Consider the following 115343-nt stretch of genomic DNA (forward strand, 5'->3'; position numbering starts at 1 on the left):
AGAGACTTCATTTCATTTAACATCAAATACGCAATCTAAGAGTGGTTTTTATGATTAGAAAAGTAGGAATTATTGCAGCCGCCTTGTCACTGGCTTTATCTGGTGCAAGCGCTATGGCTAAAGTGTCTGATGCAGACGCAAACAAATTGGGTAATGAACTAACGCCACTTGGCGCAGAAAAAGCGGGTAACGCTGATGGCAGTATCCCTGCCTGGACTGGCGGTATTACGTCTGCACCATCTGGGTACAGTGTGGGTGACCACCACCCAGATCCTTACCCAGAAGACAAGGTGTTGTTCGAGATAACAGCACAGAACTATAAAGAATACGCGGAATTTTTATCTGAAGGCCAGAAGAAGCTTTTCGAGGCTTACCCAGAAACTTTTCGTATGCCGGTTTATCCAACGCGACGTTCTGCGTCAAACCCACAGGCTGTTTACGATGCGACTAAGGTAAACGCTACCAGCGCTGAGCTTCTCGACGATGGTAATGGTCTTAAAGGTGCTGTTTTGGGTATCCCATTTCCAATACCTCAAAACGGGCTTGAAGCAATCTGGAACCACATTCTTCGCTACCGCGGAGCAGCGGTTCAGCGTAACGGTGGACAAGCAGCGGTTACTACCGGTGGTGATTACAACGTAATCGGTTTTGATGAGCAGTTGCTGATTAAATATGCTGAAGAGGGTGCTACACCTGAAAAGCTAACAGATGAAAATATCCTGTTTATGTTTAAGCAAAAAGTAACCAAGCCAGCCCGCCTAGCGGGAACGGCGTTACTTGTTCACGAGACCGTAGATCAGGTTAAAGAACCGCGTAAAGCGTGGACTTATAACACCGGTCAGCGTCGTGTTCGTTTAGCACCTAATATTGCTTACGATACGCCGGGAACTGCTGCTGACGGCCTACGTACGACTGATGACTTCGATATGTTTAACGGTTCTCCAAACCGTTATGACTGGAAACTTGTTGGTAAGCAGGAAATGTTTGTTGCTTACAATAACTATGAGCTTCATTCAGACAGTGCTTCGTATGATGATATCTTGAAGCCAAATCACGTTAATCCAGACCTAACACGTTGGGAAAAGCACCGTGTTTGGGTAGTTGAAGCTACGTTGAAAGAAGGTTTCCGTCACATTTATCAAAAACGCGTATTCTTCATTGATGAAGATAGCTGGCAAATTCAAGTCGCTGATATGTATGATAATCGTGGCGAACTGTACCGCGTTGGTGTAGCTTATGGTGTTAACTACTATGAAGTTCCTACTCAATGGTCGACGCTCGATGCGTACTACGACTTAAACTCTCGTCGTTATTTGGCCATTGGTCTAGATAACGAAGAGCAAATGTACGACTTCACCGTACGCCCTCGAGATGTGGAATTCACGCCTCAGGCGTTACGACGAGAAGGTAAGCGCTAATCACCTTACACAACAAACGGTTGGCAATTGCCAGCCGTTTTTGTATACAGACAATTATAAATAGGGGGAATGGTTAATTATGAAAAAAACCATTGCAGCGTGCATTGCCGCCACATTCGCAGCTAATTACTCTCCAGCTGCACTTGCCGAAGAAGCATTCATGGCACCTTTGGTTGAGCAATCAGTTCTTTTGGACATAGACGCTGATTCATTTGTCGTTATTGTCGGTGAACGCGGTCACGTATTAGTGTCGGAAGATGGCAAAACTTTCAATCAAAAAGCGGTGCCAACTCAATCAACGCTTACCGCAACTACTGTTGTGGGCGAAAAAATATGGGCAGTAGGTCACGATGCTGTCATTCTTCATTCTTCAGATAGGGGCGAAACATGGGAAATACAAAATTATCAACCCGACCTTCAACGCCCGTTCTTAGATGTATTATTTTTTGACGAACAGCAAGGTATCGCCACCGGTGCCTATGGCTTGTTTTATCGAACGCTTGACGGTGGAAAGACGTGGTCTGCAGAACGCCACGCCAGTCTTCTTGACCCAATGGACCAAGAATACCTCGAAGAAATTCGCAAGGAAGACGAAGATTTTTATCAGCAAGAGTTAGAATCTATTTTACCTCACTTAAATCGTGTAACTCTTGATGGTGATACGCTGTACATGGCTGGTGAGGCAGGTTTGTTAGCCAAAAGCACCAATATGGGTGAATCTTGGGAACGTTATTACGTCGACTACACAGGGTCTTTCTTCGACATCAAGCCGCTGGATGAAAACACGGTGCTTGCCGTAGGTCTTCGTGGGAATATTTTCGTAAACAGGGATCAAGGGGAATGGGAATACGTTCAAACTTGTTCAACTAGCACCCTTAATTCAATTTTAATTGAGTCAGAGTCAAAGGTTTATGCTTTAGGCAACAACGGCATGATGGTAAGTGCACAACGTCCGCTTCCTACCAGTATGCGTGATCCTTATGCTAACCCATCCAATTGTCAGAGTGATGACGGCATTTCCGTGTCACAAATAAAAGATAAAGCGGCGATTTTAAACGCCACCGAGTTTAACGGTACCAGCATTGCTGTTACTGCAAATGGCATTAAAACGTTGAATTTAAAATAGGGCAGTATAAAAACAATGACCCATTTTCTTGAAAAATTAGTGTTTGGTAACCGCAAAGTTGTGGTGGCACTGTTTGCCATTGCAACGGTTTTTCTTGGTTACCAAGCCTCACAAATGCGTCTAGACGCAGGTTTCGAAAAAAATATTCCGCTTAATCACGAGTACATGAAAACGTATATTGAGCACCGCCAAGATTTTGGTGGGGCCAACAACATCTTAGTTTCAGTATGTGATAAAAACGATAATATTTATAACCAAAATTTCTTCGATACGTTAAAGAACGTTCACGACCAGCTTTTCTTTATCAATGGCGTAAACCGTTCGTTAGTAATTTCACTTTTCTCTCCCTCCACACGCTTCACTGAAATCGTAGAAGGTGGTTTCGCAGGCGGCCCGGTCATACCAGCAGACTTCGACTCATCAAGGCCAGAGGCTCTGGAGCTTGTGGCTGCGAACGTAGAAAAAGCGAACATCGTTGGTAGACAGGTATCAAGTGACTATAGCTGCGCAATGGTAACTGCACAGTTGCTAGACATTGACCCGCAAACGGGTGAGCCGCTTGATACTCTTGCCTTAGCAGCAGAGCTTGAAGAACAGCTTCGCGGTCAATACGAAAACGAAAATACCTCTATCCATATTATTGGATTTGCGAAAATGATTGGCGACGTAGCCGATGGCGCTAAAGATGTACTACTGTTTTTCGCTATTGCTATCGCAATTACAGCCGTTATGGTGTACTTCTTCTCGCGAAGCCTTATGCTTACCGTATTGCCATTGGTTTGTTCAATTATTGCCGTTATTTGGCAGCTTGGGCTTTTAACTTCCATTGGTTTTGGCATGGATCCTATGTCAATTCTTGTACCTTTCCTGGTATTTGCTATCGGTGTAAGCCACGGCGTTCAAATGATTAACGCGGTAGAAAAGCAAGCAGTGACAGGTATTGGTGCGAAGCGAGCGTCTATGGCGGCATTTAGAAACCTTTTAGTTCCAGGCGGAATCGCCTTGTTATCTGATACTGTAGGTTTCATGACCTTACTGGTTATTGATATTGGTATTATTCGCGAGCTAGCAATAACAGCAAGTATGGGTGTTGCGGTTATTATACTTACCAATCTATTGTTACTTCCTGTTCTAATGAGCTTTTTAAAACTAGACCAGAAGTATGTAGAGAAATTTGCTGGTAAGGAAAACGCAAATTCTAAATTCTGGGAAGTAATTGCAGCGTGTTCACGAAAGAAGCCAGCTGCGTTTATTTTAATTGTCACCGCGATTTTGTTCGTGCTCGGTCATTTCCAAGCGCAGAACATGAAAATAGGGGACTTACACGCCGGTGCACCAGCGCTACATGAAACTTCTCGCTACAATGAAGATACCTTTTTGATCACTGACAAGTACGAAGTAACGGTGGATTATATCTCTATACTTGTAGAGACGACGCCAGAAGCTTGTACCTCGCACAGTGTGATGAAAGCCATGGATGACTTCCAGTGGAAAATGGAAAACGTACAAGGCGTGCAGTCTGCAGTGTCACTTGCGTCAGTAGCCAAAATTGTTAATGCCGGTTACAACGAAGGGAACGTAAAATGGCAGGTTCTTCCGCGTAATCAACAGACGCTAGTTCAGGCTATCTCTCGCGTACCTACCTCATCTGGTCTACTTAACGGCGATTGTTCAGTTATGCCTATTATCCTGTTTATGGAAGATCACAAGGCAGAAACCATCTCTCGCGTTGTTGATGCAGTTAAGTCGTATCGCGATGAGTATCAAACTGACGATATGAAGTTTAGCCTTGCTTCTGGACCTGTTGGCGTAATGGCTGCAACAAATGAAGCAGTGAGCGCGGCGCAAGATCCAATGATGCTTTATGTATTTGGTGCTGTTATCGCGCTTTGCTTAATTAGCTTCCGATCAATTCGTGCTACGTTAGTCGTTGTAATACCGCTATATGTGGTGTCTGTATTGGCTCAAGCACTAATGACTTACCTTCAAATTGGCCTCACCGTTTCTACGTTACCAGTTATCGCACTTGGCGTGGGAATCGGAGTGGACTATGGTATTTATATTCTTTCTACCAAAAGCTTAATGCTGAAGAAAGGTGCTACCGTTCAAGAAGCTTATTTCGCTGCTTTGAAAGAACGTGGAAGTGCTGTGCTATTTACCGGTATAACGCTAGCTATAGGCGTAAGCACTTGGGTATTCTCTTCACTTAAGTTCCAAATGGATATGGGCATTTTGCTAACATTTATGTTCGTTGTGAACATGCTTGGGGCAATAATTGTACTGCCTGCCTTGGCTAGGTTCCTGTGGTGGAATAAGAACGACCCTGATGCATAAATTATTTTTGCATAGCTACGCATAAAAAAGGGCCTTTAGGCCCTTTTTTTTGGGTGTTTTCTGCATAGTTATCTATGCTGTTAATATAAGGTTAAAAATGGGCTTTCATTAGCGTCATTTATTAGAGAAAATAGTTAGGTACTCGGCACTTATACCAAATTCAATTGGTATTTCGACATTCAAAAAAGGTTAACAAATGACAGTCACCTCACAGCGACACTCAGTACTGCTAGACAATGTATTTGCACTTATTGATAAAAAAGTAGATACCAAGCAGAAGTCTCTTGTGCAGCAATTCGGACGTCTGTTGTATAAAAACATATCAAGCGACGACCTAGAAAATCGCAACGACAGCGACCTGTATGGCGCAACACTTAGTTTATGGAATGGTTTGGCAAAATTTGAATACGCTTCACCTTACGTTCGTGTTTTCAACCCAGAAATAGCTAAACACGGTTGGCACTCAAGCCACACGATAGTAGAGATTATTGTGTCAGACATGCCGTTCTTAGTTGACTCTGTGCGTATGCTACTGAATCGGTTAAACATTACCGCGCATTTATTTCTTCATAGCCCGATCGGCGTTAAACGCGACAAATCGAACAAGGTCGAAACCTTTGCAGAACCAGGTCAAACCCTAGACGGTGCTAAAAAAGAGACTGTCATTTTCATTGAAATCGACAGACAGACATCGAAAAAAGATATCGATGCTTTAACTAAAGAGCTTTACTCGGTAGTTGATGAAGTCTCTTTAGCTGTTGAAGACTGGCAGGGCATGACCAGTACTTTACAAGACGTTATTAAAAATAACGCGAAATACAATTGGCCTGTTTCCGCAGATGCAAAAAAACAGACTAAGGCATACCTTGAGTGGTTAGGTGACCATAACTTTACCATGATGGGATATCGCTATTATGAAGTTAAAGCAATTGAAGGCGATCATAGATGGATACCCAAAAACGACACCAGCTTAGGTCTTCTTAAAAATTCAATAAATGACCGCGAACGTCTGTTATCGAGATTGCCTGCATCAGCAAGAGCTGAAGCGTTAAGCAAAAACCCGTTGATACTGACCAAAACAAATTCTCGTGCTCGCGTGCATCGCCCAGCCTATATGGACTATGTTGGTGTGAAGGTATTTAATAAAGACGGGCAGGTAGTAGGTGAGCATCGCTTTCTAGGGCTTTATTCAGCATCGTTTTATAACAACAGCGTAACTCAGCTACCCATTTTACGGGAGAAGATTAAGCGTATTTGTGAATTATCTGGCTTTGAGCCAGGCACACACGCATACAAAGCTTTTGCGAACATTATAGAAACCTATCCTCGTGATGAATTACTGCAAACACCAGCAGAAGAGCTCGCACAAATTGTGATGGGCATTTTTCAAATGCAAGAGCGCGGTATATCTCGCTTGTTTATTCGCAAAGATACATTTGGCCGCTTCTTCTCTTGCATGGTATTCGTACCAAGAGAGCGCTACAACACACAGTTGCGTAAAGAGACTCAAGAGCTACTTAAAGCGTCATTAGGCGCTACTGAAGAAGTCGAATTTACCACCTTCTTCTCAGAGTCTGTATATGCCCGTACGCATTACATTGCTAGAGTCAACGACAACAACGCGGAATTCGATGTGAAGGAAATAGAGCAAAACATTATTGAGTTGACCAAAACCTGGAACGACAGACTAGCGTCAGCAATTTCAGCGGCTCACGGCGAAGCGTCTGGCAAGGCGCTTGAGCGCAAATACAACAATGCGTTTTCTCGTAGTTACATGGAGCACAACCTGCCATCAGCAGCGCTGGTAGATATTGGCAAGCTAGAGATGCTTGACGATAATCACACCTTAGATATGTTGTTCTACCGCCCACAAGAAGAAGACGCTGAAAGCCAAGTCGTTAAGCTTAAGCTTTTCCACCGTGCAGAGCCCATTCACCTGTCTGACGTACTCCCCATGCTGGAGAATTTTGGGTTACGCGTAATCGACGAAAGCCCATATAAAATCACGTGTTCCCAAGGTGAGCGAAATTGGGTAATGGACTTCACCATGCTGCACAAAAGCGGCCAGCACTTTGATATGGAAACGGCGCAAACCCTTTTCCAGGACGCTTTTGCGAAGGTGTGGTATAAAACACTTGAAGATGACGCGTTTAATCGCCTTATTTTGGGCGCCAATATGACGGGTCGAAAGGTGACGGTTCTGCGTGCCTACGCTAAATATATGCGTCAAACTGGCAGCTCATTTAGCCGTGACTATATTGCAAATACCCTTTCTAACTATCCAGATATTGCCCGCTTATTGGTAGACTTCTTTGACCAACGTTTTGACCCCAAGAAAAAGCGTAATCAGAAGAAAGAAGACGCAATACTAGAGACCATCAAGGCACAGCTAGATAACGTAAGTAACCTTGATGACGACCGTATTATCCGCCGTTATTTGGATATGATGTCGGCAACGCTACGAACAAACTTCTATCAGCCAGACGATGCAGGCAACGAAAAGTCCTACGTGTCATTTAAGATGATGCCTGAACTTATTCCAGAAATGCCACTTCCGCTGCCTAAGTATGAAATTTTTGTTTACAGCCCACGTGTGGAAGGTGTACACCTTCGCGGCGGTAAAGTGGCCCGCGGTGGTCTGCGTTGGTCTGACCGCCAAGAAGATTTCAGAACCGAAGTACTGGGTTTGGTAAAAGCGCAGCAGGTTAAAAATACGGTTATTGTCCCTGTTGGTGCAAAAGGTGGCTTTGTTTGTAAAAACTTGCCAGTAGGTGAAGGCCGTGCGGCTATTCAAGCAGAAGGGCAAGCCTGTTACCGCACTTTCATTACAAGCTTGCTGGATATTACCGACAACATTGTTAACGGCGAAATAGTACCGCCGAAAGATGTAGTACGCCTTGATGATGACGACCCGTACTTGGTTGTAGCGGCAGATAAAGGGACCGCAACTTTCTCTGATATAGCGAATGGTATAGCAGAAGAGTTTGGTTTCTGGCTAGGTGATGCATTCGCATCTGGCGGAAGCATTGGCTACGACCATAAGAAAATGGGTATTACTGCGCGCGGCGGTTGGGAATCAGTTAAGCGTCATTTCAGAGAAATTGGTATCGATTGCCAGACCACTGACTTCACCGCTGTGGGTGTAGGCGATATGGCTGGTGACGTTTTTGGTAACGGAATGTTGCTATCAAAGCATACGCGACTAATCGCTGCGTTTAACCATTTACATATTTTCTTCGACCCAAGCCCAGATGCGGCTGCTAGCTACAAAGAGCGCCAACGTTTATTTGAAAACCCAAGCCTTAGCTGGGAAGACTACGATAGCAAACTGATTTCTAAAGGTGGTGGTGTATTCAGCCGTGCCTCTAAGTCAATCAAGCTGACACCTGAAATGAAAAAGTGGTTGGGTACGCGTCAATTAACAATGACGCCTAACGAGCTTATTCACAACATTCTTAAAATGCCGGTTGATCTACTTTGGAATGGAGGCATTGGTACTTACATCAAGAGTAAGAAAGAATCTCACTCCGAAGTAGGCGACCGTGCCAACGATGACTTGCGCGTTAACGGCCGCGACGTTCAGGCTAAAATTGTGGGCGAGGGCGGCAACCTAGGTTTGACCCAATTAGGCCGTATCGAGTATGCCTCTAATGGCGGGCGCGTTAACACCGACTTTATCGATAACGTCGGTGGTGTGGATTGTTCTGATAACGAAGTTAACATTAAGATTTTGCTTAACAGCCTGGTCAACGATGGTGAGCTAACCCTTAAGCAGCGTAATAAGCTTCTTTACGATATGACTGACGATGTCAGCACGATTGTATTGAAAGACTGTTACCGTCAAACCCAGTCAATCTCTATTACTGAGTTAGCGGGTGTGAAGCAACTTAAAGAACAGCTTCGCTTTATTCACGGCCTAGAGCGAGAAGGGCAATTAAATCGTGAGTTAGAGTTCATACCGAGCGATGACGAGATCTCCGATCGCGTAGCAACTGACCAAGGCCTAACTCGCCCTGAACTTAGCGTGTTAATTGCCTACGGTAAAATGGTGCTTAAAGATGCGCTCAATATTCCAGAAATCACTGACAATCCTTACCATGGTAAGCTGTTAGTTGAAGCTTTCCCGAAGGTACTTCGCGAAAAATTTGCAGCACACATGCAGCAGCACCCGCTTAGAAGCGAAATTATCGCCACTAAATTAACCAATAATATGGTTAACGATATGGGCCTTAACTTCGTATTTAGAATGCAGGAAGAAACTGGTGCAAGCGTAGACGAAATTGCAGATGCTTACGCGATTGTGCACGGCATTTTCAACATGGATACGCTGTGGGAGCGCATTGAAGAACTAGACAACGTTATTCCTGCAACACTTCAGCTGAAAATGCTTGATGAAGCGCGCAGAATTATGCGTCGTGCCGCACGTTGGTACATTCGCCATGGCAATAAAGCGCAGTCTATAGAAGAGGCCATTGCAAGCTATCGCGGCACATTCGATATCTTGTCGAAAAACTTACAGCATTATTTGGTTGAAAGTGAATATGCCCAATTAGAAGCAGCAACGCAGAAATATATTGATGAGGGCGTACCTCAGGATATTGCTTATCAGGTAGCGAGTTTCTCAAACATGTTCTCAAGCTTTGACTTGGCACAAATTGTAGAGGCTGATAAGCACGACACTGATGTTGTTGCTAAGCTTTACTACCAATTGGGTTCGCGTTTAGAACTTCACTGGTTCTTAGACCAAATTAACAATCAGGCGGTAAGCAACCACTGGCAGGCATTGGCTCGCGCTTCATATCGTGAGGAACTTGATTGGCAGCAGCGCTCAATCGCAGCAAACCTGTTAGCCTCTCGCGAAGATGTGAGCAACGCTGACCAAATTCTAGATGAATGGATTGAAAGTAATCAGGCGCTTCTTAAACGTTGGTATCACATGATGTCAGAGTTTAAGACCAGCACAACGCACGAATTTGCGAAATTTTCTGTCGCTTTACGCGAATTGATGCTTTTAAGCGTGAAGTCTAACCATTAGAATACACGTACCTTAATGATTTAAGCCCTGTTTATCAGGGCTTTTTATTGGCCGATTGGTTATTATTAACTAGCTTTACAGCGTTTTTTGTTAGCAGATAATCTGTAAACGTGAGGCGTAGTAACGACCAACAGACCCTTAATAAGCGAGCGTTAAATACAACCATGCAATCTCTAGTGCAAAAACTCTTACTTCAGTGTGAACCTGAAAAAAGTCACGATTTCACCATTAACTGGTTAAACAAGACACAACATACACCGCTGAAATGGATGTACAGCACACCAACGCTTAAAAAGCCCGTCACTGTTGCCGGCATGACGTTTGATAATCCGGTAGGGTTAGCGGCAGGTCTCGATAAGAACGGTGATTGTATTGATGCGTTTTCAAGCATGGGCTTTGGCTTTGTAGAAATTGGTACAGTTACGCCGCGTCCGCAGCCGGGAAATCCTAAGCCTCGCTTGTTTAGAATCCCTGAAAAGCACGCCATTATTAATCGCATGGGGTTCAATAACAAAGGTGTTGATCATCTTGTCGAGCAAGTAAAAAAAGCCCAGTTTAAAGGGCCCATAGGCATTAACATTGGCAAAAACAAAGACACCGAAGAAGCGAATGCACTCGACGATTATCTGATTTGCTTAAATAAGGTTTATCCTTACGCAAGCTATGTCACTATCAATATCTCATCACCTAACACACCAGGGCTTAGAAACCTGCAGTACGGTGAAGCGCTTGATAAATTGTTAGTAGGCTTAAAAGCCGCACAAGAAACACTCACGCAAACCCACGGAAAGTACGTGCCATTGTTCATTAAAATAGCGCCTGATTTAAGTGATGTTGAAATTGAAAGTATTGCAGCATCACTAATCAATAGCAAAATGGATGGCGTGATTGCTACCAATACCACGCTTTCACGAGATTCGGTTACTGGACTAGAGCACGCTGATGAAATGGGTGGCCTAAGCGGTTCTGTTATGACCGATATGAGTTTGGAAGTAACCCGTAAATTAAATAAGGCACTTGACCGCGCTATACCTATTATCGGCGTAGGGGGCATCGACTCTCCTGAAGCGGCGCAAGCGCGCTTAGATGCAGGCGCATCATTAGTGCAAGTCTATTCGGCCTTTATTTATCAAGGCCCATCTCTCGTTAAACGCATCGTAAACGCGTTATAATACAGCCGAAACAAAGTACACCCGAAACCAATCTCTCGTGTACGCGCTTTACGTTAAGCGCGTACATCAAAAACAGGTACATGAATGAATACTATCCTGGTTACGACCAGTCGCGGTCTTGACGAACTATTGAAACAAGAAGTACTAAGCCTTTGCCCTGATGCACAAATTAAACAGGGGCCTGGTACCATTCAGTTTGAAGGGTCAAAAGAAGACGCTTATAAACTTTGCCTATGGTCACGCTTGGCTAATCGCGTAATTTGGGTGCTAGCATCCGGTAAAGCAGGCGATGCAGATGCGCTTTATAACACGGCGATGGGCATTGACTGGCAAATGCAGATGGATTCACGTCATACATTATCTGTACAGTTTATTGGAACTAACTTTGCTATCAAGAACACCCAGTTTGGCGCCGTTCGTGTTAAGGACGCCATAGTAGACTCATTCGTAGAACAAGGTTTACCTCGCCCGTCAGTAGAGCGAAAAAGCCCTGATATCTCTGTGTATGCCAGACTGCACCGCGACAATGTAATTTTGGGTATAGACCTAAGCTGGAGCAAGTTTACACCAACGCGCATATCGGCAAGAAACCGGTGACGCACCGCTAAAAGAGCATATCGCCAGCGCAATGCTTATGCGCAGTGGTTGGGCAGAGAATACCGAAGCGCCTTTAGTAGATTTAATGTGTGGCTCAGGCACTATTGCAATAGAAGCTGCCTACATTGCTCGAAATATTGCGCCTGGTATAAAGCGTTCATACTGGGGCTTTACTAAATGGCTTGGCCATGAAGCTAAGGTTTGGGACGATTTGGTAGAGCATGCCATTTCTGTTCAAAAGCCAAGCTGTGGCGGTATTTATGCGGGCGACTTCAGTCGCAAAATGGTGGCGATTGCAAAAGCTAACGCTGATTTTGCTGGCGTGTTTAACGATATTTCGTTTTCTCAGCAAGATGCTACCAAGTCCTCGCCGCCAGTTAGTACTCCTGGCTACGTGGTTTCCAACCCGCCGTACGGAGAGCGTTTGGGTGAACTTACTTCGTTAATACCGCTATTTAGCGATTGGGGTAAGCGCTTTAAAGAAGCCTGGAAAGGCTGGCACGTGTCGCTTTTAAGTAGTAACCGTGACTTGCTACGTGTATTAAAGCTTCGCGCCACTAAAGACTACGCCATGAACAATGGTAAATTAGAGTGCCGTTTAGCTAACTATGTGCTTGATGAACAAAACACGGTTCAATTTAGTGAAGACGCCGGCAATCATGAGTTTGCTAATCGTTTGAAGAAAAACCTCAAGCGTATGAAAGGCTGGATCAAAAGTGCAAACACGAACTGCTACCGTATTTACGACGCTGATTTACCCGATTACAACGTAGCGGTAGATAGGTATGGCGATTGGCTGGTCGTTCAAGAGTACGCGCCACCAAAAACCGTGTCAGAAGATAAAGCCCGTAAACGCCTGCAAGAGGTGTTGTTACATTTACCAGCAGTTACCGGAGTCTCACCTAAGCACATTGCGCTTAAAGTGCGAAGCCAGCAAAAAGGGACTAAGCAATACGAGAAAATTAATCAGTCTGGCGAAATGATGGAAGTGTTCGAAAACGACGCTCGCTTTTTGGTAAACCTGACAGATTACTTGGACACCGGTCTTTTCTTAGACCACCGGAATACCCGTCAAAAAGTAAAAACCTTGTCAAAAGACAAAGACGTGTTGAATTTGTTTTCTTACACGGGCAGCGTATCTGTATTTGCTGCTATGGGCGGCGCCAAGTCAGTTACCACGGTAGACATGTCGAATACCTATTTGGAATGGGCAAAGAAAAATATAGCGCTTAATAAATTAAGTGGTCCCCATGCCTTTATTCAAGCCGATTGCACCACATGGCTAGGTACGCACAAAGGTAAATATGACCTGATTTTTATCGACCCGCCGTCATTTTCAAATTCAAAGCGAATGCAGAACACGTGGGACGTTCAGCGCGATCATGTAAAAATGCTTACCGACGCCAAAGCCTGCTTAAAAGAGCAGGGGACCATCATTTTTTCTAACAATAAACGTGGTTTTAAGTTAGACGAGTCTGCCATCAGTGACCTTGGCTTGAACATTGAAAATATCACCCACGAAACCATACCCGAAGATTTTGCCCGTAAGGGTAAAATACACCAGTGCTGGATTCTACGTTCATGAAAATAATCTTCTACACGGGCCCTCAATGTGGTCTTTGTGATTTAGCCGATGTTGAACTGCAGCAAACGTCTATGTTTTCATCGCTTATTATTGAAAAAGTTAACATTCGTACAAGTACCGAGCTTTATCACTTGTATGGCGCTCGTATTCCAGTTTTGAAGCGGGCCGATAATGAAAAAGAAATTGGATGGCCCTTTAGTGCCGCCGATTTAGAGGAGTTTCTTCAGTGAGCATTTTGCAGTTAAAAAACATCACTGTTATTTATGGAAATCCGCCGCTTTTAGACGGCGTTGAGCTGGTCGTTCAGCCTAAAGAGCGCGTATGCTTGGTTGGTCGCAACGGAAGCGGTAAGTCCACACTTATGAAAGTTATCGCAGGCGATATTATTGCCGACGATGGTCAGCGTATAATAGAGAACAATACCGTAATAGCACGTTTAGAGCAGGACCCACCTCAAACGACAGATGTAACTCTGTTTGACTATGTTGCTGAGGGGTTATCTGACGTAGGTGAAACGCTAAAAGCCTATTTCCATCAAACTCGTATTGTGGGTGAAGACCCTAGTGAAGCTAACTTAAATAAGCTTCAACGGCTACAAGAACAATTAGAGGCCAGAGACGCGTGGCAGTTCGAACAGCAGATTGAGCAAACGCTTACCATGCTTAAGCTTGACCCTGAGATATCGTTATCAACATTATCAGGGGGCTGGCGCAGAAAAGCCGCTTTAGCCCGTGCACTAGTGCGACAACCAGATTTACTACTATTAGACGAACCAACTAACCACCTTGATATTGAAATGATCCGCTGGCTTGAATCGAGCTTGAGCAACTATCAGGGTGCGATTGTGTTTGTCAGCCACGACCGTGCTTTTATACGCGCCATGGCCACACGTATTATTGACCTAGATCGCGGTTCTGTTACCAGCTATCCCGGCAATTACGAAACCTATCTTGAGAAAAAACAGCACGATTTAGACGTTGAAGCGTCGCAAAACGCTGAATTCGATAAAAAACTAGCGCAAGAAGAAGTGTGGATTCGACAGGGCATTAAAGCGCGTCGAACCCGTAACGAGGGGCGAGTAAGAGCACTTAAAAAGCTCCGAGAAGAGCGTAAAGCGCGCCGAGCGGTGCAGGGCAATGCCGTGGTTAACCAACACCAGGGCGCGCGCTCTGGAAAAATGGTGTTTGAGGTAAAAGACTTAAGCTATAGCATTGAAGGTAAGCCAATCGTGAAAGGCTTGAACCTAAATGTACTGCGCAGCGATAAACTAGCACTAATTGGGCCTAATGGGTGCGGTAAAAGTACACTTATTAAGTTGCTGTTAGGTCAATTACAGCCGGATACCGGTTATTGTAAGCAAGGTACGAATTTAGAAGTTGCGTATTTCGACCAGCATCGCCACGGGTTAGATTTAGAGCAAACTGTAATTGATGCCGTAGGCGATGGTAAGCGCGACCTTATGGTAAACGGCCACCCGCGCCACGTGATAAGTTATTTGCAAGACTACTTATTTACGCCAGAGCGTGTAAATGCGCCGGTGAAGTCACTGTCAGGTGGTGAGAAAAACCGCCTGATGCTTGCCAAGCTCATGCTAAAACCAAGCAACGTTTTGGTTCTCGATGAGCCAACCAACGACTTAGACGTTGAAACCTTAGAAATGCTTGAAACCTTACTTAACGAGTATACTGGCACCGTGCTTTTAGTGAGCCACGACAGGGAATTCGTTGATAACGTTGCCAACAGTAGCGTAGTTTTTGAAGGTAACGGTCTGCTTCGCGAATTTATTGGGGGTTTCACTGACGTAGAAAACTGGTATAAAGAGCAACAGGAAAAACGTCAGCAAATCGAAAAGGAAGAGAAAGCCAAGGTAAAGAATGAAACTAATTCAGCTTCAGACAGTCCTAGTGCTAAGTCTTCTCCCCGTAAGACGAAAAAGCTATCATACAAAGACCAGCGTGAACTTGAGTCCTTACCGAAAGAGCTAGAAACACTTGAGGAAGAACTTGAGGCTATGCAAGAAAAAGTCAACGACCCAGACTTTTTCAAACAAGACAGTGACGTTACTGCCAAGGCGTTAGCCGAACTGGCAGATAAAGAAGAATTACTTTCCCAGAAATATGCGCGCTGGGATGAACTAGAAAGTATGCTGGAAGATAATCAGCAGTAAATAGGATTTTAAATGAAACGAACTCAGCTTGCCGCCGCCGTTCTGTTGGCAACAGGAAGTGTTTCGGCATTTGCCGCGACCTATTCAGTGACGCCTCTTCCTTTACAGGATACCGCTAGAAACAATTTTGCTCGTTCAATTGATAATTCAGGCAAAATGCTGTCTGTAGTGCAACTTGAATATAACCCACCTGTAGATGTGGAGCAGTTAGAAGAAGATACCACCTTCTTCGATGTTAACGGTGAAGATTTAGAAAACGAAGATGATGCACGTCAAGGTGTATTCACTGATTCAGATTACACGACAATCGTTAACTATCTACTCTCGTCTAGTACTGCGACCACAGGTCAGAAATTAGCGCCTTACAGAACCTTCTTAACTGACACCCAGGATATTTCTTTGGTGCCAGGCTTAGACGAAGTGACTGATAAATTTGATGATTACACCCGTTCGGTTGAAGCGATAGGCAGAGACAGCTTAAACGGCAACTTTGTAGTAGGTGATTCGTCAGGTTTAGTCGTTTTAGATCCATACGAAAATGAAGATGGCGATACCATCAACTACACTTATGCAGAATCGGCGCAGCAAGGTTTTATACAGGCGTCAGGTGAGTCTAAAGCACTACCAGCTGTAGACACCACAGCCGGCGGTTTCTCTTCGGCCCGTGCAATAAATGCAAACTTACAAGTAGCAGGCTTCAGTACGGTCAGTTTTCAAGACGAAGTAGATGAAGCTATTGAAACTTGTGCTGACGATGAGTTACGTGGCGATCAGTCTGAAGGGCGTTGTCTTTTCACCATTTACAATGGTGACTTTTCAGTACCACGTATTTCTAGTTATTTCTTGAATACTTCTACGAACTACTTGCCTGGCTTCGTTTTGTTGTCAGAAGTTAACGCCACCATATGGCAAGTTGACGTTAATGGAGACGTGATAAGCACTGATACTTATCCATTACTGTTCGAGCCGGATGAAGACGATACAGCACACTACTTTACCTACGCTTATGATATTAATGAGCAAGGTATTGCGGTGGGTGAAGGCCTAACTGGCGATCGCGTTACGATCACCCGACCTAACCAATCTGGCTTAACTGAAAGTGAGCGCGTTGCAACTGTATTCAGAGATGGCGAGACTATTGAACTGCTTCCTCGCGAAGAAAACCTTATCAGCCAAGCAATTGCTATAAACGACGAAAACTGGGTAACTGGTGCTGTGCTTCGCTCACAAAGCGATATCGCTCGTTCTCGCCTTTTTGTTTACAACTTAGATACTCAAGAACAAAAATACCCTGATGGCTTTTTCGTAAGTGCCGGTGTTACTGCGAACGCTATTAACAATAACAATATCGTGGTGGGTAAGGCAGATGTCGATGCGACAAGCGAAACGCTACGTGAAACCGCTGCATTTATGTATAACATTGATACTGATGAGTTTTTGGATCTTAATGATTTAGTGTCGTGTGACAACACTTACGAATTAATCGAAGCGGTTGATATCAACGACGACAACGAAATTATTGCTAATGCGCGCATTAAAATAAACAGTAAATACGTAACCGGCGTCGACATCATAAACTCAAGCGGTGAAACAGACCTGGTTGATTCTGTTGTTGCGGTTAAGCTATCTCCAATAGCTAATGGTTCCATTGATGATTGTGAAGTTCCTGAAGACGAGCAACCTTTTGAGCGCAGCGGCGCATCTACTGGCTGGCTTGCGTTCTTTGGTTTGTTTGCCGCTGCTTTTGTGCGCAGACGTTTTAAAAAATAAATAACCTCGTCATTTAAATTTATGATGAGTTTAATAAAGCCACATTCGTGTGGCTTTTTTTATGCCAAAAAAATGCAAAAATAGACATATTTATGCATAAAAAATGTAATATAAATTTCATAGAAACTTCATTTATTTAACGATTGTCAAGCGTTTTAATTTTATATTTTTCTTGAACCATTTTGTTAATTGCACTATCACAGTAATGTACGCAATCACTTTTCCGGCACTATCAACCGATATGATGTAGAGCGCTCGAGAAAATGATTTGTTGTACGTCCAACAAACAAAAGAGGCTAATCAATGAAAAGACAAAAAAGAGATAAAATGACTCGCGCTCATTCTAAAGGCTATCAAGCTGGTATTAGCGGTCGTTCAAAGGAAAATTGTCCATTTCAGCAAAACGATGCACGTTCACAGTGGTTAGGTGGATGGCGTGAGGCAGTAGAGGATAGACATTTAGGTTTAAGCGTTAAATAACACTTCTCTTTTATGAACTGATTATGCAAAAAGGAAAGCCCCTAGAAAGGGGCTTTTTTGTGTTTATCGATTTAGTATTTAGCGTTGATTAAACAGCGATTAAAAATTCGAAGTATCTTGGAACAAGCCCACTTTTAAATCTTTCGCGACATAAATTTCTCGCCCGTCCACTTCAACCGAACCATCAGCCATACCCATGAAAAGTTTACGTTTAATTACGCGCTTCATGGTGATTTTGTAAGTGACCTTTTTCGCTGTTGGAAGAATTTGCCCGGTGAATTTTACTTCACCAACACCTAGCGCACGACCTTTACCAGGCCCGCCGCTCCAGCCAAGGAAAAAGCCAACAAGTTGCCACATTGCGTCAAGGCCAAGGCAGCCTGGCATGACTGGGTCACCTGGAAAGTGGCAATCAAAAAACCATAAATCTGGGTTAATATCTAACTCAGCGATAATCTCGCCTTTGCCATGTTCACCGCCGTCTTCAGTAATAGAGACAACGCGGTCCATCATTAGCATATTTGGTGCAGGCAGTTGACTGTTACCCGGACCAAACATTTCACCACGGCTACACGCCAATAAATCTTCTTTGTTAAAGCTACTTTTCTTCTCTGACATTCCCAACTCATTGTTGTTATTTAAGTTACATTCTTAATTTAGCGAACACTTGTACGCTAAACAACTCTGAACAGTCATTTTTCTGAAGAAAAACGCGTGCTACTATACTAACTATAAATTTAATCCGTACAAATATCGCCCCATGCGTGCAATTTATAAACAGCGATTAAACTACGCTCCACAATATAGTATTTGTGTGTGAAAACTATGACAGAACAAACAACAAAAAAAACCAGTAGAAAAAGCCCTGCAGATAGAGCGAAAGCGAACGCTGATAAACAACGGCGTTTTAGAGAAAGACAAAAAGACGCAGGAAAGAAGCTAGTGAGAGGGTACGTCAGCCCAGAAGCGAAAGCATGTTATGACGAAATACGCGAAAAAACAGGTTGGACCGACAGTGAAGCCATGTCGAACGCTATGCGGCTAATGTATGCGGCTTATAAATGCGGTCAAATTAAACTCTTAAACGAGTGGCTAAGAAAGAACAACCGTTAGGCTTTTTTTTCAATTTGCGATTTGAGCCACATTCGGCTTGGACTATTTTGCATGGTATGGCGCCTGACAATACGCTGCGCTTCTTTTACCACATCATCGCGCTCGCGATAGTCCCATAAACGTTTCGCTGTTATACGGTTATTCTCTGTAATATCAATAATGGGCAGCACATAATCTTGTTTAACGTCAAAACTAAGCATTTGCGCTTCTAATGGCGGTAGGTCGTAGGGCGCATGAACGGCTTCATTAGGTAGTTTAGCTAGCTCTGGCACCCACTTCTTAATAAATACGCCATCAGGGTCTAACTTTTGTGACTGTGTTACCGGGTTGTACAGCCTTACGGTATGGATACCAGTCACACTTGCCTGCATTTGTATTTGGGGGTAGTGGATCCCCGGCTCAAAGTCTAAAAACTGTGTTGCAAGGTAATGTGCGGCTTTCAGCCAGTGCACGTTTAAATGGTGGCATAAAAAACTCGTTACCATTGCCCGCATCCGAAAGTTTATATATCCGGTCTGTCGTAGCGCTCGCATGCAGGCGTCTACCAAAGGGTAGCCTGTACGTCCAATGGTCCAGAAATAGAAACGTCGCTCAGTCTCCGGCCCGTCTATGAAAGGGAAGTGCTCATAAGCACGGTTCATTGGGCGCCACTCTATACTGGCCTCACTCTCAAATTTTTGAATAAAGTGGCAGTGCCAGTGCAGCCTAGATGTTAAAGCGGATAGGGCGCGACTCCACTGTTTGCGCTGTGATGTTGGCAAAGCTTTCTTAGCTTGTTTTTCCAACTGAACGCTTTGATACACCTGCTTGATAGAAATGTTACCCCATGCGAGATAAGGGCTTAATCGTGAACATGCGCGTCGTGCATACTCAGGTTTTGAAATATGTTGGTGATAATACTGTCCACGAGAACTGAAAAAATCCTTCAAAACCTGCCAAGCACGCTTTTCACCGCCAGGTTGCATAGAAACTATATCGGGTGTGACTTCAATTTCAGTCATTTCGGTCTTGCATGCGCTATCGTGTATATTACCGCTACAGTAGTTGGGTAGGTCAGGCGATGACCGTTTAAGTTCAGCTATTTCATCAATGGATTTCGACGCTTTTAAAATATCTGAAAACTCTCGCCAGTTAACCCATTTAGCTGTTTCTATATCAAAATCATAGGTGGCGGTTGCGAAATGGTGCTCCCAATTTTGCTGCCATCTTGCTCGATGGGGCAACCCGCGCATAACGGCTCCATACTGATACTCACTAAAAGAAATGGCTCTACTTTTCAAATACCTAGCAACCTCTATATCACGGTTATGCGTAACTGATAAACCTATTTCCTGGTAACTCCTAACCGCACCAATGTTGTAATTTTGAGCAATAAGTTCAAGTGCTTCTATTACTTCACAGTGCAAGGTCAAAACACGGGCATGAGCGGGCAATTGGCTGTTAATGTCATCGATACTTTGCTGCATAAATTGCCAATGGCGAATATCCATATGCGGGTCTGCAATAAGCGAGGGCTCCCAACAAAAAAGTGGGAGTATCTTTTCTCCTGCCTGAACCGCGCGATAAAAAGGCTCGTGGTCACGCAAGCGAAGGTCTCGCTTTAACCATATAACTGTGACTGTCTCTTTTGAGTTATTTGAGTTAGCTTTTTTTAAGTTATCTGACGCCATACAGTTAAATAACTACAGCCATTTATTACGAAATTCGCCTGCCGGATCGTAAATTTCAGTCTGTTTTTGAAGGTTAAATTGCCTATGTCCGCGAGGGTCGCTTCCCACGCCGGCAAGGTAAAGCCAATTTCCCCAGTTACTTCCCACATCATGATCAACTAACTGATGCTCAAACCACGCGGCACCGTAACGCCAGTCCTGCCGAAGTTCATGTACAAAGCAGCTAGCAACAAGCTGCCTACCGCGGTTCGACATATAGCCTGTCTTTGCAAGTTGTCGCATACACGCGTCTACAATAGGGTATCCGGTATTGCCTTCACACCACTGCGCAAAGGTCTCAGGGCAATGTGAAGTAGTGGGTGTTTTACCTTGAATGCCACTAAAGCGAAACCATTTAGCGCCATACTTACACTGCAGCCAGTGAAAAAATTCTCGCCACAAGAGTTCGAAATAAATCCAATAAGTGGAATCATTTTTTTCAACGGTCTCTTCAAATTTATGTACTTGCCTCATCACTTCGCGCGCAGAAAGTGAACCATTTGCTAACCAGGCAGACAGTTTTGTACTGTCTTTCCATGTATCTAGTGCATTACGTGTTTCCTTATAGGATGCCGCAGCATGCCAGTCAAATAGATACCTGTTTAAATGCGAGAGCGCCGCAGTTTCACCACCGACAAAAGATAATTCAGGCGGTTCCGGTAAATCGTGGGCGAGAGTTAATAGAAAAGATTCGTCTAGCGTTGGTTTAAAGGGCGGAGGTAAGCGCTCTGGGGTAGCGTGGACCGCTAGTGGTTTACAATGTTTCTCTACTTTCCTTCGAAACGGACTGAAAACGTCGGGCATCTCTTCTATGTCAAACGGTAGTGTTTGCTCATCAAATAAACCAAAAGTCGAGGTTTCGATAACGGTTAATGAATTAAAAAAACGTTTTACTGTGTTTAGCGCTGCTGTTTCGTCATAACCACAGTACTGACTCACTCCAACGTGGGTGTACTGCCCCGACCTTAACAGCTCAACTAAACACTCTGCAGTGCTACCTTTTACAATTAGTAAATCGTGCCCAAGCTTTGCTAGCTGTTGCTTTAAATCTACTAATGTCTGCAGTAAGAAGGTGTGTCTGTGCTCGCCCATTGGATTAAGCCCAAACGCGTTGGGCGTAAAGTTCTTATCATCTAATATATAGACGAACGTAACTTGGTCGACCTTTTCGCACAACGCGGAAATAGCCTCATTGTCGTGCAGCCGTAGGTCGTGCCTGAACCAGAATAGTCCTCTGTTATCACTAGATTGAGGTTTATCGTTGGAATGCTGATTTATCATACTAATTTTAAGCGTTATTTTTAATAATTTGACGGATCTTGAATCCGCTTTTCTACGTAAGACATTAGATACGAATAATATTTAAATTTGGCGCAACGCCTGAGGAAAAAAAGTGACCGTTCCCGTTAGTATCATGTGGTTCAGACAGGACCTACGCGTAAAAGACAATCCGGCATTAAATACAGCTTGTGATATGGGCAAAATAGTCCCCATCTATATTTATGATGATACAACCCCTGACGGAAGAGTCCCTGGAGGTGCCAGTAAATGGTGGCTTCATCATTCTTTGGCTTCTCTGAATAAGCGCCTTAATGGCCACCTACAAATTTTTAAAGGCAACCCAAAGGATATCATTTCAACATTAATGAAATCCTTTGACGCAAAAGCTATCTTTTGGAACCGGTGCTATGAACCATGGCAGATAAACCGCGACAAAGAGATTAAGCAATTTCTTATTGATAGTGATTACGAAGCGCACAGCTGCAATGGAAGTCTTTTATGGGAGCCAATGAAAGTGCTCAAAAAGGACGGCACGCCTTATCGCGTATTTACTCCTTATTACAAGAAAGGTTGTTTACAAGTAGAAGAGCCGCGATATCCCAAAGCACCACCAGCACGGATAACTTATGCAGACGTAGAAAATGAGGGTATTGAATTAGCGTCGCTAAACTTACTGCCTACCATCAACTGGGACGAGACTATTTCGAAAGAATGGTCGCCAGGCGAAGACGGAGTTGCTGATAATCTAGCAGATTTTATCGAAAATTCTGCGCGTAAATATAAAGACGGGAGAGATATCCCTTCAGCTCGCGGCACATCGCGCTTATCACCCCATTTGCATTTTGGTGAGGTTTCGCCAAACCAAGTGTGGTATGCAATTAAAGACAAGTTCGGCAATAGTGAAGACAAAAGCATTGAAACCTATTTGAGCGAATTAGGTTGGCGTGAGTTTAGCTACTACTTGCTATACCATTTTCCAACGCTGCCAAATAAGAACTTCAACGATAAATTCAATAAGTTTCCTTGGCGTTCTGATGCTAAAGCGCTTAAGGCTTGGCAAAAGGGAAAAACCGGCATCCCAATTGTCGATGCGGGTATGAGAGAACTATGGCAAACCGGATACATGCACAACCGTGTTCGCATGATTGTGGGTTCATTCCTAGTCAAAAATTTACTACTTAGCTGGCATGAAGGTGAGCGGTGGTTTTGGGATACGCTGTTAGATGCAGACCTTGCCAGTAACAGTGCCGGTTGGCAGTGGGTAGCGGGCTCTGGCGCCGACGCTTCGCCATACTTCCGCATTTTTAACCCTATACTGCAGGGCGAAAAGTTTGATAAAAAAGGCAGCTATGTGCGCAAGTATTGTCCAGAATTGAATAAGCTATCGGATAAGTACATACACAAGCCTTGGGAAGCACCTAGTGCAATACTAAAAGATGCAGGGATTGAACTTGGTAAAGAATATCCCAAGCCACTAGTTGATTTAAAAGCATCACGGCAGCGTGCTTTAGACGCATTCCAACAAATAAAAGAGTAGGGTATGGCAGCACTTATTTTAGTTTTAGGCGACCAGCTTACCGAAACCTTACCGGCTATTACCGATGCTGTAAAAAGCAAAGACACCATTTTAATGGCGGAGGTTCGTGAAGAAGCCACTTACGTAAAACATCATAAGAAAAAAATTGGGTTTCTATTTAGCGCTATGCGCCATTTTGCTAAACGTTTGCGTGATGAAAACTATAACGTTAACTACGTTCGCTATACCGATAGCGCTAACAAAGGCGACTTACTTGCCCAAGTTAAACACGCATTAAGCGAAAAGGATTTTGATGAAGTAAAAGTGACCATGCCTGGTGAGTACCGTTTGTTAAAGAGTATGGAACAATGGGAACACGTGCTTGGCATACCCGTTACTATCTGCGATGACAATCGGTTTCTATCCACGCCCCAAGAGTTTACTGACTGGGCGGAAGGTAAAAAACAGCTTCGAATGGAGTTTTTCTATCGTGAAATGCGCCGCAAGCATAACGTACTTATGGATGGGAAAAACCCTATAGGTGGTAAGTGGAATTACGATGCCCAAAATCGTGAATCTATGCCAGAAACTCACAAAGTGCCAAAGCACACCACATTCGACATTGACGATATCACTTCAGATGTTATCGAGTTAGTTAAAAACGAATTCAGCGATCATTTTGGCGATATTGATAACTTTCACTTTGCAGTTACCCGGGAAGACGCCCTTACCGTTTTGAATACCTTCATAGAAGAAAGGCTGCCAAATTTCGGTCAGTATCAAGACGCCATGGTCGAGGGAAAGCCTTGGCTTTATCATTCTCATATCGCGTTCTACCTAAACTGCGGATTATTAACCCCGAAAGAAGCCATTCAAGCCGCCGAGCAAGCGTACCATGCTGGACAAGTACCTCTTAATTCTGCCGAAGGGTTTATTCGACAGATACTGGGCTGGCGCGAATATGTGAGAGGCTTTTATTGGCACTTTATGCCGAATTTGAAAACCGACAATTATTTCAATAACGCTCGCTCGTTGCCTTCGTTCTTTTGGGATGCGCAAACCAATATGAACTGTATGCGTCAATGTATAAAAGAGACCCAACAAAATGCCTATGCACACCACATACAGCGGCTAATGGTGATTGGCAACTTCAGTTTATTAACCGAGCTGAGCCCTGAAGAGGTGCAAGCGTGGTATTTGCTTGTTTACGCCGATGCTTATGAATGGGTTGAACTGCCCAATGTAGCGGGAATGATCTTGTACAGCGACGGCGGAAACTTAGCAAGTAAACCTTACGTCGCTAGCGGTAGCTATATCAATAAAATGAGTAACTACTGCAAAAACTGTGGCTACCAGGTTTCGAAGAAAACAGGACCAAAAGCTTGTCCCTTTAACTACCTTTACTGGCATTTTATAGATAAGCACAAAGAAAAGTTAAGTAACAATCACCGTATGGCTATGATTTATAAAACCTATGGGCGGATGAAAGAAGAAAATATAGAAACCATGAAACAGGACGCCACGATATTTTTATCAAAGCTAACCAAAAATGAAGAAGTCTGATTTACCGACCAAAATGTGCCCGGTCTGTGATAGGCCGTTTACTTGGCGCAAGAAATGGGAGAAAAACTGGGAAAACGTGCGTTACTGCTCAAAGCGCTGTGCTTCAACCAAAAACAAAGCCCAAACCAATTTGGGTTAACCTAGCGGGAATAAACTGGCAAGCTAGAAATACTAGCGCTTCTTAATTTGCCATTGTAATCTCAGAGCACGAAATTATCCTCTACACCAGAAACCTAAGCGCAGCCGCATAGGTTTCAAGGCAATTATTCCAGCCGCCGCAGCTAATGCTCTTACTCGAAGGAGCATTAGCCGCCGATTTGGATAACAGGGCACTAATAGTTGAAGCAACTTACTTCTTAGTTTACGACCTTTCGGTAGTCGCCGCATTTTTTAGTAAAATGGGGTTAAAATGATAAATGTCATGGTAAACACGCAAATGACCTTTGTTTTTACATATGGTTTAAACATAGTTTTACGTACAGCTCCCATCTTATGAATGTAAGATAAATCAGAAATCTAATAACTTTCGTACTTATTAGTGAAAAGTTAACTAATAAGAGAGCAACGTGGAAGCCCCGATAACCGTAGATAGACTCAGATTCCTTATTTATAGCCTAAAAGAAAAGCTTTGGGTGAAACCTCTCGGGTTTTGCCTTCTTTCTATTTTTGCAGTGTTCCTCGCCAAATTGGCCGACGGCACTTCACTTGCCGAACATATCCCTGAAATTAAACCGGAATCTGTAGAAACACTGCTTTCAATAATGGCATCGAGCATGATGGTTATTGCCACATTCTCAGCAGGTACTATGGTTAATGCCTATGCATCAGCGAGTCGATCATCTACGCCTCGTTCATTAAGCCTTATTATCTCTGACGATGTATCGCAAAATGCATTATCCGTCTTTATTGGTGCATTTATTTATAGCGCCGTAGCACTTACTGCAATGACTCAGGCTTTCTTTAATGAAGCCGGACTTTTCATTTTATTTTGCTTAACGTGTCTGGCATTTGCGATAGTGATTTTAACTTTTATTCGATGGGTAGATAGCGTCGCTCGGTTAGGCCGTGTGGGATCTACACTTTTGAAAGTGGAAGCCGCTACTACACGGGCGATAAAAAATAGAATAGATAGCCCATGTTTGGGTGCTGTACCCCAAGAGCAAATAAAAGAGCAGGGGAGTTACGCTATTTTCACCGAAAAAGTAGGGTATATCCAGCTAATCGATATCGCAAAGCTTCAATCCCTTGCAAAAAGCGAAGACTGCTTTATCAATGTAACCTTACTCCCTGGTGAATTTGTTACGCCAGAGCGCCCGTTGGCGTATACAAACAAAGATATCAAAAAAGATGAGATTGTCGGAGCTTTTACCATAGGCGAAGCGCGATCGTTTGAAGCTGACCCCAGATTTGGATTTATTGTTCTAGCTGAAATTGCATCTCGTGCATTGTCACCATCGGTTAATGACCACGGTACAGCGATAAATGCCATCAGTAGTATCACTAGGCTAATGTTACTGTGGCACACACCGGTGCAAAAGGAACATGGTGGTAAGAATAATAATGGCGAGCCTGGCGCTAACCATATTTCTCAGCAAGTTAGCAAAAACGACAATAAACAGAGCCATACTAAAAGCAACATCAAGTATGACCGGGTTTCTTTACCTAAAATAAGTGTGGACGATTTATTCGATGACGCTTATACAAGTATTGCTAGAGATGGTGCAGCTAATATTGAAGTAGCGATACGAATTCAAAAATCGCTTAACACTATAAAAGCCTGTTTCGATAACAGCGACTTAGAGTTGGATAAAGACTTCAAAAACGCAGCGAGTAAATTAGCTAAACAGAGTTATGAACGCGCGAAACTAGCATTAAATTACGGTGGAGATATTAAGCGAATTGAGCAAGCTTATAAGGAATGAGGCTAAACCCGCATTTAAGCTTGTAACTGAAAGCCAGTGCGGGTTTCTTTGAATTCATTATTGAGTATTACCTTTATTAAAACAACAAACTAGGTATTTGGAAAAGCACAGCAAAACGCTCAACCTTAAATGGAAATTGGTTTAAAGCTTGCTAATTACGTATTCATTTTATGTATTCAGAATGTCTATATTTGCAAACCTTGAGTAGAAACCAATTTAGCTCTCAATGTAATCATAATTGTTAAATTAATCGTAGTTCTTAGGCTAAATCGCTAAAAGTTTTAACGTAACGCTACGTGAATGAAATTATATTTTGCGAGGTTTAGTACATCAGATTTCACGTAGCGCACGATTTAATTTCACAACTCCATCTATCATTCCAAAATCAAAACATCTTAATAGTTGAAAATTAAAAGGACTGGCGTAAGTGAGATGTTTACGCACAAGCCCAAAACCAATCATTGGGCCAACACAGCAGCCACGCATAAAAGTCTGTAAGTAATCACAGCCAACAAAGCATCCAAATAGAGCGACTTCATCGCCCTAATCGTCCATACTCCCAATTACGCATAATGTATATTATGTTAAATATAGTATTAAAATAGAGATAAGAAGGACGCTCGAAGCATAACGCTTTCCCTGTGGGCTACCCTTTAATGAATAATCTATTTGTAACGTATTTAAGCAGAATAAATACTTGGTATTTTAACGATAGTAATCATCAAAGTTTTTAAAGGTATTAGTTTTAAATCTGCGATTCTTTTATAAGTCTTATGGGACTGTCTTTTTAAATTTTCTTTCTTTTTATAAAACACCACTTTTACTATTTAAGCCTGTTTAAATCTATTCGTTTATCAGAACTCTTTCAAGATGATTAATATGCTCTATGCTTATTTAAGCTCTTTACAGAAATACTAACGCTGATAATTGGTATCTGCGGTTTTTAAATAACTAGAGGTTGCTGAGTCGCTGGAATACTTTTACGTGCATTCATCGATATAGTTGTTCGATAATTAAGGAGTTTATAAAGGTCGTTGCGAATAATAAAATTGGGCTAACCAAAGCGTATCTATTTAGGATTGTAACTAGTGTTATTTAATTAAAAATTCTAATTTAGTGGTTGCTGTTGCGTGCGACTGCAAATAACTTTCGTGGAGTTTCGATCTAATTAGTGCTTAAAATATAAAGCGCTTAGTTTAGCTGTCTCGTTTAACTTAAGCACAAAGGTAGAAGAACGACTTACAAAAACTATCGCCTATTCCTTTTCGAAAGAGTGAAAAATCAAATACCTTTGTTTTCACTAGTCGCCACCATCGTCCAGTACCACCACTTCGTCAGGCATAATTTCCCTGGGTGAAATATAGACTGGGAATACAGATTTAGAAGCTATATATTCAAGCGTTTTAGCGCTTAATATTTAGGCGATGCTACGTAAAATCTGAAGCAGAATTAGGGGGTTCCCTTGCAGATTTCACGTAGCGCACGATTGATAAATGGGGATAAATCGAACAATATCGGCTTATAAATGCCGTTGAAGCCACTATAGCAACAGAGTTTTTTAGTTTTTGTGTTGCTTGCTTTTACATATTGCGGTTATAACTGTTTGTATATACAGTAGTGTGGTAGAGTGTCACACATTGATCGGCAAAGGTAGGGTTAAGCAAGTTATGCGTTTCAGTGAAATAGGCCCTTATGTTCACGCATGATAATTACAGTTATCGTGCGTGAATTGTTATAAATATCAGTACTTTACAGTCTTTCTTACAATCTAGCATAATACGCACATACTGTGACTATCGGATTATTCAATGTCTTCTAAACCAAACAATTTGCACTTATCTGGGCGCAGAATGACCAAAGGCGTTACTAATAATTCTCCGATGAAAGTTAAAAGGAACACTGATAAAGCAAGTTATCCCTCAAACTCAACTGTAGTTGCTAATACTGGCGATAGTTATTTTACCGAGTCCGATCCTACCGTGCAGTTTTCAGCTAATGCTAATGAGACTCGAGAAACAACATCCCTTGAGGTAACGTCTAATGACAAGAGTTTTGAAAATTACTATCAGCAATATTATCAGGATATTTTTACCAAGCTTCCTTATAACACGCAGCGTGCTTATCTAAGTGACTATAATGAATTTGCAATTTTCTGCAGGCAGCACGGTTTCGATGGTTTCAAAAACGATTTTGAACACAATGAAACTTGTATAAAACATTATGTAGAAGAATTGTGTCGTTCTCCCCTAGCCTACAGAACCATCAAGCGTCGGCTATCCGCGCTTAGTAAATTTCTTGGCGTCGCCAAGTTGCCTAATCCCATTATTAGGTCAGCGTATTTAAGAGACTTTATTCGACTGTCGTTAATCGAAAATAGAAAGTTTAGGCTTTCACATAAACAAGCGGTTCCTCTCACTATCGATATGGTCGAAAAGATTAACAATGCAATTATTCCAGATTCATTATTGGAACTACGCGACCTCGCTATTATTAATTTGATGTTTGATGCCTTACTACGTGCCGATGAGCTAGTGCGAGTTTGTGTTGAGGATATATCTGCTCGAAATAACACGCTCCTCGTTGTTTCATCAAAAAGTGATCAAACTGGCCAGGGCCAATATCGTTACGTTTCTTCTAGTACTATTTCAATGGTGCAAGAATATATCAATGAAGCAAATATAGACCCAAAATCTAAAACACAAAGACTTCCTTCTGATTTACGCGGATTGCACAAAGGCATATTGTTTAGGCGACTAACGAACCATAAAACTGCACTTTTACCTTTTGACGAAAACATACCAAGCCATAAGGCTAACGTACTAAACTACTCGAGCGTATACAGAATTTGGCAACGCATCGCTCATCGTGCAGGTATAAGCGAAAACATTACACCACATAGTGGTCGTGTTGGTGGTGCAGTTTCTCTAGCAGAAGATGGTGCATCTTTACCCGAGCTTCAACTGGCTGGAGGTTGGCAATCACCGGAAATGCCTGGGCATTATACAAAACAGGCTAACGTAAAGCGTGGTGGAATGGCAAAATTGTCGGCAAAACGGAAAAGATAAAGCTTATTAAATACAGTAGCTTAATTAATATATGGTTACGCATAACCAACGACATCAGTAACAATGTCTAACTCACCTACTCTCTTCATTCTTTTACCAATCTGAAACTGTATTACTCGCGTATCAAAAGGTAAATTTGCCCTAAGCCTATATTAATGAATCGGTTTTCTAAGTTGGCAATCATTTAAGTAAAAGGAGTGATATATGAGTAGCGGTATTGATACAAAGCATGGAAAATTACTCGCGGAAATGGTGGTTCCCTCGGCGTCATGGAATGTCCAACCCGAGAAGCAAGACCCTTTCAAGTCACAAGAAGCAGCACTAGATTATTTAAACTCAAACAATGAGCCGTTATATCTCCACGTGCCATTAGCTAAATCTGATGATTATGTGAGGATATGCGTAACTTCACGAGGCGATGATGTTGTTTTTACGATAAAAGATATTAATAACGGTGGTGAAACTTCATTGCATTATTCGCACATTAAAAACTTAGACAGCACAATTAGAACCTTAGTATCTGAATGTTGTGACCAGAAAATCAAAGCCCTATAAATTAGGGCTTTTTTTCCGCCTATAAATCGCAAATTGCACTACCAAAGAATGCTAATCCACGTAAAGCCGGCCATCACTAGGCTAATGAACACTGCTGCCGAGCCGATATCTTTAGCACGCCCTATTAATAAATGGATGTCTGTACTGACATGATCACAGAGTTTCTCAATAGCGGTGTTGAGTAGCTCAGTGATAAGCACAATGAGTAAAGATATCACCAGCAATATACGTTCTACATGCGTGACGTCGATGAAAAAGGCTACAGGTGTCATTATCAATATTGCGAAAACTTCTTGTCTGATCGCAGCTTCACTTAAAAAGGCTGCTCGAAGCCCTTTAAGTGAATAGTAAGTGGCATAGAGTACGCGTAAAATACCTGTCCGTTTCGTTATCATGATAAGTAATTTTAAGATTAGTTACAGCCTTACAAAACCTAATTGACCTTCGTTACATCTACATGACGGCGAAGGTATTTATCATGAATATTTAAAGCATTTTCGACGCTAATCGCCGCATTAATTTATACTTTAACAGCTAGCACGTCTGTTTTGACACCATGTAGTACTGCATTGGCCGTTGACCCAAGTAGCAAACGAAGACCGCTCTGGCCATGGGTGCCGACAACAATGAGATCTGCATTAATCTTTTCGGCCATATGGTGAATCTCATCAGCAGGAGAACCTATCTCTACATTGATGTGGCTGTAAGGTATATCATGTTTTGCGGCAACGTCTTTTAATTGCCTTAATGCCTGCTCTCTTACTTCTTCTGAAAAATCCCGTTCTAAAAATAGTCCGTAAGGCTCTACATTGGTTTGTGGATAAGCAACATACAGGAGGTGAATTTTGTGACTGTTGCCCGCTATAGCAATGGCTTTCTCCACCACTAATTCGTAGTCAGAATAAATATCTATAGGTACTAAAATTGTTTCGTAACCTTGCATTGTGGCTGTCCTCAATTTTTGTTTGGTAGCAGTGCTTTTCTACCATACCGTTAACTAATTCCGTTAAATAGTAGTGCTATACAAATAATTATTCTTTGAGCTAGGTCAATGATTAGTCTGTAGCCTCATTCATAATCAACGTATGCACATTAGTTCTAGCGAACATTACGTATCTTTACCGTAAAAGAAAGAGGGAAATGAGTATGAAAACGGCAATAGTTGTTATAACAACGCTTCTCCTTTTCGCCTGTGACCAGGGCGCGCAGTCACCTCGCGGCTTTAGCTTGCCCGAAGGCAATATGGAAAAAGGCTATTTGGTATTTAAAAAGTATCAGTGCCAAGACTGTCACAGAATTGCAGGAGAAAAAGAGTCCGACAATGCGCAATACCTAGTCGCGAAGCCTATTCCGTTGGGAGGCAGCAGTGGAAGAATTAAAACTTATGCAGAGTTGGTGACAAGTATTATTAACCCATCACACAAACTTACTCCTCGACAGCCTGCCAGTTTCACCAGCGAAGACGGTGTGTCATTAATGCGAGTTGTAAACGACGAGCTAACCGTTTCTGAACTAATAGATTTAGTGGCGTATCTTCAGCCTAAATATAAAGTAACCCCCTACAGGACTAGTGATTACCGACTCTATCAACTGCGTATTCCAAGCGAGCAATCTAAAGATTAACTCGCAGTTTTAGGCATTAAAAATCGTTAAGCGTGACTCCACAATCGGTATTTGATTAGGAGTCATGGCTTAGCTTTTTTAAGATACTGCTTTCGTTTCTTTCTCTATTTCTGCCAATAAACTACAGGGCATAAAGCTTTGAGCGTTTGCTTCTTTCAAATGAAGCTTAAACCTATCGGGTATATCGTCAGTGAGAAAGCTTCCCGTTTTAACCAGCGGAAAAATTTCGTCATAACGTGCAACATTGCATTGATCGACCCGTCTGAATATATGGGTACGATTTAGTTCACTGGTTTTAATATGGCCGGTTGACGATAAGATATCCATTAACGCATGAATAGTCTTTTTATGAAAACGGTACACGCGTTCATACTTATCTTCAACGTTTAAACCTTTTGCTAACTTAGGGTCCTGAGTAGCCACACCGGTGGGGCATTTATTTGTATTGCAGGATAAAGATTGTACACAACCCAGTGCCAGCATCATCCCCCTAGCGCTGTTACAGATATCTGCTCCCAAGCTCAAATTTTTGGCTAACTGAAAGGCGGTAATGATCTTGCCTGAAGCAATAATTTTAATTTTGTCACGTAGACCAAAACCTGTAAGACAATCGTCTACAAAAGCGAGTGCTTCACGAAGTGGAAAGCCAATAGAATTGGTATATTCAAGGGGTGCAGCACCCGTACCGCCTTCGCCGCCATCAACCGTAATAAAGTCCGGTGTAACACCCTTTTCTACCATGGCCTTGCACATAGCGATGAACTCGCTTTTCCTCCCAAGGGCGAGTTTGATTCCCACCGGTTTGTACCCACTTAATTCTCTAAGCTGGCTAATAAAATCAACCATTTCTAACGGCGTCGAGAAAGCTTTGTGTCTAGGTGGAGAATCGACTTGCGTACCAGGCTCAACGCCTCTGATCTCGGCTATTTCTGGGGTATTTTTATATGCAGGAAGAATACCGCCATGCCCAGGCTTAGCGCCTTGGCTCAGCTTTATTTCTATCATTTTTACGTTTTCAAGATTGGCTTTTTCTTTGAATAAATCAGGGTCGAAACCGCCGTCCTTAGTTCGGCAGCCAAAGTAGCCCGTACCGATTTGCCAAACAATATCGCCCCCGTTTTCAAGATGATACGGGGTCAACCCGCCCTCGCCCGTGTTATGGTAGAACTTACCTTTCGCAGCACCTTTATTGAGCGCCAAAATAGCATTTTTCGATAAACTACCAAAGCTCATGGCGCTGATATTGAGCACACTAGCGCGATATGGTTTCTTACAATGGGGGCCTCCTACCAAAACGCGAGGGTCTTCATCCATATCCTCTACTTCTCTAGCAGATAGAGAGTGACCAATCCATTCATAACCATCTTTATAAGTATCTAGTTGAGTGCCGAAAGGTACCGTTTCTCTACTATTTTTTGCTCGTTGATAGACAATAGAGCGAAACATGCGGGAAATAGGCGTACCGCCGGTATCTGTCTCTATGATGTATTGCTGGATGTAAGGTCTTAAACCTTCTACTGTCCACCGTACTCTGCCTATGAGTGGGAAGTTTTTCAAAATGGCATGTTGTGTTTGGAAGGCGTCGTAAAGACCAAAAATCAATAACGTGACAGATAAAAGTAAAAACCACCACACCGGTGCCCATAGCAAGCCGATTACCACATTAAAGGCGACCAGTAAGGTGAGTATGGTTAAAATAGTTAAACGCATTAAGAGTCCTTCTTTAATTCGGCCATATTCAAGCTAGATAATATGCCTATAACCCTGTTCAATACACTGCAAACCAAAAACTAGATTCACTTTAAAGGTAAGCAACTGTTTTAACTTTTAAATTTTTACAGCCAGTTCTCCAATGTTATAGGTTATGCGTAACGATATCTATGCTATACGATACTTTTATAGCTGCGAAAACAAGTCATTACATGCTAATCTACAAGCATTAAATTAGTGAGTTTACCCATTATTTTTAAATAGTAGGTTATAGATAAAATGACCTGTTAAAGGTAACGGATTTGACGTTCAACATTTCGAAAGGTAATTCATGGAGTATGCATTTCTTCTTTTCGCATTTATATGTGGCTTATCGGTAAAACTAATTGGCATTCCTCCTCTTGTCGGCTATTTGGTAGCAGGTTTTCTATTAAACTTTGCAGGTTATACACTCACTGAAGATTTAACCCAAATAGCCAATTTGGGTATTACTATTATGCTATTTACTATCGGCTTGAAACTTAATATCCGTGACTTGAGCCGTCGTGAAGTTTGGGCAGGTAGCATTTCCCATACGCTAATATGGGTAGGTGTAATAACTTGTTGCGTTTATGTGATTGGCGCAGTTGCCGCCAATTTCGTTGACGGTCTTACTTGGAAAAGCGCAGCGCTTATCGCATTTGCACTTAGCTTCAGTAGTACCGTATGTGTTGTTAAAGTCTTAGAAGAAAGTGGCGAAAGTAAAACCCGCCACGGCCGTCTAGCCATAGGCATTTTAGTCATGCAGGACGTTTTCGCTGTCATCTTTCTTGTTGCAGCAACTGGAAAGCTCCCTTCAGTGTGGGCGCTAGCTTTGTTAGCGTTGTTCCCTGCAATGCCAATCATCAATAAAATGATTAATAAATCAGGCCACGGTGAACTGCTTCCGCTTACTGGCTTTATCCTCGCCTTAGGTGGCTATCACTTGTTTGAGCTGGTTAACATTAAAGGCGATTTAGGCGCACTTATCTTTGGTATTTTGCTGGCGCAACACGAGAAAGCGTCTGAACTTGCTAAGTCACTACTTAGCTTTAAAGATCTTTTCCTCATTGGTTTCTTCCTTACTATCGGTCTCACCGCCCTTCCAGACCTTAGTATGATTGTACTTTCGCTCGTGTTCTGTCTGTTTATACCGTTAAAAGCTGCACTGTTTTTTGGCTTATTTACTTCCCTGCGCCTTCGGGGGCGAACTGCGTATTTAAGCAGTTTAGTGCTTTCAAACTACAGCGAGTTTGGGCTTATTGTCGGTGCACTGGCAGTTTCCCTAGGGCTGTTAGAAAACACCTGGCTAGTGGTTATTGCTTTGGCCGTTTCCATCTCATTTGTGATTACCAGCGTGCTTTATCGTAATTCACATTCTCGATATCACAAGCATAAGCACACCATTAAACGTTTCGAGAAAGAAGAACGTTTGAAAGAAGACATTTATCCGACACTTCATAATGCAGAATTCTTAGTGTTAGGCATGGGACGTGTTGGACGCGGTGCTTTTAATGCACTATCCAAATTAACCGGTGTTAACGTGTGGGGAATGGATGCCGATCGCGTAAAAGTAAAAGAAATGGCAGATGAAGGCTTTAATGTAATTTGCGGCGACGGTGAAGACGTAGATTTATGGGATAATCTAGATATTAAGCAAGTAGAGCTTGTCCTTCTTGCGTTACCTTCTATACAAGACTCAATCAACATTACGCGACAACTCAAAAACGCAGGTTACACTGGCAAAGTTGCCGCTATAGCCCGCTATGAAGATGAAGTTTCTCATCTTTTAGAGAATGGCGTTGATAAAGTGTTCAACTTCTTTACTGAAGCAGGGCTTGGTTTCGCGGAAGAAAGTCTTGCTTACGCGCACGCGCAACGGTAATGCTGTTCTAAATGCGAACAATGGATGAATTGAGAAACGTTATCGTTTGTAAACAACTGTTTTAAAAAGACTTTTTTGACAACCCCACTCATTTAGACTAAACTTCACGCAAATACGTTAATAGGGTTTACACAATGCAAGGTGATAAACAAGTCGTTGCGAAATTGAACGAAGTACTGACAAGTGAACTTACTTCGATAAATCAATACTTTCTGCACGCTCGTATGTTCAAAAACTGGGGTTTTTCTGAACTTAACGAAAAGAATTATAAGAAGTCTATCAAAGACATGAAACAAGCGGACGATCTCATCGAGCGCATTTTATTTCTTGAAGGCCTTCCTAACCTCCAAGCATTAGGCAAGCTATATATCGGTGAAGATACCGTTGAAATGCTGTCATGTGATGCGCGTTTTCAAAAAGAACAGCTTCCACTACTTCGTGAAGCTATCGCGCTATGCGAAGAGAAACAAGATTATGTTTCTCGTGACCTCCTTGAAGAACTTCTTGAATATGAAGAAGAGCACCTGGATTGGATTGAAACGCAAGAATACCAAATTGATGCGATGGGTATAGAAAACTACCTACAAGCGCAAGTAATGGGAGATGACTAATGAAGGGTAACCAAGCAATAATCAATGGCTTAAACGAACTACTCTCTTATGAGTTAGCGGCCATGGATCAGTATTTCATTCACTCTCAGATGTATCTTGATTGGGGGTTGAACAAGCTATATGAACGTATCGATCATGAATTTGACGATGAACGCGGTCACGCCACTAAGCTAATTGAACGCATGCTGTTTCTAGAGGGTACGCCTGACATGACAAAGCGTACAGGCTTTAAAGTAGGTAAAGACGTACCTGAAATGCTCGAGAGCGATTTGCGTGTGGAATATGAAGTTGACGCAAAGTTGCGTGAAGTTATCGCGCTTTGTGAAACTGAAAAGGACTATGTGACCCGTGATATGCTTATTGTGCTGTTAGACGATACAGAGATGGATCACGCACACTGGTTAGAACAGCAGTTTGGTCTTATCAAGCGTCTAGGGCTTCAAAACTATTTGCAGTCGCAGATGTAAGGTATATGCCTAACGCTTCGGCGTTCAGTTACTATTTAATAAATAGGCCGCCTAATCTTCGAATTAGGCGGCCTTTTTTACATATGTCTTATAACACGCTATTAGCTTCACAGCTTTGGTTGCAGACTTTCGGTTTATATAAGTGACAATTTTTTAATTACTGTTGGGTGACAAAATATAAATAGCTGGGACTGTCCATACCTTCTACATTCAGTCGCAACTGCCACTTCATCACGGGTTCACTACAACTACCCAACATAAACCAGCCTGACCACTTTCCTTCACCGTCAGTATCTAACAGCACGGGAATTTTGCCCATATACATATTTACGCCTTCAATCCACGCGCTCTCAATATTCTTCCCTTCGGGAATTATCAGTTTAACTGTAACCGATTCTTCGGGTTCTGGCATGGTTGAAAAGGATGCTATCGCAAGCTTTTCATCAATTAAGAATTCGCAAGTTTCATTGACAAAGTTGCAGCTATTTCCTATTCCATTAACAACGCTCGTGTCTTTTAGCGCCGATGACTGGAATTTATGTGCAAGGTATACACACACAGCTACAACAATAATAGCCACTAGCGGAAGTTGTGAATGTAAAATTTTTGATCGTTTATTGTTATCGTTATTTAGCATTTCTTAAATTTTGTGTATTTCTTCATTGATGGAGATCAAGCTTACGTAGTTTATGGTATCTTTTTGTAATTAAAAACCTTATCATCCGCGTACCAACTGGCTTGGAGACAATAATTATTACTCTTTCCGAGCTCGGTGTGAAGCGTTATTCCTTAGCTGATACACGTCTCGACCGTACTATTCCGGCAGTTGGAGACCATAGTTCATTTGAAGTGGAAGATTCATTAAAATGAGTGAAATAAGCCAAGCACAACCTGACTACAATTATAAAGTAGTTAGGCAATTTACCATCATGACCATAGTCTGGGGTATCATTGGTATGGGCCTAGGGGTATTTATTGCCGCGCAATTATTTGCACCTATGCTTAACTTTGACACACCATGGCTAACATTCTCACGTTTGCGTCCGTTGCACACTAATGCCGTTATTTTTGCCTTCGGCGGCTGTGCGCTATTTGCAACGTCGTACTACATCGTTCAGCGTACCTGCCAGGTAAGACTGTTCAGTGACAAACTTGCCGCATTTACCTTTTGGGGTTGGCAAGCCGTAATCGTTTTAGCTGTTATCACCCTGCCTATGGGTTTAACTAGCTCGAAAGAATACGCTGAACTAGAATGGCCAATTGATATCCTTTTGGCACTGGTTTGGGTCGCTTATATCATTAACTTCTTCGGAACCCTAGTAATCCGTAAAGTTTCGCACATTTATGTTGCAAACTGGTTCTTAGGCGCGTTCATGTTAACTGTTGCAATTCTTCATATTGGTAACAGCATGGCTATTCCGGTATCTTTCACTAAATCGTATTCACTGTATGCAGGCGCAGTCGACGCTATGATGCAGTGGTGGTACGGCCATAACGCGGTAGGCTTTTTCCTAACTGCGGGCTTCCTTGGTATGATGTACTACTTCGTACCTAAGCAAACTGGTCGCCCGGTTTATTCATACAGACTTTCAATTGTTCACTTCTGGGCACTTATCTCTCTGTATATCTGGGCTGGTCCTCACCACCTTCACTACACTGCCCTACCAGACTGGACTCAGTCACTAGGTATGGTGATGTCTATTATCCTATTCGTTCCATCTTGGGGTGGTATGATTAACGGTATTATGACGCTATCTGGCGCGTGGCATAAACTTCGCACCGACCCAGTATTGCGTTTCCTTATTGTTTCATTGTCTTTCTACGGTATGTCTACCTTCGAAGGCCCAATGATGGCAATTAAGACCGTTAATGCACTTTCTCACTACACTGACTGGACCATTGGTCACGTACATTCTGGTGCTCTAGGTTGGGTTGCAATGGTTTCAATTGGTTCAATTTACCACTTAATTCCAGTGCTATTCGGTCAGCGCGCTATGTATAGCACTAAGCTAGTTAACGTACACTTCTGGTTCGCAACTATCGGTGTTGTTCTATACATCGTAGCAATGTGGATGTCTGGTGTACTACAGGGTCTAATGTGGCGTGCAGTAAATGCTGACGGTACGTTAACCTATAGCTTTGTTGAGTCATTAGAAGCGTCTAAGCCTTTCTATGTGGTTCGTTTCATTGGTGGTTGTTTCGTGGTAGCAGGTATGCTTGTTATGGCATACAACACATGGAAAACCGTTCGTGCACCTAAAGGCAGTATCGCTGCAGATCCAGCGACTCAGCCAGCGTAGTAAAGGAGACGAATAATGAAAAACGCACATGAGTTAATTGAAAAAAACGTCGGTCTGTTAACGGTATTAATCCTTATCGCTATCAGCTTCGGTGCCATGGTTCAAATTACGCCGTTGATGTTTCAACAGCAAGTAATGGAACCAGTAACAGGCCTACGTCCATATACAGCGCTTGAACTTGAAGGTCGTGACATCTACATCCGTGAAGGTTGTGTAGGGTGTCACAGCCAGATGATTCGTCCATTCCGCGCAGAAACAGAGCGTTATGGTCACTACAGCGTTGCCGGTGAGTCAGTATGGGAGCACCCTTTCCTTTGGGGTTCTAAGCGTACTGGTCCTGACCTAGCACGTGTTGGTGGTCGTTACAGCGACGAATGGCACCGAGTTCACCTGCTTAATCCTCGTAACGTAGTACCAGAGTCGAACATGCCAGGTTTCCCTTGGCTTGCGGAAAACACGCTTAATGGCGAGTTAACAGCTGAAAAAATGGAAGTATTCCGTGGATTTGGTGTTCCGTATACCGACGAAGATATTGCGGGTGCGAAAGCGGCAGTACAGGGTAAAACGGAAATGCAGGCCCTTATTGCTTATCTACAGTCTCTTGGCACACACTTGAAATAATATGGACCAGGGAATTGTAGGCAGCATTTTTACTGTCATCGTCTTTGTAAGCTTCATCGGCGTCGTGTGGTGGGCGTTTAGCGGCCGCAACAAGAAGAAATTCGATGAAGCAGCAAACTTACCGTTTGCAGACGAAGAAAAAGAAAAATCAAAAGAAGATTAGCAGGAGTCTCGAACTCATGAGTATGTTTTGGACAATTTGGATTTCAGTGATAACCCTAGGGTTGATCATTGGTTGCTACTTCCTTCTTCGCTGGTGCCTGTCTAACAAGACTGGCGTCGCTGAAGGTGAGTCAATGGGTCACGAATTTGATGGTATTGAGGAGTTAAACAATCAACTTCCTCGCTGGTGGACAATTATGTTCTATATGACCATCGTTTGGGGCTTTATATACCTAGCGCTTTATCCTGGCCTAGGTGCGTACGAAGGTATTTGGGGTTGGAAGAGCTCCAACCAAAATATTCAATCACTAGAAGAGTCAGCTCAGGCGCGTATTGATGCAAAAGAGCAAGGCTACCTAGTAGAGTATGACCGTGAACTAGATTTTGCTGCCGAGAAGTTCGACCCGATCTTTGAAGCGTATGCAAAAGTTCCTGTTGAAGAACTGGCTAAAGACCCAGAAGCAAATAAAGTAGGTCAGCGTTTGTTCCTACAAAATTGCTCTCAGTGTCACGGTTCTGATGCACGTGGTCAAAATGGCGGCTTCCCTAACCTAACGGACAACGACTGGTTGTACGGTGGTTCAGGTGCGAAAATCGTTGAAACTCTTACGCTTGGTCGTAAAGCAGCTATGCCAGCATGGCTAGATGCTATGGGTGAAGACGGTATCGAAGAAGTGGTTAACTACGTACTTAGTTTAAGCGGTCGCGATGTGGACCCTCAGCTTGCAGAAGCAGGTAAAGCACGTTTCGCAGCGTGTGCGGCTTGTCACGGTATGGACGGTAAAGGTAACCAAGCACTTGGTGCACCAAACCTTACCGACAACATCTGGCTTTACGGCGGCAGCCACAGAGCGGTAACAGAAACGCTTACTTACGGTCGTAATGGTGTAATGCCTTCATTCAAGAAAACCTTGGGTGATGACAAAATTCACGTTGTTGCAGCGTATGTTTACAGCCTTTCAAATGATTAATGATTTAAATCATTAAATATCTTAAAAAGCCTCGTTACTACGGGGCTTTTTTTATGAGAAAATACAGCCATATAGACAGTGCCATTACGTGAAAATTTAGTGCGCTGTCGATGCAAATTACCTACACCATATTTATTGTTATTATGCAGTTCGAATACATTTGTTCACGAGTAATAATAGATATGTTGTTAGCGACCTTGCTAGTGAAGTAAATACGAGAAAAGATTTCGATGAATAGACCCTGGTATAAAGAATTCTGGCCCTGGTTTTTAATTGCGGTTCCTATTATTACCCTGATCATGGGTGGCGTGTTGTTAAACCTTGCTATTTCTACTGAAGATAGCCTTGTTGTAGACGATTACTACAAAGAAGGTAAAGCAATTAATGCACGTCTAGACAAAGAGGCAATCGCCCGCCGTTTAAATATTACTACCGATTTAACCATTGAAGATGGCAGCATAGCGCTGCAATTTCACTCGGGCATTCCTCAAGAAGGTAATGCTGTTAAATTGAGCTTTTATCACGTAACGCTTGAAGAGCGTGATGTCAGCGTTTTACTAAGTCGAGATGCCAACGGTATTTATCGCGGTTTTATTGAAGAAAACCTAGACGGTAAATGGCGCATATCGCTAACACCTATTGATGATAGCTGGAAAATTCAAAACACCGTCTATCTACCCCATTCTGGAAAAATGAAGTTCAATCCATAATGGCCAATCACGATTGTTACCATTGTGGGCTTCCTGTGGCAGCCGCAGACGATGGGAAGTTCACTACTGTCATATTGGGGCAACAACGGGATATGTGTTGCCCTGGCTGCTTAGCCGTTGCAGAAGCTATTGTTAATAATGGTTTAGAAGACTATTACCAGTTTAGAACAGAACCTGCGCAAAAGTCTGACGATGGGATTTTGGAAACCTTAGATAAACTCAAGGTGTACGACGACCCTTCCCTTCAGGAAGAGTTCGTGTTTGAAGAAGGGCAAGATAAGCAAATTCAACTGACCCTTGAAGGCATTACATGCGCTGCCTGTGGCTGGCTTATCGAAAAGCAATTATCGAAAGTTGAAGGCATCAAGCAAGTAGCTGTAAATGTTCAAGAGCGTCGCGCTTTAGTTACTTGGTCACCTTTTCAAATTAAACTTAGCCAAATTCTTTCTACACTAAAACGCATTGGTTATATTGGGTCGCCATTTCACCCCGATGAACACGAAGCCAGTTATAAACGCGAACAAAAGACCTTTCTGAAAAAGCTTGGCCTTGCAGGCATTATGACCATGCAAGTAATGATGCTGATGACGGGGCTGTATTTTGATTGGTTTGGCGCCATTGAGTTAGAGACCCGCCAATATTTTTATTGGGTCGCCCTTACACTCACTACCCCGGTTGTACTGTATTCTGGTAGCACCTTCTATGTCGGAGCCGCTAAAGCGCTAAGCGCTAAAACAGTTAATATGGATGTACCTGTTACGCTTGCCATATTCGGTACCTATATTGCCGGTATTCGTTCTACCGTATTAGAGCAAGGCGAAGTGTATTTCGAATCCATTTGTATGTTTATTTTTCTGCTGTTACTCAGCCGATTCTTAGAACATCGCAGTCGTCATCGCGCCGCACAGATCTCTGCCAATATGATGCAGTATGTTCCTGTGTCAGCGACTAAATTAATGCCAGATGGCAGCGTTACTGAATGTCTAGCAAAGCAGCTAAAGGTACACGATGTAGTGCTGGTTAAGCCTGGTGAAACCATCCCCATTGATGGGCTGGTTACAGAGGGTAACGCTGCGGTTGACGAATCTATGCTAACGGGTGAATTTAACCCAGTACGAAAGTCAGATAACAGCACTGTATATGGCGGTACCGTATGTCAGGACGGTAGCCTTACCATTACGGTTACGCAAACACTTAAAAATGCGCTGGTAAATCAAATTGTAAGGCTTCAAGCAAGTGCGATGGCGAGCAAGCCCAAGGCTGCACAGATAGCCGATAATTTCTCTAGATACTTTGTGACCGCTGTATTATTGATTTCAGCGTTAACTTACACCTTTTGGGCTTATAACGGCAGTGATGATGCGTTTTGGATCACCATTTCCGTGTTGGTAGCAACCTGTCCTTGCGCCCTAGGGTTAGCCACGCCATCAGCGCTCACTTGCGCTATGGCGAAATTAAACAGACAAGGTATTTTGCTAAAGCGTGCCGATGCTCTTGAGCAAATCACTGGCATTGACACTATCGCACTCGACAAAACCGGTACGCTGACACAAGGTAAGTTCACTATATCAAACGCCTGGTATGCTGACGGCGTAGACAGCCAAAGCGCGCTATCAATCGCCCGCGCCCTAGAATCTCGCTCTGAACACCCTATTGCTAAAGCCTTTAGCGACAAAAAAGCCTTTAGCGGTAATAAGGACTTTAGCGGTGATAAAACGTCAAGCGGCAACACCGTACACAAAGTGACAAATTTCACGGTCACGCCAGGTGGCGGAATTAGCGGTGAAATTAATGACACGCTTTTCTCCATGGGCTCAGCAGCGTTCAGTGTTCACGAATCACAGCAATCGTTTATCGAGCGCTATCCCTCGGCTAACGTATTTCTTACTGTCAAAGGCCGTATTATGGCTGCTTTTGAAGTTCGTGACTCACTGCGTGACGATACCCAAGAAACCCTCGATATATTGGCAAAAAGTCATACCCTCGCTGTACTAAGCGGCGATACACAGCAAAACGTTGATTCCCTCACCAAACCTTTACCAATTTCTACCGCTAAAGGGGGCCTTACCCCAGAGCATAAATATGAAGCGGTTCAAGCTATGCAGCAATCTGGCTCAAAGGTTATGATGATGGGCGATGGTATTAATGACGCCCCTGTTCTTGCAAGTGCTGATGTAGCGATAGCGGTAGGTAATGCTACAGATGTTGCGAAAACTGCAGCCGACGTGATTTTGCTTGGCGATCAGCTGCTTTCTGTGCCAGAACTCATCCGAACTGCGCATCAAGTGAAGCAAAAAATAAGACAAAATATTGGTTGGTCGGTAGGTTACAACGTTTTGATCTTACCTTTCGCCGTATCTGGCCTACTTTCGCCGTGGATGGCGGTTGTTGGCATGTCATTAAGCAGTATCATAGTAGTGACAAACTCTACGCGACTTCTGGGCAAATAGTATGAGCATTATTTACGTTTTAATTCCAATCGCCATCATTATAGTAGCCGTCGCTATCGTAATATTCTTCTGGGCGGTTAAAACTAATCAGTTTGAAGATTTAGACCGTCAAGGTTACAGCATACTGTTTGACGATGATCTTCCGCCCGAAGAAAAAAAGCTCGCTGAACAACGCAAGCAACTTCAGAATACTAAAGTAGAGAAAAACCAAGGGCAGCATGGAGGGGATTAATTACTTCTCAGCTTTTCTTATCGGCTTAGCGGGCGGTGTTCACTGCGTGGGCATGTGCGGCGGTATAGTGGCAGCGCTAAGAATGGTGTCACCAAAAGGTGCTTCAGCAGTACCTTACGCCCTAGCCTATAACATGGGGCGCATAGCTAGCTACACCATTGCTGGCGCACTGACCGGCGCACTTGGCAAAATTGCAGCAGACTATATTCCTCTGGCCAATTATGCCCTGTCTTTACTCAGCGGTATTATGTTGCTGTTGTTGGCCTGTTATTTAGGCAAATGGTGGACAGGGTTAACGGTGTTAGAAAACGCAGGCAAAGGTTTATTTTCTAAACTGCAGCCGTTATCTAAGCGTTTTTTACCTTTCAAAACCCCTTTTAGTGCTATTCCTTATGGGTTTATTTGGGGCTGGTTGCCTTGTGGATTAGTGTATTCAACACTTACTTGGTCTTTAGCGGCGGGGAATGCATTGCAGGGCGCTGCCATCATGTTTTTCTTCGGTTTAGGTACTTTGCCAACGCTACTCGCAGCAAGTGCAGGCAGTCAGTATATTGTTAGCAGTTTTCAAAACAATAACGTTAGACAAATAATTGCCGTAATAATGGCCATTTATGCGGCTTATCTTATTCATGGCGCAATCGTTTAAAAATGGGTGTATCATTATTGGGTAATCTTCAAAAGAGCATGTATTATGAGCAAAGGAAGCCAATTTTCTATTCACTGTCAAAACTGTAGCTTCAGTCACTTGTGTTTACCGGTGGCGCTGAACAAAACAGAAATCGAGTCTCTTGACGATATAATTGAGCGCAAAAAGCCGCTTCACAAAGGTGATACGCTCATTCAAACTGGCGATAAATTTCGTTCGCTTTTCGCCGTTAGAACTGGCTCTTTCAAATCATTTGTAACCAACCAAGAAGGTGAAGAGCAAATCACCGGCTTCCACTTCCCTGGTGATATTATTGGTTTCGATGCCCTGCGGGAGAATAAACATCAAAGCTACACTTCTGCGCTAGAAACCGCCATGGTGTGTGAGTTGCCTTATGACACACTAGATGAGATGTCTGTGCAATTTCCCAAGCTTCGCCATCAGATCATGAGCTTTATGAGCGCAGAAATCAAACAAGATCACGACATGATCATGCTTTTAAACAAGCGTACTGCTGAGGAGCGTTTGCTATATTTTATATCGCACCTATCTCAGCGCTTTGAAGAGCGTGGCTTCTCGCACAGAGAATTTCATCTAACTATGACCCGAAACGAAATCGGCAACTACTTAGGCTTAACGATAGAAACCATTAGTCGTCTATTAAGCCGTTTTCAGAAAGAAAACATTATCAAAGTAGACGGTAAATTGATCTCTATTTTGGATTTTGATCGGTTAAATTCCAAGTTAGAAGCGTTAAATGGCCCTAGTGTAGTCTGTAACGGTTAATTTATTCTTCTGTTATCTTGAGCGCGCTACATGCGCGCTTTTTAGTTTTAACCTTTAAAATTTCACTGTATTCCCTCACTGTTTAACACGACATCCATCCGTCGTGCGTGAAAACTCCCGTAATATTCAATGTTACCTGTTTTATATATCAACAGATTATTTACACCTTGATCCAAAACAACTCACGTTTTTCCAAATGTCGTTTATAGTTAATGTAAATGGTTTATATAAACTGTTTTGAAACAATATCGATGTCGACAGCCATACAAAGCTTTGTAGTTGAGGAGACGTTATGATTGAGTGTAAACGAATTCTTGCCGTGGTGGACGCGGAACGCGACAACCAGCCTGCCCTAAGCCGTGCCTATGAACTTGCGTCAAAAACCGGCGCCACGGTTACCGCTATGATGGTGGTATATGATTTGTCTTACGATATGACAACCATGCTTAGCCCCGACGAACGTGAATCAATGCGCGATGCCGTTACAAAAGAGCACGCCAAATGGTTATCTGCCCAGCTAAAAGAACAAGGCTTTTCAGAGACCGATATTGTGGTTGAGTGGAACAACCGTGCTTATGAGTCGATTATTTATTACGCCCTTAATAACCAAATCGACTTGGTGGTAAAAGCCACTAAAAAACATGACGACCTTGCCTCAGTAATCTTTACCCCTACAGACTGGCATCTAATGCGCAAGTGCCCACGCCCTGTACTGCTCGTTAAAGAACACGACTGGCCAGAAGGCGGTGAAATTATAGCTGCAGTAAACGTAGGCAGTGAAGATGATGAGCATGCTGCACTAAACGACAAGCTTACGATAATCGCTAACGATTATGCCTCTTTGCTAAAAGGTAACGTTAATTTAGTGAATAGCTACCCTACAACTCCACTTAACATTGCCATTGAAGTGCCAGAGTTTGACCCTGATACGTATCACGATGCGGTAAAAAATCATCATATGAAAGAAATGCGTAGTCACGCGCTGAAATATGGTATTCCAGAAAATAAATGTGTGGTGAAAGAAGGCTTGCCTGAAAAAGTTATCCCGCAAGTGGCTAAAACACTCGATGCCGAGTTAGTTGTAATAGGCACCGTGGGACGGGTTGGTATTTCGGCGGCGCTTATTGGCAATACTGCCGAGCACGTTATTGATGAACTAAATTGTGACGTACTTGCGATTAAGCCAGATGGGTTTGAATCACCGATAACCGTGTAGTTAACGACTTAATTTCGTTTAAATACCAAGTCACTTGGTGGCGACAAATGGCGAATCGGCGATGGGCGTTTTTCATGAAAAAAAACTGCGCATTTAGCAGTTAATGCTGAAAGTTGATCATACACGCTTAAATCAATACTTAACGCTTCTCGATAAATTTAACAACACAGCCATAGTCTCGAAAAGGCGCTTTAATGTATAATGGCGCCTTTATCACAAACCAAGCTAGTTAATTATGAGTTTAGGCACAAGCAGTGCTGATGCGCCGACGTTAAACGCCGCGCAAAGTAAGCAAAAGTACAACTTCAACAAACTTCAGAAACGACTTCGTCGCAACGTGGGTAAGGCCATTGGCGATTTCGGTATGATTGAAAACAACGACAAGGTTATGGTGTGTTTATCGGGAGGTAAAGACAGCTATACCATGCTTGATATTTTATTGTTTTTAAAGAAGATTGCGCCTATTCATTTTGATATTATTGCGGTAAATCTTGACCAGAAGCAACCTGGTTTTCCTGAACATATCTTGCCCGAGTATTTAGACAGCATAGGCGTCGATTACAAGATTGTAGAAGAAGACACCTACTCTATTGTTAAAGACAAGATTCCTGAAGGGAAAACGACTTGTTCGCTTTGCTCTCGTTTGCGCCGTGGTATTTTATACCGCACAGCGAAAGAACTAGGCGCGACGAAAATTGCATTAGGTCACCACCGTGACGACATGCTAGAAACGTTTTTCCTGAATATGTTTCACGGTGGCAAGCTGAAATCTATGCCACCAAAACTGGTTAGCGATAACGGCGAGCATATTGTCATTCGTCCACTGGCCTACTGCAGCGAAAAAGACATTGAAAAATATTCTCAAGCCGCTGAGTTCCCAATTATTCCTTGTAACCTGTGTGGTTCACAAGAAAATCTTCAGCGCCAGAACATAAAAGCAATGCTTCAAGACTGGAACCGCCGTTTCCCAGGTCGTATTGAATCAATGTTCCGTGCGCTTCAAAACGTGGCCCCTTCACATCTTGTAGATAGTAATCTTTATGATTTTAAATCTATCGTCACTCAAGATGGCCCCGTTGCAGATGGTGATATAGGATTTGATGAACCTTCTTTTGCTACAGAAAATAGCGCAGATCTCAGTGATGAAGACAATGCTATCGAAGTAGTAAATATTATGGAACCAAAGTAAATGAAAATTGGACTGGCGTTAGGTGCCGGTGCCGCAAGGGGCTGGACACACATTGGTATAATTGAAGCATTGGAAAAGCTTGGCGTTAAAATCGACGTTGTTGCTGGTTGCTCTATTGGCGCCTACGTTGGTGCTGCCTACGCAAGTGGTAAGCTAGAAGGTTTAAAAGAATGGGCCTGTTCACTTAGCGACTGGCAGGTACTTGCTCTTATGGGTGTTGGATTAAGACGTGGCGGTATTGCCAGCGGACAAAAAGTTTTCGACAAACTTGCTAGCGAGTTTTGTGAATCTACCTATGAAGATATGCTTAAACCTTTTGCGGCTGTGGCAACTGACCTATATACCGGACGTGAAGTAGTATTTAATTCAGGACCTATTGGCGATACCATTCAAGCGTCATGCGCTATTCCAGCGCTCTTTGCCCCCGTTGCTCATGGCGATCGCTGGCTAGTGGATGGCGCTGTTGTGAACCCTGTACCGGTGAACTTGTGTCGCCAATTAGGGGCTGATTTTGTGATTGCGGTTAATCTTAACGCCGATTTTCGCCCGCTTCGGTTGGAAAAGTTAAGGCAAGACCACGAAGAAAACCAACGTAAAACCGAAGACTTTTTTACTAAAAGCCAAAACGTATTGCGCCAATGGTTTTCGCCAGACAGTAAAGATGACAAAACGTCAGACGAAAATGAAGAGCAGCTTCAAGTCAATGCTTCTGAAGATGTGAATACCGAAGAAAGCATAGCCTCTGATGTTATTGAAAAAGTAGAAGAAGAATTCACTGAAGTGCCTGCAAAGGTGAATAAGCGCAACCCGCCAGGAATTATGAGCGTAATGAGCAGCTCACTTGAAATACTTCAAGCTCGTGTTACTCGGTCTCGTTTAGCTGGCGACCCGCCAGATATACTAATTGAACCTCAGCTGACTGATGTAGGTATTATGGAGTTCCATAGGGCAGAAGAACTTTGCGCAAAAGGCGAAGAGACCATAGCGCGAATTGCAGAGCAAATTAGGTATCAGTTACTAACCTGATACCTAATTGTTCAGAAGGTAGATTAACTTGACGCCATAGCTGTTACACGCAGCGGCGCTTGTGGCAGCGTTAAGCCTTTCGCCTCATTTATCCACTCTTGCTCTAACTGCAGAACACCATTGTTAATTTGTACACCCTGCGGTGTAACGAAATCTAAATTTTTGTCTTCGAACTGAATCATCAAGCCCTTCACCGACGGCATCATAAAAGACAAAAAGCTTCCCATTTCATTGAAAAAGGCTTCATACTGTTCATACAAAAAAGTGAGTTCTTCTTTCTTGTAATACTGTTTAAGGTATTCTGGCTTGGTTTCAAGCTGCACCGACATATCACAAACGTTCGCGCGTTCGTTTAAGTCGATACGTACCAGTGCATTAGCCAGTTTCAGTGCTTTTTCAGTGGGTACGGTAAAACGTCCTTCATCTGTAACTTCTAGTGGCATTGTTTTCTTATCGGTAACGATAGATGCACCGTTAACCTCGCATAAACGCCCTTCACCTACTCGGACAAAACCAAACGCAAACTGAAGCGCTTGGGTATCTTCGTTATCTAGCTTTTTAACATGGCTGTAGAAACGGCTGTACTCTACATCTATCGTTTCAGCAGCTACGGATGTACTACCAAAACCGACAAACAGAGATGAAGCAAGAAATAATGCAGCGCGTATCATTCGGATAAAAACTCCTCGTTAAATAGGATCATTGTTTGAAGCTCTTCAACATAAGCGGCTCCTCGCTCGGAATAGTTCATTAGCCCTTCTGCCAATGCAACACCAGTAATAGGCAATTGGTTAGCTCGAAGTCGACTGCGGATCTCTCTTAAATCAGCGTAGGCATCGTGCCTATTGAGGTTACGCATATAGGTGTACGTCGCTCGCGACAGACTATCAAACTTTGCCACTTCGTGTGATGCGCCGGTATTTCGACGATTTGGGACAAAACCGCACCCTTTTGAAAAACACCACAGACCGAAAAAGTTGTAGCCCTTTCTTGCAAATCGGCTTGTTCCCCATGCAGATTCATTCGCAGCCTGAACTAGTACCAGCTCTTCAGGTAGAACATCAACTTTCTGCAGTAAGGCCAATAGTTTGGTCTTTAAAGGCTGTGTAGACTTTACCCGATACTCTTCTTCAAGCCACTCAAGCCTCGCCATATCGTCTTCAGAAAGCGATTCGTTGGCTAATGCTTTTCTATACAAGGTTTGTACATAATGTCTCAAGGTAAGTAAGTAAGCGTTTTGCTTCTCTACCTCGGGGCGTAGATAGTTAAAAAACGCCTCTTTCTTCTCTTTTACGTCACTATAAATAGAGAAATCAGGTACCGGCTTTTTCGCCACCACCGTTTGCGGTATATCTAAAATATCAGGTTCGTCCTTGGTAAAAATAATGGCATTAATGACGATAACCGCCAGGACGCCAAGCGTTATAAGGACTATTTTAAAGGTTTCACGTTTATGCATCGAAGCTCGACTCATTCACATCATCTACAGATGCGTCCGTGCTTACTCCTTGCTCGCCAATCAATTCCTGATAGAGCAACCCCATCATACTAAAATAAAAAGGTAACACCCAAATAAGGGAAAACCCGAACGTCAGCGGTACCGACACAAACAGTAAGAAGAACACGCCGAAGATACTGACAATTTGAGCCCAGTACGCGTTGAATACTCGGCATGAGAGAATAATTGCGCTAATTGGAGTTAGTTTTCTGTCGGCCACTAACATAAGAGAAAAAGACGACGCTAGATAGAAATACACGCCTGGTAAGATAAGCAGCATCATGCCTAACTGCACAAGAATACTGCTAACTAACTGGGTTAACGCAACCAGAAATATAAGGGGGAAAAACTGAAATACCGTAAATACCGATGTTTTTACGCCTCGCGCTACAAAAACACCCATCATATATAAGCCCGTAAGTAACGGCGCCACAATGCAGATTGCCACAATCTGGATAATAGACTGGTGCTCGAATACATAGCTACCGTCATCATTGATGGTAATGTACTGTTGGGCAATTACCCCAAGCACCACAAAGGTCAAGAATAAAACAAGGCTACCTTGAAACAATGATGAAAAATTAGCTTTTGTTAAACCGGCAGCGCGGCGCAAGAGACCTTTAGTATCGAATTGATACTGTTTTGACAACGTATTGTTCAGGCGGTCTGGGTTTACGTCTTTCACACAACTCTCTTATATTTTTAGAAAAATCGGCGCGATTATACCAATTCACAAAAATAAATGCCTGCTTGTGTAATAAACAAAAATTAACCCAACACCAACTTAGCGGCTAACCCAACTAAAAGCACGCCCATCGCCCTATCCAACCAATAGCCTTTTCTACCAATAAGCTCGGCAACTTTACTAGTACTTAAAAGGTAGGAAAGGAAACAAAACCAAAGCCCGGTGGCAAACGCTAAATAGATACCATAACCAAGCTTTACGCTAAATGGCGTATCAATGCTGATGATGGCGGTAAAAAGTGAAAGGAAAAACAGCGTTGCTTTTGGATTAAGCCCGTTTGTCAGAAACCCCATCCATACAGCACGTTTTGCCGAGATTTGTGATGTCTTCTTTTCGGTATTTATGTCTTGCTCCTGCTTTACAGGGCCGCTTCTGAGCGCACCGAATGCAAGGTAAAGCAAATAAGCAGCGGCAGCGTAGCTAAAAGTGGTAAATAGCCAGGGCGTAGTCGCAATTACAACACTTAGCCCTACTAGCGAGTAAGCAACATGCAATAAGATTGCTAGCCCAATACCGATACTAGTGTATATAGCGATACGCCTGCCATAAGCCACGCTGTTTCGAACCACCACTGCAAAGTCAGGACCTGGACTGGCAACAGCCACAAGATGTACCAGTGCAATGGTAAGAAATTCATTCATATACTGCATGTTTTGCGCCTCCTACAGCGCATATTTTGAAATCAATTCATCAACCCACTGCGGAACTATACGCGAGGCAGGACCTGTAAGTGATTCGTCGAACAAGGCATTGGATACACCTGGCTCTAAATTCGCTTCTATTGTGTGAGCGCCATTTTCTTTAGCAATCTGAACAAAGCCAGCAGCGGGATACACATTACCCGATGTACCAATAGCTATAAATATATCGGCCTGTGAAAGCGCATCGTAAATCACTTCCATATACATGGGCATTTCACCAAACCACACGATATCCGGTCGAAGGGTTACTCTTTTACAGCAGGGGCATTTAGTGGTGTGATCAAAACTCTCACGCCAATCAAAAGTTTGCTGGCTAATAGCACAGCGCGCAGACAGAAGTTTACCATGCATATGATAAACCGACTCGCTTCCGCCACGCTCATGTAAATCATCAACGTTTTGCGTCACCAACGTTTGTTTTTGACCGAAGGCTTTCTCGAGTTTAGCCAGCGCCGTATGTGCTGCGTTGGGCAAAACATCATTCTGTTGAAGCTGTGCTCGTCGCGCGTTATAGAAGCGATAAACCAAGCTAGGGTTTTGCTCGAACGCTTCGGGTGTAGCGACTTCTTCAACGCTGTGATTTTCCCAAAGGCCGTCATTATCGCGAAACGTTTTTAACCCAGACTCAGCGGAGATGCCGGCACCGGTGAGAATAACAATATTGGGTAAGGATTGATTAGCTGACATCGGGTTGTTCTTACTCTGTTGCTATAAAGCGAGTTATTCAGTTTATTTTGTGGTTCGCGATACTATCGTGCTTAAGCATACATCGCACATTAATGATTTCAGTATTTCACGGCTTTTATGCTTTTACACGCTTTTGACTACAGGATACTGCGTATTAGCGCCCCACTCAGACCATGACCCATCATATACCGAAACTTGCGTAGCACCACACATAAGAGACTGCAACACCAATGATACAAGCGGTAACGCCTGAACCGCAGGTGCAGATAATAGGTTTACGCAAATCGATTTTTGCTTGTGCAAAAACAGCATTTAGCTCATCTACAGGTAAGAAATGGCCGTCTTTTACTAGTGTATCGAAAGGAACATTGAACGCGCCTGGCATATGCCCTGAGCGCACGCCTTCACGGGGCTCTGAAACTTCGCCGTTAAATCGCGGACTACTTCTCGCATCAAGCAGTTGCGCTTCGGTATTTATAGCTTGAAGCACTGCGCTAGAGTTTGCAAACCACCCAGGTCGAGGCGTTGCTTGGTAGGTTAATTTTCCATATTGCTGCTGTTCTGAAATGGGAAGCCCAGCCCCCTCCCACGCAGGTTGGCCACCATTTAATATATATACATCTTTATGCCCTAGAGCCTTTAGCATCCACCATACCCTAGGCGCAGAATACATACCTCGAGTGTCGTAAACCGCTATGGGTGTATTTGCTGTAATACCCTGATTGCCAAGATAAATAGCAAGGTCATCAGCTGAGGGCATACTGTGAGGTAAACCTGTAGTGTGGTCGCTGCCTTCGCTATCTAGATCAAAATCCACTGATGCAGGCAATACCATTGCCGTTCGTGTATCCGGCGTTTTTGACACAGGATCATCCATCAACGCTCTTACAAGCGTAACCGGTTTTTGTTGCATTGCATTGGCTAACTCGCCGACTGACAGCAATACTGATGCCATTACATCCTCCTGGAAAGCGCTCACATGAGTGAGCGCCTTGTAATACCGCGATAAAAACGAATCGGTTGGTATTGATTCACATTAACTATGTACTATTTCACTTAGTGACTAAGCGGCTTTCTTAGCTTAATGCAGCAATAGCAGACTCGTAATTTGGTTCTTCTGTAGTTTCTGCTACTTGCTCTGTATAAACCACTTTACCTTCAGTATCGATAACAACAACCGAGCGCGACAGTAAACCTGTTAGCGGTGCTGATTCGAAGGTTACACCGTAATCATCGCCGAAGGTTGAACGGAAGGTAGAACCTGTAAGTACATTTTCAATGCCTTCTGCGCCACAGAAACGGCCCGCAGCAAACGGCAGGTCGGCTGACACACAAATAACAGTTGTATTATCTAATTTAGCAGCTTCTTCGTTAAATTTACGCACTGACATTGCGCAAGTGCCTGTGTCGATTGAAGGAAAGATATTCAATACAACGTTTTTACCTGCAAGTTCTGACAGCGTTACTTCGCCCAAATCCGCCTTTACTAAGGTAAAGTCTGGTGCCGCTGTACCTACTTCTGGTAGCTGGCCCTTAGTTGTAACTGTTTTGCCTTGAAAAGTAACTGATGCCATTCGCTTTCTCCGTTTTTCATTAATATAAAATAGTGGATGTAAAACAATACTTTCGCAAATAAAAGTGACACTTTTTAGATGTTATCTTTAACCTGCGACTCTGCAAACGCGAGCTTATGCTGTAAATGGGGCTTACCTTTTAAGTATTCCCGCCTGAACACGCTAAAATAGTGCGCTAACGTTTGTGCCCCTTGCTGCTGCTCAGCTAGTGCCAAAACGCTAATACCTACTTCTGCGGTGCAATGTTGGAAATCATGGGTAGACTCTCTTAACAGATAGTCTGAAGCCACTTCCATGCTAACGCCCAACACAGGAAAATTATGCAGATAAGGACTTTTTACAAACATCTTCTTTGCTTCACGCCAGGTTCCATCCAAGAAAATAAATAGTAACGTTTTGCCAGTATTCAATGGTGGAGCGTCAATACAGCGTTCAGCTGCAGCATATTCGTGTGGAAATACCACAATAGGAAAGTATTTGTCGTCGCTTAGCAGTTTCAGCAACGCTTCATCAGGTTCCGTTCGTTTCCACAAAAACGCATGGTTGTCTTTAACCACATCTGCAATCAAACGACCTGTATTGGTAGGTTTATAGTATTCGCCTTTGTACATTAAGAACAAAACCGCCACGTCTGTGCCAGCTTCAGGCTTAAATTCACAAATACAGTTTTGCGTTGGAAGCAAACACGCATCACAGCGAATTACCTTGCTACCACGCGCGTGAAATGGACGTTCAGCACGAGATAGCTCGTCTAAACGAAGTGACATAACAGAATTCAAGATAGTACGTCTTTGCCAAAGATTTTTACGGATTTTACCATAGTAAAACGCAGTAAAAGAGCGAGATTGACAAAGTTTTGTATTGAATGAAAATGTGGAAGTAAATGGTGCCCGGGGCCGGACTTGAACCGGCACGCTGTTACCAGCGAGGGATTTTAAATCCCTTGTGTCTACCAATTTCACCACCCGGGCATCGGGTTGCTTTTCAGCAAAGGTGTCAGGCGTAGAACCTGATGCTGCGTTGCAGCGTTTGGAGGCGGAACCCGGAGTCGAACCGAGATAGACGGATTTGCAATCCGCTGCATAGCCATTCTGCCATTCCGCCAGATGCGTCTGGCGCGTGATTAAAACTCATCTCTAAGAGATTGGAGCGGGAAACGAGATTCGAACTCGCGACCCCGACCTTGGCAAGGTCGTGCTCTACCAACTGAGCTATTCCCGCATGTCTTAATCGACCATTTCGTTTGGTTGATGTCCTCTCGAAATGTGGGGTGCATTCTACCTACCCATTCAAAACTGTCAACACAAAAAAGCGTTTAAATTGAGATAAATGCGGTTTTTTATGATCGTTTGCTATTTTTTTATTCACTTTGATTAAACCGCGATCAATTCTACTTTACTGCGCCACTTCGAAGGTGTGGCCACGCCGCTTTTGTATAAACAAACATTGACCAAATTGACAGCACTGCAGAGAAATATAAAAGGATATAACCTAAAGAAACCCAATAAATTGTTACGCCCATAAAAGTTTCTAACCCTGAAAGTAATCCAATTAAGGCTAACATTTGAGCAGTGGTTTTAGCTTTACCTATAAAAGACACTTTAACGGCGTCTCTTACGCCATTTGAACCCATCCATTCTCGTAGTGCAGAAACATAAATTTCACGCACTAAAAGCGCAATGGATGGCAACGTGATCCAAAGGTTTGCATAACTATGAGTGATCATAAGAAGCGCGGCACCTACGATAAGTTTATCTGCCACCGGGTCTAAGAAGGCACCAAAGGGCGTAGATTGCTGAAGTTTTCGTGCTAAATACCCGTCAAACCAGTCTGTGATGGCCGCCAGCCAAAAGATAAAGGCCCCTGCTTCGTGCGCCCAGCGCCAATCAAGAAAATAAACAACCACAAAAACAGGTATAAGGATTACTCGAAATAAAGTAATACAGTTTGGAACAGTCCACATAAAAAGTACGTCTCGGTGTTATGCCTCTATGGGCGTTTTAGCGCAGTAGCTTTTAGCTAAGCTTCTTTCATTTTCACAACACATTACCTTAATTTGCAATGCATTGCTTGTTACTCAGTCATTTATTGATGAAGGTGGTCGTAAATAGTATCCGCCAGTTCTGGGCTTATGCCTGGTACACTTGCTATTTCATCTTTACTGGCCTTTTTAAGACCTTGTAAGCCTCCCATAAACTTTAACAACGTTTGTCTACGCTTAGCGCCAATACCAGGAATACTTTCAAGGCTCGAGGTCGTTTTTACTTTCTGACGGCGGTTCCGGTGCCCAGTAATAGCAAATCGGTGTGATTCATCGCGAATATGCTGAATAAGATGAAGTCCAGGCGAATGGCTATCCATGGGAAGCACTTGATGACTACCCGCCAGAATCAAAGTTTCTAAACCCGGCTTACGGGTAGTGCCCTTTGCTACACCTAAAAGCATGGGCTTTTTATCATGAGGCCAGTCTTCAAAAAACGCCTCAGCTTGGGCAAGTTGACCTTTACCACCATCAATTAATAGAAGGTCCGGAATTTTTTGCACTTCTTTAACCGACTTGTAGCGCCGCTTTAATGCTTGCGCCATAGCCGCATAGTCATCTCCAGGCGTAATGCCTTCAATATTGTAGCGACGGTAGTCACTTTTATGTGGCCCTTCTCGATTAAATACCACGCAGGACGCTACTGTTTGTTGACCAGAGGTGTGAGAAATATCAAAGCATTCCATGCGCTGAATAGGGGTATCAACTTCCAGTGCCGCTTCTAGGTCTAGATAGCGTGCAAACACAGACTTTTGCTGGCTATATTGGGCATCTAATGCGGTTTGTGCATTTGATTGGGCCAGCTGCAGATACTTGCGCTTCTCTTCCCTCGCCCCTTTAAAGAAATGCACCTTATGCCCTGCTTCACTGGCAAGTACATCAGCAATAGCATCTTCGTCACTGAGTGTGTTACTTAACACAATTTGTTTAGGAATGACTTTGTTGCCCGCTAAATAAAATTGTAGGAAGAAAGATTCGAAAACTTCTTGCTCGTCTGCCGTATTAGGCACTTTAGGGAAATATGCTTTGCTGCCTAGCAACTGCCCTTCGCGAATAAACATAACTTGAATACAGGCCATGTTGCCTTTGAACGCGAACCCAAACACATCCATTTCGTCTTGAGTACCGGCAACCCATTGTCGCTCTTGTACTTTCCTTAATGCGTTTATCTGATCGCGATAGCGCGCGGCGGCCTCAAAGTTTAATGCTTCGCTGGCTTTTTCCATTTTGTCCACCAGCCCGCCAATGACTTGCTGGTTTTTACCTTTTAAGAATAAGCGAGCAAAATTGACCTGTTCTTTATATTCCTCAGCGCTCACATAGCCTTCAACGCAAGGCGCGCTGCACCGTTGCATCTGATACTGAAGGCAAGGTCTGCTGCGCGCACGGTAATAGCTGTCTTCGCATTGACGAACAGGAAATATACGCTGCATAGAGCGTAAGCTTTCTCGAACCGACCAAGCACTCGGATATGGCCCGAAATATTCACCCTTTTTCTTTTGAGGGCCGCGATGGAAAGAAAGCCGAGGATGTTCGTGATCTGATAAAAAGATAAAAGGGTAAGATTTGTCGTCACGCATTACCACGTTGTAACGCGGCTTATACTTCTTAATGAAGTTGTTCTCCAGTAGAAACGCTTCGGTCTCACTGTTTACAACGGTGACATCCATGTTCGCAATCTGACTGACCAACGAACGGGTTTTGGCGTTATCAAGGTTAGTACGGAAGTAACTTGATACTCGCTTTTTAAGGTTTTTGGCTTTTCCTACGTAAATAACCTCTTCCTGGCCGTTGTACATACGGTACACACCAGGTTGAGAGGTTAAATTCTTAAGAAATGCTGCTGAATCAAATGCAGACATAATCACTTTGACGTTATGCGTCTAGTGACGCTTAAAAGGTATTAGGACTGATTAGCTTATGACGGTAGGCTAAGTGTGTTAACTCTACGTCAGACGTCACGCCTAATTTTTGGAACATGCGATAACGGTAGGTATTAACCGTTTTTGAATTGATGCTAAGTTCTCGAGCAATATCTGGCACTTTATGACCTTCGGTTAATCTCATGGCTATTGTAAGTTCTCTACTCGATAGCTCATCAAATGGATTATCCGAACTTGGCAATAACTTACTTATCGCAATGCTATTGGCCATTTCATTGTCGAGATACATTTGCCCCGCCGCCACTTTATGAATGGCAAGAATAACCTCATCAGGCTTTGCGTCTTTGGTAAGAAATCCAAAAGCACCCGCTTCCATTACCTGCATAGGTATCGGGCTTTCTTTGTGCATTGAAACACATATCACCCGCGTATTTTCTGACATGCGAACAATTCTCTTTGTCGCTTCTAGTCCGCCAATACCGGGCATGTTCACGTCCATGAGTACCACATCTGGCGCATTTTTTCGGCACATTTGTACCGCATCTTCACCGTTACTCGCTTCATCAATAACAGTAAAATCTTCTACGTCTTCCAGAATCCGGCGTATCCCTCTTCTGACCAAATCGTGGTCATCTGCTAGGATTATTTTTATCACTCTAGTATCTCACTGACTTCAGTTTTCTAAACAACTAGGTTTAAGACTGTCAATTTTCGTTAATGATAACTATTAACAGCCTAAAACCTTATCACAGCCATCATACCACGAGATAAAGATTCGTGAAGTAGAGATACACAAATTGAAACTAAATTATTGATCTAGATTACTTTTAGCTAGTTAAATTGGTAAATCAAACCAAAGGGCAACCAAATCGTGAGATGCAATAAGCGAAATACTATCTTCCTCGTAAATTCCAATAGCATCGCCAGGTACCAATTCAACGGCTTTACTTGCACTTTTCACCGACGCTTTGGCCTTACCTGAGATTATATGAAGATACCCTTTTTGCCCTTCAGCATTTCGTTGCCAAGCTTCTTGAGCTTTCAGGGTCAAGCGACTTATTGACGCATTCTGCTTAATTTTTAACGAACCATCTCTTCCGTCGCCACTTACGAGCAACTCCAGCTTTTCATTACCACCAGCACTACTACCGAAAGTTTTCTGGGTATAACCTGGGGTTCCCCCTTTTTCATTTGGCACAATCCAAATTTGCAGAAAGTTCACAGGTTCTTCACTTGAGGGGTTAAACTCTGAGTGCATAATACCGCGACCCGCACTCATCACTTGTATATCACCCGCAGGTACCACGTATTCATTGCCCGTGTTGTCTTCATGCTTTAAGGCACCGCTCACTACATATGAAATGATTTCCATATCTCTATGGCCGTGCGTCTCAAAACCTCTACCTGCCTGAACAATATCATCATTAATCACCCTTAACGCTGAAAAGCCCATGTGCTTCGCATCATAGTAGTGCCCAAATGAAAAACTGTGTCGGCTTTCTAGCCAACCAAAATTGACTTTTCCTCTTTCGTTCGCTTTTCGCAAGTACATCATTTTAATTCCTTAAACCTTTCTGCTCTTACAAAATCCCTTAATTAGCCACTAGCTATACAGCCGCTGAGATCTTGGTTGAGTTCATTTGCAATAAGATTAGTTTAATTCTTTTTAGTAGGAATAAAATACGGGATAATAGGGCTAGTTATTCTATTATTTAGAATGCTGTCATCGGTCATGCAAAAGGTCGATTAGAAACTTATTGGCGTGTAATTCAAACTAAACGGTAGCGAACAGTTACCACGTGAAGCACAAACGCTGCAGTGCGGTCTCTATAACCGCAGGATGACAGGCCAAATTAAGCCTTATATGATTTGGCGCGCCAAAGGGGGCTCCGTCGTTACCTACTACGCCCCGTTCTAGGCACTGTTCTACGTTTGCAACAGGTGAATAACGAAGAATCTGATCAGACTCCTTTCCCATTGAATCTTTTGCCGTTTTCACAGAAACCATTGGTTGTGAGATCTTCAATGGAAATGAGGCGAGATCTAGCCAGAGAAAGTAGCCAGCGCTTCCCATAGTATAGCTTACGTTGATGCCGTAGTGCTTGAAGAAGCGAACAACTAGCTTTCTATTAAAGGCTAACGCACCTTTAACCGCGTCTAGCCAGGTGCTGCCATTCACGTAGGCGGCAATTAATGCAACTTTTCCTAAGTTAGTTGCATTAAGGTGTCGTTCATTGATGGCCTGGGCAAATCTTTCCCTTATCTTTTTGTCTTTTATAATCGCATACGACGCGCCGGGAATACTGGCTAAGTTGAAGGCTTTAGAGGCACTATTGAGGTGGATAATTCGCGGTGTGTGCCTAATGTTTTTACCTATTGTTTTATTTTGCTCACTTATTTCAGCTTCATTTGCATCTTCGTAATCAAGTTCACTGCCAAAGATAGGGATAAGGGTCGGCTCGTTATATGAGTTAAAGGCAAATTCACTGTGTACTTCATCGGTAATCAACAAAATATTGTGATAAGCGCAAAAATCCACGATTTTACGCTGTGCTGAAGCGCTTAATACTGTGCCAGTAGGGTTGTTGGGGTGACAGATAACAAATGCTACTGCAGATTTGTCTAAAGCGTTAAGGTCTATGCCGTTAAAGGAATCATCAATACCCTGATGATTACTAGTGTGTGACCAAGCTACATCCGTATATTTTTCTTTAATGGTACAGACTGGCTGCCCTACCGGTATATATACAGGTTCTAAATTGTTGTTTTTCACCGTTTCGGTTATGGGTGAATAGGTAGGTGTTAACACCATCACCTTCTGTCCAGCTTTACAAAATGTTCGAAGCGCTACGTCTATTGCGCCAATAATACTGGCCACATCAACTACATCAGTGCTGTTAACATTAGAACGGCTGTATTTCGGTGAACTGCGTTCAAAACGTTTAGCCACTGCCTCACCAATATCAAGAGACTGATATCCATATGTTGAACGAAGGTTTTTTGTAACTGCACTTATAATGTCATCGCAAGGCGGTATATCCATATCAGCTATCCACATAGCAATAGGCTCTTGCTGAGGATCTATGGCCGATGTTTGTTGAGAAACCTTGCTATAAAAGCGACGCAATATTGCTGAATACTTAAGCCGAGTTTGATCGCGTTTTAGATGAGCTGGGGCCTGCCACACATCTTTGTGAGGCATAAACTCATGTTCAAATGCACTGAACACTGGGAGTTGATTTTGCTCTTCGTACACCCTCGACTTACTCTCTACTTAATTTCTACTTACTCTCTACTTAAGATTCTAAGCAGTATTTTTCCCTTTTGCTTGCTCTACTAATTTTGTTCTGTTGTGTTGCCATGTTGACTCGAGCTACGGAGCCTCTTGGCACTGTAACAAGCACAATGTGTTCTCAACCATTATTTGATCAGGTATTTATTTAAATAATAAGCTACTTCTGATATCAAGCCACGCTTTGTTTAGTGTTCTAACCCAAAGCGTGGCCCCAAAGCATGACACAAGCGTCCTCTATCTAGCCTTTAATCACTTACCTTTTCAAATACGTTGAACTCGGAAAGCGTGTGCTGATATTTACGTTTGGTTTCTCGAATGACAAACGGCAGCTCTGTGGGCTCGCCAACGCGCTTAAAGCCGCTACCTAGCGCATCTTCTAGTGCTTGCGTAGAGCTCAGTGTTTCACCGTTTTCATCTTTATAGCCCCCTAGCCACTCGCTTCTCTCTGTGTATTCTTCAAGCCATGTGAAGGGGCTGGCAACTATAAGCAAACCGCCTTTGTTTAAACGTTTTGCCATATCAGCGAGAACTTTTTTAGGGCTATAGACCCTATCGATTAAATTCCCCATAAAGATAAGGTCGTAGCCCGTATACTGAGGTTTTAAGTTACACGCATCACCCTGAGCAAAAGCGACCTTTTCGGCACTTTCTTCTATACCCAAAGCAGATAGTTTTCTTGCCTTAAATGACGTTAGTTCACCTTCTTCTATTAGGTTATAGCGGATCTCTCCACGCTCTTGCATATCAAATGCGGTTTTAATGAAGCGAGCAGAAAAATCAATGCCATCAACGTGGTCGAAGTGCTTAGCAAGTTCAAATGTTGAACGGCCCACTGCACAGCCTAAGTCTAATGCTTTGCTGTGATGACGCCCCTGCATATTGTCTATACAAAACTGAGCACTGGCTTTGGCGAAATTAGGCACACCATAGTATTCGTCGCCATAGTGAAACTCGCTGTATTGCGACACTTGCGTATCGCTTTCGTAATCAAAATCGTTCACTGCTATAACTCGCTTTCCTTGAACATATCTGAACCCGGCATGCTGAAAGAAATGACGCCTAAATGCGTAGCGACTGTCTTTCATTGCCTCGTTGCCTGTAGATACCCAGCTACCGCCTTTAATGAGGTTATGCTTATTATCATACGTTGGCGTAGTGAAGTCGTCGTACAGAGGATGCACTTTAAAACCTTCAAACGGATAGATTGGCGTTTCTGTCCACTGCCATACATTCCCTACTACATCGAAAAACTCGCCAGACTGATTAACATCAACTGGCTCACTCGAAGCGTATTTTTGTAAAGCAATGTTGAAACCATCAGCGTATACGGTTTGTGTTACACCAGCATGCTCGCGTAGCGCTTGCCATTCATTTTCAGTGGGCAAGCGAATAAGCGACCCAGTCTTCTCGCTTAAGTAATTACAAAACGCTTTTGCTTCGTGATAATTAACGTCTACCGGCCAATCTAAAGGAAGTGAGTGTTCTTCAAGCATACTGCGATAGGTATAGTCATCGCCCTTTTTAACCCAAAACACAGGGTGCTGGGCTTGGGTATATTCTCGCCATTTATTGCCTTCAGCTTCCCAGTACTTCGCATTGTGATAACCGCCGTCTTTAACGAAAGCTAAATACTCACCATTGCTTACCAGAAACTTAGATGCACTAAACTCGCTTACGGATTCTTGCTGAGTTCCATATTCATTGTCCCAGCCGTAATAGGCACTATCCCATGTCTTATCATTAGTTACCGTTTGCGCTGGAACCGTAATTAATACGTTGGCATCAAGTTTTTCTGACTGCGTGAGCATTGTAGGGCAAACAGGCCATTCTGAACTAGGTCGCACAGACGAAATAGGTAATTGCCTAATAAGTACAGACGAGGTTTCTAAATGAATGCGTTCGTGTTCTACTCCCATCACTAAAGGCCACATTGGGCTGTCCCAGTTGATAGGCATGCTAAACGGTATGGTATCTATAAGGTCGCATACCAAGGTGCGCACTTGATTTCGATATTGACGCACCTCTTCAACCTGCGGCCAATCGTAGTTTTCATCGTTGAGGTCATCCCAACTCATCTCATCAACACCAATAGCAAAGAGCGATTCAAACTTAGGGTTAATACGCTCGTTGATAGCCCTTGAAAGCACTAGCTTATTGATAAAAAACGTGGCGGTATGGCCGAAATAAAAAATTAACGGATGACGCAGCTTTTCAGGTCGCTCGTAAAAGACCTCATCATTCACTAGGCAAGAGAAAAGTGATTCATATGTGTTGAATGAGTCGAGGAAATACGCCTTTATTTCCTGTCTTTTTTGTTCAACCGTGCCTTCCCGAAGATTAAGTGTGGGCATTGCCTGCATAATGTCCTCTTGAATTCTTGTTATTACTACCAACTGCGTAGGACCAGCGATACACGTGCACCGCTTTTATATGCCGTAATGATTTCAGTTGATTGTAAACCTTTTTATATATATCAAGCTTTTGTGAATAAAGCGCGACATAACTTGGTTTTTATGAAATGTTTTGTAATTACAAGATACAGACAGGATGAGATCAGAAAATATTTCACCCATAAAAAAACCCGCAACAATGTGCGGGTTTTCGTAAATTGGCGGAGAGTGAGGGATTCGAACCCCCGGTGGGTTTGACCCCACGTCTGATTTCAAGTCAGGTGCATTAAACCGGGCTCTGCCAACTCTCCTGAAGTGGTGCTTATCTTAATGATTTACGTCGCCCTGTAAAGCACTAATTTCAATTAAATCAATCAACTGGTGAAATATTCACCTTTTCGCAAGAATAATAACCATCTTTGTATATGATGCTCCGCGTTCTCATTATTTCGAAACACTTGCAGCATTAACCTAGTATAAATGAATGTAGAACATGCTAAGAAGTTTTTTAAGGCTATTGAAGTTATTGCTTAAAAACTCCCACTAGTTCTCTATTCACATCGATAGATCATGATGTCGATAATAACAGTGTTTGCTTACCTTTGAAGAGTGTTGTTATGCGTAGGTTCAGTTCTTGGCTATAGCCGTGTATTAAAGCGAGTAAATTTAGCCCATAAAAAAACCCGCAGCAATGTGCGGGTTTTCGTAATATGGCGGAGAGTGAGGGATTCGAACCCCCGGTGGGTTTGACCCCACGTCTGATTTCAAGTCAGGTGCATTAAACCGGGCTCTGCCAACTCTCCTGAAGTGATGCGTATCTTAATGATTTCTGAGGGCCTGTAAAGCACTAATTGTAAGATTCCGGCCTAAGCGAACAATTGATAAACAAAGTGCTTAATAATTGGTAAAAGCACACTCGGTATGTCTTTATTTTATACTACATCTCGTAATGCGAAACCCAATAAAATAGCTGCTAACGTGAAATTAGTAGTGCCAAACAAACATACTTGCTGGTTTACTAAGCAGTGTTAAAGAAATGGCTTTGTCAGCTGCTTTGAAATTTGCTCCGTAGCAAACATGCAGTGGTAACAGGTGCTCTTCTCTGGGATGGGCATATCGTGCGTCTGGGGCTTCGGCCCAATCGACTAATCTAGCTCTGCGCTCATTTTCACTGTATGCCTTGCTTTGCATTGTTGTTTGTAGCCAATTATTAAATCGGGTGGCTTTTTGCATTGTATCGCTGGCTTTGTCAAAAAAGCCCTGCATATTATGAAAAGAAGAACCCGAGCCTAAAATCAGAATGTGTTTTTGCGATGAATTAGCCGTCGTAGCAGTTTCGACCGCTTTTCTCAGCGCTTTCCCTAATTCAATATGTTTGGTGGCATATAAATCAGACGTTATCGACACTTGAATACAGGGTACATCAGCCTTGGGATACATTATACTCAATGGGATAAACATACCGTGATCGAAACCTCGCTCATTATCACCCCGCGCCGTTATACCCTGCTCTTTCAGATTTGTAACTATTGACGACGCAAAACCTTTCTCTCCTTCGGCAGGGTATTTAATAGAGTACGCTGCTGGTGGAAAGCCATAATAATCATAAATTAATGATGGGCGCGGGTGTGTGGTCACACAGACTTCTGCTTCTTCCCAGTGGGCACTTATCACGATAATTAAATCTGGCTTTGGAAGTTCTATTGATAATCCTTTCAACACGTTAATCATTTCCGCGTGATAAGCTGGTGCATCCTCCTCACCTTTTGAAAGCATTTCAAGAAGCGGAAGCGGGCCACCTCCATGAGAGATATAGGCTGTTGTGATCCGCGCTGTGGGGTGAATATCTGACTGGGGTCGCTGTTGCATAGCATCGCTCATTGTTAACTGCAATTAAGGACTTGGCTTATTAGAAAGCCAGCTATAACAAGCTGGCTTCAATAACCTAGTTCGGTTGTTCTACTTATTCAGCTTATTGCTAATAAGGGTATCGATAGATAATTTTCCGCCACCTTGAATAGTCAATGCAGTCGTTGCAGCTAGAAGCGCAAGAGCAAATTCGTAACCGTTGTTGCTCATAAATAACCCATTAGGTGCATGCACGCTAAAAATAGCAATCACCATAGTAAAGGCGCTCACCAAAGCAGCAGGACGAGTAAGCAACCCAACTATAAGTGCTAGACCACCGAAAAACTCTGCGCTTCCAGCTAGTAGTGCCATTAAAAAACCAGGTGCTAAGCCTATGCTTTCCATCCACTGCCCGGTAGCTTCCAAGCCATATCCGCCGAACCATGCGAAAAGCTTTTGCGCACCGTGAGCACTCAAAATAATGCCAACCGGAACGCGTAAAACCAAGCTAGAAACACTGTTGTTAGATGTAAAAATGCTTTTCAAAAATTGTTTATTCATTGCCATATCCTTAAAACCTTTGGTGACGAAAAGTCCCATGTTCAAAAATGTCGTAACTTAAAAATTAGAGCGCGCTGCTTGTACAATCACTTAGTAGCGACTGCGCTAACCGTATGTGCTTAGAATAGTTACCAACAGCTATTGAATAAAGATGGCAATTATTGAATTATTACCAACATAATGTTGTTAATTAAATAATACGGGTTAAAAGTGGATAAATTATCTCTGTTGAAGACCTTTACCGTTGTTGCAAACGAGGGCAGCTTCACTAAAGCTGCAGAAAAGCTCGACACGTCAAACCAACTGGTGAGTAAATACATTGCAGAGTTAGAAAAGCAGCTTGATGCACGCTTATTTAACCGCACTACAAGAAAGATCCATTTAACCGAGGCGGGCCAGCAATGCTTGCAACATGCTAATCACATCCTTGAAAGTGTAAGCGACATGGAAAGTCAGCTTGGATTGCTAAGTACGCAAGCTAAGGGAGTTTTATATGTCAGTGCTCCAGTTACCTTTTCAACACTGCACTTAGCCGACGCTCTCAGCGCGTTTCAACAAGCACACCCTAATGTATCGATAAACTTGCAGCTTAATGACCGAAAAATTGATGTGATAGACGAAGGGTTTGATATCGCAATACGTGCTGGCCACCTTGCCAACTCAACGCTGGTGGCCAAAAAGATAACAACTATTAAACTTGCTTTATGCGCTTCTCCTGCCTATCTGAAAAAATACGGTACGCCACTACACCCCAACGATTTAAAGCCGGAGCACTATCTTGAATATTCTTACGTGAATTATGAAAACGATAAGTCAATGCTGATTACAGCGTTAAAGGCAAACGCCCAGAAAGTGACGCCTAAACTAACCGCTAATAATGGAGAAGTGCTAGCCAATGTTGCCAAACAAGGTGCAGGATATGTACTTCAACCTACATTTATTGTTGGTGAAGCGCTTAAAAACGGTGAGCTGGTTTCCATACTGAATGAATTCGTACCGCAAGCAATTTCGTTATACGCCGTTTACCCGCACAGAAAGCTTGTCTCTAATAAACTCAGGGTTTTTATCGACTTCTTGTCAAACTACTTTGGAGATACCCCCCACTGGGACCAATAGAGCGTAAACTAAAAAAAATGGTACGCGTAACCCTGCAAGCATCCTTAGGGTTAAGTTACCTAGCACGCAAGGGTAAAGACAACAGAAGAGGCAAGAGAGAGTTACGAAGGACATCAAACGGCGTGGAAGGAAGTTCCCACGCCGTATACTTTCAACACTACATTCTAAAGCTTTCCATTATTGCTGGTACACCAGGGAACATACCGATTAATGCCATAACCGTACACAGCACCAAGAAAGTAATACCAGGAATTACCCAGCGGCCTGCTTTACCTAAATCGCCAGCTCTGTCTTTACACCCAACTACACCTAAATTATCTAATAGCATAGTAAAAGACCACCCAAATACAGGGTTAACTAGTACAGATGAAATAACGACCAGTGCCGCAGATTGCGTTGTTTTACCTTCTCGTGTCATTTGCATACCCGCTTCCATTAATGGAAGAAACACGCCAACAATCAAAGCAACACAGAGTACTGGAGGCCAAATGGCTAAGTCCATAGGGTAACCCCATAGCGCGGCGACAACACATAATAGACCGGTAACTAATGCACCACCTGGAATTGGTCTGCGCGCAATAGATGCTGGGATAATATAGGTTCCCCATGATGATGAGATATTTCCCCCACCTAATAAGCTTCCTACCGCCTGACGGCTTGAAGCAGCAATCATGGTGTCATCGATGTTCATGTGAGCCTTTTCACTTTTCTTCGGGTAACTGAGCTTTTGAAACACCTGATGCCCCAAAAAGTCCGGCGACCACATTGACACTGCAAGTACAGCAAAAGGCAGCACTGCAATAAAGTGCGACCAGTCTGGTAAGCCTAGTTTCCAGCCAGTGTCTTCGCCCCACCAATAAGCAGGGTTTAAATTAGGCATACCAGGCGATGTCGTGAACTCAAACGGCGCACCAAAAGCAAAAGCTATTGCTGCTGCCATTACCGCACCTAGCGGAATAGCCAACCAGCGCTTTTTAATATGCTCTAGCCATGCGTACATAAGAATAGTGGCTATGATCACTACAAAGGCTAGATAGGCCATATCGAAGCTTTCTGCCCAGGCAAATAGCTTCTTAACCTGACCTGTAATACCTATAAAGCCCAAATATAACAGCAGCCCACCGCAAACCCCGTTACTGGTAAGCTTAGCAAGTATGCTACCGCCCTTGGTTATGCCTAATATGAAACCAAACAAACCGATAAGCAGGCCAAGCGCCATGGGGTGACCACCAGAAGCAACGATAAGAGGCACCAGTGGCAAAAGCGGCCCATGGGTTCCCGCTAAATTGGCAGACGGGTTAAGAAAGCCTGAAATTAAAACAACGAACAATACGGCGGCGATAAGTAACTCGAAGCGTACGTTTTCAATGACAAATTCAGGGGATAACCCAAGTGGTGCTGCAAATGCACCAACTACAGCGGCAACCATAACTATTTTACCTATGGTTGCAGCCATCCCGGGTACAAAGTCTTCCCATTCAACGCGGTAGTCTTTACCGGGCAGGTTTAACCGCCAGCGTTTAGGAGAAAGTATTTGTAATTCGTGATTTAAATAGTCGTCTCGTGATTCAAAGCTACTACTTGGTTTGTGAAGATTTTGATAAGAAGAACTTTCTTGTGACACATAACACCTTTAGATTGCGCGAAGAAAACGCAAGCCTAAACATGTGAATGGAATGTAACAATGCGACTGTGGTCTTATACGAAAGTTTAACGTGGTAAACAGGCATAAAAAAACCCGCAACAATGTGCGGGCTTTCCTAATATGGCGGAGAGTGAGGGATTCGAACCCCCGGTGGGTTTGACCCCACGTCTGATTTCAAGTCAGGTGCATTAAACCGGGCTCTGCCAACTCTCCTGAAGTGCTGCGTATCTTAATGATATTTTTATGACTGTAAAGCGAAAAATTAAAAAAATTGGTTAAGTGCCGAGATTTCAACCAAATACGCTGTTTAGCGCGTATAAAAGATGTTTTTATATTCACCTGACACCATTTTCATCTGAAACTACTTGAAAATGGGAACTAAAACCCATACAACATATACTAAATAATTGTGTACCATTTTGGTCATATCATAAGTCCTATTGGAGGAAACAATGGATCAACGTTCGATGTATTCAAGTGCATCTCAACCATCGGTATTGCAGACGAACAAGGTTCTACGCAACACCTATATGCTGCTTGCGATGACACTAGCGTTTAGTGCGGTTTGTGCTGGTATAGCAATGGCGGTAGGCATTTCTCCTATGATGTCTCTTGTTATGACTATCGGCGCATTTATTACTCTTTTTGTAGTCCAGAAAAAAGCAGATTCTGCATCTGGCATCTACTGGGTGTTTGCTTTCACCGGTTTGATGGGCGCGTCTTTAGGTTACACGCTTAATTTCTACCTAGGTGTAGCAGGTCCCGGCCTAATCATGGAAGCACTAGGTGCGACAGCCCTTGTGTTCTTTGCGCTATCTGGCTATGCCCTTACTACAAAGAAAGACTTCTCGTTTATGGGCGGCTTCTTGGTTGTTGGTTTAGTTGTAGTGCTTGTAGCCGCTATTGCGAACATCTTCTTCGCAGTGCCTGCGGTAAGCCTAGCGATTAGTGCAGCGATTGTGTTTATTATGTCAGGCTTCATCTTGTTTGATACAAGTCGTATCATCCACGGTGGTGAAACAAACTACATTCGTGCAACAGTTTCGCTATACTTGAACATATACAACTTGTTCACGTCTATCCTTCACCTTCTAGGTGCGTTTGGCGGCGACGATTAATTTAGCGTTAAAGGTTGAAAAGATAAACACCCCTTAACCGGGGTGTTTTTATTTGTATGGCAGAATATTCAGTACTTATCACATCATCACCGTTTCAAGGCGATACAGCGTTACGCGCCCTCGCCTTTGCGCAAGGTGTAATCGATAATGGTGATGTAATAAACAACGTTTTCTTTTATAGCGAAGGTGTACACCACACTAATAACTTAATGCTAAATTCGGGCGACGAACTCTACGCACTAGATAGCTGGAAGACTCTGGCATGTGAACATGGGGTAAAGTTACTTGTATGCATTACCGCTGCCGTTAAGCGAGGTATCGTTAGCGAGGTAGAGGCGAAAGAGAATGGTTTGTCTCAGGCTAATTTAACCGCTCCTTTCGAGCAAGCTGGCTTAGGCGAGTTCTTCGCTGCGCTCCATGATTGCAACAGACTGGTACAATTCTAATGGCGCATTTACTTATTAGGTTTACGCAAAGCCCTTTTTCCAATGCAAAAAGCCAAGATGGTTTAGATTTTGCGCTTGCTGCAACAAACTATGGGCACGATGTTAAAGTGCTTTTTGAAAACCAAGGTGTATTGCAGCTTGTTAAGGCAGCGTCTACCAAAGGGCTGAAAAATCACACCAAACGTTTAGCTAGCATGCCATTTTTCGATATAGAAGAATGCTTTGTGTGTAAAGTGAGTGCAGTTACCTACGACATTGACCAGGTTCTTGCTAATACCAGCTTAGTTGATGAGTTAGACTGTGAGTGGATAACCCCAGAAGAAAAAGTCGCGCTTATCCGAAGCGTAGATCATGTGGTGACATTCTAATGCTTATTACTATTTCAACGCCAAATTTGAGCAATGAATACAAACAGCTTATTGAAGCCACCTTTCAGCAAGCGACCTCTGCATATGTAGTATTCGTTGGTGATGGCGTTTATGCCCCTACGTTAAACACCGCGTTTTTTGAGGAACTAGTCAATACGGTAAAAGACAAGTCAACGCTTAGCTTGTCGTTCTTGAGTACAGACGCGGCTACTAGGGGCGCAAATCTGCCTGAACATTTTAACCCAATTTCCTACAAAGAACTTGCTGCAATATCAGCGAAAAATCAGCACTGGATACCCCTTTCATGACACAAGAAACCTATAGCTTCAATTATAAAGGTCAAGCGATCCCTACTGACAAAGCCGGGTATTTACTTGACTATACCCTATGGGACGAAGGTATGGTTGAGCTGCTGGCGCAAGAAGAGAACATTGAGCTAACCGAGGCGCATTGGGAAGTGGTGCGTTTTGTGCGCGCATTCTATGAAGAATACGAAACCAGCCCAGCGATTCGTGCTTTGGTGAAAGCCATGGCCAATAAGTTTGGGCCAGAAAAAGGTAATAGCCGCTACCTGCAGCGACTCTTTAGAAAAGGCCCGGCGAAGCAAGCCACCAAACTGGCTGGGTTGCCCAAACCTGCTAAGTGCTTATAAAGCTGGTGTTGAAAAGGCCAGGCATCGTTTAGTTCTGTTTTCCGTCAATCGCACCGTTCCGGAAAAGAGTACACTGTCTCTGTACAAGGAGTCTGGCCCTTATTCGCATAGCAAGTACGCATACTCACTGTTCTTTTGCAAATACCTGGAGAAATGGTCTCTAAAATATTTGAAGAGTCTAGACCAGGACCGACATAAGCCCCCCAATATTGGTGTTTTACCTGGTTTTTAGCAAGTTCTCTTCGGCACTGCTCGTCGTCAGTAATGGTATTAGTTAATTCATCTATTTCGCCATTTATAAATGCTAGAGCATGTGTCATCCCATCAATTTTAGACGTTCCTCTCTCTAGGCTTAGTGTTACCGAATTTAACTTATATCTATGATTTGTAGAGAGTTCCGATAAAAAACCAAGTCTAAAAACTAAGCTATCTTCAGCGTCACCAACAATAGCAATGCTAGACTCTTCACTTAAATCACGATAAACATTAAAGTCTACTGAATGACCATCGATTTCAATTTCTAGACCAGTCAATTCCTCACCTTTACCTAAATCATTAAGGTCCAAATTTTTACCGTTAACGTGTTCTATAATACTGCTTTCAATTTGATTGCTGACTACTTTTTGCCCCTTTACTCCATTGTAGTATTGAGAGACAACATAGCATGCGGCTGACGTTCTAGATGATGATTGTGTAAGTGAGGCAAAAGAATTCGTTTCAGGGCTTTTAAAGGAGTTCGGCTGCCCGTATTCAATCATCGTCGTAGCATTCGCTATTGCGGGTAAGAAAAGACATGCCGCTAATATTCCGATTTGTCTCATTGAAAAGTCCTTATTTCTTAATTCTTGTAGCAATTAATGTAGACTGCCCCCCCCCTTCAATCAATATTATTTTTAAGAAACAATACATTACGATTTAATAATTTAGACTAACCTTATAGATTAGGCATTAATTTGCTTCGTCATAATTATTGTTCGATCAGAGCTCTTTGCACGGTTTGAAACCTGCTTCGAGTTAGCTATTAGAAGCGACACCCTATTGTTAATTGTCTTAGCTTTGGTGTTGATATTGCAATACCCCTTTTACATTAGCGTTTTATTTCGGGTTTTAGGCACATTTTTCATACTTGCCATTAGAAAACACCATAAACGTGAATGTTTTACATAAAAGGACATAGGAGGCTGTATGACAGTTCAGAAACACTACGTAATTGTGGCTAACCACGACGACGCCACAGCTTACACCTATACCAACCACGGAAGTGCGCTTGTTGAAGTAAAGAAATGGCACAATGAGTTTAGCGGCGCGAGTGACCAAGATATTTATACGGATAAACCCGGTAGACAATCGGCTCCCGCTTCGCAAGTACCGGGCGTTGATAGCATGAACCGAAAAGATGCCGCAGAACTCGAAGATGAACGATTTGCCAGCGACATCGCAGAGTGGCTGGATGGTGAGCGTAAACGAGGTGCGCTAGGCTCAATAGATATTATTAGCGGGCCGGGGTTTCTTGGAAAATTGCGAGGCGGAATGTCATCTCAATGCTCAGAAGTCGTCGACAAAGAAGTGAAAAAGAATGTTTTAGGCGCGGACGAGGAAACCTTGCTTTCCTATCTTAAATAAAACGTTCTACTGTAAATCTAAGATTAGAGGCGGCTGTGATTAAGGCCGCCTTTATTTTATTTGTATGCGCGGTTTGATTTAACAGTTTTAGTCAGCCTTTAACATGTTAACTTCACCGATTGCCTCGGCACTCTTAAACGTTTTTACTCGCGTGACTTCAAGGTCGTTATAAATACGAGGGTTATTCAAAATATACTCTACCTCATTATTTAATGAGCCTTGTTTGTCAGCGGTTAGCCATGCATTAATAGCGTGACTATCGTGAGGAAGAAAGCATGGAATGGATTTCTCGTGATACTGACTAAATCCCTCTACGGGTGGGCGTGTTACTACCGCACAGGAAAATAGCCCATTGCTAAACCGCCGATATACTGCGCCAATCAGCAATGCTCCACCAGTGGGCTTCATTAAGTAATGTGCTTTTCCTTTACCAAGTGGGTTTGACTCACCTACTGCCGTTGCTACGACTATCGCGCGTCGTTCTCGAATAAACTTGCTCCAGTAAGGGCTATCTAAATTACGGGCGTTAAATGTTGTTCTGTTGCCAACTTCTAACGTGTCGCCAACGGGCTTAGCATCAAACCACCATGTAGCATCTATGGTGCTAACACCAGACACTATTAAATTAGTAATTTGCCGTTCAGATGCTTTTCCAAATGCAGGATAAAAGTTAATGACATTGCTTGTGGAAGATTCGTTGACAAAAAGCGGAATGGTTTGTGTGAGCCCCACTTCTTCAAGCAGCGCTATAACGTCTGGTGAGTCAGTAATACGTTGTATAAATCCGCACATGTATTCTTTCTCTTTTTTTATTTAGGATAACCTGTTTAATAGTAACGCTTAGCGTTAGAAAACAAAGCTAAAAATAAAAAAAGGAAACGGTAGCTAACCGTTTCCTTTTGATTTTATTTGCAATTTCTAGTTGCAGTAAAGCATGCTATTTACTGAGTATGCTTATCTAAAAACTTGATCATTGCATCCCAACGCTCTACGTTATTCTCAGGCTTATAAAAACCATGGCCTTCGCCTGATTTCATCATCCATTCATAGGGCTTGTTGTGTTTTTCCAACTCATCGCGCAATTTAAATGCGTGCTCTTTTGGTACACGAACATCTTCTTCGCCTTGAATTATAAAAACAGGAACTTTTATTTTATCTACATTCTTCACAGGCGACTGAGCAACTTGCTCTGCACCTTCAGGTAGTACGCGATTCAAATAATTAACCCCAGACTTACGAGTAGGGATATCACCTCCTTCCCTAAAATGTTGAAGACTATAGACACCCACAAAACCAATGGTGCATTTATACAGATCAGGCTCTCTAATTACGCTTTGAAGAGCGGCATATCCACCGTAGGAGCCACCATACACGCACATCCGGTCTTTATCTACGATGCCTTGTTTAACCAAGTGTAGAGAACCGTCAGTCATATCATCAATCATAGTTGTTCCCCACTTTCTGAAGCCTGCGGTTAAAAAGTCTAAACCATATCCGCCCGAACCTCTAAAATTAGGTTGTAGTACCGCGTAGCCATGAGACGCTAGCACTTTAGCGTCAGCGTTGATTTCTGCGATGGTATCGTACACACCGTGAGGGCCACCATGTGGAAGTAACACAAACGGCAAGTTTTTGGATTCACCAGGAGGAAGGGTAAGCACTGCTGATATCTCTTGCCCATCTCTTGCTTTGTATGTAATCAACTTAGACGCTGGAATGCTAATATCATTCATCCAAGGTCTTGATTCAGCAAGTTTGACAAGTTGCCGTGCTTCTTTATCAAACAAATAGAATACCGACGGATTATTCGCATTGTTCACTCTAAAAATAGTCTTATTACCATCTTTGGTCGATGACGTTGCGCTTATAGTTTGTCCTTTAAATGATTTTAGAAGACTCGCAATTATCGACTGTTCAGATTTGTTTTTTACGTCTTGAAATAAAACTGCATCTGGTTGTTTATACTCATAAAAAGCACCAAGCAATTCGCGCACCTGACCACCTTCAGCATGAAGAATAGGTGTTACATCTACTTTTTCGTGAGCATAGAGTACCGTATGCTCCCTCGTTTCTATATTGTAGGTCGCTATAGCTTTGGTGGGCGTCTCTATTGAACTTAAACCAACTAGGGTCTTGTCATCGTCTAACAGTACAATAGGCTCAAAGAAAGGCGCATAATCTTCCGCTTCAAAAGCCACAAACCAATCTTCATCTTTCGAAGCTCGAACCAATAGCTTTTGTTTATTACCTTCATTTGGGTCGGTATTAAAAGTTGCAATTGCATAACCTTCACTGTTCGTGATTACACCAGATGTAATCCCGTCGTATCCGCGCAATGGTAAACGGCCAAGACCACTTTTACGGCCATTACTTACTTTCATTTTATACAGATCTAAATATGGCTCTTTAGCATATAGGTCTACACTTGAAACAATTACGGCATCTGGTTCATTTGGAAGAAAGTCTACCATCTGAGAAAAGCGCTTATCGCCACTTTCTGAACGCCATCCCGTCAATATTGTATTGTTTGAACCGTCAGCATTCATTGCGATTAATTCACCCGTTGGAAGGGGTCTTTCGAATGAACCAACTTCGCGAGCCATCGTAAGCAAAAGGCGTTCATCATTCAGCCAATTGAAACTACTTACCGATTTCTTCCCTTTTCCACGAGTTATAGATACTACTTTTTGATTTTTTATATCTAGCACCGTTAAAAAGATTACACCGTCTTCTTTATCCCGTGAAGTTGATGCCAAATAGGTGCCATCGGGGGATATTTTAATATCTAGATAAAGTGAAGGGTTTGCGTAAGCCTCTAATACTTGCTTGTTTACATCTGCCCTCGCGGAAACCAATAAAAATTGGTTTCCTAGCATTAACGTTATGAAAAGTAACAAACGCGCTTTCATTTATAATTATCTCCATGTAAAAAAGCCTCCGATAAACGGAGGCTTACTACGTCAAGTCATACTTTTAGAAGTTGTATTTCACGTTAGCAAATACTCTTCGACCGATAAAGTCGTACTGAGAGAATAAAGCAGAGTTACCTAACTCAAAACCACTTCTAGATAAACGAGGTGGCTCTTGGTCAAACATGTTTGCTACACCCACAGTAACATCGAAGTCTTCGTAAACAAATGAGCCCGACAATGCGTGATATGTCGTCCATTTTGTTTCATCAATAAACGTCACTGTTTCGCCATTTAGCGTAGTAGTATTTGTTTCGCTACTGTAGTACTCGTAATCATTAGTAGAGTCGAAGTAGCTAGCAGTCCACGTAATGCTCCAGTCGTCTCTACCATAGGTTAGACGAGCCACACCTACGTGTTTAGGAATACCGTTTTCACCAACTTCATTATTATATGGAGAGTCTTCAAACAACAGGCCATACTTTTCAATCTGCATAGTGTGTTCTACGCGGAAACGAACATTACCCCAATCGAATTCCTCATCATAAGTGAAGTTGTAGTCAACACCACGTACGCGTTGGTATGAAATGTTTACGTAACCACCGTTAACTTGGTCGATACCAAAATCGTTTGCATCTGAACCGTCTCTACGTGTAAATAAATCACATAGTGGCTCGTTAGCAAAATCGATAGAGTTATAACAACGGTTTACGATGTCTGCACCGCCCAAGTTGTCAATCTCGTTTGAAATTTCAATATTGAAATAGTCAATTGAGAAAGCGTACGTATCTTCAGGGCTTGTAAGAACAAGACCGATGCCTTCTGCAACTGAAGTTTCTGCTTCAAGACGACCTACACCACCGCTAGTAACAAGTAATGCTGAACTTCCACCTTGCTCGTAATCCGCAGGAATACCCTCAGATTGACAGTTAGCAAATACTGTATCGTTAATTGCACCTGACTCGAATTGGTTTACATAGTCAAGACACGGGTCGATAGCTAGCTGACCAGCGAAACCTGTCTGTTCTGCAAGGTATAGCTCGTATAGTGCTGGAGCACGGAAAGACGTACCGCGGCTTGCACGAACGCTCACACCGTCGATGATTGACCAGTTCAAGCCTAGTTTAAACGTTGTGTCTGAACCATAAGTATCAACATCGTTCCAACGACCAGAAGCAGTTAAATCCAGGCTTTCGAAGCCAGTAACATCTTCTAAAACTGGAATTTTCACTTCTGCGTAAATTGCTTTAGTTAACTGGTCACCAGCAGTGATACCTGCTCCAGATAGGCCCCAAGAGTTGCCGTTCAGAGTATTCTCTCCAGGTGTATCCTCGATTTCATCTTTTTGGATTTGGAAACCGAATGCGGCACCTACTTCACCAGCTGGTAAAGTGAACAAGTCGCCAGTTACATAACCTTCAAGGGTTTGTTGGTCGTAAGTTGTTTGCCCGCTATCACGGCCAAACAAGAACGCTTCTTGTGCTGGTGTTCTGTTACCGTAAAGGAATTCCGGGTCAGTCCATGGAATGTCAACACAGGTATTACCGCTAAAGTCGGTTACTTCACCAGAACAACTAACGCCATCAGCAGCATTGAACTGTGCCATCAACATAGCATCGTTATAGATAATATCTTGTTCGTACTTACCATCGTTGTAGCTGTACTGGTAAGATAGATCCCAAGTCCAGAAGCCAATATCGCCGGTAGCACCAACAACACCACGGGTATAATCAACTTGAATTTCTGAGCTAAAGTGGTCTGTTAACGCAACAGGGAATACAAAACCATCACCATCAAAGCCATCTAAAACATCAGTAGATAGCGTACCAACATCCGCAGTCCAGAACTGACGATAGTCATCAGTCTTTGTTGTACGACGGCTGTGAATAAATTCACCGTAAACAACTACATCATCAGTAAGATTGTATTCGCCAGTAGCATAAATTGACGCGTTTTGCGTTTCTGGTACAACAGTTTGCGAGCCTAAGAATGGATGATTTTGATCCCACCAACCTTCACTGGCATAGTTATCGTTAAATGAAACCGGATACCAGCCTTCTGGTGTTGTAAAGCCAACGTTAGCATCGTTAATGCTTTCGTATCCGTTATTCGCGAAAAAGTTGTCGTAATCAAATGCAGCCTGCAAACTGCCGCCATAAGCTGAAGATACACCACCATATAGCCATAACCCGTAACCGGTTTCGGCACAGTGGTATTCACCTGTACGAGGGTCGATAGGATCGGTACGTGAACCGTCTTCAGCAAACTGTAGACGTTCTGTACAGTTGAAATAGTCACGATCGCCACGGCGAAGCATTGACACCTTGCGATAGTCAGCAGTCACACGGAATGAGCCTTCAGCATACTCTTCACCATAAGAGATGTTGATACGGCGGTCTTCACCGCCCGATTCCATTGGCTGGCTGATATCAACGTTTACTGTCTTCTCGTCGCCTTTTTTGGTGATGATGTTAATTACACCGGCTACCGCGTCTGAACCATACAGAGCTGATGCACCGTCTTTAAGGATTTCAACACGCTCGATAGCTGAAAGTGGCAGACTGTTCAAATCGAATGAAGAAACTGCACCACGTGTACCCGCAGGTCCTGCACGACGGCCGTTTAAAAGAATAAGTGTACGGTTTGCACCTAAGCCACGAAGACCAACAGTTTCTGCACCAGTACCGCCGTCAGTTACATAACCAACTGTAAGCGCTGCAGTGATCTGGCTTGAACCTGCTGCTGCAGTACTTGTACGAAGTAGTTCGCCCAATGTCTTTAGACCTTCGCCTTCAGCATCTTCAACAGAAATGATGTCGATAGGTGTGTCATTAGCAAAAGAGTCCGTACGAATACGAGAGCCGACTACTGAAATCTGTTCTACAGATTCAGCACTCTTATCAGCTTCTTCTTGAGCAGCTACGAATGAAGCTCCCCCAAGACCAAGCGCGACGATTATCCCTTGAGATAATCGGTTTAGTGTGTTTCGGTTTTCCATATTTGTTCCCTGGAATTCGGCTTTCTGAACAAACAGAGCTACCGAAAGGTAAGTCCATTTATCCATGAAGCTTTCTTTTTTTAATTAAATGTAAATACGACCTATTTTCATTATTGTGATTGAGGTGAACTTACATTTCAGTTTTGTTACGTCAAGCGCAACGTTAGCCAAAAGTATAAGATATAATTGTAAGTGTCAATTATGACTTTAGCGCATGAAATATATGTGATTTATGAGCAAAAAGCGCTATCCATTTACATTTAGAAACAACTTTTATTGCTTACTTTTTGAGCTATAAGGTGTTGTTTATATATGGATTTTATTACATGCCAAGAGTTTACTTAAACAGCATACAAACTTACTTAGCAATAAGTATGAGATTCAGAAGTAGGAGGGAGAATTATAAAATCCGATACCTCTTACGGTACCGGATTTTTTGATGCTTATAGATAATAGAGTGGCTTGAAATTGCCATGGATTATCTACTGGTAGAGTTTATTTACGCACTAGTCGCCTTAATCACTTCCTGGCCTGCCATGTAAGGAACGAGTGCCTTTGGAATGGTTACGCTTCCGTCTGCTTGCTGGTTATTCTCCAGTATAGCTACAAGCGTACGCCCTACCGCTAAACCAGAACCATTCAGTGTATGAAGCAGTTCAGTTTTATTCGTTTCAGGGTTACGGAATCTTGCCTGCATACGTCTCGCTTGGAAGTCCAGCATGTTAGAACATGATGAAATTTCACGGTAAGTATTCTGTGCAGGTAGCCATACTTCAAGATCATAGGTTTTACATGCACCAAAGCCCATGTCACCGGTACATAGCAACACTTTGCGGTAAGGTAGCTCTAGCTTTTGCAGAATAATTTCCGCATGACCAGTAAGCGCTTCTAGCGCGTCGAAGCTATCTTCTGGCTTAACTAGCTGTACTAGTTCTACCTTGTCGAATTGATGCTGACGAATTAGACCACGGGTATCACGACCGTAAGAACCGGCTTCAGAGCGGAAACACGGTGTGTGTGCCGTCATCTTAACAGGCAGTGTTTTCGCGTCTAAGATCTCATCGCGCGCAATATTCGTTAGCGGTACTTCTGCCGTTGGAATAAGACTTAGCCCCTGCCCTTCTTCGGTTGCTGGCTTAGTATGGAATAAATCTTCTCCAAACTTAGGCAATTGGCCTGTGCCGTACAAGCTATCAGCATTAACCAAGTAAGGCACGTACATTTCTTGGTAGCCGTGTTCTTGTGTATGGGTATCAAGCATAAACTGAGCAAGTGCACGGTTTAGGCGGGCCATATCGCCACGCATGACGACGAAGCGGCTTCCTGTAAGCTTGCTTGCAGTAGCGAAGTCTAAGCCGTTGTTTAAGCCTTCAGCGACATCTACGTGATCTTTTACTTCAAAATCAAACGTGCGAGGCTCGCCCCAACGAGAAATTTCCACGTTGTCGTCTTCATCTTTACCTTCTGGTACAGACTCATGCGGCAAGTTAGGAATGCCCTGCGTAAGGGTGTTTATTTCTTCTAACAGTTCGCTAAGCTCTGCTTTAGCGGCGTCAAGCTCATCACCCAGTTTACCCACTTCAGCTAAAAGCGGTGCGATGTCCTCACCCTGCGCCTTAGCTTTACCAATGGATTTACTTCGTACGTTGCGCTCGTTTTGCAGATCCTGTGTTCTGGACTGAAGTGTTTTTCTTTTTTCTTCAAGCGAACTGAAAGCTGCTACATCGAGGTTAAAACCACGGGCAGCTAATCGCTTAGCTGTTTGTTCTATATCGCTTCGCAAACACTTTGGATCTAACATGTGTTTCTAATTATCCTTTCATCAATTGAATGGCTAGCCAACCTGCTATTAGGCAAGCGCCAACGTTAAGAAATACATTTGCTGCGGCTTTAAGCCACAACCCGTTTTCTAATAAAGTTAAGGTTTCAACGGAAAATGTTGAGAATGTGGTAAAGGCACCTAATAGCCCTACACCGATAAGCGCTCGGTAAGGAGAGTCGCTTAAATCATGACGTTCGATAAAACCGTACAGTAATGCGAGTGCAAACGACCCGACCACATTCACCGTTAGTGTACCAAACGGCATGTGTTTTCCAAATAAGGAATCAACACTTGTGGTAACAAAATAGCGTAAACAGGCGCCGGTCGCACCGCCAGCGGCAATAAAACAATACAAAGCTAACCCTTGAGGCACGAAAACTCCCTAGCGCATTTTATTATTAACTAATTCATATAATCTGAACTAGTTGAGTTACTTGTCTGCAACTTTACCTTTTATTGTTACTTCTCGCATTAAGTGAATCGAGAAATTCACGCTTGGCTTTCAAAGCTTTCTCTAAACCGCGCTCGTTAGGATTATACAAGCGAGTACCGGCAAGGCTATCTGGTAAGTATGTTTCGCCAGCTGCGAAGGCATTCGGCTCGTTGTGTGCATAGCGATAACCGTCTCCATGACCCAGTTCTTTCATAAGCGATGTAGGTGCATTGCGCAAATGCATAGGAACCGGTGCATCAGAGGTCTTTCGCGCCAGTGCTTTGGCTTCATTAAACGCCATGTAAACCGCATTACTTTTTGCAGCTAAGGCACAGTAAACGGCGGCTTGTGCAATAGCACGCTCGCCCTCTGCAGGCCCTACGCGATGGAATGTATCCCATGCGTTTATGCATAGCTGCATGGCCCTGGGGTCGGCGTTACCAATATCTTCAGACGCGATAGCCAGTAATCGCCTTCCCACGTAAAGTGCATCACCGCCGCCATCCAAAATTCTTGCATACCAGTAAAGAGCTGCGTCAGGATCTGACCCCCTCACTGATTTATGAAAGGCTGAAATCAAATCGTAGAAGGTATCGCCTTTGTTGTCGTAGCTTGCTACTTTCTCGCCTACCGCATGCTCAACATCGCTAACGGTAATATCGTTAGAACTTGTGAAGTCTGCAGCCAACTCTAAATAGGTAAGAAGGCGCCGGGCGTCGCCACCGCTTAAATCTATAAGAGCGTTTCTTGCTATGTCTTCAATACCAAGGGCTCTGTCCCCCAGACCTTTCTCGGTATCACTTAATGCTCTATCGACTAATTCTGATAACGCGTTCTGCTCGAGTGTCTTTAGCACATAAACCCGTACACGAGATAAAAGCGCCTTATTTAATTCAAACGAGGGGTTTTCTGTTGTTGCGCCTATAAAGGTAACCACACCCGATTCAACAAATGGAAGAAAAGCATCCTGTTGGCTTTTGTTGAATCGGTGTACTTCGTCAACAAACAATAAGGTTCGCTGGTTATAGCGGGCGTTCTCTTCAGCTGTGTCCATAGCGGCTCTGATATCTTTAACCCCAGAAGTAACGGCTGAGATCCGCAAAACAGACGCATTAGTGTACTGTGCGATAAGTTCAGCGAGGGTGGTTTTGCCCGTTCCGGGCGGCCCCCACAAGATCATAGAGTGGCAGTGGCCCGCCTCTAACATTTTACGAAGCGGTTTGCCCTCGCCAAGTAAATGTTCCTGACCGCTGTACTGTTCAATGGTAACTGGGCGCATGCGCGCCGCTAGCGGAGCAAATTCTTGATTAACGCTGGTCATCAACTATGAAGCTATCTGGAATATCAACTGAGAAGGTATCGGCTGGCACTGGGAAACGAGTTTCAATATTATTGAACACTAAGGTGCTGATTTGCTGTTGCGCATCGAGCATATTAAGCGAAGCGAGCTCATTATCTTGATTAAAGGTTAATGTAAGCGTTGCGATTTGGCCACCCTGTTCTTTAGGCGTGATTTGGTAGCTTTTTAAGATGCTAACACCATTTATGCTGTCTGCCGCGCCGTTTTCAGACGTTACAGCCGATGAACCGCTATTTAACTGACTGATAGAGAACTTTGACCACGTTGCTTCATCTGTTGATGTAAGCAAAACAATAGGGTTATCTTTAATCGCATTGTCTTGAGATAGGACTGTCACCTGCTCTACAAAGGTATCTACATTCCAAACCGCTTCGCCATCTGCAACCAATAGGGTTTCATCCGGAAACGTGGTTTCCCAGCGTAGCTTATTGGGGCGGGTCATGGTTAACGTACCCTGCGCCTCGTGCACCACATTTTGCTGGGCGTCCATTACTGTTTGCGCAAAGCTTGCACGAAACTGTTTCATATTGCTTAACAATGCCTGCAGCGACGTACTTGCAGAATCATTGATAAGCGATGAAGCTTTAGGCTGACTGGTGTTTACAGTGGCATTAGCCTGAATAGCGTCATGAGCACTGACAACCTCGTGAACATTGTTCTTGTCACTAGTTGAACCTGTAGTATCTAATTCTACTGCAGCGTTAGCAGCAGTCATTGCTGTACTTGCCGTTGCCATTGCACTCACAAAAACTGCACTCACAAAATAAACCGAAACTGCTTTATTCATTTATTCAATCCATTCGTTATTCTTTGTGGGGCGGCGGTGCAAGCACCTCACGGTTTCCGTTATGCCCCTGTGCACTTACGACACCACTCATTTCCATTTGTTCAACCAAGCGCGCTGCGCGGTTGTAACCAATTCTGAATTTACGCTGCACACTTGAGACACTGGCACGACGAGTTTCGGTAACAAATGCAACGGCCTCATCGTAGAAGGCATCGAATTCTTGGTCTTCGCCCTCAGGCTGCTCACCTGGCAGCAAGACTTCCGCCGTTGCTTCGCCATTAAGGATCTCATCAATGTACTCTGGCTCGCCGCGCTTCTGCCAGTCGGCCACTACCGCGTGTACTTCGTGATCGTCTACAAACGCGCCGTGAACACGGGTAGGTACTGGGCTTCCAGGTGGAAGATAAAGCATATCGCCCATACCTAACAGGGTTTCTGCGCCTTGTTGGTCGAGAATGGTTCTTGAGTCTATTTTACTTGATACTTGGAATGCACAGCGAGTTGGAATGTTGGCCTTAATCAGACCTGTAATAACATCTACAGACGGACGCTGTGTGGCAAGGATAAGATGGATGCCCGCAGCACGCGCTTTCTGTGCAATACGCGCAATAAGCTCTTCTACTTTTTTGCCCACAATCATCATCATGTCGGCGAATTCGTCCACTACCACAACAATAGCTGGTAGTTTTGCTAAGTCTGGCGCTTCGGCATCCATACTTTCTTCATTCTTCCAAAGCGGATCTTTAATTGGTGTGCCGTTAGCAATAGCTTCTTCAACTTTCGCGTTATAACCTTTTAGGTTACGTACGCCAAGGGCGCTCATTAGGCGGTAACGACGTTCCATTTCACCTACACACCAGCGAAGTGCATTGGCTGCCTCTTTCATATCGGTCACGACCTCAGAAAGCAAGTGAGGTATGCCCTCATATACTGAAAGCTCAAGCATTTTAGGGTCTATCATGATCATGCGAACGTCTTCTGGCGTGCTTTTATAAAGCAAACTCAAGATCATCACGTTCACACCCACAGATTTACCTGAACCTGTAGTACCTGCAACTAAAAGGTGAGGCATTTTAGCTAAATCAACCACTACTGGCTGACCAGAGATATCTGCACCCAGCACCATGGTTAAAGGCGACTTATTAGACTGGAAGGTATCGCAGCTAATTACTTCACTCAAACGCACCATCTCACGCTTTTTGTTGGGAAGTTCTAACCCAATAACCGACTTACCTGGAATAACCTCTACTACACGAACTGAAATAGCTGACATTGCACGGGCTAAGTCTTTTGATAACCCTGTAATTTTGCTCACTTTAACACCAGGCGCTAAATCAAGCTCAAAACGCGTAATTACTGGCCCTGGGTACACACCCACAACAGTCGCTTCAATATTGAAATCAGCCAGCTTTTCTTCAACAAGGCGAGAAATACCTTCAATCTCTTCCGGCGTCAGCGGATTTTCATGTTTGTCAGCACGCTCTAGCAAATCAAACGACGGCATAGGTGGCAAATCAGGGTCAATTTCATTCGATTTCGCTTTAACCGGCTTAGCACCAAGTGCTGCAGGCGTGAATGCTTGATTGCTTTCTTGGCTCGCTGTTTGTGCCTGTGCTGCTGGCGCAGGTGTTTCGCTAACACTTACCGAAGGCACGGGCTTACTTCCTGTTTCATAGGGTAAGTCTTCGTCAAACTCTTCTAGCTCATCAAAATTAATATGCGGGCTTTGCTGAACCTGAGGCTCACTTTGAATACTTTCACTTTCCGGCGACACTGGCTCATCTTGGTTAGATTTACCCAAGCCTGATTTATCTTTAAAGCTACCCGTTACCGCATTGCGCATACTTGATAATGAAAATGCTGACTTCTTCGTCTCAGGTTCACTTTCGCCCGCATTTGAAAGCGCTTCATCGCTTCGTAAGTTTTCGCTATCTTGCGTCGACTTACCTTCAGCTTGCGCCTTATCGCTGCCATCATAAGTATAAAACGGTGGCTCATCATCAAGCTCATCAATACCGAAAGAGGGTTCATTGCGAGTCGGAGTAGCTCTCTGCGTAGGCGTTTGCGGTTGCTGTGGCTGTTCCTGGGCTTGTGCGGAAGAAGCTAAGGGTTCAGCTCGCATGCTGGTAATATCCAGCTCGGCAGTGTCGGTGCTTTCTTGGTTAGAAGATTTATTGGTCAGCGCCAGACGTGGCATTTCAAGTGCCAATAAACTTTGTGGTGCAGACAGGGTTTTACGCCCCAACCACAGCGTTCCTTCCCCTAGCCTATCGATAATAGTAAGCCAACTTATACCTGTTAAAAGCGTAAAGCCTGTACAGAAAAAGCAAAGTAACAATAGGATAGTACCAGCGGTATTAAAGTACGGTATAAGCGCTGAACTAATTACATCACCTACAAAGCCGCCGGCTGAAAAGTTGTAGATATCATCAAAATTGATACTGGCGATGCCAGTTGCGCCAAGGGCCATTAATAACCCACCGATAATTCGCAACCCAATGGTGAGGTAGTCGAATTCGTCCAACTCTTTGATGTGCTGGAAAAGGAACCACCCTAAAAATGCAGAGCCAAATGGGAGCAAATAAGCAAGAAAACCAAATGAAAATAGCAATAAGTCAGCAACCCATGCACCAGTGGCGCCCACCCAATTGTGTATATCTAATTGTAAACCAGCCTGACTCCAGCCTGGGTCGCCTGGATGAAAAGATACTAGTGCCAGCAATAAGAAGAAGGCGAAAACACAGGCGATAATCATGCCTGCTTCCCACACTCGCTGAACCCCTGTTAATCGCGCCATAACCCTAAAGAACCTTCAATTTCTATCGCATGTAGTTTTATATCGACTAATGGTCTTAGCCTATACGTACTATCTTTGCGTTAAACGCTACAAAGAGCTTAGCGAACTCTTTGCAATCCCTAAATAATTATTATTTGAGTAATGTTGGTAAGTAGCTGAGCCTATTAAGAAAGCTATTGGGATGCTCCCCTACCCTATTGTATGTGAACCGCAACAATCCTTTCGTTGCACACAAACACTGTATTTTTGCACAGCCTACCATAAAAACACGCTATTGAGCCATGCTTTCATTACTTCAAATTAATGCGCAGTGATGATGTGCTTTTTACTTCTTCCATCACAACATAGGTCCGAGACTCACTTACACCCGGTAAACGCAATAAGGTATCACCCAACAGTTTTCTATAACTGCCCATATCCGCAACACGGGCTTTTAATAAGAAGTCGAAATCACCAGATACCAAGTGACACTCTTGAATATCGTCATGCAGTTTTACCGCAGCAGAAAATTCTGCAAAGATATCTACCGATGTTTTGGTTAATGTAATCTCAACGAACACGAGCATAGCAGCGCCAAGCTTTTCTGGGTCAACTAACGCGTGGTAGCCTTTTATATAGCCCTGAGCCTCTAATCTCTTGACTCTCTCTAAGCAAGGGCTTGGGCTTAAGCCCACCTCTTTAGCAAGTTCGACATTAGATATACGCCCGTTTTTCTGCAGTTGTACCAGTATATTCCTGTCTATCCGGTCAAGGTGTTTAGGCGTCTTTACCAACATATAAAATACCTCACAAGCTATCTTTTAAAGGATTATATGCTACATAACTTCATTATTCAGCAGATAGTTCGTTTTTTTATGACGTATACTCGCCAAATAGCTTTACGGGCTTTCAAGACCGATTGCTACGAAACAAAGTTCAACCAGAGCCACATAGAAGCTCGTTATAAATTTGAGGACGATACATGTTAGTTGGTGTACCAAAAGAAATTAAGAACCACGAATATCGTGTTGGCTTGACGCCAGCAGCAGTAAAAGAATTTGTTACTCATGGTCATAGTGTTCTTGTTGAAACTAATGCCGGTGATGCAATCGGTTTCACTGACGAAATGTATGTAGACGCCGGTGCTGCGATTGCAACTACTGCTGAGCAAGTGTTTGCTGAAGCGGAAATGATTGTAAAAGTGAAAGAGCCTCAACCAAACGAATGTAAAATGCTTCGTAAAGGCCAAACGCTTTATACTTACCTTCACTTAGCCCCAGATCCTACGCAAACTAAGTTATTAGTTGAGTCAGGTGCAACCTGTATTGCTTATGAAACAGTAACTGACGACCGTGGTGGTCTTCCATTGCTTGCACCAATGAGTGAAGTAGCGGGCCGCATGTCTGTTCAAGCTGGCGCGCACTACCTTGAAAAAGCGCACGGCGGCAGCGGTACCCTTCTTGGTGGTGTACCCGGTGTAGCGCCAGGCAAAGTATTGGTAATTGGTGGTGGCGTTGTAGGAACTAACGCTGCAAAAATGGCACTAGGTCTTGGTGCTGATGTCACCATTCTAGACCGTTCGCTTCCGCGTCTTCGCCAGCTAGACGATATCTTTAACGGTCAAGTTAAGACGGTTTACTCTACAGTTGATGCTATCGAGCATTACTCTTCTAAAGCAGACCTTGTTGTTGGCGCAGTCCTTATTCCTGGCGCAGCAGCACCAAAGCTACTTACCCGTGAACAAATTAAAGCGATGAAGCCGGGCTCTGTGCTTGTAGATGTTGCTATTGACCAAGGTGGCTGTTTTGAAACGTCTAAAGCCACTACGCACCAAGACCCCGTTTACGTTGTTGATGACGTAGTTCACTACTGTGTAGCTAACATGCCAGGCGGTGTTGCGCGCACTTCTACTATGGCGCTTAACAATGCGACCTTGCCATTTGGTTTGGCTCTGGCAAACAAAGGCCCAGCCAAAGCTATGTTAGAAGACAAGCACTTGCTAAACGGCTTGAACGTTCACGAAGGTAAAGTAACCTATAAAGCGGTTGTTGATGCACTAGGTGAAGAACTCGGTTTAACCTATACGCCAGCTGAAGTAGCGCTTAAAGGCGAATAAGATTTTTCGATTATTTTAATGGCTCTAGATCACTCTCGTGAATAAAGAGCCTTAAAAATGGCATAAAGAAAAAAGCTCGGAATGTGAACACCACATCCGAGCTTTTTTGTATTTGCATTAAGTCTAACCGTTTATTGATTCGTTTACGGACTTCAATACTGCAATAGGGTCTTCTGCTTTCGTGATAGGTCGCCCCATAACTAAATAGCTTACGCCTGCTTTCATTGCATCAGGTGGCGTCATAACACGTTTCTGGTCGCCAGCGTCAGCGCCTACAGGGCGAATACCTGGCGTAACTAATAGAAAGTCATCGCTGTGTTTTTCGCGCAATGCGCTGGCTTCCTTCGCTGAACAGACGATGCCGTCTAACCCTGCTTTTTCTGTTAGTGCTGCCAAGCGCAGTACTTGTTGCTCTGGTGTTACACCGCTTACCACATCAGCCAGTTGTGCCTCGTCCATGCTGGTAAGTACAGTGACCGCAATAAGCTTAGTGTGTGGGTTGCTGCTTGTTGCGATGGCTTCTTTAGCCGCTTGCATCATAGGTAGGCCGCCGGAAGCATGTACGTTTACCATCCACACACCTAGCTCCGCCGCTGCTTTACACGCTTTTGCAACCGTATTTGGAATATCGTGGAATTTTAAATCTAGGAAAACATCAAAACCTTTAGCAATAAGCGCTTTTACGAATTCCGGCCCGAATAAGGTGAACATCTCCTTGCCCACTTTTAGCTTGCATAAGCTTGAATCTAATTTATTAACAAACGCCAATGCAGTGTCTTTATTGTCATAGTCTAATGCAACAATAACGCGTGGGTCATGCATGTTCTTTTATTCTCCGTCTAGCCCTTTAATAGGTTTTACTACACCCCACTTTTTACAGCTAGGGCATAACCAATATAATTTACGGCCGGAAAAGCCACAGCTGCCACAGCGATATTTAGGACGCTGCAACATTTGCTTTTCAACCAATTCTTTAAGTAAGCGTAAACTATCAGCCGTAGTTTTATCTGAAAGCTGATCTATATAAAGCCCCATAAGGGTTTTAAATCCGCGCATGGTCGGGCGTTTACGAAGCTGTTCTAATAGATATTCTGCGGCTTGGGCTGTTTCACCGCGCTTCATTAGCACATCAACCATGGCTAAATAAGACGTTGCGCACTCTTGCCAGTGTGCTTCTAAGTTTTTCTGGAAACTATCCCAGTCATCGGTTTCTTCGGCAATTTTTTCAAGGCTCGGCACAGCTTCGCTAAACCAGTTAATATCGCGTTCTGCGACTTGCGTAAAATAGGCATTCGCGTCAGTGAAGCGTTTTTGATTAAGCGCTATATCACCTAACATCAGCCACGGCCTAACAGCATGTTCATCTGCATTAACCGCTTTCTGTAACAGTGTTAACGCTGCTCCTTGGCTTTCGTTCTTTAACTCAACCGCTGCTTGCTCACAGTAAAAGTGGGCAAGGCGTTCGCACAGTTCATCATTATCACCATGACATTGCACCATGCGCTCAGCTAATTCTATCGCTCTTTCCCACTCTTTCGTGGTTTGATAGATGCTAAACAGCTGCTGCTGGGCAACCAAATAATGTTTTTCACTGTTTAAAAGCTGAAGAAATGCGTTTTCCGCGCGCTCTAAAAAGCCGGCTTGCGTATAGTCGTGACCGAGTTCTCGAAGCGCATTTTCTCTTTGCGCTGGTTGTAGTTCGTCGCGACTAACCAAGTTTTGGTGAACTTTAATAGCCCGATCTATTTCACCGCGGTGACGGAAAAAGCTGCCCATGGCAATATGGGTTTCAACCGTATCGCTATTCACGTTAATCATTTTGATTAACGTATCAACGGCCTTATCGGGCTGGTCTGAAAGTAAAAAGTTTAGCCCCTTATAATAATGCTTAGATAGGATACTTGACTGTTTTCGCTGCGCTTGACGGACACTATTGCGCCCCATTATCCAACCATACCCTGCCGCAACAGGTAAAAGGAGAAACAGCAGTTCGAGCATTAGTGGTCTTGTTCCAAACTCTGTATTTTAGATTGCGCAGACATTAACTGAACACGTAGTTTCAGCCAACTCATTAACATGATTAAAATGCCGATACCCACACCTATTGAAAGTGTAATCGCAATCAATGTTGATAAGCGAAGATTCGCCTGAGCAATGAGATAATTAACTGTTACTTGTGCTTCATTTTGAGAGCCAATCACAAATGCAATGGCAAGCAGCACTAAGATAATGAGAAACGCTATGATCCCTTTCAACACTCAACCCTTTTTTATTGATTTATTTACAAGAATAGCAAAATGCGAAAAGAGATAACACTAAAAGCGTGTCGGAAATGCTGTTATACCAATACACATAGATAATTGTCTACTCAGAAGGCGCAGGCAAGTTTCCTAGCAAAGCGTGGGAATGCAGAAATAATATTAAGCTGCACCTTCACCTTCAATTTCATGGCGCTGAGGTTTTGCTATAAGGTTTTCCACCACTAAATCATGGTGAAGCGCAGACATATTCGTGATGAATATGCAGTGTGTATAACCTGCCTGCATGGTTTCAAGCTTGTCATACATAGCCTTATCTAACTTCGAAAGCTGCGCTAGCCGTTTTTTGGTCAACGGTGTTATAGCCCCGTGGCAGCGTATTGCGGTAACATCAGTAGCACTTAGCTGAATTTTTTCTTCATCTAACTGAGTTTTGATTTGTGTACGAAGCTTAGAGAACAAGAAATCCCGTTCTTTGATATACACCAAACGATTGTCGCTTTTTCTCACGCAATGCACAACTAAAGCTTGTTCAGAGGTTTCTTTAAACATGGCTTCTAATATTTGGGATTTAGGCTTTGCCTGACCTTTGTCTGCAAAGAAACCATGAAGCGGGATGATATTTTGTGTACGTGAAAAGGGATAAAGATCGTCAGATGCATCGCTTTGATAGACAGTTTTTAGCCTGTCGAGTGTAAACCTATTCATTACGCAAAGTACCGATAGCGACGGCATATGCCTTACGGCAAGCTCCCAAATGTAACGATGTGTTGATCGCTGAATACGAGCAATATCTCTCACTTTAAAATAAGCCGTATTCTCTTCAACCATGTGATCGACGTTAGAGCTCACTTTAGCTTTGCGTGTGTCTTCTACGAGGCATAGCCTGACCACGCCAGTTTCAGCTTGGTAATGCACAACCTTATATTTTTCGCCTTTAATTTTTAGTTCCGGCACAGAAACTCGTATCTCTTTTTGCAGATCGCTGTGCGGCGCAACTGTCAATTTCATACCGCTGGCGCTTAAATCGGCCACTCGCGCGTCAAGAGAGGTAAGCAAGCCTACTTTGATGGAAGCGGGTTTATCGATAACGTAGCGAGTTTCACTCCGTCTATCTAAATCTTCTTCCATGACATAATCTATGCGCCAGTTGTCACCGCTAGCTTTCAACGTTTTAGACAAAGGCTTGAAATCGCATTTAGCAGAAAGCGTTAAGTTTGTGAGGTATGCTGATACATCTTTGCAGTATAAAACATGGGAGATCTGGGCAAGCTGCTCAAATTCTTTACTCGCAATATCGTGAATAGCAAAGGCTTTTTGTTTATCTTCACGGGTCACACTATCTAGGCGACAGTGGGTACATATAAAGTCACCACTTTTTGCAAGCAAATATACAAGCGCATTAAGTTGCTTAAGCGCAAGTAGTTGCCTGTGTGTAGCGGTTATCTGTACGTTACCACTTTTGGTTTTAATATTGCCATGAAATACATAAGCTTCGTTGTACTTTCGCAACTCATCAACTAACGTAGAGAAAATAGGCTTATCTTGCAAACTTGTCAGTAGTTTGTCCGCATCATTGTGCTCGACATTCGCCTTAGTAAAAAGGGCTATCATAGGTTTTAGAGATTGCTTTTCAGGTGCAAGAAAAACAGGAAGCCACGGGCTATTTTCAAGTATTCGGTCGCGCTCGAGCTCCTGCATAGCACGCTCTATTTCTAAATCTCTTTGCAGCGGTTGCTTATAGGCAGTTACCGCAACATAACGTTTGAGCGTTGCTAAAAAACCCTTATCGACGTCATCAGGAAAATTAAATGACGTTTCGTATTTCCCTAAATGTTTATTGTATTTTACAGACTCTAGTTCAAGGGTAATTTCAGTAGGTTCTTTGGTCAGGCCTTTAACTTCGGGAATGGTGAAAGTGATTACATCGCCGGTGGATGCATTAGGTGGCCTTTTCGTCTCTAAAGTAATTCCATTATGTGACATAGAGCTTATTGAGCAATGACGGCCTTTCTCGAATTCGGGGGAAGAAATAGTAAAGTTGGGCCGAATAGCAATGTCATCACCAAAGTCGATATCGGTAAACGACTGGCTTTCAACGTTAAATGCATCGACAATTTTTTTGAACTGTTCTTTTTTTATTTGATTTTGGTAGAAGTCTGAGTTCATTACTGACTCAAACACACCTACGGTGTACCTGTCTTGATAGAGCGATGTTTCGTTTTTGAGGATCTGCGCGCCAACTTTATCGAGGCGCATCTGAACACCGAAGTGCTTGAACTTCATGACAGGGAATTGGGCGAAGGCAGAATTATCGGCGGGAGCGTCGGTTAACGATGTTAATCGAACGACCTCTTCTTTCACGACTTTTCGGACACTACTAGGCAAACGCTTCGAAAACTTATTAATTCCCTCTAGCAACCTGTTTTGTTGTTCATATGGAATTAACGCGCGAATGAGCGGCTGGTATTGTTTTATTATTGCTTGTTCATCGCCGGCTGACATTACTTCTACGTATACCGTTTATTATTATTCGAATAATATATAACCCTACTTTAGTCGGGGTCAATAGGCATTAAAAATTAAACAAAAGTATCTCAGGGTATTCGTTAATTTAAGCTAGGCAGAGGGTTAAATGAAAGGCTTATTGTGATGATACTTTCCATCTGGCACAAAAAAGCCGCTTTACAGCGGCTTTTAAAATGCATTATGCGATTGAGGCGTCTACCCTTTCGCGAAGCTCTTTACCAGGTTTAAAGTGCGGTACATATTTACCGTCTAGTTTCACAGTTTCACCCGTTTTAGGGTTTCTACCTACGCGTGGAGCGCGATAGTGAAGAGAGAAACTACCAAAACCTCTAATCTCAATACGCTCACCCTTTTGAAGAGTTTGCGCCATTTGCTCTAGAAGTTCTTTAATAGCCAGTTCGAGTTCTTTCGCCGGAATATGACGCGCTTGATCCGCGAGCCGTTCAATTAATTCAGACTTGGTCATGTTTAACCTCGTTGTCAATATTATTGTTTAAACAGCTATCGCGAATTGGGCGTGCAGATGCACACCCACAAAAGCATTATTCGCCTTTAGCAGCTTTAAATGCTTCTGCCATCGCGTTAGCGAAACCAACATCTTCTTGCTGGTTAACTTTATCGATAGCTTCTTTTTCGTCAGCCTGATCTTTCGCTTTAACAGATAGGTTAACAGTGCGGTTCTTACGGTCAACGCCCATGAACTTCGCTTCGATGCTATCACCAACGTTAGCCGCTTCTGTTGCGTCTTCAACACGCTCTACAGCAAGATCTGCAACGCGGATGTAGCCGTCAACTTCTTCAGCTAGGTTTACAGTAACGCCTTTCGCATCAACTGCTGTTACTGTACCAGTAACGATAGCACCTTTCTTGTTATCTGTCAGATACTTGTTGAAAGGATCTTCTTCGATTTGCTTAACGCCAAGAGAGATACGCTCACGCTCTGGGTCGACTTGTAGTACAACTGCAGAGATTTCATCGCCTTTCTTGTAGTCGCGAACCGCGTCTTCACCAGACTTGTTCCAGCTGATGTCAGAAAGGTGAACTAGACCGTCGATGCCGCCGTCAAGACCGATGAAGATACCGAAGTCAGTGATTGACTTGATCTTACCAGACACTTTGTCACCTTTTTCGTGTGACTCAGCAAATGTTTCCCAAGGGTTAGCAATGCACTGCTTAAGACCTAGAGAAATACGACGACGCTCTTCGTCAATTTCAAGAACCATTACATCTACAGTGTCACCTAGGTTAACAACTTTAGATGGGTGGATGTTCTTGTTAGTCCAGTCCATTTCAGAAACGTGTACAAGACCTTCAACGCCGTCTTCGATTTCAACGAAGCAGCCGTAGTCAGTAAGGTTAGTAACCTGACCGTTGATCTTAGTACCTTCTGGGTAACGAGAAGCAATTTCTTGCCATGGATCGTTGCCCATTTGCTTCATACCAAGAGAAACGCGCTGCTTCTCTTTGTCGAACTTAAGTACTTTAACGTTGATTTCGTCACCAACATTCACGATTTCACTTGGGTGCTTAACGCGCTTCCAAGCCATATCAGTGATGTGTAGAAGACCGTCTACGCCACCAAGGTCAACGAACGCACCGTAATCGGTAAGGTTCTTAACGATACCCTTGATTTCGTGACCTTCTTCAAGGTTAGCAAGAAGCGTTTCGCGCTCTGCGCTGCTTTCTGCTTCGATAACTGCACGACGAGAAACAACAACGTTGTTACGCTTAGCGTCTAGCTTGATAACTTTAAACTCAAGCTCTTTGCCTTCAAGGTGCGTAGTGTCACGTACTGGACGTACGTCAACAAGAGAACCAGGAAGGAACGCGCGTACACTGTTAACTTCAACAGTGAAACCGCCTTTAACTTTACCGTTGATAACGCCTTTAATTGTAGCTTTATCTTCGTAAGCTTTTTCCAGCTCAACCCAAGCTTCGTGACGCTTCGCTTTTTCACGAGAAAGGATAGTTTCACCGAAACCATCTTCAACTGCATCTAGTGCAACGTCTACTTGGTCACCGATAGCGATTTCTAGTTCGCCTTCAGCATTTTTAAATTGGTCAGCTGGGATAGCACTTTCTGATTTCAAGCCTGCATCAACAAGAACGATGTCTTTGTCGATAGAAACAACAGTACCTTTTACAATTGAACCAGGACGTGTTTCTAGTTCTTGTAAGCTTTCTTCAAAAAGTTGTGCAAAATTTTCAGTCATAAGTCTCAAATAAACTTTTAAGTTGATATCCACGCTTCTTATCCGGATAACGCGGGGTTATTAAAATTAGTCGCCACTTCCTGTAGCAACACTGCTTTGGATGCGATCAGCTCTCGTCATTAAAGGCGTGAGGAAATAATATCCATCGCTTTTTCAAAGACTTGGTCAATATCCAAGTCCGTTGAATCTATAATTACTGCATCTTGTGCCGGTACCAAAGGAGCCACCGCACGTTGTGTATCGCGCTCGTCTCTTGCCTTGATATCGGTTAAAAGGCGCGCAATATTAACATCCATGCCCTTTGCTTTCAACTGGCTATAGCGCCGTTCAGCACGGGCCTCTGCGCTTGCTGTAAGGAAAATCTTTACAGGCGCATCAGGAAATACCACGGTCCCCATGTCGCGACCATCAGCAACAAGACCTGGATCTTGTTGGAAAGCGCGTTGTCTGCGAAGTAGCGCTTCGCGAACACGAGGTAATGCTGCAACTTTTGATGCCACAGCGCCAACCTCTTCAGTACGAATATCGTCAGTAACGTCTTCGCCTTCTAAGATAATGCGAGTGGTATCGCCATTCGTCTCGAAACTAACATCAAGACCGGTTGCTAGAGGAACAACACATTCTTCATCATCACACGGAAGGTCGTGGTGAAGTGCAGCAACTGCTAATACGCGGTAAATTGCGCCGCTATCTAGAAAGTGCCACCCTAATTTTTTTGCTAGCAAGCTACTTAACGTACCCTTGCCTGCACCACTAGGACCGTCAACCGTGACTACGGGTGTGGAATGCATACCTGCTCCATCGTTTAAATTACTAAAAATCGCGCGCAATTATACGCTTTAGTGAGAGATAAGCAATGCCGCCTCTTAGAGTCGGCATTGTACATTAGGATAAATCTGATTCAGATCAACGAAGCAACTAAAGGTTTAACCTACATAGCCCTTCATTAACCTCTTACTCATTTTTACAAGGCTTTTACGCGCTATATAAAGTTTTAAAGCGGGTAAAATAGTCTGGGAAGGTTTTGCGCGTACAACCTGGGTCGTTTATTGTCACCGGCGTATCGCTTAATGCAACTAGTGAAAAGCACATTGCAATACGGTGGTCGTTATACGTATCTATTTCAGCATGTTTTAGCGAATCAGTTGGCCATACTTTTATATAGTCGTGACCTTCTTCTACTTTCGCACCTAGCTTTTGAAGTTCGGTTGCCATAGCCGCAAGTCGGTCTGTTTCTTTAACACGCCAGTTATAGATGTTAGTCATGGTCGTAGGACCTTCAGCAAACAGCGCTGTAGTGGCAATGGTCATGGCGGCATCCGGAATATGGTTCATATCCATGTTCACACCTTTAAGTGGCGCACCGGTTATTTCAACATATTCATCGTTCCACACTACCTTTGCACCCATGGCTTCGAGCACGTCAGCAAAGCGGATATCACCTTGAATGCTTTTCTGCCCAATTCCGGTTACGCGTACCGTTCCACCTTTAATGGCGCCGGCTGCAAGGAAGTAGGATGCAGAAGAAGCATCGCCTTCTACCATAAATTTACCTGGCGCAACGTACTTAGCGTCAGCAGAAACCGTAAACGTCTGGTAGTTGTCATTCTCAACAGTAACACCAAATTTAGCCATGGTGTCTAGCGTGATATCGATATAAGGCTTAGACACTAATTCGCCTTTGATACGAATAGTCACATCTCCTGAGAACAGGGGGGCTGCCATTAAAAGCGCCGTTAAAAATTGACTAGACACGCTGCCATCAACCGACATTTCGCCACCGTTTAACGTCTTACCTTTAATTTGAAGCGGAGGGTAACCTTCATTTTTAAGATAAGATACGTCAGCATCTGCTTCGCGTAGTGCATCCACTAAATCGCCAATTGGGCGCTCTTCCATTCGCGGTTCACCCGTTAACACGGTATCCACGTTACTTGCGGCAAGTGCTGCACATAAAGGTCGCATTGCTGTACCGGCATTACCTAAGAAAAGCTCAAGTGGCTCAGCCACCTCAAATGCGCCACCATTACCTTGCACAACGCATTGAGTTTTATCTTCGCTTAAGCGATAGCTAATACCTAACTTAGTAAGTGCGTTGAGCATATGCTCGATATCTTCGCTATCAAGCAAGTTAGTAAGTTCAGTTTCGCCTTCAGCTAACGCGGCAAGCAATAGTGCGCGGTTAGACAGACTTTTTGAGCCAGGTACATTGACCTCTCCCGATACTTTTGCAATCGGGTCTAATGTTAACTGCTCCATTTTATCCATTCACTCTTTCAAATTCGCGCATAAATTCAACTAGCGCAACAATGCCCTCTACCGGCATTGCATTATAAATACTGGCACGCATGCCCCCTACCGAACGATGCCCTTTAAGAGCAAGTAACCCTGCTTCTTGTGACTGTTTAAGGAACAATCCGTCAAGTTCAGCATTAGCTAAATGAAACGGCACGTTCATTTTTGAACGGTTGTCAGGGTGAACTTTACTTGAATAAAAGTCAGAACTGTCGATAGCTGAATACAATAACGCCGCCTTTTCAGCATTGCGTTTAGCCATAGCGTCAACGCCGCCCATGTCTTTAAGCCATTCAAATACAAGCCCTGCCAAGTACCATGAGAACGTTGGCGGTGTGTTGTACATAGAATCAGATTTTGCCGCTAAGGCATAATCGAAAATAGAGGGCGTTTCTTTACGTGCTTTGCCAACTAGGTCTTCGCGAACAATCACCACAGACAAACCGCTTGGGCCGATATTCTTTTGTGCGCCGGCGTAAATAACACCGTGCTTTGCTACATCTAGCGGTTGTGACAATATCGTCGAGGACATATCAGAAACCAGCGGCACCTTTCCCGACTCTGGTAGCCAATCGAAAGCAATACCGTCTACCGTTTCGTTCGGGCAAAAATGGTAATAGGCCGCAGACTGATCGATATCACTCAGAGCAGGCTTAGCGATATAGTGAAGTCCGTCTTTTTCTGTAACGTCGCCCACTACTACCGCGTTATTGTATTTACTCGCTTCACTCACCGCGCCTTTTGACCAAGATCCGCTCACTAAATGAAGGCTGGTATCATCGGCGGATGACAAATTGAGGGGAACAGCAGCAAATTGCCCGCGTCCACCACCGTGTGTGAAAAGCACATGGTAGTTAGATGGCACAGATAGCAAGTCACGCAAATCCTGCTCTGCTTTTGCGGCTATCTCAATGAAGTCTTTACCACGATGGCTAACTTCCATTACAGAACAGCCTAAATCGCGCCAATTTGTAAATTCTGATTGTGCCTTTTCCATCACTTCTTTAGGAAGCATGGCCGGCCCAGCACTAAAGTTAAAAACCTCTTTCATTGCGTTTTTCAACACCTGTAGATAAGTACCGTTCAACCCGCTTTATCATAGACATTTTGCGGGCCTATTAGGTAAACAAGCGGCAAAAGCCGCTTGTTTGAAAGAACACTGATAATGCGCATGGCCTAAGCCTGCGCGCTATCCCTACTCTTCTGTCGTTGAGCCGTCACCGTCTTCTGCGGTGTTTTCTTGCTCTTGAACAGCAGTTTCTGCTTGTTCTGGCGCATCGTCCGAAATGATTGGGTTACCGTCCTCATCGAGTTCCTGCAACTCTGCCACTTCTTCAATACGTTGTAACCCTACAACGTGCTCGCCTTCTACTGTACGTATTAAGCGAACGCCCTGCGTGTTACGGCCTACTACTGACACCTCGCCTACACGGGTACGAACCAGTGTGCCTTGGTCACTAATAAGCATAATTTCATTGGTTTCGTCTACTTGAACCGCGCCAACTACTTTACCATTACGCTCAGACACCTTAATTGATACAACACCTTGTGTTGCACGGCTCTTAGCTGGGTAGTCCTCTAGCGGTGTACGCTTACCGAAACCATTCTCTGTCGCTGTTAGGATTGGGCCGTCTCCTTTAGGAACAATAAGTGACACCACTTTTTGCCCATCTTGAAGACGAATACCGCGAACCCCTGTTGCCGTTCTTCCCATTGGACGAAGTGCAAGAAGCTCTTCACCCGTTTCTGGATCTCGCTTAACTTCACCGGTTTCGCTGTCGCGAAGCTTCTCGTTAAAGCGAACTACTTTACCCGCGTCAGAGAACAACATGATGTCATCATCGCCGTGGGTAATATCAACGCCAATTAGCTCGTCACCTTCATTTAGGTTAACGGCGATAATACCGCTTGAACGAGGGCGAGAATATAGGCTTAGGTCAGTCTTTTTCACTGTACCGTTTGCCGTTGCCATCAGTACAAACTTGCCTTCTTCGAATTCTTTAATAGGAAGAATAGCAGTAATACGTTCGTTATCTTCTAGCGGCAGTATGTTCACAATCGGGCGTCCGCGTGCATTTCGGCTAGCAAACGGCAATTGATACACTTTCAACCAGTACAAGCGACCACGGGTTGAGAAACACAGTATGTGATCGTGGGTATTCGCAACAAGAAGTTTTTCGATGAAGTCTTCATCTTTCATCTTAGTTGCAGATTTACCACGACCGCCTCGACGTTGTGCTTCGTAATCTGTAAGTTTCTGGTACTTCACATAACCTTCGCGAGAAAGCGTTACAACAACGTCTTCTTGCTCGATTAGATCTTCAATATCAATATCGTGACTTGCAGCGGTAATTTCAGTGCGACGCTCATCACCAAATTCGTCACGCACTTTTTCAAGTTCTTCTTGAATCACTTCCATCAAGCGCTCTGGGCTATTAAGGATGTGAAGAAGTTCTGCGATTAGCTCTAGAAGTTGCTTGTATTCTTCAAGGATCTTCTCGTGCTCAAGACCTGTTAGCTTGTGTAAGCGTAGGTCAAGAATCGCTTGCGCCTGCTGTTCTGTTAGATAGTACTTGCCGTCGCGAATACCAAATTCTGGCATTAACCAGTCAGGGCGTGCAGCGTCATCGCCTGCGCGCTCAAGCATTTGTGCAACATCACCTAAGTCCCAACCTTGTGCAACAAGCGATTTCTTGGCATCTGCCGGGCTTTGCGATGCTTTAATCAACTCGATAATCGGGTCGATATTAGCAAGTGCGATTGCCAAACCTTCAAGGATATGGGCACGGTCACGGGCTTTACGTAATTCAAATACCGTACGACGTGTTACCACTTCACGGCGGTGAAGAATAAAGGCTTCAAGCGTCTCTTTAAGGTTAAATACTTTAGGCTGACCATTGTCTAGCGCAACCATATTAATACCGAATACCGTTTGAAGCTGGGTATTGGCATATAAATGGTTAAGCAGAACTTCGGCAGATTCGTTACGTTTAACTTCAATAACAATGCGCATGCCGTCTTTATCAGACTCATCACGCAGTGCCGAAACGCCTTCAATACGCTTCTCTTTTACCAGTTCAGCGATCTTTTCAATAAGACGTGCTTTATTAACTTGGTAAGGGATTTCATTAACAACAATGGTTTCTTTACCACTGTTGTCTGTCTCGATTTCGGCTTTAGCACGAAGATAAATTTTACCGCGACCAGTGCGGTACGCATCTTCAATACCTTTACGACCGCTGATCATCGCCGCCGTTGGGAAGTCAGGACCAGGAATATGGGTCATCAGATCATCAATGGTGATCGATGGGTCTTGAATTAAAGCAACACAGCCGTTGATGACTTCGGTAAGGTTATGCGGCGGTATGTTTGTCGCCATACCAACTGCAATACCTGACGAACCGTTAACTAGAAGGTTAGGCACCTTAGTTGGCAATACTTCAGGGATAAATTCAGTACCGTCGTAGTTAGGTACAAAATCAACGGTTTCTTTATCTAAATCGGCAAGTAATTCGTGCGCAATTTTCGCCATGCGAACTTCGGTATAACGCATCGCAGCGGCAGAGTCACCGTCTACAGAACCAAAGTTACCTTGACCGTCAACCAGCATGTAGCGCAGTGAAAACGGTTGGGCCATACGAACGATAGTGTCGTAAACCGCAGAGTCACCGTGAGGGTGATATTTACCAATTACGTCACCTACCACACGGGCAGATTTTTTGTATGGCTTGTTAAAGTCGTTTTTCAGTTCGTTCATTGCGAACAGCACACGACGGTGCACTGGCTTCAAGCCATCTCTTACGTCAGGCAAGGCTCGCCCGACAATAACGCTCATCGCGTAATCAAGGTAGGAGTTCTTTAACTCTTCCTCAATATTAACGGGGAGGATTTCTTTAGCGTTATCAGACATAAACTGCTTAATCCCTTTATTTTGGTTTGTTCTGCGTTATCCAGCGCTTAACTTCACATCATTGTGAAAGCAAGGCTTGGGAGCGCACTGTTGTTATTATGTGGGTCATAATCGTGCTTCGAGTGTACCACTTGATGACAGAATTATGTAGCGCTTAATTACGCTTATTAATCAACTAAAAGGCAAGCGATTATTTTTCGTTCATCCCTTCGTATAATTTAGCTATTTCTGTTTAAAAACAGTGAAACACAACCTGAATTTACGATATCTTAAAAAGAGATAGGTTAAGGATTGTTTTACTAATGACGAACGTCGATCAACAAGAAATCAATAAATTCTCTGAACTTGCGTCTCGATGGTGGGATCCAGAAGGCGAATTCAAGCCACTACACCTTATTAACCCACTGCGCCTAGACTTCATTAATCAACATAGCCAAGGGTTATTTGATAAGAAAGTCGTGGACATAGGTTGTGGTGGCGGCATTCTCGCTGAATCTATGGCCCGTGCTGGAGCAATAGTTACAGGGCTAGATATGGCAGAGGCTTCGTTAGAAGTGGCCAAACTTCACGGTTTAGAGTCTGGGGTTAAAGTTGACTACGTCTGCTCAACGGCTGAAGCATTTGCCGAAGCAAACGCAGGTCAGTTCGATGTAGTTACCTGTATGGAGATGTTAGAGCACGTGCCCGACCCTGCCTCTGTTGTTATGGCCTGCGCGAAGTTAGTAAAACCTGGCGGCCATGTTTTCTTCTCTACACTGAACAGAAACCTGAAGTCATATTTGATGGGGATCCTTGGCGCAGAATACATTCTGAAATTAGTACCTAAAGGTACGCACGATCACGGTAAATTTATAAAGCCTTCCGAACTTATGGCGATGACGGATCAAGCAGGTTTGCTTCCTCGCGACATGACAGGTTTGCATATGGACCCGATTTCTCAGGGCTTTTATCTTTCGTCTAATAATGTTGACGTGAACTACTTACTATATACAGTAGCGCAAAGTTAATTTAACACTATATGTTGGGCTGCGGCGATATTTTAAACACCATATATCGTGTCTGTATAAAAATTGAATTCTAAGAATAAATTAATTTTTATACTTAAGATTTTGTTTAAAACGCTTGCATTCCAGATATTTTACGCTTGTAGAACGCTAAAAAGTTAGTTGTTACTAACATAAATTTCATGCCAGATTGAGTGCTTGAAATACCACCAGATATTGGGTTGCAATCAAGACAAAACCTCACTATCTTGTGTTTAATTCAGCACGGGATCCCACCAATAATTTTTCGGGATCTCAACTAATGACAAACTGTCTCTGGGACACCACTGATAGTTTGAAACAATAATCTCGCTGAAAACAAAAAAGCAGTAAAGAATTTAACGAGCAGTCTCTACTACAATACTTCTTGGTATTAGTTTAGGCCGCTTTTTGTGTGTGTTTTTAACTGGCGTGAGCCAACAACGTTAACAACATACGCATTTAAAATTAAAACGAAAATGGGCAACAGATAGCCCACGCATCAAGCGCTAACAGACAAACGGCCAGTAACATGAACAACAACTTATTCGTCACCAAACGAAACGGTGAAAAAGAGTCCATCGACTTAGAAAAAATCCACAAAGTCGTTACATGGGCAGCTAAAGGATTAAACAACGTTTCTGTTTCACAAGTTGAAATAAAAGCGCAAATTCAGTTCTATGACGGCATTAATACCAGCGAGATCCACGAAACACTGATTAAGTCAGCGGCTGACCTGATCTCTACTGATGCGCCAGACTACCAATACTTGGCCGCGCGCCTGGCTATTTTCCATCTTCGTAAAAAAGCGTACGGACAATTTGAGCCGCCAGCGTTACTTGAACACGTTGGAAAAATGGTAGATTTAGGAAAGTACGACAAGCATTTACTTGAAGACTACACACCTGAAGAATTCGCAGAAATGGAAACCTACATCGACCATTGGCGCGATATGAACTTCAGCTATGCTGCAGTTAAACAACTTGAAGGCAAGTACTTAGTTCAAAACCGTGTTACTGGCGAAATTTATGAAAGTGCACAGTTCCTTTATATTCTCGTAGCAGCATGTCTTTTCGCAAATTACGACAAAGCGACGCGTATGGATTATATCCGTCGTTTCTACGATGCTGCTTCAACGTTTAAGCTATCGTTACCTACCCCAATTATGGCAGGCGTACGAACGCCTACGCGTCAGTTCAGCTCGTGCGTACTTATTGAAACAGGCGACAGCCTAGACTCAATTAACGCAACGGCAAGCGCGATAGTTAAATACGTTAGCCAACGCGCGGGCATTGGTGTGAATGCAGGTCGCATTCGTGCACTAGGCAGCCCTATTCGTGGTGGTGAAGCATTCCACACTGGCTGTATTCCATTCTACAAATACTTCCAGACTGCAGTGAAAAGCTGTTCACAAGGTGGCGTTCGTGGCGGTGCGGCTACGTTGTTCTACCCTATCTGGCATATGGAAGTAGAATCTCTACTAGTGCTTAAGAATAACCGCGGTGTAGAAGAAAACCGTGTACGTCACTTAGACTACGGTGTTCAGTTCAACAAACTCATGTATCAGCGCATGATGAAAGATGGCTACATTTCATTATTTAGTCCATCTGACGTTCCAGGTCTTTATGATGCGTTCTTCGCTGATCAAGACAAGTTCGAAGAGCTATACGTTAAATACGAGAACGACGACAGCATCCGTAAGAAGCAAATCAAAGCGATGGAACTGTTTAGCTTGTTCATGCAAGAGCGTGCAAGCACAGGTCGTATATACCTTCAAAATGTTGACCACTGCAATACGCATAGCCCGTTCAACCCAGAAGTTGCGCCAGTTCGTCAAAGCAACTTGTGTCTTGAAATTGCGCTACCGACTAAGCCGCTACAGCATGTAAACGACGAAAATGGTGAAATTGCCCTTTGCACGCTGTCTGCATTTAACTTAGGTGCGATTGAGTCAGTTGATGAGTTTGAAGAACTAGCCGATCTAGCAGTACGCGCTCTTGATAATCTACTTGATTACCAAGACTACCCTGTCCCTGCTGCGTACAACGCAACTATGGGCCGTCGTACTCTAGGTGTGGGTGTTATCAACTTCGCTTACTACCTTGCTAAGAACGGCGTTAAATATTCAGATCATAGCGCAAACGGTTTAGTCCACCGCACGTTTGAAGCAATGCAGTATTACCTACTGAAAGCGTCGAACAACCTGGCTAAAGAGAAAGGTGCGTGCCCTAAGTTTAACGAAACGACTTATTCGCAAGGCATCATGCCAATTGACAGCTACAAAAAAGACCTTGATAGCGTATGTAACGAACCACTTCATTACGATTGGGATGCACTTCGTGAAGAAATCAAAACTCACGGTTTGCGTAACTCTACCCTTTCAGCATTAATGCCATCAGAGACCTCTTCTCAGATTTCTAATGCAACAAACGGTATAGAGCCACCACGTGGCTTCATCAGCATTAAGTCGAGTAAAGATGGTGTTCTTAAGCAAGTTGTACCTGAGTACGAAACCCTAAGAGACAAATATGAGCTACTTTGGGATATTCCTTCAAACGATGGCTACCTGCAACTTGTGGGTATCATGCAGAAGTTTATCGACCAAACTATCTCTGCAAACACTAATTACGACCCAAGTCGTTATGAAGGTAACAAGGTCCCAATGAAGCTTCTGCTTAAAGACCTTCTTACTACTTACAAGCTTGGTGTTAAGACACTTTATTATCATAACACTCGTGACGGTGCTTCAGACACCTCGGCGTTAGACGCTAAAGCAAACGAGCCTATGCCACGTCAAGAAGAAGTCGTGGTAGAGGAAGATGATGATTGTGCAGGCGGTGCGTGTAAAATCTAAAACACGCCCTTTTGCAAAAATGGCAGGTTCGTAAAAGGATTTTACGGTAACGCCTGCCATTAACGTTTCGCAGCAAGAACACAAACAATAATACGCGTTAATCATTAAGTTTTTAGTTAGGCCATCATGAAATACACTACGTTTAATCAGCAAAGTACTAATCCATTGATCGAGCCGATGTTTTTCGGTAATCCCGTAAACGTTGCACGCTATGATCAGCAAAAGCATGCCATTTTCGAAAAGCTTATTGAGAAACAAATTAGCTTTTTTTGGCGCCCTGAAGAAGTAGACGTTTCTCGCGATCGTGTTGATTTTCAAAAATTAACCGACCCAGAAAAACACATCTTTATTTCCAACCTTAAGTACCAGACTCTGTTAGATTCGGTACAAGGTCGTAGCCCAAATATTGCGTTCTTGCCTATTATCTCGCTACCCGAGTTAGAAACATGGGTTGAGACATGGTCTTTCTTTGAGACTATTCACTCGCGCTCATATACCCATATCTTGCGTAATTTGTTCTCAGACCCGAGTGATATATTTGAAGATATCGTAGTAAACGACGAGATTAAGCGCCGTGCCGCTGACATTTCGAAGTATTATGACGACCTTATTTTTGCCACTCAACTTTGGCAAACACAAGGTGAAGGCGTTCATACCGTTAATGGTACTGCGTACACAATTAATATGTACGAGCTTAAAAAGAAGCTTTATCTGTGTATGAACTCGGTAAATGCACTTGAAGCAATCCGCTTCTATGTTTCTTTTGCCTGTACGTTCGCCTTTGCTGAGCGTAAGTTGATGGAAGGTAACTCGAAAATCATTCGATTGATTGCCCGTGATGAGAACCTTCACTTATCTTCAACTCAGCACATTCTAAACTTGTGGGCCAAGGGTAAAGATGACCCTGAAATGGCGCAAATAGCAGAAGAGTGTAAAGAAGAAGCCCGCGCTATCTTCATGAATGCGGTTGAGCAAGAAAAGCAATGGGCTGACTATCTGTTCCAAAACGGGTCTATGATTGGCCTTAACAAAGAAATTCTTTGCCAGTACGTTGAGTACATTGCGAATCAACGTATGTCTGCCATAGGTCTAGATACACCATTTGAGATTAGCAGCAACCCGCTACCTTGGATGAATAACTATCTAAATTCAGACAATGTACAAGTAGCCCCACAAGAATCTGAAATCAGCTCTTACCTAGTTGGACAAATAGATTCTGCAGTAAGCGAAGACGACTTTGCTGATTTTGAGCTGTAAACTTACAGCTTAATGAGCAGTAACGATAAATCACTCCGCATCGACGTTGTCGATGTGGGGGCGATTATTTCCCCCTCTGATACCACCATCTTAAACGCCCTCGAATCAGCAGGCGTCAATATTCACTACCACTGCCGTGAGGGCTTTTGCGGTGCGTGTCGAACTAAGCTTATTGAAGGCGAAGTTGAGTACACCACCGATCCCCTCGCCTTTATTGATGATGATGAAATTCTTCCTTGTTGCTGCGTGGCTAAATGCCCGCTAAAAATAAAAGTCCCCCTGTAACCTCTTCATTCACCGCTCTCATCAGCATTCTCACAGCATTTATACGAATTAATGTAATCCACTACGATACTTAGACGTAGCAACTTACAACTAATCAAACGTAAGGATAATGTTATGAGTGAAGTTTCTGGAAAAGTAGTGATCATTACAGGCGCGAGTAGCGGGCTTGGAGAAGCGACAGCGAAAATGCTTGCAGGCAAAGGCGCTAAATTAGTGTTGGGCGCTCGCCGTGAAGACCGTCTTAAAAAACTTGTAGATGAAATTGAATCTTCAGGTGGACACGCAACCTATAAAACGGTCGATGTCACGAAAAAGGAAGAGGTTGAGGCACTTGCAAAAGCTGCAATAGATACCTACGACCGCATTGACGTGCTAGTCAATAATGCTGGCCTTATGCCCCTCGCTCCGCTTGACGAGATGAAGGTTGATGAGTGGGACCAGATGATAGATGTAAACATTAAAGGCGTTATGTACGGTGTAGCAGCGGTTTTAGGGCGCATGCGCGAACAACAAAGCGGACATATTATCAATCTATCCTCTGTGGCGGGTCATGTGGTTTTCCCAGGAGCTACGGTTTATTGCGCCACTAAATTTGCAGTTAAGGCAATAAGCGAAGGTATTCGCAAAGAGTCAAACGGTCAAATTCGCTCAACGAATATTTCACCAGGTGCAGTGGCGACAGAGCTTACTGACCACATATCTCACAAAGACTCGAAGCAAATGGCAGAAGATATGTACGACGATGCTATCGACGCAGATGCAATTGCCCGTGCTGTAACTTTTGCCATTGAGCAGCCTGGCGATGTAGATATCAACGAAATGATCATCAGACCTACCAATCAGGAACTCTAGTACCGATCATTTATTACTTAATGAGGTGGACCAACCATCTGCCATTTAATATGAAAGCCTGCTGAGTGCAGGCTTTAAATGACTGTATTTAGTTAAAGTACCTTTTCGATGGCATATAGTTCTTCATCAATAACTTGTAAGCGCGATGCTACAACCGCTCGAGCATCACTTATGCCTTTGTTATAAAAGGTTGCGCCCATTTCCTTACTGATAAAATCGAGAAGAAACTCTGCGTCAAATTGGCCTAATTCCATATTTAACTCATCATCACAGTATCGTTGTAGTTTAGCGACCAATACGTCTTTTTCCTCACGGGTAAATGTGATTTCGTTCATTTTCATCCCTCTTTTGTTATTTGTAATAACGTCAACTTTACTGTCTTTGGCTAATAGCATTTTTGTTAAGACAAACTGTTTGAAGACACTTAAACGTTATCATGCTTATAATTTTGCATATTAACGTGTTTGCTAACCACTTGTTACCGGTAGCCATAACGGTCTAATTAAAAAATGCCCTACGTTGTATACGTTTATACAGTGACATTTATGACCATGCCTGTGTGACTGTGCTCCTAACTTTTTATTTAGTCAGTTAATGAGAACGCCCGCTTAAGTAAACATCGCACTTCACTTTTACTTATGTCTTACTATCAACATTTGAAAATTGACTTAGCCCACCTCGCCAGTACTATCTGAAAACAATCTAAAAACGTAGAGATAAAAGATGGCAGCAAACGCACTGTTTAAGCCTTATTCACAAGGCAACCTATCGTTAAATAATCGCATCGTTATGGCGCCCATGACTCGCCAGTTCTCACCTAACGGCATACCTACCAGCGATGTGGCCGGTTACTATAAACGCCGCGCTCAAGGTGGTACTGGTTTAATCATCACCGAAGGTACTACCGTAAACGACAAAGTCGCTACCATGGATGCGAACATTCCCCAATTTCACGGCGACGAGGCCTTGGCCGCATGGAAAAATGTGGTAGATGAGGTTCATAGTGTAGACGGTAAAATCATGCCACAGTTGTGGCACGTGGGTATGGCACGGGTTGCAGAAAAAGCGCCCTACCCTGAGCTGCCAAGTGCGGGGCCGTCGGGACTCTTCAAACCTGGAAAACAGGGCGCTGACCCCATGACGGTTGAACACATTGAATCTGTTATATCCGCATTTGCCCAAGCTGCAGCTGATGCCAAAGCTATTGGCATGGATGGGATAGAAATTCACGGAGCACATGGATATCTAATCGACCAGTTCTTCTGGGAAGGCACTAATCAGCGTACTGATAGCTGGGGCGGTAGTATGGAGAATCGTGGTCGCTTTGCGGTGGAAATAATCAAAGCTATTCGCGCAGCAACTGGTCCCGATTTTCCTATTGTGCTGCGCTACTCACAATGGAAACAGCAAGACTACACCGCTCGTTTAGCACACACGCCACAGGAGCTAGAGCAGTTTTTGCTTCCACTCAGTAATGCTGGCGTAGATATTTTTCATTGTTCACAGCGCCGCTACTGGGAGAGTGAATTTGAAGAAAGTGAGTTAAACCTTGCAGGCTGGACTAAAAAGATTACTGGAAAACCTACCATTACCGTTGGTTCAGTAGGGCTTAATGATGACTTCTTCGGTGCCTTCAAAGGCCAAGATTCAAGCACGCGTGCTGTTGACGATTTACTCGAGCGCCTTGATGCCGGTGAATTTGATTTAGTCGCGGTTGGAAGAGCCTTGTTACAAGACCCCAACTGGGCCAATAAGATTAAAGAAAACCGAACTCAGGAACTAGAACAGTACTCTGGAAAGGCCCTAGCTACCTTGTCCTAATTCGATGAGCTAATTGAACATTTCAACTAGCACTGCATACGGTGCTAGTTGCTCTTAGAAGGGATTCGAAGTTAACCTTACTCATGGGCCTTGCTATGTAATACCCTTGACCATAATCGCACCCCATTGCTTTAAGAATTTCAAACTGCTCTTGAGTTTCAATACCCTCTGCAACCACTTTTATTCCAAGCTTTTTAGCCATAATGATAATAGCTTCACACAGCACTTTATCGTTACTGACGTCTGTCATCGTTTTAACAAAGCTTTTGTCGATTTTTATGAAATCGGTAGGAAACTTTTTCAGATAAGAAATGGAAGAATACCCCGTACCGAAATCATCAAGGGCTATACCAACACCTGCTTGCCTAAACTGGAACAACTTTTTAGAAACCTCTTCGTCGGCCTTCATTAAAAGGTTTTCTGTGACCTCAAGTAAAATGGATTTCGCTGAAACATTTATCTCGAGCAATTTGTTAAGCCAGTTCGTAATATTCGATTCTTGATGAAAATATTGGCAAGGTGATGTGTTTATACTTATTTGAAGATCACGGCGATAATGTGACTGCCAATGCTTTACATTCCTACACACTTCATCAAAAACCCAGTCGCTAATTTCGATAATTAAACCAGACTCTTCTGCTAAAGGAATAAATTCATCCGGCGGAATTCGCCCTTTTTGAGGATGCTGCCATCGAAGCAAAGCTTCCGCCTTTAAAATCTGACCATTACTAAGTGTCGTTATAGGCTGATATTCAACGAAAAGTTCATTGTTTTTAACGGCATATCGGAGGTCATTTAAAAGAGACAGTCGCTTGACCGCAGCTTCATGCAAGTCTAAGGTATAAAATTTGTAACTATTTTTCCCCGACGCTTTCGCTTGGTACATGGCTTGGTCTGCGTACTTCAACAAGTCTTTCGTATTACTAGCATCATCTGGATATAGAGTTACCCCCACACTACCACTTGTATGTACGCGATCAATATCGATAACAAACGGCTCTGCAATCACTTCGAGCAGCTTCTGTATTATGGCGTCTACTGAACTTAAGCTATTGATGCTATTTAAAATGATAACAAATTCATCACCACCTAGCCTACAAACGGTATCATTAGCGCGTACGTTTTGCGTAAATCGCTTAGCACACTCTTTTAAAAGCTCATCGCCTACATCGTGTCCGAGGGTATCGTTTATATCTTTAAAGTTGTCGAGATCTAGAAAAAGAACAGCAACCTTGTCATTTTCTCTTTTAGCTGTCTTAATCGCTAAGTCGAGGTGATCCAGCATAAGGTTCCTATTCGGTAGACCAGTAAGCGTATCGAAGTTGGCTTGTTTCCAAATAAGGTCGTTAGCCAATTCTCTCTCTATCGCTATACTCGCGATATGTGCAAACTGCTCTATGAGAATAATTTCTTCGGGCGTGGGTACCGCTTTATAACTATGATAGATTGCGAAGGTGCCAATTACGTTCCCGTTTGCACCTCTAATAGGTTGAGACCAGCAGGACGCTACCCCCGCCTGTGCAGCCAATTCTTGATAGCCATCCCAAAAAGGGTGTGTACTAATATCTTCCACGACTGTAGGACTGTTAGTGGCTGCTGCATTGCCACAAGAGCCTACGCCATGCCCAATTTCAAGGCCGTCTATAGCATCATTATAAAAATCAGGTAAGGATGGTGCTGCACCTTTTCTTAGCTTGCCCTCTTGCAGCAGCAGAATACTACAGAGTTTATTCGGATACTCCCCTTCAATGGCATCAACTATATCGAAAAGTACACTGTGAAGTGATTCCGCATTTACTACTTTTTCGAGAATAGTACTTCTAACCCGCGTAAGCTTTTGCGTTTGCTCGAGTTGATTTTGGTACTCAGTAATTTGCTTTGATAGCTCAGCATCTTCTTTCCTACAAATCTCTGCGTTTGCGAACTCAGCTAGCTTTTCTAGCTGAAAAAGCTGGCTTTCATTAAAGTCATGTGGCTGCGTATCAAGTACACATAGAGTACCCACAGCGTAACCATCTACAACAAGCTTTATTCCCGCGTAGAAGCGAATATGGGGCTCGCCCAAAACAAATGGATTATCTGTAAAGCGCGGATCTTTTTTGGTGTCAGGGATAATTAATGGGTCTGTTTCACAAATAGTGTGGCTGCAAAAGGCAATATCGCGAGCGGACTCTTTTATCTCAAGATTGACTGAGGATTTAAACCACTGTCTATCGCTATCAACTAGCGTTATCGTTGCGAATCGGCAATTAAGTACACTACTTGCCAAACTCGTGATCCGATCAAAACGCGCTTCGTTTTGAGTATCTAAAAGCGCTAACCTTTTGAGGACAGATACCCTCTCGACTTCGTTAGTTAATGCTCCAGATATTGACACTCTATGCTCCAATAAACTTACCCACCATTACCGCCTTTTTATTTAGCCACTCGGGAACAACGACATACGCATTGTTTATCGCTGAACTTTAGCATTACGGATAGCAATATAACATTTTGCTTTAGTCTAAAAAGATAAGTATCTCTCGTTATGTTTCACCCAAAAACATGTGAGCGTTAACAACCTGTTGAAAAATGCTTACAATAAAATTTGAGGTAGTTAAAAGTGCAACGCACTATTTTCCGTGTAGCAAGCTATCTTTTTATCACCAAATAGATGCCACCCAGCGTCATGATAGAAGCGATAACAACCTGAATGCTAAGTTGCTCACCAAGTATAGCCCATCCCATCAAAGTTGCGATTACTGGAACGCTTAACTGAACAGTGGCAGCAGTAGTTGATTTAATAAGTGGCAGCACGCTGTACCAAATTGCATAACCACATCCTGACGCCATAATGCCAGAAACCAGTGCTAATAAGGCGCCAGTACTGTCGAATACTAATTCAGTACTATTCAGTGATAGTAAAAAACCAACTAATGGAATACATAAAATTGATGCGTATATAAAGTTGCCCGATGTAGCAAAAAGTGCGGACTTGCTCTTTTTGCCTAATAGCGAATATACACCCCATGCAATACCTGCGGTGACCATGATTATGCCAGCTAAAAGCGGTGGCGCTGATGCACTCGGTAGCAACAAAATTACCAGACCGGCAAATGCAAGGAGGAAACCTAGCCATTGAAAACGCTTAAACCGTTCTCCTCTTGCAAGGCCAAAGCTGATCATAGTCAATTGTACTGCGCCGAATAACAACAATGCCCCTGTGCCAGTAGCCATAGAAATGTAGGCGTATGAAAAACAAAGTGCATACAAAAATAGTGAAGCGCCACCGAGGAAGGTTGCATTACTTTTTAGGTTAACCCAAAGGCCTGAGTCCCCTGGTACTTTTCGCAAAGAAAAGAGCGACAAGAACGTAAGTGCAAGAGCACCACTTGTTAAGCGCAACGCGGTAAAGCTAGCGGGGTCAATATCTGTATTCGCCAGCGCCATTCTGCACAGCAGCGAATTTGCGGCAAACGCAACCATTGCCACCGTGACTAAAGAAAGTGTTCTAAACAATGTCCGCTCCTTTGCGCTCACCTTTATCTCTAGAAATACATTCTTCAAAAAAAGTATAACGAGAATAATAACGTCAAAAACTTTTTTTAAATGACCTAATACTAGAAGTAAGTTATAACCATCAAACGAAAAAGAGGACCGTAAGGTCCTCTTTTATTTAAAGTGCTAGCAGGTCTGTATCTAAAGAGACAGGCCTAAACGCTCAGCAACTTCAATATAAGTTTCTACAACCGAGCCAAGTCCCTGTCTGAAACGGTCCTTGTCCATTTTCTTACGAGTTTCTTTATCCCATAAGCGACAGCCGTCAGGCGTAAACTCATCGCCTAACACGATGTTGCCATCTTTATCGACACCAAACTCAAGTTTGTAGTCAACTAGAAGCATACCTGCTTCGTCAAACAATGCTTTAAGTACATTGTTAACTTTGAAGGTAAGCGCCTTCATTTCAGCAATCTGAGCTTCGGTTGCCCAACCGAATGATAGAATGTGATAGTCATTTACCATTGGGTCATGAAGCGCATCGTTTTTAAGGAAAAACTCGAAAATAGGTGGGTTAAGCTCTTTACCTTCTTCAACACCTAGTCTGCGCACTAAAGAGCCAGCAGACAAGTTTCTCACCACACACTCGACAGGGATCATGTCGAGCTTTTTAACCAAAGACTCAGTATCAGAAACCAAAGCTTCAACTTGTGTTGCAATGCCCGCTTCCTCAAGCTTAGTCATTATAAAGTGGTTAAACTTGTTGTTTACTTCACCCTTGCGATCAAGCTGCTCTATTTTTTCGCCATCGAACGCTGAAGTGTCATTTCGAAAGTGAAGAATTAGTTTATCGCTATCATCAGTGTAATAAACAGTTTTTGCTTTACCTCGGTAAAGCTCGTCGCGTTTTTCCATTCTCAGTCTCAGTTATATATCAAGGTTATCTTCTGACATGACCTCAGCAAATGCACTGTAAAGGTCGGAAACCTGATTTGCTTCAAACGGTATACTTTCATTATTCATGAAGGTAACAGATGTGCGATTTGCACCCGCTTTTGCAACTTTCAAACGATAATCACCCTTTTTAAGTAATTCGGCATCGCTTGAGAATAAACCATCCCACCAGCTCCCCTGATCGCCATTATAAGCGACAAAAAGCAGGCCATTTGATTTATCTAAATCTTTAACATCAAACCCTAGTTTACGAAGCACCAAAAGCATTCTCGGCCAAGCAACGTCATATTGCGCTTCTACGATGTATGCTGGGTCACCGTCATCGTTAAAGCCCATTTCCGTATTAATACCTTGACGAATCTTCGCAATTCTTCGCGTTTCAGCAAGCTGAATTTGATATTCGTAATGACCGATAACCTGGTTTAATACTTCAACTTCTTCGCGACGCTCTTCCAAAGAAGAGACCTCTGCAACTACGTTGTTGCCTACGGTTTGCATGTAGTCTTTTAAATCAACCGTTAATGCAGCGCTACGGCCGTGAGGTTTAACGTCTAGGTTAAATTCGAAACGGCGACCTATCTCGCTCTCTTCGTCAATAAAGCTATACCAAGGACCATCAATTTCCTTGGTCATGACCATCCAGTCAGTAATCAAAACTTTATCTTCCGGGCTAAAGCTATCTACACCTATTCCCTGCTCATCTAAGAAACTTAATAATGAGTTCCAGATTGCTTGGCTTAGCGGTTGGCTATCATCAACTTGGTCGAACCAAATCGTTGCTGAGCTCTTACCTTCTTCCACGTGAGAACCAGTAACTAAAGGAAGAACCAACGCAGGAGAACGAACCATCAAGTTCTTACCTACTAGCGACGGGTCTGCTTCTTTGCCTACCTCTGGTAAAGCAAAGTCTCTCGAAAAGGTAGGTGCATCTAAACCAGGAGGTACTTCTAACGTCTTTTGTTCTTTAGTTTTTAAGTACTCGTAGCTACCAGAAGCGGTCTTTCTATCTATTTGGCTTGAACAACCTGCAAGTGCAACCATTGCTACTGAACTTGCTATAGCCAGCGTTCTTTTCATCTGTATTCCTTATTAACCAGAAATCAATGCGTATTTTTTTAGTAGTTCTTCGATACGTTTTTGGCTTGATAGTTCCGGTAAAACCATAGGTAATCGCATAACAGCACTTTCCATCA

97 protein-coding genes, 6 tRNA genes and 1 pseudogene (2 of these 104 cut by a window edge) are annotated in these 115343 nt (G+C 43.3%); 48 read left to right on the forward strand and 56 right to left on the reverse strand.

Annotation, left to right across the window (positions count from 1 at the left end; translation table 11 throughout):
* The 11 genes and pseudogenes from ACYX4W_RS13330 to rmf all read left to right on the forward strand — a co-directional run.
* Window positions 1-39 carry the final stretch of a DUF1302 domain-containing protein gene (locus tag ACYX4W_RS13330; RefSeq protein ID WP_476073512.1) on the forward strand. 2022 nt of this gene lie to the left of the window's left edge, so the window shows 39 of its 2061 coding nt (coding positions 2023-2061); its start codon lies beyond the left edge, outside the window; its stop codon occupies window positions 37-39.
* Between the two features lie 11 nt (window positions 40-50).
* Complete coding sequence (locus ACYX4W_RS13335) at window positions 51-1418, forward strand: DUF1329 domain-containing protein (protein WP_476073513.1); 1368 nt, start codon at window positions 51-53, stop codon at window positions 1416-1418.
* Window positions 1419-1497: 79 nt separating this feature from the next.
* Window positions 1498-2544: a WD40/YVTN/BNR-like repeat-containing protein gene (locus tag ACYX4W_RS13340; protein ID WP_476073514.1), complete on the forward strand. Its 1047-nt coding sequence runs from the start codon at window positions 1498-1500 to the stop codon at window positions 2542-2544.
* Between the two features lie 15 nt (window positions 2545-2559).
* On the forward strand, window positions 2560-4878 hold the full coding sequence (locus ACYX4W_RS13345) for an efflux RND transporter permease subunit (protein ID WP_476073515.1): 2319 nt from the start codon (window positions 2560-2562) through the stop codon (window positions 4876-4878).
* Between the two features lie 196 nt (window positions 4879-5074).
* Window positions 5075-9913, forward strand: coding sequence for an NAD-glutamate dehydrogenase (locus tag ACYX4W_RS13350; protein ID WP_476073516.1), 4839 nt, complete (start codon window positions 5075-5077; stop codon window positions 9911-9913).
* A 164-nt stretch (window positions 9914-10077) separates the two neighbouring features.
* Window positions 10078-11085 carry a quinone-dependent dihydroorotate dehydrogenase gene (gene pyrD / locus ACYX4W_RS13355; protein WP_476075480.1) on the forward strand — a complete coding sequence of 336 codons (1008 nt, stop codon included), beginning with the start codon at window positions 10078-10080 and terminating at the stop codon, window positions 11083-11085.
* An 84-nt stretch (window positions 11086-11169) separates the two neighbouring features.
* A pseudogene (gene rlmKL, locus ACYX4W_RS13360) lies at window positions 11170-13267 on the forward strand (bifunctional 23S rRNA (guanine(2069)-N(7))-methyltransferase RlmK/23S rRNA (guanine(2445)-N(2))-methyltransferase RlmL).
* Window positions 13264-13497, forward strand: a complete 234-nt coding sequence (locus tag ACYX4W_RS13365; RefSeq protein WP_476073517.1) for a glutaredoxin family protein — start codon at window positions 13264-13266, stop codon at window positions 13495-13497. The pseudogene rlmKL and the gene ACYX4W_RS13365 overlap by 4 nt, the downstream one beginning before the upstream one ends.
* Window positions 13494-15434 (forward strand): ATP-binding cassette ATPase Uup, encoded by a 1941-nt coding sequence (gene uup, locus ACYX4W_RS13370; protein ID WP_476073518.1) that lies wholly within the window; start codon window positions 13494-13496, stop codon window positions 15432-15434. The genes ACYX4W_RS13365 and uup overlap by 4 nt, the downstream gene beginning before the upstream one ends.
* A gap of 12 nt (window positions 15435-15446) precedes the next feature.
* Window positions 15447-17204, forward strand: coding sequence for a DUF3466 family protein (locus tag ACYX4W_RS13375; RefSeq protein ID WP_476073519.1), 1758 nt, complete (start codon window positions 15447-15449; stop codon window positions 17202-17204).
* Window positions 17205-17507: 303 nt separating this feature from the next.
* Window positions 17508-17684 (forward strand): ribosome modulation factor, encoded by a 177-nt coding sequence (gene rmf / locus ACYX4W_RS13380; RefSeq protein WP_039220169.1) that lies wholly within the window; start codon window positions 17508-17510, stop codon window positions 17682-17684.
* Window positions 17685-17783: 99 nt separating this feature from the next.
* Here the strand turns inward: rmf and fabA are convergent, their stop codons facing one another.
* Window positions 17784-18302: a bifunctional 3-hydroxydecanoyl-ACP dehydratase/trans-2-decenoyl-ACP isomerase gene (gene fabA, locus ACYX4W_RS13385; RefSeq protein WP_025255307.1), complete on the reverse strand. Its 519-nt coding sequence runs from the start codon at window positions 18300-18302 to the stop codon at window positions 17784-17786.
* Between the two features lie 207 nt (window positions 18303-18509).
* Between fabA and ACYX4W_RS13390 the strand changes: the two genes are divergently transcribed.
* Entirely contained in the window at window positions 18510-18797 is a 288-nt protein-coding gene (locus tag ACYX4W_RS13390) for a hypothetical protein (protein WP_474806703.1), read from the forward strand.
* On the opposite strand, the gene ACYX4W_RS13395 is transcribed toward ACYX4W_RS13390, so the two are convergent.
* Window positions 18794-20467 (reverse strand): cryptochrome/deoxyribodipyrimidine photo-lyase family protein, encoded by a 1674-nt coding sequence (locus ACYX4W_RS13395; protein ID WP_476073520.1) that lies wholly within the window; start codon window positions 20465-20467, stop codon window positions 18794-18796. The genes ACYX4W_RS13390 and ACYX4W_RS13395 overlap by 4 nt on opposite strands.
* 12 nt (window positions 20468-20479) lie before the next feature.
* Window positions 20480-21787, reverse strand: coding sequence for a DASH family cryptochrome (locus ACYX4W_RS13400; RefSeq protein WP_476073521.1), 1308 nt, complete (start codon window positions 21785-21787; stop codon window positions 20480-20482).
* A gap of 112 nt (window positions 21788-21899) precedes the next feature.
* Here ACYX4W_RS13400 and ACYX4W_RS13405 point away from each other — a divergent pair, with 112 nt between their 5' ends.
* The 6 genes from ACYX4W_RS13405 (at window position 21900) to ACYX4W_RS13430 (ending at window position 30408) form a co-directional block, all read left to right on the forward strand.
* On the forward strand, window positions 21900-23324 hold the full coding sequence (locus ACYX4W_RS13405; protein ID WP_476073522.1) for a cryptochrome/photolyase family protein: 1425 nt from the start codon (window positions 21900-21902) through the stop codon (window positions 23322-23324).
* Window positions 23325-23327: 3 nt separating this feature from the next.
* The gene (locus tag ACYX4W_RS13410) at window positions 23328-24866 is read left to right on the forward strand and encodes a cryptochrome/photolyase family protein (RefSeq protein WP_476073523.1); all 1539 of its coding nucleotides are present in this window, start codon (window positions 23328-23330) and stop codon (window positions 24864-24866) included.
* Window positions 24853-25005 carry a DUF2256 domain-containing protein gene (locus ACYX4W_RS13415; protein ID WP_476073524.1) on the forward strand — a complete coding sequence of 51 codons (153 nt, stop codon included), beginning with the start codon at window positions 24853-24855 and terminating at the stop codon, window positions 25003-25005. The genes ACYX4W_RS13410 and ACYX4W_RS13415 overlap by 14 nt, the downstream gene beginning before the upstream one ends.
* Before the next feature lie 427 nt (window positions 25006-25432).
* Window positions 25433-26788 (forward strand): DUF2254 domain-containing protein, encoded by a 1356-nt coding sequence (locus ACYX4W_RS13420; RefSeq protein ID WP_476073525.1) that lies wholly within the window; start codon window positions 25433-25435, stop codon window positions 26786-26788.
* 1808 nt (window positions 26789-28596) lie between these two features.
* Window positions 28597-29853: a tyrosine-type recombinase/integrase gene (locus ACYX4W_RS13425; RefSeq protein WP_476073526.1), complete on the forward strand. Its 1257-nt coding sequence runs from the start codon at window positions 28597-28599 to the stop codon at window positions 29851-29853.
* Between the two features lie 204 nt (window positions 29854-30057).
* Entirely contained in the window at window positions 30058-30408 is a 351-nt protein-coding gene (locus ACYX4W_RS13430) for a hypothetical protein (protein ID WP_474806688.1), read from the forward strand.
* Window positions 30409-30446: 38 nt separating this feature from the next.
* On the opposite strand, the gene ACYX4W_RS13435 is transcribed toward ACYX4W_RS13430, so the two are convergent.
* Window positions 30447-30803, reverse strand: coding sequence for a diacylglycerol kinase (locus tag ACYX4W_RS13435; RefSeq protein WP_474806686.1), 357 nt, complete (start codon window positions 30801-30803; stop codon window positions 30447-30449).
* 125 nt (window positions 30804-30928) lie between these two features.
* Window positions 30929-31351, reverse strand: coding sequence for a universal stress protein (locus tag ACYX4W_RS13440; protein WP_014949582.1), 423 nt, complete (start codon window positions 31349-31351; stop codon window positions 30929-30931).
* A gap of 203 nt (window positions 31352-31554) precedes the next feature.
* On the opposite strand from ACYX4W_RS13440, the gene ACYX4W_RS13445 reads away from it, so the two are divergent.
* Window positions 31555-32031, forward strand: coding sequence for a c-type cytochrome (locus ACYX4W_RS13445; protein WP_476073527.1), 477 nt, complete (start codon window positions 31555-31557; stop codon window positions 32029-32031).
* 78 nt (window positions 32032-32109) lie between these two features.
* Here ACYX4W_RS13445 and ACYX4W_RS13450 read toward each other — a convergent pair whose 3' ends face one another.
* The gene (locus ACYX4W_RS13450; RefSeq protein ID WP_476073528.1) at window positions 32110-33741 is read right to left on the reverse strand and encodes an FMN-binding glutamate synthase family protein; all 1632 of its coding nucleotides are present in this window, start codon (window positions 33739-33741) and stop codon (window positions 32110-32112) included.
* A gap of 331 nt (window positions 33742-34072) precedes the next feature.
* On the opposite strand from ACYX4W_RS13450, the gene ACYX4W_RS13455 reads away from it, so the two are divergent.
* From ACYX4W_RS13455 to bfr (ACYX4W_RS13465), 3 genes are all read left to right on the forward strand, one after another.
* Entirely contained in the window at window positions 34073-35644 is a 1572-nt protein-coding gene (locus ACYX4W_RS13455) for a cation:proton antiporter domain-containing protein (protein WP_476073529.1), read from the forward strand.
* A 134-nt stretch (window positions 35645-35778) separates the two neighbouring features.
* Entirely contained in the window at window positions 35779-36255 is a 477-nt protein-coding gene (bfr, locus tag ACYX4W_RS13460; RefSeq protein ID WP_474806678.1) for a bacterioferritin, read from the forward strand.
* On the forward strand, window positions 36255-36722 hold the full coding sequence (gene bfr / locus ACYX4W_RS13465; protein WP_476073530.1) for a bacterioferritin: 468 nt from the start codon (window positions 36255-36257) through the stop codon (window positions 36720-36722). The genes bfr (ACYX4W_RS13460) and bfr (ACYX4W_RS13465) overlap by 1 nt, the downstream gene beginning before the upstream one ends.
* 157 nt (window positions 36723-36879) lie before the next feature.
* Here the strand turns inward: bfr (ACYX4W_RS13465) and ACYX4W_RS13470 are convergent, their stop codons facing one another.
* Window positions 36880-37359 (reverse strand): hypothetical protein, encoded by a 480-nt coding sequence (locus ACYX4W_RS13470; RefSeq protein ID WP_474806676.1) that lies wholly within the window; start codon window positions 37357-37359, stop codon window positions 36880-36882.
* Between the two features lie 229 nt (window positions 37360-37588).
* On the opposite strand from ACYX4W_RS13470, the gene ccoN reads away from it, so the two are divergent.
* The 12 genes from ccoN to ACYX4W_RS13530 all read left to right on the forward strand — a co-directional run bounded on the left by ccoN (window position 37589) and on the right by ACYX4W_RS13530 (window position 49031).
* The gene (gene ccoN / locus ACYX4W_RS13475) at window positions 37589-39022 is read left to right on the forward strand and encodes a cytochrome-c oxidase, cbb3-type subunit I (RefSeq protein ID WP_476073531.1); all 1434 of its coding nucleotides are present in this window, start codon (window positions 37589-37591) and stop codon (window positions 39020-39022) included.
* Between the two features lie 15 nt (window positions 39023-39037).
* Entirely contained in the window at window positions 39038-39643 is a 606-nt protein-coding gene (ccoO, locus tag ACYX4W_RS13480) for a cytochrome-c oxidase, cbb3-type subunit II (RefSeq protein ID WP_071951601.1), read from the forward strand.
* 1 nt (window position 39644) lies between these two features.
* A complete protein-coding gene (locus ACYX4W_RS13485) occupies window positions 39645-39806 on the forward strand; it encodes a cbb3-type cytochrome oxidase subunit 3 (RefSeq protein WP_012518547.1) in 162 nt (53 codons plus the stop codon).
* A gap of 16 nt (window positions 39807-39822) precedes the next feature.
* Window positions 39823-40776, forward strand: coding sequence for a cytochrome-c oxidase, cbb3-type subunit III (gene ccoP, locus ACYX4W_RS13490; protein WP_476073532.1), 954 nt, complete (start codon window positions 39823-39825; stop codon window positions 40774-40776).
* 230 nt (window positions 40777-41006) lie between these two features.
* A complete protein-coding gene (locus tag ACYX4W_RS13495) occupies window positions 41007-41486 on the forward strand; it encodes a FixH family protein (RefSeq protein WP_474806670.1) in 480 nt (159 codons plus the stop codon).
* The gene (locus tag ACYX4W_RS13500) at window positions 41486-43936 is read left to right on the forward strand and encodes a heavy metal translocating P-type ATPase (RefSeq protein WP_476073533.1); all 2451 of its coding nucleotides are present in this window, start codon (window positions 41486-41488) and stop codon (window positions 43934-43936) included. The genes ACYX4W_RS13495 and ACYX4W_RS13500 overlap by 1 nt, the downstream gene beginning before the upstream one ends.
* 1 nt (window position 43937) lies before the next feature.
* Window positions 43938-44168, forward strand: a complete 231-nt coding sequence (ccoS, locus tag ACYX4W_RS13505; protein WP_474806666.1) for a cbb3-type cytochrome oxidase assembly protein CcoS — start codon at window positions 43938-43940, stop codon at window positions 44166-44168.
* On the forward strand, window positions 44155-44814 hold the full coding sequence (locus tag ACYX4W_RS13510; protein WP_474856380.1) for a sulfite exporter TauE/SafE family protein: 660 nt from the start codon (window positions 44155-44157) through the stop codon (window positions 44812-44814). The genes ccoS and ACYX4W_RS13510 overlap by 14 nt, the downstream gene beginning before the upstream one ends.
* A 45-nt stretch (window positions 44815-44859) precedes the next feature.
* Window positions 44860-45600, forward strand: coding sequence for a fumarate/nitrate reduction transcriptional regulator Fnr (gene fnr / locus ACYX4W_RS13515; protein ID WP_476073534.1), 741 nt, complete (start codon window positions 44860-44862; stop codon window positions 45598-45600).
* 292 nt (window positions 45601-45892) lie between these two features.
* On the forward strand, window positions 45893-46816 hold the full coding sequence (uspE, locus tag ACYX4W_RS13520) for a universal stress protein UspE (protein ID WP_474806660.1): 924 nt from the start codon (window positions 45893-45895) through the stop codon (window positions 46814-46816).
* Between the two features lie 235 nt (window positions 46817-47051).
* Complete coding sequence (gene ttcA / locus ACYX4W_RS13525) at window positions 47052-48005, forward strand: tRNA 2-thiocytidine(32) synthetase TtcA (protein ID WP_474806658.1); 954 nt, start codon at window positions 47052-47054, stop codon at window positions 48003-48005.
* Window positions 48006-49031, forward strand: coding sequence for a patatin-like phospholipase family protein (locus tag ACYX4W_RS13530; protein ID WP_474806656.1), 1026 nt, complete (start codon window positions 48006-48008; stop codon window positions 49029-49031). It begins immediately after the preceding gene.
* Between the two features lie 23 nt (window positions 49032-49054).
* Here the strand turns inward: ACYX4W_RS13530 and ACYX4W_RS13535 are convergent, their stop codons facing one another.
* The 21 genes from ACYX4W_RS13535 to ACYX4W_RS13635 form a co-directional block, all read right to left on the reverse strand.
* A complete protein-coding gene (locus ACYX4W_RS13535) occupies window positions 49055-49702 on the reverse strand; it encodes a DUF2987 domain-containing protein (protein WP_476073535.1) in 648 nt (215 codons plus the stop codon).
* Entirely contained in the window at window positions 49699-50490 is a 792-nt protein-coding gene (locus ACYX4W_RS13540; RefSeq protein WP_476073536.1) for a glucosaminidase domain-containing protein, read from the reverse strand. The genes ACYX4W_RS13535 and ACYX4W_RS13540 overlap by 4 nt, the downstream gene beginning before the upstream one ends.
* A complete protein-coding gene (locus ACYX4W_RS13545) occupies window positions 50483-51214 on the reverse strand; it encodes a YciC family protein (RefSeq protein ID WP_476073537.1) in 732 nt (243 codons plus the stop codon). The genes ACYX4W_RS13540 and ACYX4W_RS13545 overlap by 8 nt, the downstream gene beginning before the upstream one ends.
* An 83-nt stretch (window positions 51215-51297) precedes the next feature.
* The gene (locus ACYX4W_RS13550) at window positions 51298-51924 is read right to left on the reverse strand and encodes a LysE family translocator (RefSeq protein WP_476073538.1); all 627 of its coding nucleotides are present in this window, start codon (window positions 51922-51924) and stop codon (window positions 51298-51300) included.
* A 12-nt stretch (window positions 51925-51936) separates the two neighbouring features.
* Window positions 51937-52662 carry a Sir2 family NAD+-dependent deacetylase gene (gene cobB / locus ACYX4W_RS13555; protein ID WP_476073539.1) on the reverse strand — a complete coding sequence of 242 codons (726 nt, stop codon included), beginning with the start codon at window positions 52660-52662 and terminating at the stop codon, window positions 51937-51939.
* Between the two features lie 181 nt (window positions 52663-52843).
* Window positions 52844-53617: a sulfurtransferase gene (locus tag ACYX4W_RS13560; RefSeq protein ID WP_476073540.1), complete on the reverse strand. Its 774-nt coding sequence runs from the start codon at window positions 53615-53617 to the stop codon at window positions 52844-52846.
* Between the two features lie 121 nt (window positions 53618-53738).
* The gene (tpx, locus tag ACYX4W_RS13565) at window positions 53739-54236 is read right to left on the reverse strand and encodes a thiol peroxidase (RefSeq protein ID WP_476073541.1); all 498 of its coding nucleotides are present in this window, start codon (window positions 54234-54236) and stop codon (window positions 53739-53741) included.
* Between the two features lie 74 nt (window positions 54237-54310).
* The gene (locus tag ACYX4W_RS13570; protein ID WP_474809255.1) at window positions 54311-55003 is read right to left on the reverse strand and encodes a tRNA-uridine aminocarboxypropyltransferase; all 693 of its coding nucleotides are present in this window, start codon (window positions 55001-55003) and stop codon (window positions 54311-54313) included.
* A 117-nt stretch (window positions 55004-55120) separates the two neighbouring features.
* Window positions 55121-55207 (reverse strand) — tRNA-Leu (locus tag ACYX4W_RS13575).
* A 59-nt stretch (window positions 55208-55266) separates the two neighbouring features.
* A tRNA-Cys gene (locus ACYX4W_RS13580) sits at window positions 55267-55340 on the reverse strand.
* 41 nt (window positions 55341-55381) lie between these two features.
* Window positions 55382-55457 (reverse strand) — tRNA-Gly (locus ACYX4W_RS13585).
* Window positions 55458-55626: 169 nt separating this feature from the next.
* Window positions 55627-56199: a CDP-diacylglycerol--glycerol-3-phosphate 3-phosphatidyltransferase gene (gene pgsA / locus ACYX4W_RS13590; RefSeq protein WP_014979382.1), complete on the reverse strand. Its 573-nt coding sequence runs from the start codon at window positions 56197-56199 to the stop codon at window positions 55627-55629.
* A gap of 122 nt (window positions 56200-56321) precedes the next feature.
* Window positions 56322-58139: an excinuclease ABC subunit UvrC gene (gene uvrC, locus ACYX4W_RS13595; RefSeq protein ID WP_476073542.1), complete on the reverse strand. Its 1818-nt coding sequence runs from the start codon at window positions 58137-58139 to the stop codon at window positions 56322-56324.
* Between the two features lie 31 nt (window positions 58140-58170).
* Window positions 58171-58815, reverse strand: coding sequence for a UvrY/SirA/GacA family response regulator transcription factor (gene uvrY / locus ACYX4W_RS13600; protein WP_269917018.1), 645 nt, complete (start codon window positions 58813-58815; stop codon window positions 58171-58173).
* A gap of 180 nt (window positions 58816-58995) precedes the next feature.
* A complete protein-coding gene (locus tag ACYX4W_RS13605) occupies window positions 58996-59715 on the reverse strand; it encodes a pirin family protein (RefSeq protein WP_476073543.1) in 720 nt (239 codons plus the stop codon).
* Window positions 59716-59952: 237 nt separating this feature from the next.
* Window positions 59953-61362, reverse strand: coding sequence for an aminotransferase class I/II-fold pyridoxal phosphate-dependent enzyme (locus ACYX4W_RS13610; protein ID WP_476075481.1), 1410 nt, complete (start codon window positions 61360-61362; stop codon window positions 59953-59955).
* A 338-nt stretch (window positions 61363-61700) separates the two neighbouring features.
* Window positions 61701-63815, reverse strand: coding sequence for a 5-histidylcysteine sulfoxide synthase (gene ovoA / locus ACYX4W_RS13615; RefSeq protein WP_476073544.1), 2115 nt, complete (start codon window positions 63813-63815; stop codon window positions 61701-61703).
* A 249-nt stretch (window positions 63816-64064) separates the two neighbouring features.
* Window positions 64065-64156 (reverse strand) — tRNA-Ser (locus tag ACYX4W_RS13620).
* Between the two features lie 400 nt (window positions 64157-64556).
* Window positions 64557-64648, reverse strand: a tRNA-Ser gene (locus ACYX4W_RS13625).
* Window positions 64649-64829: 181 nt separating this feature from the next.
* Window positions 64830-65714: a DODA-type extradiol aromatic ring-opening family dioxygenase gene (locus ACYX4W_RS13630; protein WP_476073545.1), complete on the reverse strand. Its 885-nt coding sequence runs from the start codon at window positions 65712-65714 to the stop codon at window positions 64830-64832.
* Window positions 65715-65804: 90 nt separating this feature from the next.
* Window positions 65805-66254 carry a DoxX family protein gene (locus ACYX4W_RS13635; protein WP_476073546.1) on the reverse strand — a complete coding sequence of 150 codons (450 nt, stop codon included), beginning with the start codon at window positions 66252-66254 and terminating at the stop codon, window positions 65805-65807.
* Between the two features lie 210 nt (window positions 66255-66464).
* Here ACYX4W_RS13635 and ACYX4W_RS13640 point away from each other — a divergent pair, with 210 nt between their 5' ends.
* The gene (locus tag ACYX4W_RS13640; RefSeq protein ID WP_476073547.1) at window positions 66465-67370 is read left to right on the forward strand and encodes a LysR family transcriptional regulator; all 906 of its coding nucleotides are present in this window, start codon (window positions 66465-66467) and stop codon (window positions 67368-67370) included.
* A gap of 157 nt (window positions 67371-67527) precedes the next feature.
* Here ACYX4W_RS13640 and ACYX4W_RS13645 read toward each other — a convergent pair whose 3' ends face one another.
* Entirely contained in the window at window positions 67528-68994 is a 1467-nt protein-coding gene (locus ACYX4W_RS13645; RefSeq protein WP_476054041.1) for a DUF3360 family protein, read from the reverse strand.
* 142 nt (window positions 68995-69136) lie between these two features.
* Window positions 69137-69228 (reverse strand) — tRNA-Ser (locus ACYX4W_RS13650).
* 239 nt (window positions 69229-69467) lie between these two features.
* On the opposite strand from ACYX4W_RS13650, the gene ACYX4W_RS13655 reads away from it, so the two are divergent.
* The 5 genes from ACYX4W_RS13655 to ACYX4W_RS13675 are packed head-to-tail and all read left to right on the forward strand — an operon-like array spanning window position 69468 to window position 71599.
* Complete coding sequence (locus ACYX4W_RS13655) at window positions 69468-70133, forward strand: Bax inhibitor-1/YccA family protein (RefSeq protein WP_014949619.1); 666 nt, start codon at window positions 69468-69470, stop codon at window positions 70131-70133.
* Between the two features lie 56 nt (window positions 70134-70189).
* The gene (tusD, locus tag ACYX4W_RS13660; protein ID WP_476073548.1) at window positions 70190-70579 is read left to right on the forward strand and encodes a sulfurtransferase complex subunit TusD; all 390 of its coding nucleotides are present in this window, start codon (window positions 70190-70192) and stop codon (window positions 70577-70579) included.
* Window positions 70579-70947, forward strand: coding sequence for a DsrE family protein (locus tag ACYX4W_RS13665; RefSeq protein WP_476073549.1), 369 nt, complete (start codon window positions 70579-70581; stop codon window positions 70945-70947). Before tusD ends, ACYX4W_RS13665 begins: the two co-directional genes overlap by 1 nt.
* On the forward strand, window positions 70947-71255 hold the full coding sequence (locus ACYX4W_RS13670; protein ID WP_476073550.1) for a DsrH/TusB family sulfur metabolism protein: 309 nt from the start codon (window positions 70947-70949) through the stop codon (window positions 71253-71255). Before ACYX4W_RS13665 ends, ACYX4W_RS13670 begins: the two co-directional genes overlap by 1 nt.
* Window positions 71252-71599: a TusE/DsrC/DsvC family sulfur relay protein gene (locus ACYX4W_RS13675; RefSeq protein WP_476073551.1), complete on the forward strand. Its 348-nt coding sequence runs from the start codon at window positions 71252-71254 to the stop codon at window positions 71597-71599. The genes ACYX4W_RS13670 and ACYX4W_RS13675 overlap by 4 nt, the downstream gene beginning before the upstream one ends.
* 44 nt (window positions 71600-71643) lie before the next feature.
* On the opposite strand, the gene ACYX4W_RS13680 is transcribed toward ACYX4W_RS13675, so the two are convergent.
* Window positions 71644-72420, reverse strand: coding sequence for a hypothetical protein (locus ACYX4W_RS13680; RefSeq protein WP_476073552.1), 777 nt, complete (start codon window positions 72418-72420; stop codon window positions 71644-71646).
* A 364-nt stretch (window positions 72421-72784) separates the two neighbouring features.
* Between ACYX4W_RS13680 and ACYX4W_RS13685 the strand changes: the two genes are divergently transcribed.
* Window positions 72785-73222 carry a host attachment protein gene (locus ACYX4W_RS13685; RefSeq protein WP_474856798.1) on the forward strand — a complete coding sequence of 146 codons (438 nt, stop codon included), beginning with the start codon at window positions 72785-72787 and terminating at the stop codon, window positions 73220-73222.
* An 87-nt stretch (window positions 73223-73309) separates the two neighbouring features.
* Here the strand turns inward: ACYX4W_RS13685 and ACYX4W_RS13690 are convergent, their stop codons facing one another.
* The 9 genes from ACYX4W_RS13690 to lrp all read right to left on the reverse strand — a co-directional run bounded on the left by ACYX4W_RS13690 (window position 73310) and on the right by lrp (window position 87104).
* The gene (locus tag ACYX4W_RS13690; protein WP_476073553.1) at window positions 73310-74014 is read right to left on the reverse strand and encodes an SOS response-associated peptidase family protein; all 705 of its coding nucleotides are present in this window, start codon (window positions 74012-74014) and stop codon (window positions 73310-73312) included.
* A 149-nt stretch (window positions 74015-74163) separates the two neighbouring features.
* Window positions 74164-76131: an alpha/beta hydrolase family protein gene (locus ACYX4W_RS13695; protein WP_476054035.1), complete on the reverse strand. Its 1968-nt coding sequence runs from the start codon at window positions 76129-76131 to the stop codon at window positions 74164-74166.
* A gap of 64 nt (window positions 76132-76195) precedes the next feature.
* Complete coding sequence (locus tag ACYX4W_RS13700) at window positions 76196-79129, reverse strand: TonB-dependent receptor domain-containing protein (RefSeq protein WP_476075482.1); 2934 nt, start codon at window positions 79127-79129, stop codon at window positions 76196-76198.
* 499 nt (window positions 79130-79628) lie between these two features.
* Window positions 79629-80930 (reverse strand): serine--tRNA ligase, encoded by a 1302-nt coding sequence (serS, locus tag ACYX4W_RS13705; RefSeq protein WP_474806611.1) that lies wholly within the window; start codon window positions 80928-80930, stop codon window positions 79629-79631.
* A 10-nt stretch (window positions 80931-80940) separates the two neighbouring features.
* Window positions 80941-81324 (reverse strand): fluoride efflux transporter CrcB, encoded by a 384-nt coding sequence (gene crcB / locus ACYX4W_RS13710; protein WP_014949631.1) that lies wholly within the window; start codon window positions 81322-81324, stop codon window positions 80941-80943.
* 73 nt (window positions 81325-81397) lie between these two features.
* Window positions 81398-82705, reverse strand: a complete 1308-nt coding sequence (locus tag ACYX4W_RS13715) for a replication-associated recombination protein A (protein WP_476073554.1) — start codon at window positions 82703-82705, stop codon at window positions 81398-81400.
* Window positions 82692-83531, reverse strand: coding sequence for an outer membrane lipoprotein periplasmic chaperone LolA (gene lolA / locus ACYX4W_RS13720; protein WP_476073555.1), 840 nt, complete (start codon window positions 83529-83531; stop codon window positions 82692-82694). The genes ACYX4W_RS13715 and lolA overlap by 14 nt, the downstream gene beginning before the upstream one ends.
* Before the next feature lie 16 nt (window positions 83532-83547).
* Complete coding sequence (locus ACYX4W_RS13725; protein ID WP_476073556.1) at window positions 83548-86328, reverse strand: DNA translocase FtsK; 2781 nt, start codon at window positions 86326-86328, stop codon at window positions 83548-83550.
* A gap of 290 nt (window positions 86329-86618) precedes the next feature.
* On the reverse strand, window positions 86619-87104 hold the full coding sequence (lrp, locus tag ACYX4W_RS13730) for a leucine-responsive transcriptional regulator Lrp (RefSeq protein ID WP_179983537.1): 486 nt from the start codon (window positions 87102-87104) through the stop codon (window positions 86619-86621).
* A gap of 185 nt (window positions 87105-87289) precedes the next feature.
* On the opposite strand from lrp, the gene ald reads away from it, so the two are divergent.
* Window positions 87290-88423 carry an alanine dehydrogenase gene (gene ald, locus ACYX4W_RS13735; protein ID WP_476073557.1) on the forward strand — a complete coding sequence of 378 codons (1134 nt, stop codon included), beginning with the start codon at window positions 87290-87292 and terminating at the stop codon, window positions 88421-88423.
* A gap of 123 nt (window positions 88424-88546) precedes the next feature.
* Here ald and pyrF read toward each other — a convergent pair whose 3' ends face one another.
* The 10 genes from pyrF to gyrA form a co-directional block, all read right to left on the reverse strand.
* Window positions 88547-89245 carry an orotidine-5'-phosphate decarboxylase gene (pyrF, locus tag ACYX4W_RS13740; protein WP_476073558.1) on the reverse strand — a complete coding sequence of 233 codons (699 nt, stop codon included), beginning with the start codon at window positions 89243-89245 and terminating at the stop codon, window positions 88547-88549.
* A 6-nt stretch (window positions 89246-89251) separates the two neighbouring features.
* Window positions 89252-90421: a lipopolysaccharide assembly protein LapB gene (lapB, locus tag ACYX4W_RS13745; RefSeq protein WP_179983540.1), complete on the reverse strand. Its 1170-nt coding sequence runs from the start codon at window positions 90419-90421 to the stop codon at window positions 89252-89254.
* The gene (locus tag ACYX4W_RS13750; protein ID WP_474806596.1) at window positions 90421-90681 is read right to left on the reverse strand and encodes a LapA family protein; all 261 of its coding nucleotides are present in this window, start codon (window positions 90679-90681) and stop codon (window positions 90421-90423) included. The genes lapB and ACYX4W_RS13750 overlap by 1 nt, the downstream gene beginning before the upstream one ends.
* Before the next feature lie 162 nt (window positions 90682-90843).
* Complete coding sequence (locus ACYX4W_RS13755) at window positions 90844-93186, reverse strand: PilZ domain-containing protein (RefSeq protein ID WP_476073559.1); 2343 nt, start codon at window positions 93184-93186, stop codon at window positions 90844-90846.
* A gap of 202 nt (window positions 93187-93388) precedes the next feature.
* A complete protein-coding gene (gene ihfB / locus ACYX4W_RS13760; protein ID WP_014949641.1) occupies window positions 93389-93676 on the reverse strand; it encodes an integration host factor subunit beta in 288 nt (95 codons plus the stop codon).
* A 76-nt stretch (window positions 93677-93752) separates the two neighbouring features.
* A complete protein-coding gene (gene rpsA, locus ACYX4W_RS13765) occupies window positions 93753-95423 on the reverse strand; it encodes a 30S ribosomal protein S1 (RefSeq protein ID WP_474806593.1) in 1671 nt (556 codons plus the stop codon).
* Window positions 95424-95542: 119 nt separating this feature from the next.
* Window positions 95543-96214, reverse strand: a complete 672-nt coding sequence (gene cmk / locus ACYX4W_RS13770) for a (d)CMP kinase (RefSeq protein WP_014976668.1) — start codon at window positions 96212-96214, stop codon at window positions 95543-95545.
* 184 nt (window positions 96215-96398) lie between these two features.
* The gene (gene aroA / locus ACYX4W_RS13775; protein WP_476073560.1) at window positions 96399-97682 is read right to left on the reverse strand and encodes a 3-phosphoshikimate 1-carboxyvinyltransferase; all 1284 of its coding nucleotides are present in this window, start codon (window positions 97680-97682) and stop codon (window positions 96399-96401) included.
* Between the two features lies 1 nt (window position 97683).
* Entirely contained in the window at window positions 97684-98769 is a 1086-nt protein-coding gene (gene serC, locus ACYX4W_RS13780; protein ID WP_476073561.1) for a 3-phosphoserine/phosphohydroxythreonine transaminase, read from the reverse strand.
* Window positions 98770-98913: 144 nt separating this feature from the next.
* Window positions 98914-101628 carry a DNA topoisomerase (ATP-hydrolyzing) subunit A gene (gene gyrA / locus ACYX4W_RS13785; RefSeq protein WP_476073562.1) on the reverse strand — a complete coding sequence of 905 codons (2715 nt, stop codon included), beginning with the start codon at window positions 101626-101628 and terminating at the stop codon, window positions 98914-98916.
* Between the two features lie 302 nt (window positions 101629-101930).
* On the opposite strand from gyrA, the gene ubiG reads away from it, so the two are divergent.
* From ubiG to ACYX4W_RS13810, 5 genes are all read left to right on the forward strand, one after another.
* Window positions 101931-102635 carry a bifunctional 2-polyprenyl-6-hydroxyphenol methylase/3-demethylubiquinol 3-O-methyltransferase UbiG gene (gene ubiG / locus ACYX4W_RS13790; protein WP_474806587.1) on the forward strand — a complete coding sequence of 235 codons (705 nt, stop codon included), beginning with the start codon at window positions 101931-101933 and terminating at the stop codon, window positions 102633-102635.
* Window positions 102636-103182: 547 nt separating this feature from the next.
* Window positions 103183-105504 carry a class 1a ribonucleoside-diphosphate reductase subunit alpha gene (gene nrdA / locus ACYX4W_RS13795; protein ID WP_118495420.1) on the forward strand — a complete coding sequence of 774 codons (2322 nt, stop codon included), beginning with the start codon at window positions 103183-103185 and terminating at the stop codon, window positions 105502-105504.
* A gap of 126 nt (window positions 105505-105630) precedes the next feature.
* Window positions 105631-106761, forward strand: coding sequence for a class Ia ribonucleoside-diphosphate reductase subunit beta (gene nrdB, locus ACYX4W_RS13800; protein ID WP_476073563.1), 1131 nt, complete (start codon window positions 105631-105633; stop codon window positions 106759-106761).
* Window positions 106762-106773: 12 nt separating this feature from the next.
* The gene (gene yfaE / locus ACYX4W_RS13805; RefSeq protein ID WP_476073564.1) at window positions 106774-107046 is read left to right on the forward strand and encodes a class I ribonucleotide reductase maintenance protein YfaE; all 273 of its coding nucleotides are present in this window, start codon (window positions 106774-106776) and stop codon (window positions 107044-107046) included.
* Between the two features lie 114 nt (window positions 107047-107160).
* Window positions 107161-107898: an SDR family oxidoreductase gene (locus ACYX4W_RS13810; protein ID WP_476073565.1), complete on the forward strand. Its 738-nt coding sequence runs from the start codon at window positions 107161-107163 to the stop codon at window positions 107896-107898.
* 92 nt (window positions 107899-107990) lie between these two features.
* Here the strand turns inward: ACYX4W_RS13810 and ACYX4W_RS13815 are convergent, their stop codons facing one another.
* Window positions 107991-108233, reverse strand: a complete 243-nt coding sequence (locus tag ACYX4W_RS13815) for a DUF2164 domain-containing protein (RefSeq protein ID WP_476073566.1) — start codon at window positions 108231-108233, stop codon at window positions 107991-107993.
* A gap of 388 nt (window positions 108234-108621) precedes the next feature.
* On the opposite strand from ACYX4W_RS13815, the gene ACYX4W_RS13820 reads away from it, so the two are divergent.
* Entirely contained in the window at window positions 108622-109719 is a 1098-nt protein-coding gene (locus ACYX4W_RS13820) for an NADH:flavin oxidoreductase (protein ID WP_476073567.1), read from the forward strand.
* 22 nt (window positions 109720-109741) lie between these two features.
* Here the strand turns inward: ACYX4W_RS13820 and ACYX4W_RS13825 are convergent, their stop codons facing one another.
* From ACYX4W_RS13825 to dapA, 5 genes are all read right to left on the reverse strand, one after another.
* Window positions 109742-112096 (reverse strand): sensor domain-containing phosphodiesterase, encoded by a 2355-nt coding sequence (locus ACYX4W_RS13825; protein ID WP_476073568.1) that lies wholly within the window; start codon window positions 112094-112096, stop codon window positions 109742-109744.
* A 254-nt stretch (window positions 112097-112350) separates the two neighbouring features.
* Window positions 112351-113217, reverse strand: a complete 867-nt coding sequence (locus ACYX4W_RS13830) for a DMT family transporter (protein WP_474806574.1) — start codon at window positions 113215-113217, stop codon at window positions 112351-112353.
* A 180-nt stretch (window positions 113218-113397) separates the two neighbouring features.
* Window positions 113398-114111 carry a phosphoribosylaminoimidazolesuccinocarboxamide synthase gene (gene purC, locus ACYX4W_RS13835; protein ID WP_179983555.1) on the reverse strand — a complete coding sequence of 238 codons (714 nt, stop codon included), beginning with the start codon at window positions 114109-114111 and terminating at the stop codon, window positions 113398-113400.
* 12 nt (window positions 114112-114123) lie between these two features.
* Window positions 114124-115227, reverse strand: a complete 1104-nt coding sequence (gene bamC, locus ACYX4W_RS13840; RefSeq protein ID WP_476073569.1) for an outer membrane protein assembly factor BamC — start codon at window positions 115225-115227, stop codon at window positions 114124-114126.
* Between the two features lie 12 nt (window positions 115228-115239).
* Window positions 115240-115343 carry the final stretch of a 4-hydroxy-tetrahydrodipicolinate synthase gene (gene dapA, locus ACYX4W_RS13845; RefSeq protein WP_476073570.1) on the reverse strand. Its footprint extends 781 nt past the window's final position, so only the last 104 of its 885 coding nucleotides appear in the window; its start codon lies off the right edge, out of view; the stop codon is at window positions 115240-115242.

Source organism: Alteromonas sp. ABH4_454, assembly GCF_056311775.1.

Coding starts and splice junctions, on each gene's coding strand:
- ACYX4W_RS13335 (WP_476073513.1), top strand. CDS start 51: ATGATTAGAAAAGTAGGAATTATTGCAGCCGCCTTGTCACTGGCTTTA.
- ACYX4W_RS13340 (WP_476073514.1), top strand. CDS start 1,498: ATGAAAAAAACCATTGCAGCGTGCATTGCCGCCACATTCGCAGCTAAT.
- ACYX4W_RS13345 (WP_476073515.1), top strand. CDS start 2,560: ATGACCCATTTTCTTGAAAAATTAGTGTTTGGTAACCGCAAAGTTGTG.
- ACYX4W_RS13350 (WP_476073516.1), top strand. CDS start 5,075: ATGACAGTCACCTCACAGCGACACTCAGTACTGCTAGACAATGTATTT.
- pyrD (WP_476075480.1), top strand. CDS start 10,078: ATGCAATCTCTAGTGCAAAAACTCTTACTTCAGTGTGAACCTGAAAAA.
- ACYX4W_RS13365 (WP_476073517.1), top strand. CDS start 13,264: ATGAAAATAATCTTCTACACGGGCCCTCAATGTGGTCTTTGTGATTTA.
- ACYX4W_RS13375 (WP_476073519.1), top strand. CDS start 15,447: ATGAAACGAACTCAGCTTGCCGCCGCCGTTCTGTTGGCAACAGGAAGT.
- rmf (WP_039220169.1), top strand. CDS start 17,508: ATGAAAAGACAAAAAAGAGATAAAATGACTCGCGCTCATTCTAAAGGC.
- fabA (WP_025255307.1), bottom strand. CDS start 18,302: ATGTCAGAGAAGAAAAGTAGCTTTAACAAAGAAGATTTATTGGCGTGT.
- ACYX4W_RS13390 (WP_474806703.1), top strand. CDS start 18,510: ATGACAGAACAAACAACAAAAAAAACCAGTAGAAAAAGCCCTGCAGAT.
- ACYX4W_RS13395 (WP_476073520.1), bottom strand. CDS start 20,467: ATGGCGTCAGATAACTTAAAAAAAGCTAACTCAAATAACTCAAAAGAG.
- ACYX4W_RS13400 (WP_476073521.1), bottom strand. CDS start 21,787: ATGATAAATCAGCATTCCAACGATAAACCTCAATCTAGTGATAACAGA.
- ACYX4W_RS13410 (WP_476073523.1), top strand. CDS start 23,328: ATGGCAGCACTTATTTTAGTTTTAGGCGACCAGCTTACCGAAACCTTA.
- ACYX4W_RS13415 (WP_476073524.1), top strand. CDS start 24,853: ATGAAGAAGTCTGATTTACCGACCAAAATGTGCCCGGTCTGTGATAGG.
- ACYX4W_RS13425 (WP_476073526.1), top strand. CDS start 28,597: ATGTCTTCTAAACCAAACAATTTGCACTTATCTGGGCGCAGAATGACC.
- ACYX4W_RS13430 (WP_474806688.1), top strand. CDS start 30,058: ATGAGTAGCGGTATTGATACAAAGCATGGAAAATTACTCGCGGAAATG.
- ACYX4W_RS13435 (WP_474806686.1), bottom strand. CDS start 30,803: ATGATAACGAAACGGACAGGTATTTTACGCGTACTCTATGCCACTTAC.
- ACYX4W_RS13440 (WP_014949582.1), bottom strand. CDS start 31,351: ATGCAAGGTTACGAAACAATTTTAGTACCTATAGATATTTATTCTGAC.
- ACYX4W_RS13445 (WP_476073527.1), top strand. CDS start 31,555: ATGAAAACGGCAATAGTTGTTATAACAACGCTTCTCCTTTTCGCCTGT.
- ACYX4W_RS13450 (WP_476073528.1), bottom strand. CDS start 33,741: ATGCGTTTAACTATTTTAACCATACTCACCTTACTGGTCGCCTTTAAT.
- ACYX4W_RS13455 (WP_476073529.1), top strand. CDS start 34,073: ATGGAGTATGCATTTCTTCTTTTCGCATTTATATGTGGCTTATCGGTA.
- bfr (WP_474806678.1), top strand. CDS start 35,779: ATGCAAGGTGATAAACAAGTCGTTGCGAAATTGAACGAAGTACTGACA.
- bfr (WP_476073530.1), top strand. CDS start 36,255: ATGAAGGGTAACCAAGCAATAATCAATGGCTTAAACGAACTACTCTCT.
- ACYX4W_RS13470 (WP_474806676.1), bottom strand. CDS start 37,359: ATGCTAAATAACGATAACAATAAACGATCAAAAATTTTACATTCACAA.
- ccoN (WP_476073531.1), top strand. CDS start 37,589: ATGAGTGAAATAAGCCAAGCACAACCTGACTACAATTATAAAGTAGTT.
- ccoO (WP_071951601.1), top strand. CDS start 39,038: ATGAAAAACGCACATGAGTTAATTGAAAAAAACGTCGGTCTGTTAACG.
- ACYX4W_RS13485 (WP_012518547.1), top strand. CDS start 39,645: ATGGACCAGGGAATTGTAGGCAGCATTTTTACTGTCATCGTCTTTGTA.
- ccoP (WP_476073532.1), top strand. CDS start 39,823: ATGAGTATGTTTTGGACAATTTGGATTTCAGTGATAACCCTAGGGTTG.
- ACYX4W_RS13495 (WP_474806670.1), top strand. CDS start 41,007: ATGAATAGACCCTGGTATAAAGAATTCTGGCCCTGGTTTTTAATTGCG.
- ACYX4W_RS13500 (WP_476073533.1), top strand. CDS start 41,486: ATGGCCAATCACGATTGTTACCATTGTGGGCTTCCTGTGGCAGCCGCA.
- ccoS (WP_474806666.1), top strand. CDS start 43,938: ATGAGCATTATTTACGTTTTAATTCCAATCGCCATCATTATAGTAGCC.
- ACYX4W_RS13510 (WP_474856380.1), top strand. CDS start 44,155: ATGGAGGGGATTAATTACTTCTCAGCTTTTCTTATCGGCTTAGCGGGC.
- fnr (WP_476073534.1), top strand. CDS start 44,860: ATGAGCAAAGGAAGCCAATTTTCTATTCACTGTCAAAACTGTAGCTTC.
- uspE (WP_474806660.1), top strand. CDS start 45,893: ATGATTGAGTGTAAACGAATTCTTGCCGTGGTGGACGCGGAACGCGAC.
- ttcA (WP_474806658.1), top strand. CDS start 47,052: ATGAGTTTAGGCACAAGCAGTGCTGATGCGCCGACGTTAAACGCCGCG.
- ACYX4W_RS13530 (WP_474806656.1), top strand. CDS start 48,006: ATGAAAATTGGACTGGCGTTAGGTGCCGGTGCCGCAAGGGGCTGGACA.
- ACYX4W_RS13535 (WP_476073535.1), bottom strand. CDS start 49,702: ATGATACGCGCTGCATTATTTCTTGCTTCATCTCTGTTTGTCGGTTTT.
- ACYX4W_RS13540 (WP_476073536.1), bottom strand. CDS start 50,490: ATGCATAAACGTGAAACCTTTAAAATAGTCCTTATAACGCTTGGCGTC.
- ACYX4W_RS13550 (WP_476073538.1), bottom strand. CDS start 51,924: ATGCAGTATATGAATGAATTTCTTACCATTGCACTGGTACATCTTGTG.
- cobB (WP_476073539.1), bottom strand. CDS start 52,662: ATGTCAGCTAATCAATCCTTACCCAATATTGTTATTCTCACCGGTGCC.
- ACYX4W_RS13560 (WP_476073540.1), bottom strand. CDS start 53,617: ATGGCATCAGTATTGCTGTCAGTCGGCGAGTTAGCCAATGCAATGCAA.
- tpx (WP_476073541.1), bottom strand. CDS start 54,236: ATGGCATCAGTTACTTTTCAAGGCAAAACAGTTACAACTAAGGGCCAG.
- ACYX4W_RS13570 (WP_474809255.1), bottom strand. CDS start 55,003: ATGTCACTTCGTTTAGACGAGCTATCTCGTGCTGAACGTCCATTTCAC.
- pgsA (WP_014979382.1), bottom strand. CDS start 56,199: ATGTGGACTGTTCCAAACTGTATTACTTTATTTCGAGTAATCCTTATA.
- uvrC (WP_476073542.1), bottom strand. CDS start 58,139: ATGTCTGCATTTGATTCAGCAGCATTTCTTAAGAATTTAACCTCTCAA.
- ACYX4W_RS13605 (WP_476073543.1), bottom strand. CDS start 59,715: ATGATGTACTTGCGAAAAGCGAACGAAAGAGGAAAAGTCAATTTTGGT.
- ACYX4W_RS13610 (WP_476075481.1), bottom strand. CDS start 61,362: ATGCCTCACAAAGATGTGTGGCAGGCCCCAGCTCATCTAAAACGCGAT.
- ovoA (WP_476073544.1), bottom strand. CDS start 63,815: ATGCAGGCAATGCCCACACTTAATCTTCGGGAAGGCACGGTTGAACAA.
- ACYX4W_RS13630 (WP_476073545.1), bottom strand. CDS start 65,714: ATGCAACAGCGACCCCAGTCAGATATTCACCCCACAGCGCGGATCACA.
- ACYX4W_RS13635 (WP_476073546.1), bottom strand. CDS start 66,254: ATGAATAAACAATTTTTGAAAAGCATTTTTACATCTAACAACAGTGTT.
- ACYX4W_RS13655 (WP_014949619.1), top strand. CDS start 69,468: ATGGATCAACGTTCGATGTATTCAAGTGCATCTCAACCATCGGTATTG.
- tusD (WP_476073548.1), top strand. CDS start 70,190: ATGGCAGAATATTCAGTACTTATCACATCATCACCGTTTCAAGGCGAT.
- ACYX4W_RS13665 (WP_476073549.1), top strand. CDS start 70,579: ATGGCGCATTTACTTATTAGGTTTACGCAAAGCCCTTTTTCCAATGCA.
- ACYX4W_RS13670 (WP_476073550.1), top strand. CDS start 70,947: ATGCTTATTACTATTTCAACGCCAAATTTGAGCAATGAATACAAACAG.
- ACYX4W_RS13675 (WP_476073551.1), top strand. CDS start 71,252: ATGACACAAGAAACCTATAGCTTCAATTATAAAGGTCAAGCGATCCCT.
- ACYX4W_RS13680 (WP_476073552.1), bottom strand. CDS start 72,420: ATGAGACAAATCGGAATATTAGCGGCATGTCTTTTCTTACCCGCAATA.
- ACYX4W_RS13685 (WP_474856798.1), top strand. CDS start 72,785: ATGACAGTTCAGAAACACTACGTAATTGTGGCTAACCACGACGACGCC.
- ACYX4W_RS13690 (WP_476073553.1), bottom strand. CDS start 74,014: ATGTGCGGATTTATACAACGTATTACTGACTCACCAGACGTTATAGCG.
- ACYX4W_RS13695 (WP_476054035.1), bottom strand. CDS start 76,131: ATGAAAGCGCGTTTGTTACTTTTCATAACGTTAATGCTAGGAAACCAA.
- ACYX4W_RS13700 (WP_476075482.1), bottom strand. CDS start 79,129: ATGGAAAACCGAAACACACTAAACCGATTATCTCAAGGGATAATCGTC.
- serS (WP_474806611.1), bottom strand. CDS start 80,930: ATGTTAGATCCAAAGTGTTTGCGAAGCGATATAGAACAAACAGCTAAG.
- ACYX4W_RS13715 (WP_476073554.1), bottom strand. CDS start 82,705: ATGACCAGCGTTAATCAAGAATTTGCTCCGCTAGCGGCGCGCATGCGC.
- lolA (WP_476073555.1), bottom strand. CDS start 83,531: ATGAATAAAGCAGTTTCGGTTTATTTTGTGAGTGCAGTTTTTGTGAGT.
- ACYX4W_RS13725 (WP_476073556.1), bottom strand. CDS start 86,328: ATGGCGCGATTAACAGGGGTTCAGCGAGTGTGGGAAGCAGGCATGATT.
- lrp (WP_179983537.1), bottom strand. CDS start 87,104: ATGTTGGTAAAGACGCCTAAACACCTTGACCGGATAGACAGGAATATA.
- ald (WP_476073557.1), top strand. CDS start 87,290: ATGTTAGTTGGTGTACCAAAAGAAATTAAGAACCACGAATATCGTGTT.
- pyrF (WP_476073558.1), bottom strand. CDS start 89,245: ATGCATGACCCACGCGTTATTGTTGCATTAGACTATGACAATAAAGAC.
- lapB (WP_179983540.1), bottom strand. CDS start 90,421: ATGCTCGAACTGCTGTTTCTCCTTTTACCTGTTGCGGCAGGGTATGGT.
- ACYX4W_RS13755 (WP_476073559.1), bottom strand. CDS start 93,186: ATGTCAGCCGGCGATGAACAAGCAATAATAAAACAATACCAGCCGCTC.
- ihfB (WP_014949641.1), bottom strand. CDS start 93,676: ATGACCAAGTCTGAATTAATTGAACGGCTCGCGGATCAAGCGCGTCAT.
- rpsA (WP_474806593.1), bottom strand. CDS start 95,423: ATGACTGAAAATTTTGCACAACTTTTTGAAGAAAGCTTACAAGAACTA.
- cmk (WP_014976668.1), bottom strand. CDS start 96,214: ATGCATTCCACACCCGTAGTCACGGTTGACGGTCCTAGTGGTGCAGGC.
- aroA (WP_476073560.1), bottom strand. CDS start 97,682: ATGGAGCAGTTAACATTAGACCCGATTGCAAAAGTATCGGGAGAGGTC.
- serC (WP_476073561.1), bottom strand. CDS start 98,769: ATGAAAGAGGTTTTTAACTTTAGTGCTGGGCCGGCCATGCTTCCTAAA.
- gyrA (WP_476073562.1), bottom strand. CDS start 101,628: ATGTCTGATAACGCTAAAGAAATCCTCCCCGTTAATATTGAGGAAGAG.
- ubiG (WP_474806587.1), top strand. CDS start 101,931: ATGACGAACGTCGATCAACAAGAAATCAATAAATTCTCTGAACTTGCG.
- nrdA (WP_118495420.1), top strand. CDS start 103,183: ATGAACAACAACTTATTCGTCACCAAACGAAACGGTGAAAAAGAGTCC.
- nrdB (WP_476073563.1), top strand. CDS start 105,631: ATGAAATACACTACGTTTAATCAGCAAAGTACTAATCCATTGATCGAG.
- yfaE (WP_476073564.1), top strand. CDS start 106,774: ATGAGCAGTAACGATAAATCACTCCGCATCGACGTTGTCGATGTGGGG.
- ACYX4W_RS13810 (WP_476073565.1), top strand. CDS start 107,161: ATGAGTGAAGTTTCTGGAAAAGTAGTGATCATTACAGGCGCGAGTAGC.
- ACYX4W_RS13815 (WP_476073566.1), bottom strand. CDS start 108,233: ATGAACGAAATCACATTTACCCGTGAGGAAAAAGACGTATTGGTCGCT.
- ACYX4W_RS13820 (WP_476073567.1), top strand. CDS start 108,622: ATGGCAGCAAACGCACTGTTTAAGCCTTATTCACAAGGCAACCTATCG.
- purC (WP_179983555.1), bottom strand. CDS start 114,111: ATGGAAAAACGCGACGAGCTTTACCGAGGTAAAGCAAAAACTGTTTAT.
- bamC (WP_476073569.1), bottom strand. CDS start 115,227: ATGAAAAGAACGCTGGCTATAGCAAGTTCAGTAGCAATGGTTGCACTT.